The following is a 115343-nucleotide window of genomic DNA, read 5'->3' on the forward strand; positions in this document are numbered from 1 at the left end:
CTGCATTTGATTTTTCGTCTATCGTATATTTAGTCAAAAAAACTGCACCTCCAATTGTTAGATGTTGTCTAACAATTGGGGTGCAGTTCAAAAACCAAGGCTCCTTTTTTATGGTGAATCGAAAGAAATGCATCATCGAGGAATATTAGATGACTGACTTGACAGTGATTGATCATATTTTTTCCCTTGTAAGTCGTTCCTTTTATAAGTTGCATAAAGAAAGGCAAGGAATATTAGGGTGGAAGAAAATTGGAACGTTGTTTTGACACTGTATGTTTCCGTTATATACCCTAATAGTAAGACAGAGCCGGCAAATGTAAGATTGATGACCGCTCCCCAAACGGCATAAATTTTTGCAAGAGTCTTTTCCGAAGCATGGTCTTGGAATAGCTTGGTGTAGATCACTTCCCGGATTTGTTCTGGGAGACCGTACAGGCATGCCAGCAGCAAAGCCAACGCAGGAATACTGGTAGTTCCAAAAAGCAGGATCAGCAGTGAACTGAGAAATAGCCCGAAAGTGATGAAGAATCCAATATATTTTTCTAGTAACTTGGCAAAACGGATGACGATCAATCCACTGAAAATCATGCCGACAAAGTAGCTTGTGTTAATGTATCCCCACCACTCCTCACCCAGTTGCAGGTTCTGTTCTACATATATATAGATAACGGCAGCCACCCACACACTTGAAGCTAAAGTAGTTATAAAATCAATGGAAATAAGGGTACGGATAGTTGGGATTTGGCGAATCGCAACCCAGCCGGATTTAATCGAACCCCAGTTTGACGGAGCAACAGATTCCGTCGTTTGTTCTGAGACTTCGATTCTCACTGTATAGATCGTTGAAACGGCAAAAAGCAAGACCGTAAGCCAAATAATGAAACTGCTGTTGGTACTTATCAATAAGACGGAACCTAGTGGCCATCCTGCTACAAAGATGGTCTGGGTGATCACATTCAAGAAACCATTCGCTTTCATCCGTTCTTCTTTTGGTACTAATTGAGGAACCAAAGCTGCGCTGACCGGGGCAGCGACTCCATCCAATATTGAAATCAAGGCAATGAAGAAAATGACGGCAACAGAAAAACCATGATTAAAACTTGTTATATAGATTCCTAGGCAAACGAGTAAGATAGTTTTCCACCATTGAGATTGCACTAGGATTCTTTTCAAAGGAAACCTGTCGATGACAAGGGGGGCAAATATACTGCTGATAAACCGAAAAATCGTTGTAGTGAACGGAAGCAAACTCAAATATAATGCAGATCCCGTCAAGGTATATAATAGTGAAATCAACCCGACTACATAAAATATATCCCCTAGATTTGCAAACGCCTGACCGATCCAAAGGCATCGAAACGAAGTGTTTTTCATGAATACCATCCTTTTATAAAAAATAAAGTTAATGAATATTTAGAATGGTTATTTTTTCACACTGGATTCACTCCTTAATTTAATAGATTGCATGAGCCGGGTTGGGCTGGTTTATATGGATGATTTTACCACAATATGAACATGGGGGTTCTGAAATGCTTGCTGAATATTGAATATGGAATTATACTCCTTAATATATGTAAAAAAGGAGAAAAATTTGATGATTCGACGTTTTGCTTCATATTACCTGCCGCATAAGCGGTTATTCATTATTGATTTCTTCAGTGCAGTGGTCGTGGCTGTACTTGAACTAGCATTTCCGCTAGCTGTTCAGTGGTTTATAGATACATTGCTGCCTGGCGAAGACTGGTCTGCAATTGTTTCGGTAAGTGCCGGTTTGTTCCTACTTTATATCATCAGTACCTTCTTACAGTTCATCGTAGGGTATTGGGGTCACAAATTGGGTATCAATATCGAGACTGATATGCGTGAAGAATTATTTGAGCATGTGCAGAAACAATCTTTTCGTTTTTTTGATAACACGAAAACCGGCCATATCATGAGCCGCATAACCAATGATCTTTTCGATATTGGTGAACTTGCTCACCATGGTCCCGAGGATTTATTCATTGCCTTCATGACTTTTATAGGCGCATTTTGGATTATGTTGACAATCAATGTGAAATTGGCACTCGTATCGGTTTGTATTTTACCGTTCCTCGTTTTATTAATTGTCATAAGTAATTTAAAGATGAATAAAGCCTGGAAGAAAATGTATACAGAAGTTGCAGATGTAAATGCCCGTGTGGAAGATAGCGTCTCAGGAGTGAGGGTTGTCCAATCCTTTACTAATGAAACATATGAAATGAAAAGATTTGCTACTAATAATCGCAGATTCCGTAAAGCGAAACTTCTTGGATATAAGGTTATGTCCTTTAGCTTATCAGGCATTTACATGATGACGAGGTTTATGACCCTTGCCGTGTTGGTGATTGGAGCTTGGCTAACTTTTCATGGGCAGCTCTCTTATGGTGAACTGGTTGCATTCGTCTTATATGTTAACGTATTGTTTAAGCCGATCGACAAAATCAGTGCATTGATGGAACTCTATCCAAAAGGGATGGCCGGCTTTAAGCGTTTTACGGAACTTCTGGATGTCGCGCCTGATGTCGTCGATAAAAAGGATGCAATAGCGGTAACCACCCTTTTAGGGGATATTTCCTTTAAAAACGTTTCTTTTAACTATGAAGACAAAAAGCCAGTTTTAAAAGGTATTGATCTTACAATCAAAGCTGGTGAGACCATTGCTTTTGTCGGTCCTTCAGGAGCTGGGAAAACGACAATATGTTCATTGATCCCAAGATTTTATGATGTTAATGCCGGTTCAATATCCATTGATGGAATTGATATTCGTGAGATGACGAAAAAATCATTGCGCTCACAAATTGGCATTGTCCAGCAAGACGTGTTTCTTTTCACAGGAACTGTAAAAGAGAACATTGCGTACGGAATGCTTGAGGCATCGGATGAACAAATTCAAGAAGCCGCTAGGAAAGCCCATTTAGAGACTTTCATTGAAGGACTTCCAGAAGGCTATGAGACTCAAATAGGTGAACGCGGCTTGAAATTATCCGGAGGACAAAAACAACGAATTGCAATAGCAAGGATGTTTTTGAAGAATCCACCAATATTAATTCTCGATGAGGCAACCTCTGCACTCGATACTGAGACGGAAAGAATAATTCAGCAGGCTCTTACAGAACTAGCTGAAAACAGAACTACGTTAATCATCGCACACCGATTGGCAACCATTCGAAACGCTGACAAGATCGTGGTTGTTACGGAAGAAGGAATTGCTGAAGAGGGCGGTCACGATGACTTACTTAAGCAGGGGGGCATTTTTGCCAATCTGCATCAATTACAATTCCAAAAATAATGGTGATCAAAAGCTACATGTCCTTTCATTGAGGATATGTAGCTTTTTTAATAGAATTGAAAGGAGTTCAATCAATAATGATTTCGTATAATTTCAAAAAATGACATTAAAAAGGGTAACAAACATAACCATATACAACTTAGGAATCCACTTAATGAAATAATCGAGAAATAGGAGAAACATTTGCCGTTATTTAGTTTTTTTAAAAAAGAGACCGTGAATGAATACTTGCAAAAAACAGCATTGGAAACCGTTGATGGACTATTATTGCATCCTCTTGTCGGTGAAACGAAAAAAGATGATATACCTGCGGATGATAGGAAGGAATACTTGAGTTTATGCGTCCTAAGGTGGTTGAGTTTTTATTAGAGGCATGAAGATAAATGAAGGCGAGTAAGCTAATGTAAACGCGTTTAAAGGGATTATTCAAAAGTTGATCGCTTTTTGGATAGGATCTGGAATAATGCAATTTTTATTTCCGTAATTTGGTATTCGGTTATTCTTTATTCAACGAATAGAGCAGGATAGTTCAAGTACAGTTATTGAAGATTCGTAGATATTAAGTGAATATAACGAATTGGAGAGGTGGATTAATGAAAGCAATCGTGTACACCAAGTACGGTCCCCCCGACGTTCTTCATCTGAAAGAGGTAGAAAAACCTGCTCCTAAGGAGAATGAAATACTGGTCAAAGTAAGAGCGACAACGGTAACAATGGGGGATATTCGATCACGGAGCTTTTCAGTTCCCCTCTCTGTTTGGCTGCCTGCCCGGATAATAATGGGAATAAGACGTCCCAAGAAATCCATATTGGGCTTGGAGTTATCTGGGGAAGTTGAGTCAGTAGGCAAAGATGTCAAGTTGTTTAAAGCAGGTGACCAGGTTTTTGCAGCTTCCCAAGTGGGGTATGGTGCTTATGCCGAGTATAAGTGCTTGCCTGAAGACGGGCCCGTTTCCATTAAACCTAATAATTTATCTTTTGAGGAAGCAGCAGTCATTCCAATAGGGGCACGTACAGCATTGTTTTATCTTAGAAAAGCTAAACATTCAGAGTGGCCAAAAGGTTCTTGTCTATGGTGCTTCAGGGAGTGTAGGAAGTTATGCAGTACAAATAGCAAAGTATTTCGGAGCAAAAGTTACAGGGGTTTGCAGTACCGCGAATGTAGAATTGGTAAAATCTCTTGGAGCCGATAAGGTCATCGATTACACATCAGAGGATTTTTCCAGAGATGGTGAGACCTATGATGTTATCTTTGAAGCGGTAAACAAGAGTCCGTTTTCAGATTGTATGAAATCGCTGAAGAAGGACGGAACCTATCTAAATGTCACCGTACCGGTACCTGGTCTTCGAATGCTATGGACTAAATTGACAACGAGCAAGAAGCTGATATTGAGTCAAAATTCACCTGAAACCCCCGAAGCTCTAAACTTCCTCAAAGAACTTGTTGAAGCGGGGAAGTTAAAAGTGGTCATTGACAGATATTATGCGTTTGAAGAATTAGTTCAAGCCCATAGATATGTAGAGAAAGGACACAAGAAGGGAAATATCGTAATAACTATGGAACATAACGGCAAATCCTAATAAATAGGATAAGTAATCAAGCTGCTGTTATAAAGCTAAGGGATGCGTTAATTATAAGGTTAGCCGGTGTATACTGGTTGACCTTTTTTTAAAATGGAAGTCTGATATATGTCAAGGTAGTACGTACGGTGTTATTGAGGTGTGCCTCTGGAAAGAAATAGAACTGGTTTTAGCAAAGGGAGTGGAAAAATGTTTCCAATATTAGAGACAAAACGGTTGGTCTTAAGAGAATTGGCTGAAGGGGATGCATTAGATTTATTAAAATGTTTTTCCAATCCAGATGTATTACGATATTATGGGCAACCTCCATTAACAAATACAGATCAGGTGAAGCAAATCATTAGGAATTTTTCAAAGAATTTCGATGAAAAACGCGGAATTAAATGGGGAATTGAATTGAAAGGAAAGGATGGCATTATTGGAACGATTGGATTTCAAGAATGGTTCCATGAACATAAGAGAGCAGAACTGAGCTATGCACTTTTCCCAAATTATTGGGGCACCGGTTATGCAACAGAAGCTGTCCGTAAGGTGATTTCTTATGGTTTTAAAGAGCTTGACTTAACGCGTATTGGAGCAATTGTTTTTATTGAAAATAAAGCATCCAATAAGTTGCTGACAAATTTAGGCTTCAAAAAAGAAGGGATATTGAGAGATTATATGTACCAAAATGATGTTTCGTTTGATACTAATCTATACTCTTTAATAACGGTAAAGCCTAAATGAATTAACAAAGTACTAGGAATACTCGCGCCATGCTCACAGACATAAGGGAAATTGTTAACTGTTTTATGGAAAACAAAAATGAAAATTCAGATATATATTTAAAAATTCATTGTTTTCCTGTAAGATAACAATATGAAAAAACCCTGTCGACTTGTCGACTTACTTAGAAAACGCGAGGAAAACATAAATTATGGAATTCGAAAAGAGTCTTGAAAAAAGTTGGAGCAATCAACAAAACATAGGTTTAACAGCATATTTAAAGAAAATGAAGGGCGAAGCTAGAGAAAAAGACAGAATTGATTATATGGATTCCTTTGTTTCAGCTATAGGTGGGCTCATTGCTATTATCATTATTAGTTTTATAGCTGTCCATTTAGGATATCCTATGGCATTAGCTCCTCTTGGGGCGAGCTGTGTTATTGTTTTTGGTGCGCATAAAAGTCTCTTGTCTCAACCACGTAATGTTATTGGAGGACATATTATCTCTACTACATCGGCTCTTATCATTTGGAGCATCTTTGGTAAAAGCCTGCTCATTATCGGTCTAACATTGGCTATTGTATTGATTATAATGACTTGTACAAAGACTGTTCACCCCCCCGCAGCGGCAAGTGCCCTTGTTTCTATTAATTCCCAAGCTGGTTGGGGATTCCTGATTTCAATTGTATTAGGTACCTTATTATTAGTTTTTATATCGATGATTTATAATAACTTATTTCAAACAAGACAATATCCAAAGCACTGGTTTTGAAAAATTAATATATTAACTAAACGGGTGCTTAATTTGTGACTGTATTATAGCTCCTCACTAATTTGATAACTGCTTTACTTCAATAAGCGGGGAGCTGCGGCTTTTCCTTACTAATAGTATTAAAAACATTACTTACCATCACATTTACATAAAAAATAGCGTATGATAATGATTTGCTAAAGCTTGATGGGCAGTGGTAAAATCCCAGTAAAAAAGGTGAATGTTCATGTCTGAACCAGTAATAGGAGATTCTTATCAAATCAGTTTGCAAAATATTCGCCATCACTCACAGCATATCCATTTAGGAATAGAAATTCTTTTCGTAATTCGGGGAGAAGTTGAAGTTATCGTCAATCAAGATTCCAGGCATTTGGCGGAAAATGATCTCCTGCTAATTAATGCTAATGATGTTCATACCGTTAAGGGGCATGAAGATAATGTAGTACTATTGCTGCAAATTCCCCTAAATTCCATCGAGCAGCTTTATCAGGATATTCATGTGTGTTATTTCGACTGCCATTCATCCAAAGAGGATAATGGGCTATATCTTCTATTTGATCAGATCCGTCAACTCTTGGCTGAAATTTTAATCGCACATTACCAAGAGCAGGATGGAAGTGAACTTGAAATCAACAGTCTGATTTACAAGTTAGTTACACTCCTTATCCGAAATTTCAAAACCACACATCTCGGGCAGAATCGATTTATTGAAATGAAGGATGAAAGAATTAGGGACATCCTTACTTTTATTGAAAAAAATTATCGTAAACAAATGTCTTTTGAAGAGATTGCCAAACGGCAATATTTATCCCTATACTATTTGTCCCGTTATTTCAAGCAGGCTGTTGGTGTCAGTTTTTCACAATATGTAAAACAAATCCGTTTGAAATCAGCTGTTCATGAGCTGTTATATACCGATCATACCATCATGAAAGTCTCGTTAAATAATGGTTTTCCAAATGTGAAAGCTTTTAACAAGGCTTTTAAGGAAATGTACAATCAAACACCTGCCGAATATAGAGGTCTTCATAAAAAAGAACCTTTCCAGGAAGTAAATAATATAAGCGAACAATATACTCTGGTGAATTCGCCGCACTTTTTAATTGAATTGAGCAAGTATATTTCGCAAAAGGACCAAAATGTTACGGTGAAAGAATCGGGGGTTTCTGCGGTACATATTAATCTGCCGGAAGAGCCTGTTCTTGTCCGGGATAAAGCCCAGCGATTACTGGTGATTGGTCAGCTGGAATATGCCTTAAATGAAGAAGTCCAAGCAGAATTAAAGCTTATTCAGGAGCAGCTCCATTTTGAATATGCCTATTTCACGAACCTATTATCCCCCGCTTTTACGACAATGGACCCGTTTTTGCAAATAGGAGGGCCATATTATAAGATTGATGCGTTATTTAACGAATTTCAAAGGCTGGGTTTAATTCCGTTCATTAGCGTTGAGATTGAAAAGGAAGTCGTAAGCAGCCCCGATTATATAAGGATGTTAGATGATTTTTTACAGCACGCCGTCAGTTATTTTGGCGATGACTTTGTCGGGAAGTGGCAATTTGAATTGGTGTTCTCCGAATGGGATCAAAAAGCCCGGACTTTTTATCAAGAATACTTTAAAACTGTTAAAAAGAGGGCTTCCACCGCAAAAGTTGGAATTCATGTGCCATTTTCCTTAGAAAAAGGATTATCAGTCCCTGTTACTGAATTTTTAAAGCAAATGGAACAAATTGATCTGGTGTGCTTCAGCTGCAATCCTAATGAACAAGTTGACTTTACCGATATGGATAACAGTTCCTTCAAGGGAGTAAAAGATTATATAAAAAAATCGTGTATTGAATTAAAAGCAAACCTTTCGTCAGCTAGCTTGGCTGGCAAACCAATTTACCTGACAAACTGGAATACACTTTACGGTAATACAGTAAATTTAAGTGGAACTTTTTTTCGATCAGCTCTCATTTTTAAAGACATGCTGGATGTTATAAAAGAGATTTCCGGTTTGGGATTTTGGATTGATACCCATTCATTAGAAAAAGGTAATATGAATAATGATAATATTGCAATGAATGGAATTGCCCTGCTTTATTATTATCAAATAAAACGTCCGGCGTTTTTTAACATGCAATTAATCGCAAAAATTGGGCAAGAAATTTTAGCCGAAGGTGAGGACTTTATACTGACGAAGGGGAAACAAGGGTACCAATTAGCTTTATATAACAATTCTTATGTTAATCCCACTTATTCTGTCGAAAGCTTCTTTTTGAGCTCCTTAACAAAGGAAAAGAAAATCATGATTTCAGGGCTGCCTTCTGGCACTTATCAAATTCGCAAATACATTCTCGATAGAAATAACGGTGCATTTTACTTTAATTGGCTCAATCTCAATCAGCAGTATATCTATGATCAAGAGATCATTACGTATCTCAAGCAGCGAGCCTATCCAGATTTGCAAATCTATGAGGAAAACATTGTCTCGGAGCTCTTATTACAATCCACCTTGACGTTAAATGCCATTCATCTCTTTGAAATTAGGCCATTAGGTTAAAACTTAATGGTCTTTTTTTGTTGTTAAGTTAGGCCAAGTTATGAAAAAGGGCAAATGAAGGAGTGTGTTTTCGACAATGATTGGAATGTTTTCAATACTTAAAAAATTTATAATGAAGACAAGAAAGCGATTACATAAATATTAATTCGGAGGTAGCCTTTTATGTCTGTTTCTCAAGGAACGATTAAGAAGCAAAGCGATGCAAAACTTTCGGTATCAAAGGAAAAGAATACCGGTGGAGTTTTGTTGACTACAGCTTTAATGGCTGGTTATTCCATGATTTACATGGACAAAAACATGATTTCGACTGCAATTATCCCAATTGCAGAACAATTCCATCTAACAACAAGTCAAACCGGTTTGATAATGAGTTTATTTTTCTTGGGCTATTCATTAATGCAGATACCTGGGGGATGGCTCGCAGATAGGATTGGATATAAAAAGGTACTAATGCTTTCGCTTTCGCTCATTACGATATTTTCATTTGCATTTGGCCTTGCTGGAAGCTTATTGATGTTTATTTTGATTCGTTTTTTGGCTGGTATTGGCCATGCAGGCTATCCTCCAAGCTGTTCAAAAGGAATCGCCGAAAATTTCCCGAAAACAAGACGAACTTTTATTCAATCGCTCATTTTGTCAACGAGTGGAATTGGCGGAATTTTTGCGTTTGTAATCGGGGCACGGCTGATTGACTTAAATTGGCACTATGCCTACTATGCACTGGGGACATTTTTTGCCATAGCGTTACTTATGGTTGCTTTATTGGTACCTAATAGCCACCCAACTGCCAAAACGAAGACTGAAAAGAAACAAGTTAGTTTTAAGTCAGTGATTTCTAATCGAAATGTAATTATTTTATTCGTTGCCATGCTGCTGGCGAATGTGGCTTTTTATGGAAATATGTCATGGCTGCCAACTTTCCTAAAGACAAAATTTTCACTATCCATTAGTACGGTTGGGATAATCCTGGCAGTGAACGCTATTGGAGGAACGTTAGCTTCCATATTTGCAGGTGTATTGTTGACAAAATATTTCGCTGGCAAGGAAAAGTTACTGTTAATGGTATGTTCAGTCCTTTCATCCTTGTTGTTTCTTGGTTTAGTATTCTCAAATTCCTTGGCCCTTTCCATTGCTTTCTTATATGTGCTCACATTTTTACTAACCACGATTTTTGTGGGAATTTTCTCTTGGCCGCACAAAATTTTGCCTGAGAAAGTAATTGGGTCATCTATTGGGATCGTCAATACGGGTGGAACGCTTGGGGGCTTTATTGCACCAATGGCATTCGGTGCTTTAATTTCCATGGCCGGTGGATCGTTTTCTATCGTTTTTATCACATTGGCAATAGCCGTAGTAATATGCGGTCTAGTTTTACTTACCGTTAAAACAGAAAAATAATAGGAGGGAAAATGATGTTAGATCAATTAATGCAAAAACTTGAAGAGAAAAAAGAAAGAATGATTGAAATACGCAGATATCTCCATCAACATCCTGAATTATCTTTTAAAGAAGAAAAAACGGCCCAATATATTGCTGATTTTTATAAAGATAAAAATGTAATAATACGGACAAATGTTGGCGGATATGGAGTGGTAGTGAAAATCGAAGGAGGACTGGCAGGTAAAACGGTTGCCCTGCGTGCTGATTTTGATGGACTGCCTATTATGGAAGAGGCAGATGTACCTTTTAAATCGGTTAATCCAGGTGTTATGCATGCATGCGGTCATGATGGACACACTGCCTATTTAATGATATTAGCCGAAGCATTAATCGAAATGAAAGACCAATTAAGAGGAAACGTCGTTATCTTGCATCAGCCTGCGGAAGAAACGCCTCCTGGTGGAGCAATTGCCATGATTGAAGATGGATGTTTGGAAGGTGTCGATAGTATTTTCGGTATTCACCTTATGTCCCCATCGGTGACCGGGGAAGTCTACTATCGTTCTGGAGAAATGCAGGCCGGACGCTCATATTTCAAAGTGAAAATCCAAGGAAAAGGCGGACATGGTTCGATGCCGCATACAAGCAATGACAGCATTGTCGCAGCAAGCCATTTTGTTGTAGCAGCCCAGACGATTGTCAGTCGCCGAATCAATCCTTTTGATATGGCGACAGTAACGATTGGCTCGTTTGATGGAAAGGGATCATTTAATGTCATAAAGGACAGTGTGGAACTTGAAGGAGACGTTAGAACCATGTCCAGTGAAGTTCGTGCTAAAGTGGAAACGGAATTCAAGCGAATACTAGCGGGGCTTGCTAAAGAATTTGACATTACCTATGACTTAATATATTCGCATGATTACCCTGTTTTGGTGAATGATAATGCCATGACTGAACTGGTGGTAAATGGAATTAAAAAGGCTGGAATTCCTGAAGTCAAAGCGTTAATGGAAACACCGCCAATGTCTGGTTCAGAGGATTTTGCTTACTATTTGCAAAGAATTCCTGGCAGTATGTTTTATGTTGGAGCAAAGCCGGAGAATGGTCCAGTTTATCCTCACCATCACCCTAAATTTGTCATTAATGAGGACAGCCTTATCATCGCGGCAAAAGCAATGGCAGCAGTAGTTGCGGAATATTTTGAACAGAAGTAAACAAAGGGAAAAAGGGGACGGTTCTTATGCCTGCGGCGTGGGAACCTTCTTCTTTATAGGAGTGATCACATGTCTTTTACTAATTTAAAAGAGTTAATTGAACTAGCAGAGCAGGAAAAATCAACTATTTCGGAATTGATGATCAAAACAGAGGTACAACAGAAAAGCTGTTCCAGGAAAACGATTATCGAAAAAATGTCAGAACAATTTACTGTAATGGAGGAGGCTGTCCGCAGAGGTACAATGAGTCCAGTCATGTCGCGTACTGGTTTGACTGGTGGGGATGGAAACCGTCTTTATCAGTATGCCCAAAACGGCAATTCCTTTGTCAATCCTAAAACATTGAATGCTGCAGCAAATGCACTCGCGGTATCAGAAGTAAATGCTGCAATGGGGCGGATTGTGGCGACGCCAACAGCTGGGTCAGCGGGAATCCTGCCAGCTGTCCTTGTTCACGCCCTTGCCAGCGGGAAATTTACCCGAGAGCAGATTGTACAGTCAATATTCACTGCCTCTGCCCTCGGCTTAGTTGTTGCCAATAAAGCTTCGATATCAGGGGCAGCCGGCGGGTGCCAAGCTGAAATCGGTTCAGCAACCGCAATGGCAGCCGGCACCCTGGTAGAGCTTGCCGGTGGAACACCAATGCAAGTTGGAAATGCCGTCGGAATTGCTTTGAAAAATTCACTGGGATTGGTTTGTGACCCGGTTGCTGGGCTGGTGGAAATCCCGTGCATCATCCGCAACGGTTTACATGCAATTACCGCCCAAGCTGCTGCAGATATGGCTTTAGCCGGGATAGCCTCCGTCATCCCACCGGATGAAGTGATCCATGTGATGCATGAAGTCGGACAGCAAATGCCCGAATCGTTGAGAGAAACCGGTATAGGCGGTCTTGCCGGAACTCCGACCGGGCAAAAATTAAAGAAGCAGATTCTAAACGAAAAAACTAGTGGCTGTGGGCCGGCAAAATACCAAAGTGCGTATGAAATCATCGGTCCCGTAATGGTTGGCCCTTCGAGTTCCCATACAGCCGGGGCTGTCCGGATCGGGAATATTGCCCGCCAGCTATTAAACGAAAATCCAGTATATGCAAAGTTCTCGCTGATGGGCTCTTTCGCAGAAACCTATCAAGGCCATGGAACAGACCTAGCTCTTTTAGCTGGTGTGCTCGGGTTATCTACCATGGATGATGGCATTCCAAATTCAAAGGAAATTGCTGAGGAAAATGGCTTACAATATGAATTCACGAAACGGGTGCTTGGAAGCTACCATCCAAATACCGTTCTCGTAGAATTGACAGGGTTCACACGTACTGTAAAGGTTTTGGTCAGCTCTTTAGGCGGTGGTAAAGTGGAGGTTCAGGAATTCGATGAGTATCCATTTAAATTTTCAGGTGAACGGCCAACACTTGTTATTCGCCATTCCGACCAAAAAGGGGTTATTGCCGAATTGTCGGAAATTCTATATCAAAAAGGGTTCAATATAGCCCGTATGGCCAATGAACGTTCCAAAATCAATGGTGCTGCAATAACGATTTGTGAAATCGACAATACAATCGAAGACACTCTCTTATCTTTATTAAAAAGAGAGATTCCGACTATTGACGAAATTGTTTTGGTTCAAACTATGTAGGTACCTATAAAATTATCCATTAAGCTCGTGATCGTATTTTCGCTGATGCAAGAAAGCATGGTATGCGAATGCCTTTTGTCTATAATCTGATGCCAATCTTAAGGGCAAAATTAATGGGGAAAACTCCAAAAAGAAGGTAGTGCAAAATAATAATTCCATTTATCAGCAACTTCTTGTGCAATATCTGACTCTGATAAAGTTACAGCGACTACAAAATCGGACAGCATATTAAAATATACATCTAACGATCATAATCCGACTCAGTCATGGCTTTTGGGTCAACAATAATGCCTGCATAGGACATAGCATCGTAGGTCCCCGTGGCTCTCCAGCTAGACGGTGCTTTTAGGGAATCGACTAGACGTTGAATTTTCAGAAAGCAAGATTTCCAATATGCTTGACCTTGTGAAAAATACAATTCACGATTCGCCAGAACGAACGAAATCCGCTATGAATAATTTTCTATACACTTGGGGATTTCATATTTGCCACTCCATGAAAAGGCAGTCGAGACCGCAAAGGCAATAGGAATAGTCAAATGGGACAAGAATAAAAGCAGTTTTCTAAATGCTTACAAAAGTATTCAAAAAGAAGTCGATAAAGGAAAGCTTGGTTTTAAACGCAAGCATGTACGATGTTAAAATTAGCACTTTTTTATTAATTCCTTATCCGGAAAGTTTTTGAACAAATAAGCCTGTATCCACCTTGGATCAGGCCTTTTTTGTATATATAGAAAATTAATCACGAGAGATATTATGTTTTTAGACTTTGAAAAAAATCATGCTTGAATCTGCGATTGTCTAGAATTCTTTTTGAAAATCACCTTCGCTTTAAAATATGAGAACAAATAACAACCTATAATCACAATACCACTACCAATTCCTTGTACCCACGTCATTTTTTCACCTAATAATAGAAAGGCTAAAATTGCAGTAAAAATAGGATTGAAATTCAAAAAAATACCAGATGTTGTTGTACCTAATTTTTGTACACCAATGTTCCAAAGTACCATACATGCTACAGTTGAGATAACGCCTGTATATAAAATAGATTGTATGAAAGAAGTATTTATATTAGACACTGTAAAATTAGAAAAATTAAACGGAAGAAGAACTATAAGTCCAAATATACCAGAATATAATGTAGACATCATGGGTGTTGTTGTTACCATTGCCCATTTGCTACAAACGGAATATATTCCCCAAACGCATACAGCAGCCATCATATATAAATCACCTGTATTAAATCGTAATGAAAGGAATAGATCAATATTTCCTTTTGAAAGTACAAGTATTACGCCAATAAGCGAAAAAAACATAGAAAACATTTGTAGAATATTAATTCTTTCTTTTAAAAAGAAAAATGAAAAAATAGCAATTGAAATCATATTTAATGTTGATATTAACCCAACATTAGTGGCGGAAGTTTTCTCTAATGCTACAAATTGTAATAGGTTAAATAGAACCACACCTGTAATTCCCATCAAAAATAAAGGAAGGATTGCACTTCGAGGAGGAAATATCTTTCTTTCTTTCCACCATACAATTGGCAAAAGACAACTAATAGCAATGATCCACCTTAAACTCGTCAACGTCATCGGAGAAGCATGTTCGACAAGCGACTTTCCAACGACAAAGTTTCCACCCCATAACAAACTTGTTAAAAGTAATAACGAAAAATAATAATATTGCATTTCATTTTGCTCCTTTTCATCTTTCACAGTTTAAGTGAAAAAAGATCGAAGCCATTGTGCACAATGACATTTCAATTTTCATAATTAATTACTAATAATTTTAACATTTTAGTTCGTTAGTTAATATATTATTTTGTATAATAGAAGAAACTTAAAATAATATTAAAAAATGTTGCTGATATACAGAATTAAATTAAGTCTTGGCTATTAGAAGATACCGTTTTTGGAACATTTGTAAAAGGGGTGACTATAAGTGGAATCTATCGTAAGCAAGGTTCTAGATAATGTTGATATTCAAATTTTAGATTTACTGCAAAAGGATGCACAGTTAAGCAATACAGAGCTTGCAAAGCGTGTCAAATTATCTCCACCAGCTATACATTCAAGGATAAAACGTTTGGAAAATGAAGGATTTATTAATGCACAAGTAGCAATTTTAAACCAGGAGAAGCTAGGTTTTGATTTATTATGTTTCATTTTTATTAGTACGAATATACATCAATCTGAAGAACTGGAAGTTTTGGAAAAGGCATTAGCTTCTATGTCAGAAGTATTAGAGTGTCATTGTTTAACAGGTGAGTATGATTATCTTCTAAAAGTGGCTAACAAAGATCGGAAGGAATTAGAAATATTTATTAGAAAGTTAAATAAACTAGGCATCACAAAAATTCAAACTAGCCTAGCTCTCAGAGAAATTAAATATTCAACTGTTTTACCTATATCGGAAGAAAAGTCCCGTTCGTAAAAGTACACTTTTACGAACGTTTTTTGATAGACAAGAGAGAGAGAGAAAAAGTAGAAGAAGGAATAAAAAAATGAAGTCCTTAAATTTGGAAACATACAAGTCTGCAGCAAGGAACAAAATGAAGAACAGCAAATTCAGGCCATGAAATAAAAGGGTTGGATAAAAAATCTTGTCAAAAAAAATAGCCATTTCTAAAGAGAGACATAGGCTATTTATTCATTATCAAGTTATATTAGTAAATATAAATCCATTTCTAAGTTGAACTTTAAATGCGATTATATTTCTTTCATGAAAATATCCTTCTCTAATTTTAAATATTTAATGTGACGTCAAAGCTATTAATTATTTTATTTCTGTTGAATTTGTTAAGGAGCCATTATAGATTGGATCCTAAGGAACCAGTCATTTAAGATTATTCTTATCACTTCAAGAAAATTGAGCAGGTACACTCTGTCTTTCAATAATTACATATCAACATCACTAAAAATACAAGCTTATGATCAATCCCGATAAAATCATTGCTATAGAAATTTGAAATTTATAATTCCTACTGTATACACCATATGTTTTTTCTTGAAAATGGATTGCTCAACTAGTTTAAGCACTGAGCCGTGCATCGATTAAAAAGCAGTGCACTCTTTATGAGTTGCACTGCTTTTTAAAATTTTATCCCGTTTATTATGGTCTTTAATTAGAAAATCGGTATTAAAGTATAGCTGAATGAATCATTATCTTTATTTATTTAACAAAACAGCTTCTTCGTTTCTAGGCTGTAGAGCCATTTGTAGTGCTAATTTTTCTTCATCGTTTAAAGGGACCAATGGTAAGCGGACACCTCCAACATTTAACCCACGCATATTTAATGCTGATTTTACCGGTGATGGGCTTGGTGCAGCAAATAATGCTTTCATGATTGGAAGAAGGTTACGATGTGCAGAAGCAGCACCATGAACATCGCCATTTTTAAAGCTATTGATCATTTCTTGCATTTCATTACCAATTATGTGTGAAGAAACCGAAACAATGCCTGTTCCACCGATGGCTAAAACCGGTAATGTTAACCCATCATCGCCGCTGTACAAAGTAAAATCACTAGTTGTTTTGCTTATGATTTGTGCCATGGCATCTAAGTCACCACTTGCCTCTTTTACTGCCACAATATTGTTGATTTTTGAGAGGTTAACAATCGTCTCTACTGACATGTTTACAACACTTCGTCCTGGAATATTATAGAGCATTACCGGTAAAGATGTTGATTGGGCAATAGCCTTAAAGTGCTGAAATAATCCTTCTTGAGACGGCTTGTTATAGTATGGGGTAACGAGCATTATTCCGTCGACTCCTGCTGCCTCTGCTTGCCTTGTTAAGTTGATAGAAGCTTTCGTGTTATTTGAGCCAGTTCCAGCTATGACAGGAACTCTTCCATCAACAACTTCAACAACAATTTTGAATAAATCTAGTTTCTCTTCTGTTGTTAATGTAGGGGACTCTCCAGTTGTACCAGCTATTACTAATCCATCAGAACCATTAGCAATTAAATAGTTTACTAAAGTTCTCGTAGCATTAAAATCAACCTCATCATTATGATTGAACGGGGTAACCATTGCGGTTAAAACTTGGCCAAAATTCATAACTTCACACCCTTTTGTATAATTTTTAAAAATATTCAGAGGTGGTTAGGGCCATTCAGGAGTAAACGCAAAAAAGCAACAACGAGGATTCGCTGCTGCAGTAGAAACAATATTAATCAAAAAAATGTTTCCGCGCATAAGATAGCCCTCCATATAGTTTCCTATATGACAGTCCTGTATTTATTCAATAGCAGAACCAGCTTCAAGAACATGAGATTCTTTCCGCTTCGGCAAATTCCCCTTTCCACAATAGTCATAGGATCTCATTCTCCTCAAAATGTGTACTAATGGTTTTTGCTCCTCTATCCTCACTTCAAAAGTATGAAGTAAGAAAATATTTAATTGACTGTAATATAACAAGGAATCCTTTCTATTGCAAGGCAATTTAGAAAAATTTTTTTAGAATACATGAATAATCAATGAAAATGGATACGGTATAGGGCTGGATTCATCTTTTTTAGATTATGTAATCTCAACATTAATAGTTTTATAAAACAAACTGTATGAAAGGTTTATCTTTTTATAGAAAGTTTTTACAATAGGTATATCTTATAGAAGTAATTGGTATTTAACCTATGAATACTTAGAATAATGATCAAGGTGGGGAGGACAGCATGATATGAAAATCCGTGACGTGGGAAGCAAGAAAACGATCGCTTCAATTGTAAGTAGGACACCATTGATTCAGGATTGGAACGAGATACGTATAAACAGCATACGTATCTCGTTCCAAATTCATGAGATGAAATGAAAAAAGCCATTAAGATTCGTGGGGTTGTTAACAAAGAAAATTGATCACGCATTGAACTGCGAAATGGGAAAGATGGCAAAAATGCCATTCCACCGAGAAAGTCTTTAACAGGAAGTTTGCATTAATAACTTAATAACGACCGGTGTTCGCAGAAATAATTAGAGCCCCACTTGAAGAATAAATACCTGCTTTGGCCAAAGCATTATACGGATCTAAATTCCATAATTGTGCAGTATAACAGGACGTCTGACCTTTCATTATCCATCCGTTTCCACCGGAACTAGCACAACTTGTAAATGCTCTCTTAGTCGTGCCATTAAAACTGTCCACCCAAACATTTGCATAATAATCATAAGGAGCAGACGAATAAAACTTTAAGTAACCCCATGCCGTATGACAATACGCACTTCCTTTTAGCTGCACATATCCAATTTTCACACCGTTTTTATAGATATATTCTGTTTCATAGGTGATTGGGCTTTTAGAAGCACAACCTGTCGAATAAGGGTTTGTATTATCGTAGGACAAGGCAAATGCTTTATTCATCGGTGCAATCGCAAAAAACAGTCCAAAGACAAGAGTTATTACCATCACAATATTTAATAATTTTTTTATAATAACCTCTCTCCTTTCCTTCTTCTAGACTTTACCATATGAAAATTGGTATTTCTATGTACTATGGAATCATTTACCATCTGTATAAATATTACCATTTTACGGGTAACTACCTAGTTAAGGGATAGTACCCCATTCCCATTAAGAAAAGACAAATCAATACCAAAAACGAGACAAAAAGTGAATGGAACGAATACTGGCCTTAGTCCTTTTTTGGATTTATTAATATATAAATTACATTGGTCTTATATTTTATTAATAATGTAAAGTTACTATTTTAATTGGTAAACACCATAAAAATTTATAAACAAGGAGGATATTTGTCGATCTGTTAAAAAAATACATAATTAGCTAAACGATAAATAGGAGGTATTGATTTTGAAAGGGAAAAATAAATTTGTAGCAATGCTGACAGTTGTAACGGTAGGATTAACAACTTCTTTATCAAGTGTCCAAGCATTCTCGGAATCTTCAAATTCAGATAATAAACGTAAACCAGAGCTCGTTTTTCCAGTTATCAGTGATGTACATATTGATGATGGATCAACAGCTGATATGAACAAGTTCAGAACAGCCATGGATCAATTAAATAAAGCTGCGCCTAGACAGGATGCTTTTGTTGTCGTTGGGGATTTAACGGACTATGGATACGCTACTGAATATGATAAGTTCTTCTCCATTTATAATGAGAAGAAACAAGGTGATGTCCAATCTATGTTTACAATGGGGAACCATGATTATTGGAATGGACTTTCCGTTGAAAAGGCACAAGATCGTTTTCTCGAGAAAACAGGAATGGATTCTCTTTACTATCATAAAAAAGTAAATGGATATGATTTTATTACGTTAAGTCCGGAAAATGGTAATACGCATGGTTTATATTCTGTTAATCAAATTAACTGGCTAGGTGAAAAGTTAGCTGCAGCAGAAAAAGAGAATCCGGGCCAACCAATCTTTGTTTTTCTTCATCAACACATTAAAGACACTGTGTATGGAAGTGACTTGTGGGGAACTCAGGAAAATAAAGAACTTTTATATGATACTTTAAAGAAACATCCACAGGTTATTACATTTTCAGGCCATTCTCATTATCCACTCGAAGACCCTAGAACGATTCATCAAAAAGACTTTACGTCAGTTGGCACGTCTTCTGTAAGTTATTTGGAATTGGAGCCAGGCAAACTTCAAGGGTTCCATCCAGAAGGATATCGGGACATTAGTCAAGGAATGATTGTAGAAGTTTATAATAATGAAGTTGTCATTAAAAAACGTGACTTTCATAAAGACGATTGGACAGGAAAACCATGGGTAATAAAGAATCCTTCTAAAAAAAATAAATTTAAATATACAGACGATCGAGATCAGTTACCACCGGTTTTTGCAGTTAAAGACAAGGCTTCGATTGTAGAAGAAAAATCGACACTAAGAAGTTTAAATGTAACATTTCCACAGGCAAAAGATAACGCACTCGTACATTCTTATCACATTACAGCCAAAAACAAGGAAACAGGGGAGCTGGACGCAGATTTCACCGCATTTTCTGAATTCTATTATGATCCTGTGCCAAAGAATTTAGAGTTCCCTGTTGCTGGACTTAAGCCAGGTACTGATTATGAAATTAAGGTACAAGCACTAGATTCATTTAACAATAGCAGTAAAAGGGTGTTACTGGCTGATGGTCAGACAAAAGCCCTGGAAATGGTCTCGGCACAAGCTTCTCCTTCTTTAGTAACGGAAGGTGAATCGACTGCACTCCAAGTGAAGATGAAAAATTATGGAAGGGAAAGTGTGAAAGGGAAAATTAAAGTTGATGCACCTGAAGGTTGGAGTGTGGAGCACTATGAACTTGAGTATGAGCTATCAGGAACTGAAGAAAAAATGTTGCCAATAAAAGCTACACCTAGCAAGGAGATTTCGGGTTCATCACAATTCAAGATTACTGCTTACGAGGGACGCCAAATAATTGGCTCCAAGAATATAAATGTATTCGTCAACATGATGCTTGGAGAAAGTTTTGACCAATTAGAGTCTGCATTAAAGCCAGCAGTGAATGAAAACATTCCAAGTTCCATACTCGGGTGGAGCCATACAGCTCCTAATGGCTGGTCGGTTACAAATAGCTCGAATATGCCAGCTGGTACAGAAGAGTGGCAAGGTTGGAGCTTCACAACAAAGGACTTTTGGACAAAAGCAGAAGACCAGGAGCGTAACAAATTTGAACTTGGTCAAGGAGTTATAGCAGTAGCGGATCCTGATGAATGGGATGATAACGGTTCACCAGCAGCAAAAGGCTTTTTTGATAGTACTTTAACTTCACCTTCTGTAAAAGTTGATGGTGCAAAAGATCTATACCTAGGATTTGCATCCCACTATAAACAAGAAGGAACGCAAACAGCTGAAGTAACTGCTGTCTTTGATAATGGGGAAAAACAACATGTTCTCGTTTATGACAATAAAGCTGCTTCGGATAATAAAAATGGACATGTTTTGAATAAGTATGAAGTTAAATCGATTAGGGTTCCTGAAGATGCTGCCTCTATGAAATTACAATGGAGAATGCATAATGCTAAAAATAATTGGTTTTGGTCGATTGACGATATTAGATTGGATGACCAAATGATCGTTTCACCAAATTAATGAGAAGAACAGGTGAACTTTTCTTAAAATTTGTAAAAAGCGGACTTTCCTTAAGGGGAAGTTCGCTTTTTCTCTATGTCTCACAAACTCTGGACAAATAGTAAACTAATAAACCTTCATGGTCTTTTCCGTGTGCTTGATAAAGGTTTCGCCTAATTAATTTCGTATCTTTGTGAAGATAAAGCATCAAATTGAATGGATAGTAATTAATTATAAATACTGAAGTGCAGCTTTATATAATACTTGGATAATTTATAAATAATATCATTATTATAAAAGGTAGGTTTAAAAAATATTTTAACAAAAAACAAGCTTAGCCGGAACTTGCTAGATGCTTGCGTCGAGGAAGCTTGGTAAACAGTCGGCGGCAAGGGCGCTGATTTCGGAAATCATCTGAAACTTTCATAAATAAAAAAACCACAGGTAAACTAAATAAAGACTTGGTTATACTGCATGATTATTTTATTGTTTTATATGAACTGAAAACCCAATGGATTGAAGAAATAAGCGACACTCCTGCCGAAAAACTGGCTAGCCGAGACCCCACAGACGCTTGCGTCGAGGAGGCTTGGCAGACAGTCGGCGGAAAGGGAGCAGATTTCTAAAATCAAGTTGGAACGTTTTTTAAATAGATACACTCGCTCTTCATGGTTCTTATTGTTTTATGAAACCTCAAAAGATTGAAGAAATATGCAACACTCCTGCCGAAAAACTCGCTAGCCGGAACCCCTCTAGATGCTTGCGTCGAGGAGGTCTGGCAGACAGTCGGCGGAAAGGGAGCGGTTTTCAGAATCCAGTTTTTCAAATAAAAAAATATAGATTTACAATAGAATAGGATTTTTTCTGTGTATTTTAGAAAATTTTAAGATTTGTGTGATATGTTTTTTTTAGTACTAAGAAAAGTTATCGTGGGAAACATTTTTTTATGCAAGAACAGCAGATAAACAACTTTTCTATAAATGAGTGAACGAGAGATCGATGCGGGGTGAAAATATTTGTCAATTAAAATGAGGTTTCTGTTGTCCTACGTTGGCGTAATTCTTATTTCCATCACTTTGTTTTTAGCAGCTGGATTTTTACTTATTTTTGCGATAACAGGTGATGTAAAAGCGATAGAGCATTTATACAAAAAATCTTATCTCCAAAAACCTTTGACTGCAGTCGAGGAAAGTGTGTTTCTCGATTTAAAGCTTTTGGCAAAAAATAACCCTGAGCAGCTTCTAAACGAAGAACAGCTGAAGAAGATTGAACATGGAGATATTAAGATCGTCGTTAGAAAAGGTAAAAACATTGAGTATGCGTCCCAAACACTAGATAAGCTAGGCTTGATACAATCACTTCCCAAGTTCGAAGAAACGAACATCAATACGCGGGACACAATCAAAATGAAAGACTCTTTTTTCACTTATGTGAAGTTTGATTATTATTTTTCGGATAAAAGTGAAGGAAGTATTTTTGTATTGAGAAAGGCAAGTTCATATGCCGAGCTGACTCGAGAGCTCTTTCCCATTTTATTCGCTCTATTGTTATTACTGTTTGTAATGATTATTGGACTTTTAAATTATTTAGTTTCACGTAGCATCATCAAACCGATCTCAATTCTTAAAGAAGGCACAGAGCGGATAAAATCAGGAGATTTAAACTTTGAAATTAAAGCGACTTCAAATGATGAAATCGGACAATTGAATAGAGCGTTTGAGGAAATGAGAAAAAAGTTAAAAGAGTCCGTAAACATTCAGCTTCAGTATGAGGAAAATCGCAAAGAGCTTCTCTCCAATATTTCCCATGATTTGAAGACACCGATCACTTCGATTATGGGATATGTTGAGGGGATTAAAGACGGAGTAGCAAACACCCCACAGAAAATGGACAAGTATTTATCGACTGTATACCTAAAAGCAAGAGATATGGATTCATTGATAGATGAATTATTTTTATTTTCCAAGTTGGATTTGAAAAAAGAACCATTCACTTTTGAAACGGTCAGATTAGATAAGTATTTAAAAGACTACGTAGATGAACTTCAACTGGATTTACTTCAACTAGGGATCCAGATTGAACTTCATCAGGTGAATAACCCGATATACGTGACAGCGGATAGAGAGAAACTGAAACGCGTATTGGCCAACCTGATCAGCAATTGTGTAAAGTATATGAATAAAGATGAAAAACACATTTCCATTTCTCTGCATGAAGGACTATATGATGTTGTTGTACAAGTAACAGATAATGGCTATGGAATAGAATCTTCTGCTTTGCCTTATATATTTAACCGCTTTTATCGTGCAGAGGAATCTAGAAATTCTCGGACTGGTGGAAGTGGTTTAGGACTTGCGATTGCAAAAAAAATTATCGGCGAGCATGGTGGAGATATTTGGGCTACTAGCGAGATAGGAAAAGGTACAAGTGTCTTTTTTTCCATAAAGAAAGGTGAGGAAATGTGAAAAAGATATTACTTATTGAAGACGAAGTCAGTATTGCTGAATTGCAAAGGGACTATTTGGAAATTAATGATTTTAGTGTTGATATTCAACATACTGGTGATGCAGGTCTCCAACAGGCCCTTCAAGGAAATTATCATTTAATCATTTTGGATATCATGCTTCCAGGGTTGAATGGATTTGAGATATGTAAACAAATACGTGCTGTCAAGAATATTCCGATTTTGCTTGTATCCGCCAAAAAGGAAGATATCGATAAAATTCGGGGGCTTGGTCTAGGGGCAGATGATTATATTACAAAGCCATTTAGTCCAAGTGAACTAGTTGCAAGAGTGAAAGCGCATATAGCGCGGTATGAACGTTTATCAGGAAGTCACCCCAAATCTAATTCAATCTATGTTCATGGAATTTCAATAGATAAGTCAGCACGCAGAGTTCACATAAACGGAGAAGTGGTCGCGTTTACAACAAAGGAATTCGATACTTTAGTGTTTTTTGTCATGCATCCGAATCAAGTATTAAGTAAAGAGCAGCTTTATGAAAATATTTGGGGATTGGAATCGGCTGCAGATGTTTCGACTGTCACCGTCCATATCAGGAAGCTACGTGAAAAAATTGAAAGAAATCCTGCACATCCTAAATTTTTGGAAACCGTTTGGGGAGCGGGGTATCGCTTTAATGTTTAAATAGCATGTTAAGGACCCGTCACGAAGGTGGCGGGTTTTTTTTATAAACATTAAGAAATTTTATTAATAAGTTAATCATTTTTTAAGAAATTGTTTAGAGGGAGTTTAAGGTTAAGCATTAACATTATGAAGACGGAATAAGTAAGTAACTAAAAATAAAAGGGAGAAAAAAATCATCATGGAACCTAAAGAACATGTCAATTTGCTACATAAGAATGACGGGAAATCCTTTTGGAAAGGATGGTGTGTTTCATGTGGAGACGGCTAACGATTGTCATCGGAAGACTTTTCATCCTTCAAGGCTGTGTCTTGGAGAATGAAGTAGAGCTAAATAAACAAGAAAAGGAGACAGGAAAGGGAATGAATGAACAATTGATTCAAGCTGTAGAACGTAAAGAAACGGAAAGAATAAGAAGCTTGATTGAGCAAGGTGCAGATATAAATACACAGGACTCAGAAGGGCGAACCGCCACTATGATTGCGACTTATAACAATGATGTAGAGACGGCAAAAATCCTTATTGAAGCGGGTGCAGACGTCAACATACAGGATGACATGAAAAATAGCCCCTTCTTGTATGCCGGTGCTGAAGGTTATGTTGAAATACTTAAACTTGCGATTGAAGCGGGTGCAGACCCCACTATAACCAACCGTTATGGAGGAACGGCTTTAATCCCTGCTTCTGAAAATGGTTATGTAGAGGTTATTAAAGAGCTTCTTACTAAAACTGATATTGATGAGAATCATGTGAATGATCTCGGTTGGACCGCTTTACTAGAAGCTATCATTTTGAATGATGGTGACGGAAACCAGCAGCAAACAGTGCAATTGCTAATAGATCATGGGGCAGATGTCAACATCCCCGATAATAGTAGTATGACACCTTTACAACATGCCCGCGAGAAAGGGTTTAAGGAAATCGAACAAATTTTACTTACGGCAGGAGCAAAATAACCAGATCGCTATACTTTCAATTTGTAATGTCAATTGCACTACAAAAAAACCACAATATGATGAGGAGACGAAAAAATGAATAAAAAAGCAAAAATTTCATCAGCTATACTACTTGGGTTAACATTGGCCATAACAGGATGTAACACAAACGCACAAGACAATAAAAATGCTCAGAAGCAGGAACAAACTGCAAAACAGAGGAAACAAGAAAATAAGTTAACCGCCGGAGAGGAAATGACTAAAATTCTTACTAGCACGAATTGGCAAGGAACAAAAGTTTATGATAAAAATAATAATGACTTAACAAAGGAGAATGCAAGTTTCATTGGTCTAGCTAAATATGACGATGAAGCATCGAGATATGAATTTTTTGATAAAAATACTAAAAAAAGCCGAGGTGATAAAGGAACTTTCTTTATCACGAATGGGAAGATTCGAGTGTTAATTTCAGAATCAATGGGTTACCAAGCCGTTGTTGAAATAACAGAACTGAATAAGGATATGTTTACTTATAAAAGAATGGGCAAAGATGCAAATGGTAACGACGTAGAAGTGTTTGTCGATCATATTCCTTATACTGAAACAGAACTTTCCTTTACTGATCCAGACAAAAATTTGGAAACTTACACAGGAGATGTAGTTACAGACGTTGATGGAGACAAAATTTTATCAAGCACCACATGGAAAGGTACAGTGGCATTGGATGAAAAGGGAAATGATGTTTCAAGCTATAACTCGAATTATTTAGGTCTGGCAAAATATGATGATAAAACAAATAAGTATGAATTTTTTGATGCTAAAACCGGTGAAAGCCGTGGTGATTACGGCTATTACGATGTTGTTCATGGAAATAAGATTAGAGCCCATGTTTCACAAGGGGAAAATAAGTATGGTGCAGTTCTTGAACTTACGGAGCTCAATGAAAATAAATTCACTTATAAACGAATCGGTAAAGATAAAGAGGGCAAAGATATAACGATAACAGTTGAACATATACCTTATGATGGTGATTTGAAACTAAAATCAACAAAGTAAATAAAAAAGGGATTTTGCATTAATAGCAAAATCCCTTTCTTGATATAGTAATAGAAGGTAGTTCAAGCTTATTACGCGTTAAACTGTTCAACAGATGTTTCCAGGTCATTAGCGAGCTTTACCATCGAAGAGGTTGAGAAGGAGATGTCCTCCATGGATTTCGCTTGTTGATCGGTTGATTGTGCCACTTGCTTTGAAGCCACTGCCGTTTCCCTTGTTAACCCTGCAAAATCTTCTATCGAAGCATTGATTTCTTGAGAACTTGCTGCCATTTGCTCTGTAATGGCGGATATTTCTTGAATCTGATCACTAACATGCTCAAAAGATTTTATGGTCTGTTTAAATGTTTCTCTTGTATTCAGGACAAGTTTTGTCCCTTCCTCTACCTCTTTAGTTCCAGTTTCCATCATTTTCACTGATTCATTTATGATGGATTTAAAATGAAGTAGGGACTCTTGTATATTGAAAGCAGATTCCTTCGTGCCTACTGCCAATTTCCGTACCTCGTTCGATACCACCGCAAAACCTTTACCCTGTTCACCGGCTCTAGCAGCTTCAATTGCCGCATTTAATGACAGCAGGTTTGTTTGCTCGGCAATTCCCGTAATTAAATGTACAATATTCACAATCTCATTTGCTTGTTCGTCCAATTTCTTTATTTCTGAACTTGTTTGCAGCATAACATCTTTTACTTGCAGAATTTGATTTGAGAGTTCATTTATATCTTTATTTCCAATGGACATTCTAGCTGAAACATGATTTGTCTGTTCGCTGACTTCTGAAGAAGCTTCGGCAATTTTTTGTATCCCTATGGTCATTTCCTCGATGACCCTCGATGATTCTTCACTTCTGTGCAATTGTACTTCCGCAGCTCCTGCAACTTGCTGAATGCCTTTAACGATATATTGTGTGGAAGTATCCATTTCTTTGATTTTGTGTTCGATATCACTTGATGATTCCAATAGCTGGAATGACGAGCTTTTCATGGAGTTGACGATCATAGTTGTATTGGTGATCATTTCTTCAAAGGATTTCACTAAAACCTTGATTTCGTCGTTTCCCTTAACCCTTGTGTTGCTAATCAGTTTATTGGCTGATAATAAATTTCCATTTGAGATTTCCTTTGCAGCCATGCTGACCTTGAGAAGGGGGCTTAACTTGCTAGTCAAGAACCATATTAATGCACCCACAACGATTGCCATTAAGATTACATTGATTATTATCATCAGGGGAAGGATGCCACCCAGTACCTTGCCGGTCGTAGCATCGACTTTACTGGCATCAATATCCACCCCTAGTATTCCAATGACCTTGTCCCCTTTCTTTATGGGAACAAAAACGGATAAATAGTCACCATATTCAGGATCATGAACGATGGAAGTGGTAGAAACCTTTCCCCTCATGACGCTTTCTACATCCTGATATGAAGTTACGGTTGTAGGGGTTAAAATGGGAGATGCTTTTTTATCTTCCTTCCCCATTCCATCTATAAGAATATGTACTTTTTCGCTACTTTTGTTAATCCCCAATGTATATACATATAATGCTCCAGTTTTTTGTTTATAATCGTCTAACTGTTCGCGTATCTCCCAATATGTAGAGGTTTCGGATTGATTACTTAAAAAATCAGCATAAGATGTTGGATTTATTCCTTGAGCGATGTTGCTTGCGATGTCTAAGCTGCTCATAGCGATTGTTTTCTCAACCGTATCATTTGTACTTTTATACATCAATAGTAAACTTCCAATTAATGTAATGACCATGCCTGTTAAAAGGACAAAACCTATTTTCGTACTGAGTTTATTCATCTTTGTTTATTCCTTCCCGTGTTATATATTAACCATGTTTTATATATCGGTAATAATTGAATATATTTAATGAGATTTAAAAGCTTCGGGTGGGGTTTTTATTACTTTAGTCTTTAACCTGTTGGAAAGAGGTTCATAATGAAATGATCTCAATATAAATAATGGATTGTAATTTCTCAAAAGAGAAAAAAGTATAAATCTTTAAAAATGGAAAATAACTTTTGTAGGAAAGACACGGGTTAAAATATACAAACGATTACCATTTTATGAAGCGCAAGGTCAAACAAGAAAAATAAATTCTTAAAGACAGATTTTTCAGCAGGAAAAACAAAATTCCCGACTTAAAAGCTCAATTAAAAGTAGTGGAATGTATTTTAAGGTAAACCTTATTGTTATGTTCGATCTCTATCCTATAAATATCTTAGTATAGAAAAAATTCATCTTTCCCATTCTGATTCTATAAATCTTGACTGAATAGGATAAGATTAATAAATGTTGATTCTCTAAATATTAATTAGTGAAAAATAGAGGATTTGTTAAATTGTTATAAAATTCAAAAAATGGTTTGACATTAGTAAAAATGGAAGCTTATAATCAACGTAAGATTTCAAATTTAAAAACTGAGTTTTATATTATAGAACAACTTAACCTTCATTCTATTAAAAGTAATTGTTTAAAAAGTCATGAATCAACTTGAAACGCAACTAGAAGTGAAGTGTTTTCCTTACTCCGAATAAAACAAAAACGGAGTTTTATAATATAAAACAATTTTACTTTGGCTTATACAAGGGTGAGGAGAAGTTCTTAAAATCAGTCATGAATGATAACGCTTACAAAAAACTTTTGGGAGGGTTTTTATTGAAAAAAAGAATGCCTTTTGTATTCTCCACAAGCTTAACTCTTGCAGCAGCATTACTTTTATCAGGATGTGGTGGAGGTGAGGGAGAAAAAGCCAGTGGATCTGGCGTTGAAAAGAAAACGATAAAAGTGGCAAATTATTTTGCTGAAAATCACCCTCAAAACATTGCCTTGAGAGAAAAATTCGAAAAAATAGTGGAAAAAGAGAGTAATGGTGAACTAGAGGTTCGGATTTATGCGAACAGTACTTTAGGTGCAGAAAAAGAATTTTATGACGGCGTCAGAAACGGAACGATTGAAATGGGTGTTCCAGGACTAATTATGCAGTCGGACATTCCGAAAATGGGTGTTCCGGAATGGCCCTTCCTATTTAGGGATTATGATCATGTAAAGAAGGTATTGAATGGACCTATCGGAGAAGAATTGACAGAAGAGCTTGATCCAAAACATGGAGTGACACCGCTCGCATGGAGTGCAAATGGATTTAGGATGTTTTCGAGTAATCGTCCAATTAAGAGTATGAAAGATTTTGATGGACTTCGACTCAGAATGCCGAACATTCCGAATTACATAAAACTAGGTGAATCATTGGGGGCTAACGTTAGTCCATTACCAATTTCAGAAGTTTTTACCGCACTTGAACAAAAGGTAGTGGATGCTCAAGATAATCCCATTGCCACGCTGAGATCCTCGGGGTGGAATGAAGTTCAAAGTGATGTACTAGAATCCAAGCATATGTTCAGCCCCAATATTTACATTATCAATAGCAAATTCTATAAAGGGCTGACAAAGGAGCAACAAACCATCATTCAAAAAGCAGCAAAAGAGTCGGCAGCATATGAGTTTGATTTGATGGAAAAAAGTTATGAAGATGACAAAGCATATCTTAAGGATAATGGAATCAAATTCACTAAGCCTGACGAAGACTTTTCACAAAAAATGTTAAAAGCATCTCAACCTGTTTATGATGAAGTTTTTGAGGAAAATGACTGGGCCGAGGAGCTTGTCGGAAAAATAAAAGCAGAATGAAGCAGGCGCTTTAGATAGGAAGGGGGAGATGTATAGGTGAATAAAATTTCCAGAACCCTAGAAAATTCGTTGAACATTATTATGGCAGCAGCTTTAGCAATTATGGTCGTACTCGTGTTTGGTAATGTAGTACTTCGTTATTTCTTTAATTCAGGGATTACTTGGTCAGAAGAAATGTCAAGGTATCTCTTTATTTGGTTGACGTTCCTCGGCGCCATCGGAGCTTTCAAAAACAAAGAACACTTAGGTGTCGACATGGTCATTAAACGGCTCCCGAATAAGATGAAAAAAGTGGTTCTTGTTATTAGTGATTTGATCATGTTATTCGTTCTTCTCCTGATCCTGGATGGCAGCTGGAAAATGACATTGATAAACATAGATAGTACTGCACCAGCCACAGGCATGCCACTGGCATTTGTATATGGGACAGGTATTCTTGTGAGTGTTTCAATGGGCAGCATGATCATTTTCAATTTGTATCGGATTTTCTTCAATAAAATTAAAGACGAAGAATTGGTGATGATAAGTGAGTCAGAAGAGCTAATTTCTCTCCATACTGATGAATTTGCTTCAGATATTAGGATTGTCAAGGAGGAGAAACAGGGATGATAGGTGTATTTGTCGGATCTTTACTGGGAGCCATGGGACTTGGAATCCCTATTGCCTTTGCCTTACTTGTGAGTAGTGTAGTGTTAATGTACTTCCTTGGTATTTTTGATAGTCAAATAATCGCACAAAATCTAATCAGTGGCGCTGATAACTTCCCTCTAATGGCCATACCGTTCTTTATGCTTGCAGGAGAGGCGATGAATAGGGGCGGATTATCACGGCGTATCGTTGAGATGGCAATGAACTTGGTTGGCCATATCAAGGGAGGCCTTGGCTATGTTGCGATCATTGCGAGTGTGTTGTTTGCAAGTTTATCAGGATCTGCTGTTGCCGATACAGCAGCGCTTGGGGCTATATTAATTCCAATGATGGTGAAGTCAGGGTATGATGTGAACCGGTCAAGTGGGTTGATTGCATCCGGTGGTATCATTGCCCCGATCATTCCGCCAAGTATTGGCTTTATCATTTTCGGTGTCGCAAGTGGAGTGTCCATTACAAAGCTGTTTATGGCAGGAATCGTTCCTGGTATTTTACTAGCGGTTGGACTAACGGTTACCTGGGCCATTGTTGCACGAAAAGATAAAGTCGCCGTTAACCCGCGAGCTTCAACAAAAGAAATTCTTACTTCTCTTCGTCAAGGAGTTTGGGCTCTATTCCTGCCCATCATTATCATTGGTGGATTGAAATTCGGTTTATTCACACCCACTGAAGCGGCAGTGGTGGCTGCAGTCTACGCCATATTTGTCGGTCTTGTAATCTATCGAGAAATGAAAATGAAAGATTTGTATGAGGTCTTTGTTCATGCAGGAAAAATGACGAGTGTTGTCATGTTTCTGGTCGCCGCGGCACTCGTGTCATCCTGGCTGATAACGGTAGCCGATTTACCTGGGCAGGTGATTGGATTGCTGGAGCCATTTATGGATCATCCATTCCTTCTATTAATAATGATAAACTTATTGGTCATCGTAGTTGGAACTGCTATGGATATGACGCCGACAATCCTTATTCTAACACCTGTATTAATGCCATTGGTGGTCGCTGCAGGTATTGATCCAGTTTACTTTGGTGTCCTGTTTATCCTGAATAACGCCATAGGTTTACTTACACCACCGGTCGGAACCGTATTAAATGTCATGTGCGGCATAAGCAAGATCAGTATGGAAGATATCATGAAGGGGATTTGGCCTTTCTTGCTCGTGGAAGTAATTGTATTGATCTTGTTGATTCTGTTTCCTTCCTTAGTGCTGGTTCCTCTAGGATGGTTTACCTCCTAACGGAATTAAACTAGTAATTCGGTTTGTATGCTGATATTCATCTTAATTAATAGGAGGAAAATGATAATGAATAATCTGTTCAAGCGTTTGGCGGTGGGGGTTTTACTGCCAGCCGTATTGCTATTAAGTGCTTGCGGAAACCAAAATGAAAGCGCTTCAGCTGACGGTATACAGGAAAGAACAATCAAAGCAGGGATCGGAAATAGTAAAATGCATCCACAAGGAAAAGGAATGGAGAAATTTAAAGAACTGGTTGAAGAAAAAAGCGGGGGGAAAATGAAAGTCCAAAACTTTTTTGATGCCACCCTCGGAGATGATCAGAAAATGACAGAAGCTCTTCAAGGTGGCTTACAGGAAGTAACTGTTCCTTCAACCTCCCCACTTGTTGGTATGATTAAGGAATTTGGAATTTATGACTTCCCATTTGTCTTTAATAATGAAGAGGAAGCTTATACAGTACTTGATGGTGCAGTAGGAAAAAAACTTTTGGATAAATTACCGGAACATGATTTAGTAGGTTTGGGATACTGGGAAAATGGTTTCCGAAACTTAACCAACAGTAAACACCCTGTTAAAACGGCTGAAGATTTCAAAGGGCTTAAACTTCGTACCATGCAAAATGAAGTGCATTTAGATGCATTTTCAAAGTTAGGGGCGAATCCATCGCCGATGGCTTTCTCAGAAGTATTTACTGCACTGGAAACAGGCACTGTTGATGGTCAGGAGAATCCACTCGCAACAATTCAAACGCAAAAATATAATGAAGTGCAAGAATACTTAAGTCTTACAAATCATGTTTATACACCATTTGTATTCCTTGTAAGTAAAAAGTTCTGGGATGACCTATCAGAACAAGAGCAAGAAATCATGAGTGAGGCTGCACAAGAGGCTGGAAAGTATCAACGGGAAGTTAACCAAAAAGAAAATGAAAAGGCACTTAAGTATCTAAAAGAAGAAGGAATGAAAATCAATGAAGTAGAGCCGGAAGAAATGGAAAAAATGAAGAAAGCCATTCAACCAGTGACGGACGAATATGCTCAGAAATTCGGGCCGGATCTTGTAGAGGAAATGATGAGCGAAGTTGAAAAAGTACGCGGTAAATAATCCAGACTGTTTGGAGGATAGAAAATGGATATTATCTCTGAACTTTTACGTGAAATCCAATTACCGAAAATGGTCAAAGTGAGGCAGAAATTTCGTACACCTCAAATCGCTGATGTAGCTGGTGAGGTGAAGAAGGCGATAAAAGAAGCAGGTGTCTTATCAAGAATAAATGAAGATGACAGGGTAGCAATTGCGGTAGGAAGCAGAGGGGTAGCGGACCTTCCTATATTAGTAAGAGAAACGGTAGCTGCCGTTATGGAAGCTGGCGGCAATCCTTTTATAGTCCCTGCAATGGGAAGTCATGGGGGTGCCACAGCGGAAGGCCAAATCGATGTGTTGCTTCAGCTGGGTATTTCAGAAGAAGCGGTTAAAGCGCCAATACTGTCATCGATGGAAGTTATTAAACTGGATGAATTGCCAAATGGGCTCCCTGTCTATATTGATAAGCTTGCATATGAATCTGATAAAATCATAGTCATTAATCGGATTAAACCACATACGGCATTTCGTGGACCGGTTGAAAGCGGACTTATGAAAATGATTACAATCGGGTTAGGCAAGCAAAAGGGAGCCGAAGCTGCACATGCATACAGCTTTAAGTATATGGCGGAACATGTCCCTGAGATAGCGAAGATTTCCTTGACAAAAGCTCCTATCATATTTGGTCTTGCGACTATTGAAAATGCCTATGATAAACCAGCGAAAATCGTCGCAGTCCCAGCAGAGGAACTGGAGGAAGTGGAACCGGGACTATTGCTTGAAGCAAAATCATTGATGCCAAAAATACATTTCGATTCGATGGACGTACTTATTGTAAATGAACTCGGAAAGGACATTTCAGGGGATGGAATGGATCCGAATATTACGGGTAATTTCGCCACTCCATATGCTACCGGGGGGCCAGACGTTAAACGGACCGTTGTACTTGGACTTACGGAAAAAACTCACGGTAATGCAAACGGCATCGGCATGGCTGATATGACGACGAAGGCTGTCATGAATGAAATCGAATGGGAAAAGGGCTATGCCAATGCACTCACAAGCACAGTTACAGATGTAGTAAAGCTCCCGATGTGTTTAGATACGCAGGAATTGGCTGTTAAAGCTGCTATCAAAACGTGCAATGCCTTTGACTTAAATAAAGTGAGAGTCGTAAGAATAAAAAACACGCTTGAAATCGGTGAAATTTGGATTTCTGAAAGCATGATGGAAGAAGCTTTAAAAAACAAAAATTTAGAAATCCTGTCAGAACCAGAAGAATTAGCACTAGACTAAAAACCTTCTTTAATATTTTAGAGAATGGAAGAATTCATTTGAAATTAGAAAAGGAGTGCTGAAATGACACACCTATATCCACTAATTGATAACGAAATAAACCCTTACCGCGATAATGTACAGGGAAAAGCAAATGAACCCATTACGGTTGCAGGTTTGTTGGACCGTTCGAAGCTGACACTTGGCACCACATATGAAGGGGGGAAGCCTGATTGGACGCTTGAAGAAATTTATATGCGGCTCGAGAGGAATGCCCCGCGTATCGCAATAATCGGTGGTTCGTCCGATCATCCGGCCCATATAATGGATTACCAAACGTCAGCACGGGCAGCAATCCGCATTTGGCAAAACGGCGGCGTGCCGTTTCATTTCTCGACACCGGTGATGTGTGATGGCACTGCACAAAACAATCAAGGAATGAGTTACTCTCTCCAGAGCCGAAACGCGGTTGCACAAATGGTTGTCAACCAGCTAGAAGCTCACAGTTATCATGGTGCATTCGTTATTCAAGGGTGTGATAAGCAGCCTCTTGGTGTTGTAAGTGCACTCGCACATGTTGATCGTGTTCGCCGAAACCGTGGGGAAGCACCCTTTTTCGCAACATTCGCACCTGCTCACGTATTGGAAGGCGGTTCGATCCCAGCTGACGTGATTGAAGAATTGGAAACTCTTGTGAAAAAAGCGGAAAGTAAAGGAGCTACTGATGTAGCAGTTGATTTACGAGATACGATGGCATATATATTGCAATGTTCATCGAATACTGCATTTCAGGGCGTATTTGAACGGGCCTATGAACGAGGAATATTGACGAAGGAACAGCATAAATACTTTGAAATGAGACTTGCTGTCGCAACATGTGACGGGCAGGGAGGTGTATGTGCCTTCAATGGTACAGGGAATAGTTCACGTCATTTAGTGGCAGGCATGGGTCTCGTTCATCCAGCCGTGGAGCTGTTAACCGATCCACCAACACAACGCCAGATTAACTCGGTGCTTGATAGCTTTGCCGGCATGATAAACGAAGAGCGCTACGGCGTGGCCAACATTGTCGCTGGGAACATAAAAAATGCAATCCGTATTCACAGCGCTTCGGGTGGTTCTACTAACTTAATGATGCATATTGTCGCAGGCATGCTTTATGCAGGATTCAAATTCAGTTTATGGGACCTTGACCGCATTCATCATTCACATCCAATTCCTGACTTATTTGATTACAGTTTGACAGAAGGAAGGGACATTTATTCACTTGCGATGCAGTGTTGCAGCGGGAAAAGCAGAGGAATGGAAACACTTTTTCATGAACTTATTGAGAATGGTGTACCAATGGATCAGGATGCGCCGACTGTTGCAGCAAAAACTTGGAAAGAACGTCTTTCGATCACAAGTAGCCTAAAAGCGGTTAATGTAAAGAAAAATCAGGTCATTTTATCCAATCCACGCCGTGGATTCAGCGGTGTTGATGTATTAAAAGGAAACTTCTTTGAAAGCGCCGTTGTAAAAATCAGCGGAATGCCGACACCACAGCTTGACCAATTCGATGATAAGCTTGCATTTGTCCTTTATTACGAAAATGAAGATGATGCAAATAAAAGCCTGCTCGATTCAAATCTGCTTTCAAAAATAAAAGAGCAAAAGGTTTTCGAACATAATCTATTGCTAGAATCTCTTAAATACAACAATGAGCCGGAATGGTCTCTTCTAAAAACCGCTGCCTATGGGGAGTTATTTGACAGGATGGTTGAAGAAGGCACATTGAAAATTGCTGTTATTATCTCAGGGCAGGGGCCAGTAGCATTCGGAATGCCGGAAATGTTTACACCAATGCAACACATCAATGCAAATCGTGTTATGAAAAAAATCGCTACAATCATTAGCGACGGCCGCTATTCAGGAGTCACATATGGTGCTGCCATAGGACATATGACACCGGAAGCGTATGAAGGTGGCGGCATTGGTTTACTTAAATCAGGGGATGTAATTCACCTTCAGCTTCGTGATCGACGGATTGATTTTGTCGATTCTACTCAACTTCATTCTGGAAAGGTTATTCATGATTTTGCGGATCATTTTAAAGAAGAAAGACAATCATTGGCAGCTGAACGCAAGCAGCGGATGAAAGTTAGACAAAAAATGGTTGCGGCCAGCAACAGGATGTTTGGACATACAGATGCAGCAAATGGTGTTGTTCCAATCGCTGTCATTGAGGATGCGGTACTTGATTATGAACAAGATATTATAATCCAGGAAAAAAAAGTAGAAATAAAGTGAGGAATGCTCGTCATAAATCCGATAAGATAAAGGTAGACAGAATGATAAAAGGAGTGAGGAACGATGCCTATCATCCAATCGGTGGAGCGTGCCTTGAAAATATTGGATTTATTTGATGAGCGTGAGCGTGAACTAACTATCACAGAGATAAGCAAACGAATGAATTTACATAAAAGTACGGTTCATTCACTATTAAAAACCTTACAGGAGCATCATTATATTTCACAGGGCGAAGAAAATGGAAAATACTCGCTAGGATTAAAGCTATTGGAGAGGGGAAGCGTTGTTGTGACCCATCTCGATTTGCGCAACGTAGCAAGAAAACACCTTGAATGGCTTTCAGCAACAACGAATTTAACGCTGCACCTTGTCATATTAGACGGGCAGGAAGGTGTTTATGTCGATAAAGTGGAGGGCACTGGGGTAACGGTCCTCTATTCTCGTATTGGCCGGCGTGTTCCGATTCATACGAGTGCAGTTGGCAAATCTCTTGTTGCAACCAAAACGGATAGTGAACTGGATTTGCTCTTGGACGGCTATGATTATACTGGACCGACCGAAAGATCGATTAGATCCAAGGACCAGTTTTTAGCGGAAATCGAAAAAGCACGCATTAATGGCTATTCAATGGATAATGAAGAAAACGAACCGGGCATTTTCTGTCTTGCTGTACCGATAAAAGATTATTCAGGCAAGGTAATCGCTGCAATGAGTGTATCGATGCCTGCTTCTAAAGTAAATGAAGAAACACATGAGTATTATGTACGTCTCTTAAAGGAATGCAGCAGTAAAATTTCGCAGGAGCTCGGTTATGAATATCAAAAAATATAAATGAGGCCTGCCATTTAGGAGGAACTAGAAAATGAGAATTATTCGCTATGTAAAAGAAAATAAGAAACAACTTGCTGCCGTGACAAACGAAAACAATGTGGTGGACCTTCCATTTACGGATTTTATGTCGTTGATTACAACGGCACGTCATGATAACAGAACAGCGTTTGATATTGTAAAACAAATTGCCGCCGAAGGGGAACAGCAGCCATTGGAAGGTCTTCAATTAACAACTCCTATCGACGCACCGGAAGTTTGGGCATCTGGCGTTACCTATAAAAAAAGCAAGGAAGCACGTAACTACGAAGCTACGCAAGGAAAGCTGGACCGCCAAACATTCTATGACAAAGTTTATGATGCAGTGCGTCCTGAGATTTTCTTTAAATCGACTGCAGCAAGAACCGTGGGCCCGAATGATCCGGTATACTTGCGTTCAGATTCAAAATGGCAAATTCCGGAGCCGGAGCTTGGTCTGGTCATCGATAAAGAGGGAACGGTACTCGGATATATCGCAGGTAATGACATGAGCTGCCGAGATATTGAAGGTGAAAATCCGCTTTATCTTCCCCAGGCAAAGGTATGGAAAAATTCTTGCTCCATTGGACCGGCCATCTTGTTAAAAGAGGCTGTTCCGGATCCATATGAGCTTAAAATCATGTGCCGTATTTATCGAAATGAAGAAAAAGTATTTGAAGGTGAAGCGAAAGTAAACCAACTGAAACGAAAATTGGAAGAGCTTGTCGACTATTTAGTCTTAGATAACACTGTTTTTGACGGATCAGTTTTACTTACAGGTACATGCGTGGTTCCGCCAAATGAATTTACATTGAAAGGCGATGACCGAATCGAAATCGAAATACCAGGGATTGGAGTATTGAACAACCCGGTTATCCAAAGTAAAGCAGTTCAAACAATTTAAGGGGTGACAAAATGAGCGAGTATAAAACACTTTACTTAAGTACGAAAGATAGTGTAGCTGTCGCTTTATCCGAAATCCCTGAAAACACATCAGTAGTTGTGAAGACAGGCATTGAAGAACTTGTCGTCCCCATTATTGAGCCAATCAGTTTTGGGCATAAGTTCGCAGTCAAAGCCATCGAACAAGGAGCGGACATAATTAAATATGGGGAGGTCATAGGTGCAGCCTCTGCTTATATTCCCGCTGGTGCACATGTTCACGTACACAATTTAGAAGGAAAGAGGGGAAGGGGTGACAAAATTGCTGAATGAAAAAATGGAGTTTTGGGGCTACCGCCGTCCGGATGGCCGCGTAGGTGTCCGAAATCATGTACTGATTTTGCCAACGATAACATGCGCAACACAAACAGCGCAGCGAGTAACAGAGCTGGTGAGCGGAACCGTCACATTTATTCACCAGCATGGCTGTGCGCAAGTGGGCTCTGATTATGATCAAACGGCCCGAACCTATGCGGGAATGGGCATGAATCCAAATGTATATGGTGTCATAGTACTCGGACTTGGCTGTGAAACACATCAGGCGCACCGTATTGGAGATGAAATTGCCAAATGCGGTAAACCAGTGGAAACCGTATCGATTCAGGAACATGGCGGCACTCTTCAAACCATTGCCGAAGTAGCTAAAATTGCGGTCAAGATGGTCCAGGACGCCTCGATGGTGCAGCGGGAATTATGTGATTTTAGCGAGCTGATTGTCGGCACAGAATGCGGTGGGTCGGATGCATGCTCCGGCTTATCGGCTAACCCGGCAGTCGGACGTACAAGCGATTTGGTTGTTCAGCAGGGGGGAACTGCAATATTAGCGGAAACGACTGAACTCATCGGTGCAGAGCATTTGATTGCTAACCGGGCGGCAAACGACCAGGTAGCCAAAAAAGCTTATGCGGTTATTAAAATGATGGAAGACCGCTCGATTCAAATGGGCGTAGATATCCGCACCGGAAATCCGAGTCCGGGAAACATTGAGGGAGGTCTCAGCTCACTCGAGGAAAAATCACTGGGGGCAGCGACAAAATCAGGCACTACCAGACTGGAAGAGGTCATTGATTATGCCCAGGTACCCACAAAAAAAGGGCTTGTATGGATGGATACGCCTGGCCATGACATTGAGCAATTGACGGGAATGGTCGCAGGCGGTGCCCAAATCGTTCTCTTTACAAGTGGAAGAGGCACGCCGACTGGTTCTCCTATTTCACCCGTTATAAAAATCTCGACTAATACACCAATGTTTGACAGGATGAATGAAAATATGGATTTAAATGCTGGTACGATCGTCGATGGTTTAGAAACCGTTGATGAAGTGGGCAGGCGCATCATGGAAGAAATTCAACATGTTTCTAACGGTAAACTAACAAAAGCTGAGATATTAAAGCAGCATGACTTTGGTATATGGAGAATTGGACCGACATTCTAAAACGAAAAAGGAGCTAAAGACTATGATATCAACTACATTTGCAACGAAAACATATAAAAATTTCATTAATAATGAGTGGGTGAATGCATCTTCTGGAAATACAATCGAAAGCATTAATCCTGCGGACAAAGAACCGGTTGGTTATGTTCAAAGCTCAACGGTAGATGACTTGAACAAAGCTGTAGCTTTTGCGCATAAAGCAAAGAGGGATTGGCGCAGGATCGGGCAGTCTGCACGTGGACAAATCCTTTTCAAAACGGCCAATATATTGGAAGAAAATCTAGATGAAATTGCCGAAACGATGACGCGCGAAATGGGTAAAACGTTACCTGAAGCAAAAGGTGAAACGGCACGGGGGGTTGCAATTCTGCGTTACTATGCTGGGGAAGGGATGCGGAAAGACGGCGATGTTATTCCATCATCCGATAAAGATGCCCTAATGTTTACGAAACGCAGCCCACTTGGTGTTGTCGGGATAATCACGCCATGGAACTTCCCGGTTGCAATTCCCATCTGGAAAATGGCTCCTGCTCTTGTATATGGCAACTCAATCGTATGGAAACCGGCTACGGAGGGAGCCGTTACTGCAGCGAAAGTGATGGAATGCTTCACAAAAGCAGGCTTCCCGGAGGGCGTAGTGAACTTCATTACCGGTAAGGGGTCGATCATCGGTCAAGGACTCATAGATCATCCGCTTTTAAATGCGATCACATTTACCGGTTCTGAAAGTGTCGGTCAGAGCGTCGCAAAATCAGCTTCCGCACGCGGCATAAAATATCAGCTTGAAATGGGTGGCAAGAACCCAGTCATCGTAACGAAAGATGCAAACATCGACCAAGCTGTCGAGGCGGTCATCAGCGGTGGATTTCGTTCTTCCGGCCAGAAATGCACAGCTTCAAGTCGTGTAGTCGTTGAATCATCCGTCTATGATGAATTCAAACAAAAACTGGTAAAGGAAGCAGCGAAAATTACAGTAGGCAACGGTCTTCAAGAGGGTATTTGGATGGGTCCATGTGCAAGCGAAAGCCAGTTCAAAACGGTCACAGAGTACATTGAAAAAGGCAAGCAGGAAGGAGCAAAACTCATACATGGCGGGGAGATATTAACTGGCGGTGACTATGATAGGGGCTTTTTCATCACACCAGCGATCTTTGAAGACGTGACGTCCGAAATGGAGATTGCACAGGCAGAAATTTTTGGACCAGTTATCGCACTTATGAAAGCAACCGATCTTGTCGAAGCGATTGACTTGGCAAATAATACGAAGTACGGATTGAGTGCATCAATCTTCACATCAAATATTAGCTCAATTTTGGAGTTCATTGATGAAATTGAAGCAGGTCTTGTCCGCATTAACGCAGAAAGCGCGGGCGTAGAGTTGCAAGCCCCATTCGGAGGCATGAAGGCATCAAGCACGGGTTCGCGAGAGCAAGGTGAAGCGGCGAAAGAATTTTATACAGCCATAAAAACGGTTTTTATTAAAGGTTCTTAACAAGTGAAAGGGAGGTTTCCATGTTTGAAAATCTCTCTTTCTTCAAAAAAACATTGCGAGGTGCTTGATGAAAATCATAAAAATTTCTTTATACAAAGTTCCGCCCCGCTGGCTGTTTTTAAAAATCGATACGGATGAAGGCATTTCCGGATGGGGAGAGCCTGTCGTGGAAGGCCGTGCTGAAACTGTTAAAGCAGCAGTTAACGAACTGACTGATTATTTGATCGGGAGAAATCCGAACGACATTGAAGATATCTGGCAAACGCTTTATCGAGGTGGATTTTACCGCGGGGGCCCAATTTTAATGAGCGCCATTTCCGGCATTGAGCAGGCACTATGGGATATTAAAGGAAAATACTTCGATATTCCTGTATACCAAATGCTCGGCGGCAAAGCACGTCAAAAAATTAAAGTGTACTCATGGGTCGGAGGAGATCGACCGGTGGATGTCGTTGCAGCCGCAATAGAAAAACAGAAAGAGGGCTTCCTTGCTGTCAAAATGAACGCATCAGAAGAAATGAATTACATAGATAGCTTTTCGAAAGTAGAAGCGGTCATCGAACGCGTTGCTTCAATCAGGGAAGCGGTTGGCAACGACTTTGGCATCGGTGTGGATTTTCACGGGAGGATTCATAAAACGATGGCAAAGGTGATTGTGAAAGAACTCGAACCATATCGTCCAATGTTCATTGAAGAACCGGTGCTCCCGGAAAACAATGAAGCACTTCGTGAGATTGCCTGGCATACTACGTGTCCGATTGCGACGGGAGAAAGAATGTATACGCGCTGGGGCTTTAAGCAGCTACTTCAAGATGGTTATGTCGATATAATTCAGCCGGATTTGTCTCATACAGGTGGTATTTTAGAAGGGAAAAAAATTGCCGCAATGGCAGAAGCGTATGATGTAGCGATTGCGCCGCACTGCCCGCTCGGTCCGATGACTCTTGCTTCATCCATTCATTTGGACGCAACGACACCGAATTTCATTATTCAGGAGCAAAGCCTTGGTATTCATTACAACGAAGGCATGGACATTCTCGATTATATGAAAAATCCAGAATTATTCGATTATGAAAATGGTTATGTGAACATTCCGGATAAACCGGGACTTGGAGTGGAAATTGATGAAGAAAAAGTGAAGCAGGCAGCAGAAACCGGACATGATTGGAAAAATCCAATTTGGCGTAATGAAGACGGAAGTATCGCTGAATGGTAATTAAAGGAGGGAAAATAATGGACTTTCATGGCATCATTCCACCGGTAGTCACCTTATTTGATGAAACGGGGAACTTGGATATGGAGCTGAACAGAAGGTATATCGACCTATTAATCTCACGGAATATTGACGGTATTTTGTTGATGGGTAGTTCAGGTGAGTTCTCATCACTTACAACAGAAGAAAGAAAATTATATGTACGCGAAATGATAAAGCACATTAACGGACGAGTGCCAGTTATGGTCGGAGTCGGGCATACTGCTTTAAAAGAGGTGCATGAACTGACTTCTTATGCAGAAGAGCATGGAGCGAACGGCGTTCTCGTAGTCAACCCATATTACTGGAAGCTGTCTGACGAGCAATTATATCGACATTTTTCCAGCGTTGCGAATCATACTAATCTGCAAGTTTTCATTTATAACATCCCGCTCTTGACAGGACAAAATTTATCAATCGAATTGATTAAAAAATTAGCCCAAGATCATTCAAACATTGCGGGTATTAAAGAGACGGTCAGTGATTTCGGCCACCTTCGTCAAGTACTGGCGGAAGTGAAGAAAGTTCGCAGTGATTTCAGAGTCTTCTCTGCGTTTGACGAGCATTTGCTTCCGGCTCAAATGATTGGTGCAGCTGGGAGTATTAATGGAAGCGCTGTCTTTGCCCCGGAAATATCCGTTCATTTATATGAATCGTATCATAAAGGGGATCTCGCTGAAGCACAGAAAAATCATCAAGTGATTTCAAAACTGATGGATGTGTACAATTACGGTCCGACATTTTTTACAGCCATGAAAGAAGCCGTTCATCAGCGCTGGTTTGACGTTGCGGCTGGACACCGTGCACCATGCGATGTATACCCTGCTGATTTGAGTGACAAAGTAGCTGCTCTCTTAAAAAATATAGATATGAAAGAAGGCGTCCAAAAATGAAAGAATCACGCGACTTGCTCGAACAATTAGGCTACCCATCTACTGATCTTAAAGAACTTCCTACATCGACGAAAACATTTCCAGATGGAGCTCAATACCGTATTGAACTACCAAGTGTAGAAGGTCCAGCTGCCCTAAAAGAAACATTGAAAGAAATTGACCGACTCGGTTTGACTATTCACCGAATATCTCAGGGCAGCGGCATCATGCTTCAAACGGATGAAGAAATTAAAGAAATGTGTAAAATGACAGCAGAGCGCGGCATGGAGCTCAGTTTGTTTGTCGGTCCCAGGGGTTCATGGGATGTCAGTGCGGGACCTCTTACGCCAGGAGGTAAATCTCAGGGAATCCGCCATGAAGGATCCGACCAGCTTGTTTATGCCATGGAAGACTTGAAAAGAGGAGCTGCACTTGGTCTTCGCGGTGCGTTAGTTGCGGATGAAGGACTCCTTCTTTTAACGAAAGAAATGAAAAAATATGGACAGCTTCCGGAAGACTTTGTTGTTAAAGTATCGGTTCAAATGGGTTCAGCCAATCCAGTATCCGTTAAATTAATGGAAGACATCGGAGCGGATACCTACAACGTGCCACCTGCATTAACGCTGTCTAAACTTGCAGCGATCCGACAATCAATAGACATTCCAATTGATTTATACGTTGAAGTTCCGGATACCTTTGGAGGCTTTCTTCGCTATTATGAAATACCGGAAATAATCCGTGTATTGGCGCCAGTTTACATCAAATTTGGTCTTCGTAATCACCCAGATGTATACCCTTCAGGAAAACAATGGGAAAGTACGAACATCTCACTCGCTCAAGAACGTGTACGCCGTGCCGCAATTGGTATTCAAATGATCGAACGATACTATCCAGAAGCAAAAACATCGAAACTCGGTGCAAAAGGACTCGGAATTGCGAAAATTGAAAAGGCAGCAGTGAAATAATGAGATTAACGTGAGGGATCCCCTCTGATATTTACCTATTTATTACTAAAAAAGGAGTTGAGCCCAAATGTCCTTTAAAATTTTATTAACGGATTACGAATTTGAACATTTGAAATATGAAGAAGAGATTTTTCAAGAAAGCGGTCTTGAAATCGAATTCATCAAAGCGCAATGCAAAACTGAAGAAGAAGTAATGGAGCAGGCAAAAGAAGTGGATGCAATTTTAAATCAATATGCTCCTATCTCACGCCGAGTCATTGAGTCGCTTGAAAACACGAAAATCATTTCCCGTTATGGTGTTGGCGTCAATACAATTGATCTCCATGCGGCTAAAGAAAAGGGGATTACTGTCGCCAATGTACCGGATTATGGCATGGAAGAAGTTTCGAATCATGCATTGGCACTTTTACTTTCGTCGGCGCGGAAAGTGACACTGTTAAACAAGGAAGTGAAAAAAGGTAACTGGGACTTTAAAGTGTGTGTCCCGATTCACCGTTATAATGAACAAACGGTTGGGGTTCTCGGCTTTGGCCGGATTCCGCGCCGTTTCATTGAAAAGGTGAAACCGCTCGGCTTTAAAACCGCTGCTTATGACCCTTTCGTATCGGCGGCAGACATGGCTGCTGTCGGGGTTCAAAAAATGGATCTCGACGAAATTATAGGCGAATCCGATTATTTGTCGATCCATGTACCCTTAATTGATGATACATACCACCTGATCAATGAGGAGCGACTTAAACAAATGAAGAGTAACGCGGTCATCATTAACACGGCACGTGGACCGATAATCGATGAAAAAGCACTTTCCTATGCACTTGAAAAAGGGATAATTGCAGGTGCTGCACTTGATGTGACAGAAAATGAGCCGGTCCGAATCGATAGCCCGCTACTCACAATGGACAATGTCATCATTACGCCGCACAGCGCCTGGTATTCTGAGGAAGCGATGGTTGAACTTCGTCAAAAAGCAGCAAGAAATATCGTTCAGGTCTTAAAAGGGGAAAAAACACCATACGCATTAACCTAAGAAAGGGGAAAAATATGAAAATAGCAACTTTTTCCGTGCAAACCGAACTGCACATCGGTCTTGTTAAAGATGATCAAATTATAAGCTTAACGGCTCTCGGTCCAGAAGAATTTCCTGCTTGCATGAAAAAATTTATAGAACGAGGCAGCGAGTTGCGTTCACGTGCTGAACAGTTAATCGAGCAACGGGTAAATGACGATGCAATATTTAAACTGTCAGAAGTAAAGATCCTGCCGCCAATCGCAAAGCCGGATAAAATCATTTGCGTAGGACTTAACTATTTTGATCATTGCAAGGAAACCGGGATGAAGCCTCCTGAATCACCGGTCATTTTTTCAAAATATGCTAATGCCATTGCCGGACATAATGATGCGATTGAAATCCCGATTAATTCAACCGAGGTCGACTTTGAAGCAGAGCTTGCGTTTGTCATTGGAAGAGAAGCTAAACATGTGTCAGAAGAAGAGGCGGATGACTACGTCTTTGGCTACACGATCATGAATGATATCAGCGCCCGAGATTTGCAATTTCAGGACGGCCAGTGGTCAAGAGGCAAAACGGCGGACACATTTGCTCCATTTGGTCCTGTTATCGTGACAAAAGATGAAGTGGGTGACCCCCACAATCTAGCGATTTCGCTCGAATTAAACGGTGAAATTATGCAGGATTCAAATACAAGCAACCTAATTTTTACGGTTCCGAAAATCATTTCATTTTTATCACAGTCCATGACGCTAATGCCAGGTGATTTGATTGCAACTGGCACGCCACCAGGCGTTGGAATGGGAAGGAATCCGAAAATCTGGTTGAAAAACGGTGACCGGATGAACGTCAGCATTGAGAAGATCGGTACGCTTTCTAATCACGTAATAGCATGATAAGAGAAAGAAGATGATGACATGGATGTTGTAACCATCGGAGAAACAATGACAGTGTTTACCCCGAATGAAGAAGGACCGCTTCGCCACGCCAGATCTTTTTCGATGAAGTTTGGCGGTGCGGAATCCAATGTCGCGATCGGGTTAAGCCGACTCGGTCATAGCTCACGCTGGATTAGCCGTCTCGGTGAGGATGAATTTGGCGATGCCATGCAATCGTTCATTCGCGGAGAAGGCGTTGATGTCTCTTATGTAACAAGAGACCCTGATGCGCCTACCGGAGTCTTTTTTAAAGAATTCAGACGGCTGAATGATACTCGAGTTTATTATTACCGGAAAGATTCGGCCGCTAGTAAAATGACGGCGGAATTACTAACTGATCTTGCCATCCAAGACGCCGCTTATCTCCATATTACGGGGATTACCCCTGCACTAGGGAATTCTTGTCAGTCGCTCTTGGATAAAGCGATCCGCATTGCTAAAGAAAACGGAACAAAAATCGTCTTCGATCCGAATATTCGCTTGAAAATATGGGGTGATGAAAATGAAGCACGTCACATCATAACAAAGTACGCCTCGAAAAGTGATATCGTCATGCCTGGGGTGGCCGAAGCCGAATTTTTATTCGGCTCCCATACTCCGGAGAAATTTGCCGATCATTTTCATGAACTCGGTGTCGAAACAGTTTTACTTAAATTGGGCAAAGAAGGCTCTTTAATTTCCGCCCCGTCTGTACCGAAAACATACGTTGCTGGATTCTATGTGGAACGGGTCGTGGATCCCATCGGTGCTGGTGATGCTTTTGCATCCGGTGTACTTTCCGGTCTGCTTGATGGACTGCCGCTAGATGAAGCTGCAAGGCGTGGAAATGCCATGGGAGCAATGGCAACGATGGTAAATGGCGATGTTGAGGGTTTGCCGGCCCGTGCCGACCTCGCTTTGTTCATGAGTGGCGGCGCTGATGATGTGAAGAGGTAGAAAGGTGGAAAAAATGACTAAACTTGAAGAGCTTAAACATGGGAAGCTGGTCGCCGTCATTCGCGGAGCACGCCCCAATCAAATTATACCAATCGCCCGGGCCCTGAAAGAGGGCGGCATCCGAACACTCGAAATTACAGTAGAAACACCTAAAGTTTGCCATTTGATTGAAAGAGTAAAAGTGGAGTTTGGTGATGATATCATAGCGGGTGCCGGTACAGTATTGGATCCTGAAACGGCCCGTGCGGTCATAATGGCAGGGGCGGAATTTATCTTTTCTCCAACCGTCAATGTCAAAACGATTAAAATGGCGAAGCGCTATGGCGTTATTAGCATCCCAGGTGCGCTCACACCAACCGAAATATTGACTGCTTACGAGAATGGAGCTGACATTATCAAAGTTTTCCCGGCAGATGCATTGGGTGTTAGTTACTTTAAAAATCTTAAAGGGCCGCTTCCTCACATCCCTCTAATGCCAACTGGCGGTGTCAACCTTGACAACCTAGCTTCATTTATTAAGGCAGGGGCCATCGCTGCGGGAATTGGCGGTTCATTGATCAATCCTGCGAAATTGATTACAGGTGAAGATTACACCAGGCTGACAGAAACGGCAAAAAAATTCTCGGCTATCGTACAAAAAAGCTAATGCAGTCCGACGCTTATATTCCTATCAATTCAATAGGCGCTGGAAATGAAAGTATGACTGTATGTTATTTCCTCCATTCCTACCAATTTGATGTATCCGTTAAATTTCCATCAAGGGTGGTATTGCTGATGGACAGTAGATAAATTAAAGACAAACCAGAAAGGGGAAAAGTGCTATGTTACTAGAAAAGTACAGTAATCTGCAGGGTATTCTCCAAAAAATGGAGTCGGTTGTGGTCGCTTTTTCAGGAGGGGTGGATAGCACGTTTTTGCTAAAAGTCGCTATTGATACTCTGGGTTATGATAATGTGTTAGCCATTACAGCAGATTCGGAAACCTATCCGTCGAGTGAATTGAATGAAGCCATTATGCTAACAAAATGGATTGGTGCCAACCATCGTGTCATTCAAACTTCGGAGTTGGCCATTCCTGGATATAAAGAAAACAATCAGAATCGCTGTTACTTTTGTAAAAGTAGTTTATTTGACCATCTGCTTCCTATTCTTGAAGAATATGAATTTAATAATATTATTTATGGAGTTATCGCTGATGATGCTAACGAATTTCGTCCAGGCATGAAAGCAGCTAAAGAAAAAGGAATCAGGGGACCTCTTCTAGAAGCCGATTTATTCAAAGAAGAAATAAGAGTATTGTCCAAGCAAGCCGGATTGCCAACCTGGGATAAACCGTCATTTGCTTGCCTATCCTCACGAATAGCATATGGCGATATCATTACGAAGGAAAAATTGACCAAAGTTGATAAATCAGAGGCTTACATAAAATCACTGGATATTCATCAGGTAAGAGTCAGGACCCATGAGGATACTGCCCGAATTGAAGTTGAACCCGATGATATGCCGCGAGTGCTTCAATACCATGTGGCGATCACGAAACGGCTGAAGCAATTTGGTTATAAGTATGTATCAATGGATCTGACAGGCTATACAAGCGGAAGTATGAATATGGCGCTTAAAAAGGAAGAAATGTTATGATTGACGATATTTTGGAGCAGGTTCAAAAGGGTTCATTGACAGTTGCGGAAGCGAAGGGAAAACTTGCATCCTATGAAAATTTAGGGTTTGTAAAAATCGATCATCATCGTAAAAGGAGACAAGGCTTTCCCGAAATTGTGTTTGGGGAAGGGAAAACAGCTGAACAAATTTTAAAGATTGTCCAATCGCTGCGGACAAGGAATGATTCTGTGCTTGTGACTCGTATTTCTCGGGAAAAAGCGGTATTTGTACAAAAAGAATGTAGTGATTTTGAGTATAACGAGATTGCACGGACACTTGCTTGGGTTAAAGAAAAGCCGAAATCCGTTGATTCATATATTGCAATTGTGTGCGCCGGGACATCAGATTTGTCCGTTGCTGAAGAAGCTGCCGTGACGGCCGAAACTCTAGGTATTCCAGTCAGGCGTATATACGATGTAGGTGTTGCTGGACTGCACCGCCTTCTTGATAATATTGACGAGATACGAGGGGCTACGGTATCAGTTTGTGTTGCGGGGATGGAAGGGGCACTTCCAAGTGTGTTAGGAGGCCTTGTTACGAATCCAATTATTGCTGTGCCGACAAGTATTGGTTACGGTGCTAATTTTAACGGTTTATCGGCACTTTTATCGATGCTCAATTCATGCGCATCGGGTGTAAGTGTGGTGAACATAGATAATGGATTTGGTGCAGCCTACAATGCAGCCATTATATACAAACTCGTACATAAAAAGGAGGTCAATTGTGATGAGGACTTTATATTTTGACTGCTTTTCCGGCATAAGCGGAGATATGGTTATTGGTGCGTTGATTGATGCAGGTGCAGACCCTGTACAAATGGAAGAAGAGTTAAAAAAACTGAACATAGATGAAGAATATAATCTGTCATGGGGGAAGGTCGTCAAAAATGGCATTACGAGTACTAAATTTGATGTCTTTCTTACCAGTAAATCAGAGCAAACACATGAACACAGCCATGGACACAGCCATGGACACAGCCATGGACACAGCCATGGACACAGCCATGGACACAGCCATGGACACAGCCATGGACACAGCCATAGCCATGTACCTCACAATCATCATGGCAGCCGTACCTACAAACAAATTGTAGAAGCTATCAATGAGGCGAAATTTAATGAATCGGTAACAAACATGTCACTCGCCATTTTTAAGAAGATTGGTGAAGCGGAAGGGCACATACACGGGCTTCCTCTTGATAAAGTTCACTTTCACGAGGTAGGAGCGGTAGACTCAATAATAGATATAATCGGGGCTGCAATTTTAATCGATCAGCTAGGTATTGAATCAGTTCAGTCATCAGCCATTCCCACGGGATCTGGACATATACATATTGATCACGGCATATATCCTGTTCCTGCACCTGCCACTCTTGAAATATTAAAGGGGGTACCGATTGCCTCAAACGATATTCGTTCTGAATTAGCAACGCCGACCGGTGCTGCCATCGCTGCGGTTTTAGCTGAAAATTTCGGCTCGCTTCCACCCATGACCGTCGAATCGATTGGCTATGGTGCGGGAACAAAAACATTCGAAAATCATCCGAACGTCCTACGTATTATTATAGGGGAGATCCAATGAAGCGCCCACCTGATCATGAGCATCTTGATGAACAAATGGTAAAAATGGAAGTGAATCTAGATGATATTTCCGGTGAATGGCTTGGGCATGTAATGGAATTGTTGTTTGAATCAGGAGCAAATGATGTATTTTATACACCAATCTTTATGAAAAAAAATAGACCGGGGGTGTTATTGCAACTTCTTTGTTCACAGCAGGTGATTTCGAAAATGAAGAAGATATTATTTGCTGAAACGACGACTCTCGGTATACGCTACTATCCTCTTACCGTGCACCGGCTTGAGCGCTCTTTTTTCAATGTGAATACTCAATGGGGGGAAGTGACGATGAAGAGAGGGATCCATGAGGGATTGACCTTGCAGCAGGCACCTGAATATGAAGATTGCCGTAAAATTGCCGTACAGAACAATATACCTCTAAAAAAGGTGTATGAAGAAGTATGGAAGTGTCTCGGGGAGGTGGTAGAGAAATGAGTTTGGTGTCGATTCTTACATTTGGATTCCTATTGGGGATAAAGCATTCGTTAGAGCCGGATCATGTTATTGCGGTAGCAACCACGGCAGGAAATACGAAAAAATTATCGCGTTCCACTCTAACGGGGGTGTATTGGGGAATAGGCCATACATGTACGCTGTTTCTTATAGGGATGCTGTTCATTTGGATGAAAGGGGAAATTCCAGAGTCGTTAAGCATGACGCTGGAATTCGGTGTTGGCATTATGCTTGTTATGCTAGGGGCGAAAAGTTTATTTAAAGCTCGCCCTAATATCACGAACGACAAAGATAGATTTCGCCCTTTTTTGGTGTCTGCTTTAATTGGGTTCGTCCATGGTCTCGCGGGCAGTGCCGCAATGGTCATTCTAACGATGTCGACCGTAACCGGTATAGGCGAAGGGTCCATCTATATAATTATATTTGGCGCGGGCACAATTATTGGCATGCTGTGCTTTACAACTTTACTAGGCATACCGTTTGCTTTGAATGGAAAGGACATCGTTTTAAATCGAATCTTCATCAAACTGGCGGGAGCTATAAGTTTTTCATTCGGACTTTATTATATATACAAATTGGGTGTAACAGAAGGCTTGTTTGCGCTCTGGGCTAATTGATTTACTTTATAAGCTGACTGAAATCTCAGGCTGTCTGTAACCCATGGACAGTCTCTTTTATTTTTATTAATTCATCAAAACCAATATTAAGTAGACAATATGTCTTCAAGGAGGTTTCTCAGAAAGAAAAGGGCCACAACTGACAAAAAGGCTTGTCTTAATGGGCACACTTCAATGGACATGTCCATGCAAATTTCTGGGTATATTGTACCGGGTATGAATCTCCAATTATTATTCTGCAATTATTTGTAGTTGGAAGAAGGGATGGACAATAAAAATAAGACCCCATGACACTGCTAAGCCATTTTTTTAAGAATGGCAGTGTCGTAGGATCTGTTAGTATTTTTATATAGAAAGGTACGAAATCTAGGTTTTGCTGTAGCCGTTAGGCAGATATGCGTTTATTTTTCCGTTGAAGAATCCATATTTCTATTGCACCGGAGCCAAGCAATACTCCTGAAACAATGAATATAAGTCCAATGAAATGTGCAGGAACTATGGCTTCATTAAGGAAAAATGCTGCCCCTAACAAAGAGAATAAGGTGTTTAAGTTAAGAAATATCGATGATTCGGCTGCGCCTACCTTACCAATGGCATAATTATAGCTCATGTGCCCAAGGGCAGTGGCAAAAATAGCGGAGAACAAGAAAGCTCCCCAGATGGATGGCGGTGCCGTTGCCAGTGAAGATAAGCCCTCTGGTTCCTTCCATAAGCTGATGGCAAAAAGAATAAAAGACCCGATAAGCATCATGTAGCCGGTTAATAATCGTGGATCCATAGTTTTTGAGGCTTTATTAATGAGTATGAAACTCAGTGCCTGTGAAAGAATGGAAAGGAGAATATCCACATCTCCCAGATTAATAGAATGAAGTCCTCCACTTCCTGCCATAACGGTAAAACTCACGCCCAGAGCACCGCATATAAAGCCAAGAAGCCTGATTAAAGTGGGCTTTTTACGAAAGAATATCATGGTCAAGATGACAGTCAATATTGGCCCCATGCCCAAAATCAGTCCAGCATTCGAGGCGGAAGTCTTCGTCAATCCCTCAGCTAAAAAATAATGATGAAAAACGACACTCAAAAGTGCTCCTCCAAAAACGTAAAGAAGTTCACTTTTTTTAGGAAGACGTATTAATCCAAAGAAGAAAAGAATAATAATGACGATAAGAGAAGCAGTAAAAATCCTCAAAGAAGTGATTGTTACGGGCTGCGTATGCGCAACTAAAATTTTAATAACTGAGACATTTAACCCCCACGTGATCATTATTCCGGTAAGTAAGATGTATATTTTCAAAAAACTCATTCCAAACAACCTTTCAAACTTATTTAACAATTGATATATTATACAACTTTCACCAAATTAATAGCAAAGAGTAAAATTTGATTGAAAGCCCAAGGATGAAAAATCAGAAGCTCTTAATCATTAAAAAAAGAGGGAAGAAATAACCTCTTTCGCTTTACCTTAATATGGGTTTTTATCATAAATTTAGCTGAAATATAATCAAATAAAAATAAAATTACAAATTATCTAACTTTTCTATTGTTTTTGGTAGGGTTTTCATTTACAATTTCCTTATGATTTACCAAACCGGTTTAGTAATTAACTAAATCGATTTAGCAATGAAGCTTAATGAAAGTGATATGATCAAATGTTTTTCTTTTTATTTGTGATTGTTCGAAAGAAGGAGGTACTGTATTGTCATCAAAATATGGTGTTTTAACGCTGGGCGACGCCATGATTACGCTAAATCCGGAAGAAACAGGACCTTTAAGATTCGTAACCCGTTTTGAGCGAAAAGTAGGAGGCGCTGAACTGAATTTTGCAATTGGCTGTGCAAGGCTAGGCATGCGGGCAAAATGGATAAGCCGTTTAGGCAAGGACGAGTTCGGCAGAGTTATCTATAATTTTGCTCGTGGGGAAGGCGTGGACATGAGTGATGTTGCCTATGTAAATGGATATCCAACATCTCTTAACTTTAAAGAAATTCGGGAAGATGGTTCCGGAAAGACATTTTATTACCGCTATCAATCTCCCATTTTAACTTTAAAGCAGGGAGATATAACAGAAAAGATGTTTGAAGAGATTGATATAGTCCACCTTACTGGAGTATTTTTGGCTATAGATCCCCAAAATGTCGACATTGCCAAGAGGGTAATGGAAATTGCAAAACAAAAAAATATACCTGTTTCCTTTGATCCGAATATCCGCTTAAAGCTATGGTCCATCGAGGAAGCAAGATCAGTTTATTGTGATATTTTTCCATATGTTGATATTTTGCTTACAGGTTTGGATGAAATAAGATTGATCATCGGAACTGACTCAAAAGAATCTTTGGCAAAATTCGCAAAGGTGAATGCTATCGATCAGCTTGTCATTAAGGACGGGAAACATGGTTCAAAACTATATACCAAAAGTGAATGGCATGAAAAAGAAGCCTTCCCTGTTATACCTGTAGATACTGTTGGTGCGGGAGATGGTTATGATGCCGGTTATATTTACGGATATCTTCATGGCTTATCCATTGATGAAAGATTGACATTCGCAAATGGTGTAGGAGCTCTTGTAACAACTGTTGCTGGGGACAATGAAGGATTACCATATTTGGATGAAGTAATGCCTTTCATACAGAATGAGGCCGTTATAGAAAGATAGATGACTGAAAGAAACGAGGGAATGAAATGGCAACAGTAACGATTCAAGCCGAGGAAGCAAAACGATTAGTCATACAACAGCTGACCAAAGTGGGTTTAAATGAAGAAAATGCCGGGAAAATCGCGGAAGTATTGGTTCATGCAGATCTCAGAAATGTCAATTCCCATGGTGTTTTACGAACAGAGCATTATGTGAACCGTTTACTGGCAGGAGGAATAAATCCCGATGCACAGATTTCCTTTCAAAAGACAGGGCCCGTTACCGGTGTGGTTGATGGAGATGATGGATTTGGGCATGTGATCAGCGACGTGGCCATGGACCATGCAATCGAAATGGCCAGAGATAATGGCGTGGGCATGGTGACTGTTTTTAATAGCAGCCATTGCGGAGCACTAAGTTATTTCGTTCAAAAAGCCGCTGAAGCAAAGTTGATTGGAATCGCAATGTCACATACCGATAAAATTGTAGTCCCGTTCGGAGGAAAAACATCATTTCTTGGCACCAACCCAATCGCTTACGGAGTTCCTGCCAAAACGAAAAAACCCTTTATTCTTGATATGGCAACTTCCAATGTTGCGCTGGGGAAAATCCTCCAGGCACGCGAAGAGGGAAAGGAAATCCCTGAAGGATGGGGAGTGGATGAAAATGGAGCTACGGTCACAGACCCGAATAAAGTCGTTTCCCTTTCAACTTTCGGAGGCCCGAAAGGCTATGGTCTATCCGTAATTGTAGATGTGTTTTCTGGATTATTGGCCGGTGCGGCATTTGGCCCGCACATTGGGAAAATGTATGACGATCTTGATAAGAAACGGAAGCTGGGACATTATTTTTGTGTAATTAATCCTTCGTTCTTTACGGATACTGATATATTTCTAGAGCAAATGGATCAAATGATCGAAGAACTGCAACAGGTTGAACCTGCTCCAGGGTTCGATCGCGTATATGTACCGGGTGAGATTGAACAAATCAATGAAGAAAAAAACCTGAAACAAGGTATTACGATAGCATCAAGTGTTTATGAATTTCTTACAAAGTAGGTGGGGAAATGAAAGCGGTTCAAGTACGTAAAGCTCATGAACTTATCATTCAAGAAGTTGAAAAACCACGCATTTCGAACTCGGCGGATGTCCTTGTAAAAGTAAAAAGAGTCGGAATTTGCGGATCGGATATGCATATTTACCATGGTACCAATCCTCTTGCAACTTTGCCGCGGGTCGTTGGGCATGAAGTAGCGGGAGAAGTCGTGGAGATAGGTCAAGGCGTCGCGGGCATAAAAGTTGGGGACCACGTTGTTATTGAGCCCATCAGTTATTGCGGTGAGTGTTACGCCTGCCGTAAAGGACGCCAAAATGTTTGTGAAAAACTTTCCGTTTTTGGCGTGCATGAAGATGGTGGGTTGAGGGAATGGTTCGTCCTTCCCGAGAAACAATTACATGTTGTGGATTCCGCTTTAGCTTGGGATGAAATAGTATTGGCGGAGCCATACACAATTGGCGCACAGGCCGTTTGGAGAGGCGAAGTGGAGGAAGGGGAAACCGTGCTAATCCAGGGAGCTGGACCTATTGGGATATGCATATTAAAGATGGCAAAGCTTCAAGGAGCATCTGTGATGATCACGGATTTAAGTGATGAGCGTTTGGAATTCGCTAAAGAAAGCGGTGCAGATATCACCGTACATGCGGAAAAGGAAGATGTTCAAAAACGAGTGGAAGAATGGACGAATGGCGAAGGGGCCAACGTCGTCATTGATGCAGTGTGCTTGCCTATGACATTTGAATTGTCCTTCGATGTCGTGTCAACGGCGGGGCGGATTGTCGTACTTGGTTTTGATGAACGTCCTTCAGCGGTTTCCCAGCTGCCAATCACTAAAAAGGAAGTATCTGTGAAAGGCTCTAGATTGCAAACCGACCAGTTTCCAAAAGTGGTTAAGCTTTTGAATGAAGGCAAACTCAGACATGAAGGTTTAGTCACCCATACATTTTCGCTCGATGATATCCAGGAAGCATTTAATTTTGTTGAAAATCATCCCGAACAAGTTCGAAAAGCGATCATCGTTTTTAATTAAGGGGGTAGGAGTCATGGATAAACACTCAATCATACAAGGAATAACGAAAACGAAAGTTGTAGCTGTTATCCGGGGACAGGATGCAAAAGAGGCGGTACAGCTGTCTAAAGCAGCTGTGGAAGGCGGTGTTCGGGCAATCGAATTGACTTATACAACACCGGGAATTGAAGAAGCTTTCAAAGAACTGCAAAATACGGAAGCACTCTTAGGGGCAGGCTCGGTACTTGATTCTGAGACGGCCCGACATGCTATTTTGGCTGGCGCCAATTTTATCGTCAGTCCCTATTTTGTCAATGGCGTAGCCGAACTTTGTAATCGATACGGCATTCCCTATATGCCTGGTTGCATGACAATAAGAGAAATGGCTACATCATTAGAAGCAGGTTGTGATGTTTTAAAGTTATTTCCGGCAAACCATTTCGAACCTTCTTTCATCAAGTCGGTTAATGGTCCACTGCCCAATGTAAGGATCATGCCAACCGGCGGAATTAATTTAGATAACATGAAGGACTGGCTTAATGCAGGCGCGGTAGCAATCGGGATCGGCAGTGACTTGAACAAAGCCTATCAGAATAGCGGCTATGAGGCTGCAGTGGAATTAAGCAGAAAATACATGCAGAAAATTGCGGAATGATGGAGGTGCATGATGAACATTACATTTAGATGGTACGGGAAAGACAATGATACTGTTACATTGGAGCACATTAAACAGATTCCCGGAGTGAAAGGGATTGTCTGGGCACTACATCAAAAACCTGTTGGTGAGGTATGGGAAAAGGAAGAAATTAAAAAAGAAATCGAGTATATCCAATCATTTGGTTTTCACACGGATGTCGTAGAAAGTGTAAATGTCCATGAATCGATTAAATTGGGTAACGAAGATCGCATGGTATATATAGAGAAATACAAAGAGACGATCCGGAATCTTTCGGAAGCTGGAGTGAAAGTCATTTGTTATAACTTCATGCCGATCTTTGATTGGACTCGGACTGAAATGTTCCATCCTTTGGAAGATGGCTCAACTGCTCTGTTTTATGAAAAGGCGAAAGTGGATACGTTAGATCCACAAGATTTAATTCGTACGGTAACGGAAGCCTCAGATTTAACTTTACCAGGTTGGGAACCAGAAAAGATGGATCAAATCTCTGAATTATTCGAAGCATACAAAACTGTGGACGAAGAGCAGCTGTGGGCGAATCTTGAAATATTCCTAAAAGAAATATTACCTGTTGCCGAGGCTTGCGGTATAAAAATGGCAATACACCCGGATGATCCGCCATGGTCCATTTTTGGCTTGCCAAGAATCATCACCGGAGAGTCGAGCTATGAAAAACTGATCTCGATTTCGGATTCACCGTCAAATGCGTTCACCATGTGTACAGGCTCGATGGGGGCAAACCCTGAAAATGATATGGTCCAGGTGGCTAAAAAGTATGCAAACCGTTCGCCTTTCTCCCATATAAGAAATGTGAAGATTTATGAAAATGGCGACTTTGTGGAAACATCCCATCATACCCAGGATGGATCCATCAATATACAGGGCGTCGTGGAAGAATTGAATAAGCAAAATTATACTGGTTATGTCAGACCGGATCATGGCCGCCATATATGGGGTGAAGAATGCCGCCCAGGTTACGGTTTATATGACAGAGCATTGGGAATCATGTATTTGCTCGGATTATGGGATGCATATGAAGCTGGTAAATCAGGTGGGGAATCATGATTCCCATCCATGAAAACTTAACGAACAGGGTGGCAGTGATCACTGGAGGCAGCGGTGTTTTATGTTCCAAAATGGCCGTTGAATTGGCCCGTCATGGTGTCAAGATAGCTATATTGAACAGAACGGCAGAAAAAGGTCAAGAAGTGGTCGAACTCATTGAACAAGCAGGGGGGACTGCGATATCAATCGCGGCAGATGTTTTGAATAGAACCTCATTGGAGGATGCAAGAGGGAAAATAATAGAAACATTCGGAAGAGTGGATCTATTAATAAATGGAGCGGGAGGCAATCATCCTGATGCCATTACAGCTCCAGAGAAATATGGGGAAGAAGCAGAAGGAAAATCATTTTTTGATCTGGATGAAGATGGTTTCTCCCAAGTTTTTGCCAGTAATTTCACCGGTACATTTTTGGCAAGTCAGGTTTTTGGAAAAGAATTATTGCAAGTGGAAGCACCAGTTATCGTAAATGTATCTTCCATGAGCGCCTACGCTCCAATGACTAAAGTACCAGCATATAGTGCTGCCAAAGCTTCGATAAATAATTTTACCATGTGGATGGCTGTTCATTTTGCCGAAGAAGGTTTAAGGGTGAATGCCATTGCTCCAGGATTCTTTTTGACGAAGCAAAATCGGGATCTTTTACTTAATGAAGATGGCAGCCTGACGGCAAGGTCTGATAAAATCATTACTTCAACACCTATGAAGCGTTTCGGGCAGCCTGAAGATTTACTTGGTACCTTGCTTTGGCTCGTTGATGAATCCTATTCGGGCTTTGTCACAGGAATTACGGTACCGGTCGATGGGGGCTTCATGGCATACTCGGGCGTCTGAAGCCAGGTCCAATAAAAAGGCGAACAAGTTAACGTGATTAAATTAGTTCCACGGGTTGGGAAATTGTCTTTTTTCTGCATCAGAAGGTGATTGTAAAGCTTTACTTATTATAATAGAATATTCCTTATATATAAGCCATTTTGGTATTAGGCAGAGAATTGAAATCACATGACAGGAATGAATGAAATGAAAACCATTACAATTACTGATGTCGCCAATCACGCGAAAGTATCAAAAAGCACAGTTTCCCAATACCTGAACAAACGCTATGAATATATGAGTGAAAAAACAAGGAAAAAAATTGAAGAAACAATAGAAGAGTTAAACTATCAGCCTAATATAATAGCGCGCAGTTTAAAACAAAAATCCACTTTTACCGTTGGGGTAGTGGTTGCAAATATCCTTCACACATTTTCAACGCAAGTTATTAGAGCTATAGAAAACTACTTTTATGAACAAGGGTTCCACATTATCGTATGCAATGCAGATGACAATCCTGAAAAGGAAAAGAATTATATTGAAATGCTAAGAGCTAAACAAGTGGATGGGATCATCATTTTCCCCACAGGGGACAATCTTGATTTATATCAACGTATGAAGAGTGATCAATTCCCGATTGTTTTCATGGATAGGACGATCGAAGAATTGGATATCGCTACAGTCATGCTCGATAATCATCTTGCTTCCAAGTTAGCGATCGATCGGTTTATTGAAAAGGGTTTTGAAAACATTGCAATCATAACCACTTCAATAATACGCGATATCAGTCCTCGAATCGAACGGATCCAAGGTTACAAGGATTCGCTCGCGTCACATGGGATACCATTCAATTCTGATTATATAAAAACAGTGAATGCAGATGAAATTCCGGTTGCACTTTCAGAATTTTTCGAATTGGAAAAGCCGCCTCAAGCCATATTGGCAGGTAATGATATCGTACTTAATGAAGTATTGCGTTATATGAAACAGCACGAAATCAATATACCTGATGACATAGCAGTCATAGGAATCGATGATGTTCCGTATGCAAGTTTCTATACACCGACCATCACAACGGTTAATCAGCCAGCCATTGAAATGGCCAACTTGGCAGCAGAGTTACTGCTTAGTCAAATCAATAAAACAGGAAAAGAGGATACAAGCGTCCATCGCTTGAAACCGACTTTGCTTTCAAGGAATTCTTGCTAGAACCGGATGTAAGAATTCCTGTGAAAAAGAAAGCGCTTTTTTTACGGGGATTCTAAACCGATTTAGTTATAGGTCATATAGGCTTTACTCTTGGTTATTAAATGGAAACGTTTCCAAAAATGCTGCTGCATTTATAGAAACGTATAGGGGGGTACTTTATGTTTTCAAATGGTAGAGGAATGGTTATCGTTTTCTTGTTCTTGGCAGGGGTAATAAATTATCTGGACCGATCTGCACTGTCCATTGCAGCTCCGTTCATCCAAGATGATTTATCCTTAACAGCAACACAGATGGGAATTATCTTTAGTAGCTTTTCAGTTGGTTATGCCGTATTTAACTTCCTTGGAGGTATGGCGTCCGATAAATGGGGTGCAAAGCTTACACTTTTCGTGGCGATGATCGTTTGGTCTTTATTCAGCGGTGCACTTGTGCTGGCTGTCGGTTTTGCCAGTATGATAGTCATCCGCATCCTGTTTGGGATGGGCGAAGGCCCTCTTTCGGCAACCATCAATAAAATGGTCAATAACTGGTTCCCGGCAAATCAACGGGCATCTGTCGTTGGTTTGACGAATAGCGGGACGCCGCTTGGTGGCGCCATCGCAGGTCCGATAGTTGGATTCATTGCCATCTCATATGGATGGAGAGTTTCTTTCATTGCCATAATGGTGATTGGGCTTATATGGGCGGTTTGCTGGTGGAAGTTCGTTAAAGAAAAACCAGAAGAGTCAAAGGAACAGAAACTTACAGGAAAATCTTATGTAGCGGCAACATCGGAAGGAAAGGTGAAATTCACCTTTTATTTAAAACAAAAAACGGTTTTATTTACAGCTCTAGCCTTTTTTTCCTACAACTATATTCTCTTCTTTTTCTTAACTTGGTTCCCAAGCTATTTGGTGGATGCACGCGGCCTAAGTGTGGAAAATATGAGTATCATTACAGTGATTCCTTGGATTTTTGGATTCATCGGACTTGCTTTGGGTGGATTCGTGTCGGATTTCTTCTTTAAAAAATTCGCTCAAAAGGGTGTTTTATTCTCACGTAAACTGGTGCTTGTAACATGTTTGTTCTTATCGGCAGTATGTATCGGTTTTGCCGGACTTGTATCCACGACGTTCAGTGCGGTAACGCTTGTAGCACTTTCCGTCTTCTTCCTATATTTGACTGGTGCCATTTACTGGGCAATCGTCAACGATGTCGTAGACCCTGGTAATGTTGGATCTGTTGGAGGTTTTATGCATTTCTTGGCAAATACAGCAGGAATCATAGGACCGACGTTAACAGGATACATTGTCGATACCTCAGGCACATACACAGTTGCATTCTTGCTTGCTGGTGGATTGGCCATCGTTGCGTCGCTAGCAGTCATCCGTTTTGTACGACCGATAGTAAAGCCTGCGTAATAGATTGTTAGAATGGAAGTGTCTCCCAAGGGGAAGACACTTCCATTTTTTATGTTTAATAGGCATGCCTAGCGGATCCGATTTTCTTTTCGAAATGTAGCTGGTGTCTTTTCATTGTATTTCTTAAAGGTACGATAAAATTGGGGCATGCTTTCAAAACCACACATTTCAGCAATATGGGCAATGGTGTGATTCGTTTCCAGCAAAAGTTCCTTTGCCTTGATGATTCTTTTCGTGTTTAGATACACGATTAAGCCAATTCCAGTCGTTTCCTTAAAAACCCTGCTGAAGTGAGCGGGACTGACCAAAGCTTTTTGTGCAAGTGCCGTCAGTGTTAATGGTTCATCAATATGTTCATTAATATAGGTTAAAATATCTTTGATCCATTCTGAACTATAGCTGCCCTCGGATAAATCTTCTTTGCCATTTATCCGGGTACGGTATAAATCAAGTATGATCTGGTGGACGATCAGCAAACAAGCATGCCTCGAGCCCATTGATTGGCTAGTTGTTTCTTGCAGGATGAGCTGTAGCTGTTCCTCCATCTTTACTTGTTTCTTTTGTGGCAATGATATTTTATAATTCTTACTCTTTTTTGTCAGATCAAATAAATGTAAATATGAAAAAGAATCATCAACCACATCTTTATATATTAATGTGGGACTGAAAAAGATAATGGTGGAGGTGACAGGGTCGTCCTTATTCGGTAATGCCCTATGAATGGTATTATTCGGGATCAGGAATACATCCCCTTGCTGCATATCATAAAACACATCACCGATAAAAAAGGTCCCTTTACCATTATAAACATAAACAATTTCATAATAGTCATGCATATGATCGGACAATTCATTCTGGGGACTTTTCGTATCTTGATAGACAAAAGAAAATGGGAAAAGTAAATCATGGTTTAATGCATTATGGATTTTTTTCATTTGTTCATCTCCTGAAAGTATAATACAACAAGAATGAGTATATTTATAGCAAAATACGCAATTTATATTACATAAATTGATGTTAAAATTAAAATAGATTTAAAAATTAAAAAATTCAAGGAAAAAATGAAAGGGCTTTCGGAATGGAGTGACGTTTGGTTCTGAACGTCTTACTCATGATAAGGAGGGACAAAATGAATAAATTTGTTCAATTGCATTCAAATGATGATGTTGTTATTTCCTTGGAGGGGACTCATAAAGGACAGAGCCTCCAGATTCAAACAGAAGACAGGGGAATGATCCATATCAAGGCAAATGACGACATTCCTAAAGGGCATAAGATGTTAGTGAAACCGGTTAAACGAGGGGAGGACGTAATCAAATTTGGCTACTCGATCGGAAAAGCTAAAGAAGATATCTCCATTGGCGATTGGGTTCACACCCATAATCTAGCATCCGGTTTGCATGGTATATTGGATTATTCCTATCAACCTAGCATTCAAGATACAAAAGAGCCAAGTCAAAACCATACCTTCCAAGGATATATCCGTGAAAATGGGGAAGTGGGTATCCGGAATGAAATCTGGATCATCAATACGGTAGGTTGCATCAATAAAACTTGTGAACTTCTCGCTAAAATGGGCAATGAGCAGTTTAAAGATCGTCAAATCGATGGGGTTCATCACTTTTCCCATCCCTACGGGTGTTCTCAATTGGGAGATGATTTGACCCATACGCGGAAACTATTGGCAGCCTTGGCTCAACATCCAAATGCAGCAGGGGTTTTAGTTGTAGGATTAGGGTGTGAGAACAATCAAATCGAATCATTTAAAGAAGCCATAGGCGAATTTCCTCCTAATCGGATTAAATTTTTAAAAGCCCAGGAGGTTCAAGATGAATTGGAGAGCGGCTTACGTTTAATGGGGGAATTAGTGGAATATGCGGAAGGGTTCGTACGCCAGACCGTACCGGTTTCAAAGTTGAAAATAGGCTTGAAGTGCGGGGGGTCCGATGGTTTTTCAGGCATTACAGCTAACCCATTGGTTGGTGCGGTTTCCGACCTTATTGTAGAAAATGGCGGGACCACGATATTGACAGAGGTTCCTGAGATGTTTGGAGCGGAAACGATATTGATGAACAGGGCAAGGGGTGAAGAAACCTTTGAGAAAATCGTTGGCCTAATTAATGATTTCAAACAATATTTCATTCGCCATGACCAGGAAATTTATGAAAACCCTTCACCTGGAAACAAGGAGGGCGGCATAAGTACACTGGAGGAAAAATCACTTGGATGCACGCAAAAAGGTGGCCATGCCACTGTAGTGGATGTAAGCCCATATGGACAACGAGTAGTGAAGCATGGTTTGAATTTAATCAATTCTCCTGGAAATGACCTGATTTCGGTGACGGCTTTGGCAGCAGCCGGCGCACATATCGTTCTATTCACTACGGGAAGAGGAACGCCATTTGGGGGACCGGTGCCAACTGTAAAAATAGCTACTAATTCGGATTTAGCCGATCGTAAAAAGCACTGGATTGATTATAATGCCGGGCGGTTGATAGAAGGTCAAAAGATCGATGACTTAAAGGACGATTTATTTCACTACATTCTTGAGCTTTCATCCGGTAAAAAGAAAACGAATAATGAAAAATTCGGATATAGGGAGATAAGCATCTTTAAAGAAGGAGTCATTCTCTAATACATACACAATTTCTATCAAGTTATTAAAAAGGAGTGTTAATCAGTGAAAAGTATCGTTTGTGAACAACCTTTTGAATTTAAGATGATACAGTCGGAAAAACCCGTACCAAACTCAGGGGATGCTTTGATTCGTGTGCGGCGCATAGGTATATGCGGTACAGATATTCATGCCTATGGAGGCAATCAACCCTTTTTTAGCTATCCTCGAATACTTGGCCATGAATTATCCGGTTATATTGAGTCGATACCGGAAAATGAATCTGGGCTTAATGTCGGGGATCAAGTATCGATCATCCCCTATATGGAATGTGGAGAATGCCTGGCTTGCAGAAGTGGGAAAACGAACTGCTGTACGGATATGAAAGTGTTGGGTGTACATGCTGAAGGCGGCATGAGTGAGTGGATTACGGTTCCTTATAATCATTTGGTGAAAACCGAGGGTCTCACACTTGACCAATCCGCAATGATAGAGCCTTTAAGTATAGGGGCTCACGCAGTTAGGCGCGCTGCTATTCATAAAGGGGAATTTGCACTTGTAATTGGTGCTGGACCAATTGGCTTGGGAGTCATGGCATTCGCTAAAGAACAGGGTGCGAAGGTAATCGCAATGGATGTAAATGATGAACGCCTTGCATTTGCTGGCAAATGGGCAAATGCCGATTATACTTTGAACGTTTTGGAGAATCCAATGGAGAAATTAGCCCAATTGACGAATGGAGATATGCCAAGCGTGGTATTTGATGCGACAGGTAATGCAAAATCAATGATGGATTCATTTAAATATCCTGCTCACGGCGGAAGATTGATTTATGTAGGTTTAGTTAAAGCGGATATTTCCTTTAATGATCCTGAATTCCACAGTAAAGAGCTTACATTAATGGGAAGCCGTAATGCAACAAGGGATGACTTTGATTATGTCGTGAATACGCTGAAAAATGATTTGTTGGATATGAGCCAGTATATTACACACCGCACACATTTGGATGAAATGATCAATCAGTTTGAAGGTTGGTTGACTCCTGAAGCTAAAGTGATCAAGGCCATTGTCGAAATATGAGCATTAGGTATGCTGTCATAAGGCAACCGATATTTCTATTAGAAAGGAGTTCCTTGATCATGAACATAAATAAAAGTCAACTGAAGCGTCTGAGTAAAGATACAAACGCTGTCCAATATCCACATATTATGGAACTTCCCATAAAAGTATTGCAGATTGGGGAGGGGAATTTTCTTCGAGGCTTCTTTGATTGGATGATTTATGAATGTAATAAACAAGGTCATTTCATGGGAAGTATTGCAGTTACCCAGCCTCGCCCCGCCGGTAAAGGGAAAATAGAGGAAGTAAAGCGTCAAGATGGACTGTATACATTAATGTTACGTGGTTTTCACCAAGGCGAGAAAGTGGAACATACAGAGATCATTTCCGTTTTTTCAAAGGTGATTGATCCATATGAAGAATGGATGGAATTTTTAGCACTATCAGAAAATCCTGAATTGGAATTTGTAGTTTCCAACACGACTGAAGCAGGGCTCAAATACCAGCCGATTCCTTTGGAAGAAGGAAAGCCGATTGAATCTTTTCCAGGAAAGCTGACTGCTTTTTTGTATCATCGTTATCTGCATTTCAACGGGGATGCGAAAAAAGGACTGATCATGCTTCCATGTGAGCTTTTAGAGAGAAATGGTGATTCATTGAAGCAATATGTTCTTAAGCATAGCAGGGATTGGGATTTACCAAAGCCATTCATGGAGTGGGTGGACCGGGACAATCTATTCCTAAACTCGCTTGTAGACCGTATCGTTACAGGATTCCCAGCCAATGAGTCGGACAACCTATTTGCTGAATGGGGATACAAGGATACTCTGCTAAATACGGCAGAACCCTACCATTTATGGGCTATTGAAGGTGACCCTTGTATTGATCAACGTCTTCCTTTACAACAATCCGGCTTAAATGTGCATTGGGTAAAAGATTTGACACCTTATCAAATGAGGAAGGTAAGGATACTTAATGGTTCACATACCTTGTTGGCTCCTTTAGGCATTTTATCTGGATTGGAAGAAGTAAAACAGGCAATCGATCATCCGGAATTCAGCCAATTTCTGAGCAATGCCATCGAAAAGGAAATAATTCCTTCATTACCTTTTGATCAAAATGATATGATGCTATATGGGGAAAGTGTACTTGAGCGATTTAAGAATCCTTTTGTACAACACCTCCTGGCCGATATTTCGCTGAATAGTATATCGAAGTTCAAGGCTCGTCTCCTGCCTACCTTAGAGGAATATCATAAGGCGAAAGGGAGGCTGCCCGACTGTATCGTAAGAGGTTTTTCGGGCCTGATCCGATTTTATAGAGTTAACGAAACCAAGGGGAGTTATATTGGTAAAAGCTTTGCGGGTAAAGTCTATGTCGTTAAAGATGATATAAAGACAATTGAATTTTTCAGGGAACAATGGCTTCGTTATGAGAGGGAAGAAATCCCGCTTAGACAATTGGTAGAGGCAACGTTAAGTAATCAATATCTATGGGGGAAGGATTTGAGCGATATCCCTAACCTTGGAAACGAATTATGCCAATATCTAGAAGGGATGATTGACTGAAATTATCCGTTGAAAGGATTTGGACAAGGTTAAGTTCATGAATATCATTCCTATCTATTATTTTTTTCTTTATTTTATTTGTATTTTTGGTATACTGAATTAGTGATATTTTTTCTTGGTAGTTTCCTAATGGAAAGATATTAAAAGAATTACATATTCTTTATTCCCGTGAAGGGGAGTAGCGTCAGGGATAACCTGAAATAAAGTCGTCATTACGTGGGAATCCCACCGGCTTTATTGGCCTAATTCATTTAGTGCTTAGCGAGACCTTTGCCATTTATGGCAGAGGTCTCTTTATTTTTGTAAAAAGGAGGAAATTATGTTGGATTTTTTAACAGGTGAATTCATTTCAGGACTTTTAGCGATCATTATGATAGATTTGGTTCTAGCCGGTGATAATGCGATCCTTATTGGATTGGCTGCAAGAAAGCTTCCAAAAGAACAGCAAAAAAAGGTGATAATATGGGGAGCGGTCGGGGCAATAGTGATAAGGATCATCGCAACGCTGCTGGTTGTTTGGCTATTAGAGGTGCCAGGACTGCATTTAATAGGGGGACTACTTCTTGTATGGATTGCTTATAAGCTACTTATTGATGAAGAAGAACATGATGTGAAGCCTGCAGACTCTATGTGGGCTGCTATAAAAACTATCATTATTGCAGATGCATTGATGGGATTGGACAATGTCCTAGCTGTTGCAGGTGCTTCTCATGGTAACTTCACTTTAGTGGTAATCGGTTTACTTGTATCAATTCCAGTAGTGATGTATGGAAGCACTTTGATCCTGAAACTGATCGAACGCTTCCCATTCATCATAATAATTGGTGCGGGAATACTAGGCTGGACAGCTGCTAAAATGATCGTAGCTGAACCTTTCATGCACGACTACTTTGCAAATCCCTTCATTAAATATGGATTTGAAGCAATAGTGGTGATTGGAATCCTGGTAGCCGGGATTTCAAGACAGAAAAATATCGAAAAAGAAAAAGCAAACAGAGAAAAAATGCAAATCGAACGTAATGGATAACCGATACAAAGAGACCTTTCAAAATGAAAGGTCTCTTCTTTTTGTCTTTGCCATATAAGTACAAAACAAGAAAAAGGATGTACCAAAGTCCGCACTTTGGTACATCCTTTTGCGAATTAGGAAACGATAACATGCACTTCAATCATGATATCTAAGCCAAATGAGCATATGGAGCGTTCACTCTATTTATTAGTTTAAGTTAATCCATACACTTTTGACTTCCGTATAATTATCTAAAGCATAACTGCCCATTTCCCGACCGATTCCACTTTGTTTATAACCGCCAAATGGAGAAGCTGCATCAAATGCGTTATAGCAGTTTACCCAAACTGTACCTGCTTTTAATTCATTAGCCACATAATGGGCTTTTTTTACATCCTGTGTCCATAAACCTGCAGCCAATCCATATTCTGAGTTATTTGCACGGTTTATCACATCATCCAAATCGTCAAAAGGCATCGCAGCTACAACAGGACCGAAGATTTCTTCTTTAGCGATTGTCATTTCATCTTCAACGCCTGCAAATATTGTAGGCGTTACAAAATAACCCTCTCCTTGTCCGTAATTGCCCCCGGTAACCACTTCAGCTCCTTCAGACTTTCCTTTTTCAATATAACCGCCCACTCTTTCCATTTGTTCACTGGATACCAAAGGCCCTATCTGGGTAGATGGATCAAGACCGGCCCCTTGTTTAATGTTTTTTGCATGGGACACTAAGTCAGCTACCACGTTATCATAGGATTTCTTTTGAATGTACAGGCGGGAACCGGCACAGCAAACTTGTCCTTGATTAAACATGATGCCCATTAAAGCTCCAGGAATGGCTTTACTCATATCTGCATCCGGTAGAATGATATTAGGTGATTTCCCGCCTAATTCCAACGAGATTTTTTTCACGGTTCCCGAAGCTTGGCGCATGATCATTTTCCCTACTGAGGTTGAACCGGTAAAGGCAATTTTATCTACATCTGGATGGTCTACAAGCGGTGACCCTGCTGTTTCACCAAATCCAGGTATGACATTGAGAACGCCAGGAGGAAAACCTGCTTCAAGCGCCAATTGACCTAAATATAATGCTGAAAGCGGCGTTTGCTCCGCTGGTTTTAAAACGATCGTACATCCGGTTGCAAGGGCTGCGCCTAATTTCCATGCGGCCATAAGTAAAGGGAAATTCCAAGGGATGATCTGCCCTACCACCCCGACTGCTTCATGACGGGTATAATTGAAGTAATTCCCAGCAACAGGTATTGTTTGTCCCACTATCTTAGTGGTCCATCCAGCATAATAACGGAAGTGATCGATTGCAAGGGGGACATCGGCATTGGTGGTTTCGCCAATCGGCTTGCCATTATCCAGGGTATCCAATTGTGCTAACGCTTCTTTATGTTCCTCCATGAGGTCCGCTAATTTATAAATGAGGCGACTGCGTTCCGATGCACTCATTTTTTTCCATGGACCGTTGTCGAAAGCGTTACGGGCTGCTTTGACTGCTTTATCTACATCTTCCGGACCTGCTTCACTCACAACCGCTAAAACCTTGCCGTTTGAAGGATCGAGGGTCTCAAAGGTTTTTCCTGAAGCAGCTTCCACCAATTCCCCATTAATCAAAAGCTTTTTAGTGCCCTTCAAGAATTCTTGCACTCTTGGATTTAGCTTAATAGTTTGTTCCATGTATAATACCCCTTTTCATTTGGATTTTAAGTTCGATATTTGTTCGGACAATGGCGTTCCTCTAAGTAAAAGGATCAGGCATAATCTTATGTTTTTGATACCATTCTCATTGGCTGACTTGCAGCAAGTCTGAATATCTTTAAAAACTGGATTACTTGAATTCTTTCCCCCCTTATCATAAGGAATCTATTTCTCGACATGTAATTATGCAAGACTTATGCCATTACAAAAAACCAATGAAACCAGCTAAAGAAGATGCTGGAGGGACATGGGAAGGTAGCAAACTGTTCCATATTGGAACAGGAAGTTGTACCAATATGGAACAAAAAAGTTTAGTAGTTGGCATAATGCGTTTTCATTTTGGTGGATATCTGAATTTTCTGTTATAATTAAACTGAATGAACGAACCCTGAATGCTCTGAAACTTTGGATTACATAGAGTTTCATTAATGAAATTGAATAAAAAACAGTGGCCGATTTACTGGATTATACATACGGGAGGATTATTCAATGTCTGTTAATATAAGCGCGGATAAAGGAACCGTACCGGCATTTATTCAAGAATCATGGCAGCGGTGCATTTCGAAGGGACTTCAGCCAAGCATGATGGATAAGGAAGATATGCTTGGTGCATTTGAGTTGGCCGAATACCACGATCGATATGCGGAACTCCTGTACCATTCTTCTCCCATTTTAGAAGAAGTTTATCGCACGATTAATGGTTTGGAGTCCATTTTATTACTTGCTGCTCCTGAAGGATATATCATCGAAACAGTTGGGGATCCAGCTTTCATTCGACATGCAGATAATGTTTCCCTGAGAAAAGGGGCCAATTGGCTAGAGGAATCAAAAGGAACAAATGCGATAGGAACAGCCATAGTAGAGAAAAACCCTGTATTAATTCATGGCAGTCAACACTTTCATCAGGATAACCATTTCCTTACTTGTGCCGCATCGCCCATTTATCACCCTGAGGGGCATCTGCTTGGTGTTTTGAATTTAAGCAGTCATCAACAGAATTATCATCCTTTTTCCATTAGTTTAGTTCAGAGGGTGGCTGATAGCATCAAACAAGCACTCTTATTGTCACATACACAAAAAAGGGAGAAAAACCTTTATTTTATATATGATTCATACCCTGATCCGTTAATTACCCTTGATAAAGAGGGAAAAGTTACAGATCTCAATATAGCGGCGTCACATGTTATCGGCACAATGGAAAAGCCAGTATCGAATATAGTATCAGGAACAGACCCACTTGTTTTAGAACAGAAGGTTTCAATTAAAGACCAGGAATTCCTGGTTCAAACCCTTGGCAAAAATATAGAACATCAATCCTCCGTGATCGTAAGGTTAAAAAAACAAAAATTGATTGATGGTTTAAAAACTAATCGTTATCAATTTAACGATATAATAAGTAATGATCCGCAAATGAATCAAACCATATCCATTGCTAAAAGAGCTGCAGCGCTTGATATCAGCCTCCTAATCACTGGGGAGAGCGGAACGGGAAAAGAACTGTTCGCTCAATCCATTCATGGGGTTAGCTTAAGAAGTGATAAGCCATTCATCGCCATCAATTGCAGCGCAATTCCCGAAAACTTATTGGAAAGTGAGTTATTTGGATATGAAAAGGGTGCCTTTACTGGCGCAAAAAGCGGCGGGCATAAGGGGAAATTCGAAGCTGCAGATGGCGGAACCCTGTTTTTGGATGAAATCGGGGACATGCCGCTTAAAGCTCAAGCGACTCTGCTCCGCGTGCTTCAGGAACGATGTGTGACGCGTGTCGGAGGAAATGCTTCCATTCCAATCGATGTAAGGGTCATTGCCGCCACCAACAAAGACTTACAAAAAGAAATTGAAGCTGGAGAATTCCGTGCAGATCTATTTTTCCGACTTTGTGGATTATCTTTAAAACTTCCAAATCTAAGGAGTCGTAAAGATTTATTGCTGTTAGCAGAATATATTTTAACGGATTTACCTTATAAGAGCGAACATACCGAACTAACTGACGAAGCTAAAACATTCATTTTGGAATATTCGTGGCCAGGTAATTTCCGTGAATTGCAAAATGTGCTGGGACAGGCTGCATTCCTAGCTGATAATGGCCCGATTACAAGGGAATTGCTTGCGGCACTTTGTCCTGTTTCTTCCATTACACATGAGGAAGGGGCAAATGCCGATCGAGAACCAAGAAACTTTCAAGAACAAGAAACCCTACTTATCAGGAATGCATTGGAACGAACAAATGGGAATATCAGTAACGCAGCGAAACAACTCGACATCGGCCGTAATACGCTATATAGAAAAATGAAAAAATATGGAATTAACTTTCAAAAGTAAGAGACTCTCAGTTTATAAAAAATATGAAGAATCTTTTTATGACAATTTCAGATTCCCGACCTGATTTGGTCGGTTCTTTGTTATCGCAAGTAACTATATGCGGACCAGCATACCTGTCTCCTTATAAGCTACATTTCACCTAAAAAACAATAAATAATGAAGTGCAGGATATCAAAATCTCATATAGAATGAAGTTATTGATGTAGTAACTAAATTCCGCAAGGGGATGTGTGGTCAATAGTATGGAGTTGTCATCTGAACATAAGAAGTATAAACATGTATTGATTCAATATTTGGAAGAAAATGAATCTGTGTTTTTAAATGAATGGAACGAGACTATTAAGATCAATGAAATAGACCCCTACAAAGAAAGAATTAAGGAAAATGGTTATGGGATGTACTCACTGGTCATCCAAACGTTCAAAGAGGTATTGTCTGATGATGTGCTGATAAGATTGGCTTACCAGGTTGCAAAAGAACGTCTTGAAGCAAATATCAACATTGGGGATTTTCTATATAATATCAATTTGGGGAGAAATATCATAATCAGAAATGTCTTTGGCGCCAATATCCCAATTAAATATATGCAGAGATTCATTAATGACATTAACCTGCACTTTGATACGTTCAGCTACCATGCAGTAACTAGATATACGAATCTTACAAATGAAGTGATTGAGGAAAAAAAGTCTTATATTAGTGAAAACCACAAAGATAAATTAGCGGTACTGGGTCAAATATCATCAAGCTTTGTACATGAGTTCCGTAACCCTCTTACAGCTATCATGGGGTTCAATAAATTACTGAAGAGGGAGAATCCTGACTTGAAATATTTGGATATCATTGATTATGAGTTAAATCAGTTGAATTTCAGGATAACCCAATTCCTCCATACTTCTAAGTCTGATTTTAATGAGGAACAAAGAGAGGAAATTTCCGTATTAAAGTTAATTGAGGAAATACAAGAATTGACTTATGCAAATATTGTGGATGCCAGCGTTAATGTGGAAATAGATATTTATCCAAACTTCGTCATGACAGGGAGCAAGGATGGCTTAAAACAAGTGTTCTTGAATCTTTTTATAAATTCCATTGATGCCTTAAAGGATAAGGAACATCCTAGAATTTTGAGGATAAACTCTTTAATTGAGGCGAATGAAAGAATAATTCGAATTTCAAATAATGGACCGGCCATTGCCAGTGAATTGATCGAATCTATTTTTGAGCCCTTTGTCACAACGAAGGAGTTAGGAACGGGAATTGGATTATACGTATGTAAAAAGATTATTGAAAGTAATGATGGATATATGAATTGTGTCTCCAATGAAAATTCAACCACATTCAGCATCCATTTCCCCAAAGTTCAGAACTGAATTTATTAGGGGTTAATACATATCATATAGTGACTTTACATACAGCATTATATACATATCGATATTTTCGACGCTTGTACATAGATCTTTGATTAATAGCGGAAGGGCATTCCAGGTCTGCCGGTAAATTACATAAAATCATTCTCAGTGAAAATAAATCTATTTGGAAGATGCCAAGAAATCATAATTTGGATTTTAGCATCTTTTTTTTATCCCTGTTATTTTTCAGTATATATGTGTGTCGAAATTTTAAAAGAAAACAATTAAATTGTCATTTTTTAATTCGATTGTGAATCAAAAATGGTCAATAATTAATATGTGAATCGAAAATTGAATTTATGATTCAATATCGAATCGTTTTAAATTCATAAAAGCGTTAAACCCTACTAAAATAACTATCTTTTTTTTGGCATGGATATTGCTTTTATATATATGAATAAAATTTTAGTGAGAGAGGGTGCTTTTATAAAAAAAGAAGAGTGAGGAAGGAATAATAGAGCTGGGTAACTATATTTTTACATAAAAGGACTTCACTCAACAAAAAGCAAAAAGTGCAAAATCAACCAGAACATTGTACTTTCCGTGTATTTCGTTGAGGGGCTGATGGTAGTAAAGAAGGAGTATAAAAAGAAAGCGGATACAGTTAATAGATTATATGCTGTGCAATATACATATATCGATAGTGAATTTAGCCTCATTGAACTAATGATGAAACGGGAATAGGACTCTAAACATTGTTTTTGAATGAAAGTTTTCTACTAAGGTACCCATGAGCAGTGGTTTACTGCTTACAAAACGGTAATTAGACAGTTTTAAAGGATGGTGACAATAGTGGCACTTCAAACAAATGAATTGAAACATGGTCTCAAGACCAGGCATGTCACAATGATTTCTATTGGCGGGGTAATTGGGGCAGGACTATTTATCGGAAGCGGAACAATAATAGATTCAGCTGGGCCTGGTGCAATTTTATCGTATATAATCGCAGGATTGATGATCGTGCTTATAATGCGCATGCTGGGTGAAATGGCTGTGGTAAATCCTGATAGCGGATCCTTTTCAACATATGCGCATCAAGCATTTGGTCCCTGGGCCGGATACACGATCGGCTGGTTATACTGGTTCAACTGGGTTATCATCATTGCTATTGAAACTACGTTATTGGGTACTATGATTCATGATTGGTTTCCTGGTATACCTATGTGGGCTGCCAGTCTATCCTTCCCTATATTAATGACGATTACGAATATCTATTCAGTCAAAGCTTATGGGGAATTTGAATACTGGTTAGCTTTCATGAAAGTGGCTGCCATTGTAATATTCCTCTTCCTGGGTGCCGCCATGATTTTCGGATTTGTTCCGGGATTTGATTCACCAGGCCTTTCAAACCTTACTGGAGATGGAGGATTTTTACCAAAAGGTTTTCTCCCTGTCCTTCTTAGTGTGATATTCATTACTTTCTCTTTATCGGGAAGTGAGGTAGCTGCCATTGCTGCAGGAGAGTCTGAAAACCCTGAAAAAAATATTATTAGAGCCATAAACAGTGTTGTTTGGCGTCTCCTTCTTTTCTTTGTTGGTTCAGTGACCGTGTTGGTTCTCGTAATTCCCCAAGGGGCTGAAGATTTACTGAAAACCCCCTATGCCAGCGTATTTGACATGGCAGGCCTGCCGGCAGCGGGTCAAATCATGAATATCGTAATCTTCACTTCATTGCTTTCTGTTTTGAATTCAGGCCTATATACAAGCTCTCGAATGTTATATTCTTTATCAAAAAAAGGTGATGCACCGAAAATCCTTTCCCGAGTGAATAAGCGGGGAATCCCGATTTGGGCGTTAATGGCAAGTGTTTTCTTTGCTTATGTCTTCACGACATTTAAATTTGTTTCTCCTGATAAATTGTTTGCTTTTCTCGCAAACAGCTCTGGAGGAGTCACTATGATCATGTATATCTTTATCGCCTTTTCTCATCTATATTTACGGAAAAAGACGGAAAAAGAAAATCCCGGGACACTCAAAGTGAAAATGTGGCTATTCCCTTATTTAACCTACGTGACCATTGCCGTATTATTTATTATATTCGTTGCCCAGGCGTTTATTGATTCCATGAGATTGCAATTCTTTCTTACAACCCTTCTCACGATTCTAGTAATTGGGTCATACTTTCTGTTTTATCATAAGAAAAAGGTAATTACTCCTGAACAAGATGCAAAACTAAAAAAAATTCACGTTAAGGAAGGGTAAAGTAGTTTTTCCAATTACAGAAATAAAAGATTGACTATTCAAACGAAAGGCTGCTCATAGTGGGCAGCTTTTTTATGCTTTCCCAAAATGATTGCATTCATTTCATGGAAAGGATTTAAGCGTGTTCGGGATTCTGACTGCATCAACCCATTACGATACTCATTCATTTGCAACTTTGAAATCCTTTGCTAGAATATAATCTATAGAAAAGATTAGGAGTGGTTACTGTGGCTGAAACTCCAGCTGAAGATTTGATTCATTATATCGCACCAAAAGGAGAATATATCCCTTTTTTAGATGATACGGACTATATCGCTAAAGGATTGGAATGGAAATTATTCACTGCCCGTTCGGTAAAAAGAGAACTAGTATATAAAAGCGGAAGCTTTCAAGCAAAGGTCAAATTAGCAGGTTATGAACAATACGGCAACGGACTTGACACTGTAGTCGTTCAATTTGAAAATGGTAAGCTTAGTTGCATTAACCCTTCCTATTTAAAGGAAATGCAAAGCTCCAGTTTCGGAAAAGAATTGTTGAGTGGACCGGTTTCCGAAACAGCCGCAGTTCCAAGTGAAACTGAGCAGGTGATGGAAGCGCCAATTACGGAAAACTCCGATCAGCTAAGTGAAGAACCAAAACAAGCAAAACCCAAAACTAAAAAAACGACAGCAAAACCTAAGTTGGACTTACCAGGGGAAAAAGTGCATTTCACCGCGACCGTCAAGGAGTTCACGGCGAAAATGAACCATTTTACTGGTGAAGAAGATGAAGTCATACTCTTGGAGAATGTCAAAGTTACAACGGAACCTGAATTGACCATCGGCGATGCTTGGTGTGGATATAGCAAGACATTGAAAAAAGCTGAGCTCGAAGAAGGGGACGAAATCGAATTTGATGGAAAAGTGGTCGACAAAAAATATAATAAAGAAATACGCTATAAAGTAAATAATCCATCTAAGTTAGTGAAAAAGGAAGCTTAAACGCTTGAAGTTCTTGGATGATATGGAGTAAGCCGCCGCTTACTCCTTTTTTTGTTGCGTTAATCAGTCTTCTAAAGAAATGGATGCGTTCATTGTGAACTTATTAGAATAGATGAGCCCGATTCTGGAATATATTCGTTTGTGGGAGATACAACTTAAAAACCAAAGTGATGCAAATTATTCGCCAATCGTATAGTTAAGGGTTTCGCTTTTGTGGTTTCATATATTCCAGTGTTGGGGATAATACATTATGAAAATGGATTTAGAAAAAAGATTAGGGGGGATTTTTAAATGAAAGAATTATTTCGGTTATTGAAACAAGGTAATAAATCGGCTTTCATTGCTGCCTGTGTGAATAGTATCATCGCTGTGCTAAAGGGGATTGCTTACTTCATGACAGGGAATGTAGCTATGTTTGCTGAAACTTTACATACTTTGGGCGATGCTGCGAATCAGTTTTTCGTCTTCATTGGTTCCGCACTAAGTAAAAAGGCACCAACTGATCGATTCCCTGACGGTTTTGGACGTTTGGTTAACCTAGTATTATTAGGGGCAGTATTAATTGTCGGAATCATGTCTTATGAAACGATTAAAGAAGGGTTTCATCACATTTTGCACCCTGCAGAATCAACTGGTATCCTTATTAACTTGTCCGTCCTTTTCTTAGCGGTTGTATTGGAATCATATGTATTATTTAAAGCGATGAAAGAAGTGGTGCATGAGACTGGAATCGAAGCTAAAGGAGCAGCCGTCATATTTAAGAGCTTCACTGGTTTAAAAAGAGCTAAACCAGCGACGAAATTAGTATTCATGGAAGATATGGTAGCGACCGGTGGTGGGGTGCTTGCGATAATTGCCATTTTATTAGCAAACTTCACGCCTTTCATCCAAGCGGAAGGAGTTGCTTCCGTCATGATCGGTCTCGGTATGTTCTATGTGGTTGGAAGGGTTTTTCTTGATAATGCTGCAGGGGCTCTTGGGGAAGCCGATATTGACATGCGACAAAAAATCGGGACGATGGTCATGGATGATCCAGACGTAAGGGATATACAGAAACTGGCCGTAATAAAAGAAGGGGAAGACTTCCATGTTGAACTTGAAGTCGAACTTGATCCCCATATTTCAATCGCCCAAGCGGATGACATTAAAGATCGGCTGTTTAATGAGATATTCAAGGAAAGAGGGGTAACGGATGTCATTATAGAATTTGATGAAAATGATGGTTTCCCAAAATGGGAAGGTCAAATAAAAAAAGAATTGAATGAAATGAAAAAAGACAGGGAGTAGTAGGAATGGCAGAATACAAAGTGTCATGATAAGAAATTTGTTTGATTATAAATATCATGACACTAATGATAATGCCTGTTCAATTCTTCACGTACTTTCCTTGCGTATGCATTATAAGCTATCATTGACTTAGTTACATAAAGAAGGATTATGAAAGGGTGAATAAGCTTGGAGAAACAAGATATTAAGCTAGTTGCACTTGATATGGATGGCACGCTTCTCAATAAGGCTGGAGAGATATCTGAAGAAAATCGCAGAGCGATAAAAGAAGCCGAAAATCAAGGGGTTTTTGTGGTATTGAGCACAGGAAGATCCTATGCGACTTGCAGTGATTTTGCAAAGTCAATGGAACTTCAATCATACCTCATTACGGTAAACGGAAGCGAAATTTACGATAATCAAGGAAAACTTGTGGAAAGGAATATCGTCGATAGTGATTCCATACAATGGATGTGGGAATTAAGCCAAAAACATGGTACTCATTTCTGGGCAATAAGCTGCGATAATATTTACAGGGCTGAAATGCCTGAGAAAATCCATGATTCGCAATGGCTTAAATTCGGATTTGATACAGATGATGAAAGCATCCGTCAAATCATCATGGATGAACTGGTATCAAAAGGAAAATTTGAAATAAGCAATTCAAGCCCGACGAATATTGAAGTGAATGCCGTGGGCGTAAATAAAGCGAAAGCGATAAAGCTCGTATGTTCATTGCTCGATATTACTATGGATAATGTTATGGCAGTGGGTGACAGCCTTAATGACCTTGCAATGATTTCTGAAGCAAAAGTGGGTGTGGCAATGGGAAACGCCCAAGAAATTGTGAAAGAAAAAGCAGATTGGGTTACAGCGACAAACGAAGAAGATGGTGTGGCTAAGGCCATTCGTAAATGGGCGCTTTCAAATTGAATCGACACTGTATATGGGACGTATTCCATATACAGTTTTTTTATTGAAATGGCGCTGCCGACAATGAAATTTTAGCTGCTGAATTAATTTCTTGAAAATTGTGTATTTTAGAAGTATGATAATCTTGTAGTGTTATATTTTGGTAATATATTAATAATGGGAGGTTTAATGGATGACTAGAAGTTTGCCTGAACAGTGGTGGAATCAATTATCTTTACCAGTTATCTCAGCACCTATGTTTTTAATATCCGGTCCTGAGTTAGTGAAAGAATGCTGTTTGAATGGGGTGATCGGCTCTTTTCCAGCACCGAATGCGCGTCCGATAGAGGTACTGGATCAATGGATGGGTGACATAAACGACACATTGATTGCAGCAAAGGATAAAGAACCAGGCTCAAAGATTGCTCCATGGGCAATGAATATGGTTGTTCACCGTACATATAGCCGGCTTGAAGAAGAGTTGGAATTGGTCAAAAAGCATCAGCCTCCCATCGTCATTACATCATTAGGTTCACCCAAACATGTGGTGGATGTCGTACATAGCTATGGCGGCTTGGTCTTTTCGGATGTCAGCTCTGTGGATTTTGCAAAAAAAGCTGCGGAGTCAGGTGTGGACGGATTGATCTTGGTTGCAGCGGGAGCCGGTGGTCATGCGGGTGAGATAAATAGCTTCGCTTTCGTGGACAGCGTAAGGACATTCTGGGACGGAATCATTTTGCTTGCCGGATCCATCAGTACTGGTCACAGTATTTTGGCAGCTCAGGCAGCTGGAGCGGACCTTGCATATATGGGTACACGTTTTATCGTGGCGAAAGAGAGCAGGGCAAATGATGAATACCGTGAAATGCTTGTCGATTGTGATCATGATGACATCATCTTGACTGATGCATTTTCAGGCGTTAATTGTAATATGCTGAAACCGAGCATCAGAAAGGAAGGCATGGACCCGGAACAATTAGCCAAAAAAGAAAAAGTCGATTTTGACAGCATGTCCAAACCATCTGAATCTAAAGCGTGGCGTGATATTTGGTCAGCGGGTCATGGTGTAGGGGCAATTAAAAAAATAGATACCGCTGCCGGCATCATTAAACAATTGGAAAAAGAGTATCAGGAGTCCTTGAAGAAATTGACCGGGCAGGCCGAAAAATTAAAAGGAATTATATCAAAATGATATGAAAGCGCTTTATTAATTATGCTAATATAGCTAACAAAAAGGGTATCCATAATGGATACCCTTTTTTGCCATGTAATATCAGAGATAATTCATGATAAGGTCTTAATCAGCTAAAAAGTCAATCTAAATAGGATATAAAGAGAAATGCAGTAAATATACGATGTAAGACTGTGAAAAAATATTGATAAAAAGAAGGATAAATGTTATATTATTTTCGTGATACTGACCAAATGAACAATATGGTCATTAATTATTGATTGTTTAAAAATTATATATATTAAGGTGAAGAAGAATTTAAATTATATATTGCAGAAGCAAATGGATTAATTATGTATTCTTCAATCCATTTTCACCTAGATAGATTAATAAACGGCATATTCGTCGTATAGGAGGGCTTGGTAGGCGTGTTAAAATCTTTAAAGGGTGAATTTTTAGCCATAATAAAACATCCTATGATACTCATTTCCATAATAGGGATCATACTGATTCCTTTATTATATAGCGGCACGTTCCTGTGGGCATTTTGGGATCCATATGGTAAGGTCGACCAATTGCCTGTTGCCATTGTCAATATGGATGAGGGTGCGGAGTTCAATGAATCGGAACTTACAATAGGAAAAGATTTAGTTAAGGAATTAAAGGAAAAGAAGGATTTCGATTGGCATTTCGTCAGTCAAAAAGAAGCCAATGAAGGCCTGGAAAATCAAGATTATTACATGAAAATAGAAATCCCGAAAAACTTTTCGAAGAATGCAACGACCTTACAGGAGGACAATCCGGAAAAACTTGATTTAATTTATACGTCCAATGAAGGGTTCAACTATATATCGACTAAAATAGGTGACGCAGCTTCGGAGAGAATTAAAGGGGAGGTATCGTCAGCCGTTACGAAAACCTATGCGGAGTCAATGTTCGATAATTTGAACGAAGTGGCTGACGGACTCAAAAGTGCCAGTGATGGAGCTGGGGAATTGAAAGATGGGACAGATACAGTTAAGAACGGATCCAGTGAACTTGGTGAAGGGATTAACTCAGCTAAAGAAGGTTCCAAAAAAGTGGATGAAGGAATTGATTCCCTTCATTCAGGTTCTGTCGAAATCCATGAAAACCTGGAAAAATTAGCTGAAAAATCATTGACCTTTTCGAATGGGGTCGGTTCGGCAGCTGCAGGATCAAAAGAACTCAATCAAGGGTTACAACAGTTTAGCTCTGGTGTTGGACAAATGAAAGATGGGCAATCCGAGCTTTTGCAAGGAGCCAAGAAATCTGAAGCGGGAACTGGTGAATTGGCCTCTGGACTGCAACAGTCATTAGAGGGTTTCAATCAAATAGAAGATAAGCTGCCCGCTTTGACTGAGGGAGCAAATGGTGTAGCGGCTGGTGCTGCCCAGCTTTCAGGTTCATTGTCTGATTGGAGCGCAGCATCGAACGAAGCAAAAGCGGGGGCATCTGAAGTGTCGGCAGGTTTGGATGAGGTTATTTCCGGATTGAAACAACAATCTGAAGCTGCGGATGATCCTGCCGAGAAAGCGCGTTTGGAGGAAGTGATTTCTTCTCTAACCCGCATCAGTGAAGGTAGTAAAGGAGTTTCTGAAGGAGTAGGGAAACTATCAGCCAGTGCAACTGAAATTGCTAAAGGCTCAAATAGCCTTAGTGATGGAGCAAATCAGTTAGGTGAAGGCACAAGTGCATTAAGCGGCGGTTTCACTCAATTAAAGCAAGCTCAGGATAAACTCGCCAATGGGGCGAATGAACTGAAAAATGGTCAAGGTCGATTGGTGTCTGGTTTGACAACATTTGGCGATAGTATAGATTCAGCACAAAGTGGGCTTGGACAGTTAACCGAAGGCAGCAATAACTTGGTAAGCGGGCTTGATCAGCTTGAAGATGGCTCCAAGCAACTATCAAGTGGAACTTCACAGCTTTCCGAAGGTTCGAAAGGTCTGGTTACGGGAACGGATAAGTTGAAAGAAGGTTCCTCCAGCCTTACAAGCGGTATGGGAGAACTGGCGAATGGAGCCATTAAGTTGCAAGATGGAATCGCCAAACTTTCAGATGGATCTGCAGAATTGCATGAGGAATTAAATGATGGGGCAAACGAAGCAGGCAAGATAAAATCCAATGAAGAAGTATATGACATGTTTGCAAGCCCAGTTAAAGTGGATAAATTACCAATTAATAATGTACCGAACTATGGTACAAGTTTTGCACCATATTTAATTTCATTAAGTTTATTTATCGGGGCTATCGTTCTGACGATCATTTTCCCGTTAAGAGATCCTGCTGTTAAACCGGCAAGTGGATTTAGCTGGTTTATTAGTAAATACAGCGTCATGGCTCTTATAGGAATCTGTCAAGCCATATTGGTGGACTCGATTTTAATTTTAGGCCTTGGAATCAATGTTACGAGCCTGCCGCTATTTTTTGCAGTAAGCATTCTTGCTAGCTGCACATTCATGGCAATCATTCAGTTCCTTGGTTCAGCCTTTGACAATCCTGGCCGGTTCATAGCATTATTGATTTTGATTCTTCAACTGACAAGCAGTGGCGGAACATTCCCAAATGAATTGGTTCCTGGCTTCCTGCAAGGATTCACACCGTTCTTACCGATGACTTACTCTATTAATGCTTTTCGGGCAGTGATCTCAACAGGAGATTATAGCTTCATGTGGCATAATCTTGGCATATTGGCCATATTCCTCGTTGCGGCATTAATATTATCACTTCTTTACTTTATGTATCGGCATAAGAAATTGAACGGCGCATTAAATGAACAACAGGAAGAAGCAACTGTACAATGATCAAAAAAACAGCGACCCGTCATGGGTCGCTGTTTTTGACTGTAGACAAATTCGAGGAAAGCGAGTTTGCCTACAGTTTTTTTAAAAAAAATTCCAGTTGATTGAAGAAATCCGCTTCCTTTCCGCCGACTGTCTGCCAAGCCGTATCAAAGCAATCGGCAGTGGGGTCTCGGCTTGCCAGTTATTCGGGAGGAGTGTCGCAAATTTCTTCAATCTTGAGAGGATTTCACCCCATATAAAACAGTAAAAAATTATGGAATAAAACCAAGTCTCGTTTTTAAATCAGGGTAATAATTTCGGATTCGGGATTAGGCCGTTCCGGACCGGCTTTTGGTCGACAAAGGGGTTTCTATCTAAATTTTAAAACAAAGTTGATTGGAGCGGGTGTGGAGACTCCTGCGGGAAAAGCGTGTCCAAGGGAGACCCCACAGGCGCAAAGAGCGCCGAGGAGGCTCCCGGACCGCCCGCGGAAAGCGAGTGCCTGTAGAGGAAATCAACGTTCAAATTTTAACCCCTCAAAATAACGTTCCAGTTGATTTCATCCAAATAAAAAGTAATCATGTTTTGGGGAGAGACCATTCATTCCGAACCCCCTCTTGTCGACAAACTGAAACAGCGACCCGTCTGGGTCGCTGTTTTTGATAAATATCAGGTAATAAGTGAAATGCAGGAAAATAAAAGTGCCCCTAAAATAACCCCCATCTTAAAGATATGCATTCCTGTTCTCATGGAATGGGCAATGGTTTGTTTGTGACAAAACATTGGTGCAGCCTGAACAATGAAGTAATTATTTAAACGGCTATACCCTTGTCTTTTGGGAAACAGGTGCATATTTCTTCATCGGATTTTTTGCAATGACATCCTTTAAATAAGGATGGCCAGAAGGACCTGGTTTTCTCATAAGTTCCATTAGGTAAGAAATATCGTCCATAGCCCTGTGTGTTTGAAAATTGGTGATATTATGTGCCTGCAGTAATGTTAAGAGTTTACTATTCTCAAATCCGTATTGCTTCCAAGGTACATTCCGCATCGTACAGAACCACTTTTGATCATTGATTTCCGGATACATTTGGTAGAGAAAACTTCTATCGAAAGAAGCATTATGTGCGAAAATCGAATCGGTACGGGCAATGAAGGATTTAATTTTTTCATCGTGAAAACTTTTTCCTTCGACGGAGCTATATGGAATTCCATGAATTCTGTATGCCTGATCATAATTCCTTCTTGCTCCATAGGAGAGAGGCTCCCTTAAAAATGACTCCTGATCAATAAGATTAATGATTTCCCCTGTTTCACTGCTGTATGTAAAGAGTATAAGGGCGAGCTCGATAATTTCATCTGAAGAGGGACGTAAACCAGTTGTTTCTACGTCGAGTACTAAACCTAATCTATTAGTCAATTTTTTTTCCTCCAGTTTGGTTACATTCTTCTATTATAGCTGACATAGAATAGCTATTGAAAGTGTAATGATCGTTTTAAAGGATTTGAAATTGATTGAGGGTAAGGGTGAACTAACGATACTAAAAAAAGATAGAGATTTTAAGCAATCTCTATCTTAGTTTGTAGACAAAAGGGGTTCGGAATTAAAAAATTCCGAACCCTTTTGAAATTCCCTTTGAAATTTTGACCAAAGGTTAAGAGATTTGGGCTCATCGAGCCACTATGTTAAGCCATTTTAGGACCTTGCCATGTCCAAGTGGCCATCTTCTTTAAATTAATGGCAGCGAAAGTAAGCATCGCTTGCATCGACAATTTTTTAAGTCCCCTTAAAGTAGTCCAACGCATACCATGCTTTTCTTTTGTATCTGCGAATACACGCTCAATCGTTTCTTTGCGTTTCGCATATATTGGTTTTACCTCTTGATGATGACGCAGATGATCTGCTTCTTCCACATATGCTTGCCAAATATGCCGTGTCACTTCTTTTAATGGTCTTTGCTTTCTGTACACCGTGATAAAAATGAGCATGTTGCACAAATTTGTTTTTTGGCGATTTGTACTCGCGATAGCCCTCTTTATTTGTTGTTGTGTACTTTAAAGTTTCGCCCGAAGGGCAAAGGTAACAATCAAAGTGTTCGTAAACATAGTCACGTTTGCGAAAGAATCCTTCTTTTGTACGAGGACGTGTATAGGGTAAAGCAGGTGTGATTTCTTTGTTAAATAGGTAGCTTGTAATCGTGGTGTTTTATAAGCTGCATCTGCTTCTGGTTTTCCAACTTTCTCAATCACTTGCTCAACAAGTGGCTCCAAAATATGACTGTCATGTGTATTACCAGGTGTTACAATCGTCCCAATACAAAACCGTTGCGGTCTGCGGCCGCGTGGAATGAATAGGCAAACTGTTTTGTTCGTTCATCTTTCACATAGTAGCCACTCTCAGGATCCGTAGTACTTTCTTTAATTGCTTTGGTTTCTTCCTTATCAAATTTATCTGATGGAAAAGGCTTCTTACCATGGTTTTCAAGATCTTGATTTATTTCATCTTGAAGAAGTCCTTGATATGCTTGTGTTTCTTTGCGTGCGATTTTCTTTTCAAATTTGCGCTTATTCGCATTGGCTTTCACATGTGTGGAATCGACGAATACGTGTTCAGCACTTATTAACTTTCTATCAGCAGCTGTCATTAAGATACGATAGAAAATCTGTTCAAACAGGTCTGTATCTTTAAAGCGTCGCTCATAATTTTTCCCGAACGTTGAGAAATGAGGTGCTTTATCATGGAAACCATAGCCTAAGAACCAACGGTAAGCCATATTTGTTTCAGCTTCTTCAATCGTTTTACGCATGGAACGAATACCGAAGGTATATTGAATGAATGTCAGTTTAACTAAAATAACTGGATCAATACTTGGGCGTCCTACCTCTGAATACATATCTTTCACCATGTCATAAATGAAAGTGAAGTCAATGGAAGCCTCCATTTTACGAACCAAATGATTCGCCGGCACCAGTTGATCTAAAGTAATCATTTCAAGTTGGTCTCGCTGAATAGCATTATGTTTCGAAAGCATCCTCATCACCTCAAGTTTTAATAGTTCTATTTTAAAACAAAAAAGACTATAGGCAAAAGGAGTTCCATCTAAAATTTTAAACATAGTTGATTGGAACGGAAGGTGCGAGACTCCTGCGGGAATAGCGAGTCCAAGGGAGACCCCACAGGCGCAAGTGCGTCGAGGAGGCTCCCGGACCGCCCGCGGAAAGCGAGTGCCTGAAGTGGAAATCAACGTCCAAATTTGTAAAGCCAAAAAAAACTGTAGACAAACTCGATTTTCATCGAGTTTGTCTACAGTCTGAGATAGAGATTTTAAGCAATCTCTATCTTTTTTATTCATTGAAGTTCATAAGCATTGCAAAATGCTTTCAAATTCATGTTCGGCAATTTATACGAATTCTTCGTTTTTTTGAAGGCTGAAAATGTTCTTGGATTGCTTTATATAGTGCAGTCCTTCTTCAGGTTGTTGCAGATGAACCAGATTTTTACCAGATAAAAGATGGAGTTCTGCATATAAATATAATGATTCTATCGAATTACAAATGTTGATTCCTTTAAGTGTATAATTTAATGATTCCTGATAATAATGGAGTTCAGTCAATGTTTGGTGCTAATCCATGAATGATCTTCACAATAATGGTACCTTCTTGATTCACATGGGGAATATTCTCGATAAATTCCAGTGCTTCATTGAAGATGGTGATGGCATCTTCATAATTCTTCGTTTTAAAATGGATGATCCCGATACTATTTAAAACTTCTATTTCCTGTTGATGAAGTATGACCCGTTTACCCATGGTAATCTGAATGGCCTCATTCAATAATTCTATAGCCTTTTGTTTGTCATTGTATAAATAAAAAAAAGAGATACCTTCATGCCATTTTAAGAATTGATAAAATGATATCGATTTTTCCGGTGCAGTTGCCATTTCTTTTTGGACGATTTCATAAATTGCTTCATAATTACGTGTCCGTTTGTATTTGTTAATCAAAAGTTTAATGGTTTCTATGTAATTATAAATCGGTTCATTTTTGGTAGTGAAGAAATACGGCAAGTCAACTTTAAGTTTATCCGCAAAAAGTGCCAATTCATCAATGGTTGGAGAAGTGATGCTTCTTTCATAATCTGACAGGGCATTTGGTTCACATATATCTTTAGCCAGTTCTTCCCTTGTAAGATTTTGTTTTATTCGTAATTCGTTGATACCAGAGCCAACCTCTATTTTCATCACAATTGCCCCTTTGTACCTATGTCTAGAATTCTATTTTAACATAATTTAATTTTTATCAGTAAGTTAATTGAAAGATAGTATGATATAACTACTTTACGTGTTTTCCTAGCGTATCCCTACAACAAAAAATTATGAATTACGTTTATTTATTGAAGCGAGCAAACTAATATGATGTCTTTTCAATATAAAGTGAGAAAGGTATATAATCACGGATAATAGCAAGCATTAAATTTGGAATATAAGGGTAAAAAAAAGAGGCGGCAAACTGCCGCCTCTAACGATTTTAATTTCCAATGAATTGCTGGGTCCAATAGTGGGCGTATTTCCCTCCTGTCACATGCCCAATTCCAATATGTGTATAGTTCTTATTCAGGATATTGGCCTTATGTCCGGGGCTGTTCATCCATGATTTCATGACAGCATCCGCACTAGGTTGACCTGCTGCGATATTTTCCCCTGCGTACTCGTAGCTGATCCCAAAGGATTTCATCATATCGAAAGGCGACCCATAACTCGGGCTTGTATGATTGAAATAATTATTATCACGCATATCCTCAGATTTCAGAATTGCTACGTTGGAAACGGCTGTATCCATTTCAAGGGGAGCGAGGCCCGATTTTGAACGTTCTTCGTTAACTAAACTAAGAACCCGCTGTTCAACTGATTGACTTTCTTTTTGATTTAATGTGGTGTTGGATGCCGGAAGATTTATGATTTGTCCGATTTGAATTTGATTTGCATCCTTTATAGCAGAGTTCGTTTTGAGTAATTCGTCAATGCTGACATCATATTCAGAAGCAATTTTCGTTAAGGTATCTCCTTTTGCCACCTCGTAAGTATTGGCTCCCATTGCAACTTTTGGAGATAGCAGGGATAGAGACAGTGCTGATAAAAGGATGATTTTCTTCATTTTGATTCCTCCTAGTAGAATATCTGGATTGGAAGTATAGTATGCTATAAAAATAGTTTTGTGTAAAATTAGCTCATTAACATTCTTTATTGGAATGGGAAAAAGGTATCGAATAAGAACATACATAATACGGGTCCATATAACTTGGGAGAGTATATGGTAAATCAAAATCATAGGGCTTTTTGATAAATTGGAAGGATCATTTCATGTAGATAAAGAATCATTTTACGTTTGCAGGCCGTGTTTGTCAGGGGAAATAATAAGAACATCAAAACGATATAGTTATATGGGACTAAATATGATAGAACTAATAAATTATCTTAAGGGTGGAACTTGCATGGATTTAAAGGCAGGGATATTGTTTTGGAAAGATAAATTTGAAGCGAGAAAATACCCAATGCTGGAAGAGGATTTTTCATGTGATGTTTGTATAGTGGGGAGTGGTTCATCGGGGTCACACTGTGCCTATTTTTTGGCAGAGACGGGTCTGAATGTGGTCCTGATCGATAAACGGGATATAAGTGAAGGGAGTACGGTTGCGAATACTGGACTTTTACAGTATTCAAATGATAAACATTGACATCCCTCATTCATAGTTTTGGAGAAGAAGCTGGGACGCGGCATGTTCAGCTTTGTTTGGACGCCATTCGGACACTTGAGAACGAGGTTGTTCCAAGTTTAAAGGAAAATCCGGATTTTAAAATTAGAAAAAGCTTATACTATGCATCCAATCCCAAGGATGTTTCTAAGGTTAAAGAAGAATATAGTAATTCTAAAATCCCGCAATTTCCCTGTTGAATATTATACTGAAAAAGAGATTAACCGAAATTTTCGTTTCCTAAAGCAGGAGCGCTGGTAACAGAGAATGATGCTGAAATCAATCCTTATAAACATGCACATTTATTGATTGAAAAGGCAGTTTCGAAAGGCGTACGTGTCTATTCAAAAGCAAAAATCAATGGGAAGATATTAAAAGAGAATCAAACCCAGTTATTTACCGAAACCGGACATACGATACATGCACAGACGGTCATTTTCGCAACTGGGTATGAAGCCCAAGAAGAGGTGAAGGATAAAAATGCAGGGATTCTCAGTTCGTATGCCATCGCAACGAATCAAATAGCAGATCAAGCTAAATGGCATGATAATATGATGATTCTCTGAAACGGCACGGCCTTATTTATATGCAAGAAAAACTCCTGAAAATCGAATTATCATTGGTGGTCTTGATGAATCGACCGGTTATCTGGATAAAAGGGATTCAATGATTTTGAACAAAAGAGATAAATTTTTAAAGCAGCTTGTCAATTTGTTTCCAGAATTAGAGAATCGGATTACGGCTGATTATTATTGGGGAGCTTTTTTTGATGAGACCCATGATGGTTTACCGACAATAGGAATGTATCCTAAACATCCTAATTGCTATTTCTTATTGGGGTATGGCGGGGATGGGATAGGACGGTTTACAGTGTCACCCTTTCCCAAATCATCAGGGATTTGATTACAAAGGGAGGACATGAGGACTCGGCATTGTACGTTAAGGAAAGGAATTTTTCAAAAAGTATTGTCCATTAAGACAGGTATCTCTTCTTCATGAATAGAATTAAATAGACAGCTGAATATACGGAGGGATTCTTCGATGTGGTTTAAGGAATTGGAAACAGAAAGGCTGCGTTTAATCGAAATAGGTCACCATCATGCTGAGAGTCTGTTTGAAATCCTCTCTAAAGATGAAGTGACCAAATATGATGGGATAGAAAGTTTAACTCTAGTAGAAGATGCCCGCCGCTTAATCGACTCGTTTAAAAGTGCTTATATAAACAAACGTGGGATGCGGTGGGGAGTCATTTTAAAAGATTCAGGCAAATTCATCGGCACCGTTGGCCTGAATCAATTGAGCCTAGCCAACAAACGCGCCGAAATAGGATATGAAATCCATCCTGAATATTGGAGGAAACACTTTACGTCTGAGGCTGTCAACGAAGTATTGCGCTATTGCTTTGAAGAATTGAGACTAAACAGAATCGCCGCTTTAACTTTCAAGGATAATATTGCATCCAGAAACCTTCTGAAGAAATTTGGATTCAAAGAGGAAGGGAGCCTCCGAAGTTATCTATTTCTTCGTGAACAATCACATGATGCACTGGTATTTTCCTTGTTATGTACAGAGTATTGCCAGTTACGGCAACAAAGTGTTCAGGGATCAAATAGATTTTAGTTTAGAAATAGAACATTACAGCTGGCCCAAGTGCCAGTTTTTTTATTTGCAGATGATTTTATATCAGTAAAGGACAATATACATATTTTTCATGTTAAAATGGAATGCGGATTCATTATTCAGTCCGGATGGACATAAAAAGGAGCAAAATCATTGTGAAGATACTATTTCCGTTGCTTGCGGTCCTAGGCGGAATCACCATTGCCATACAAGGACAAATCAATGGTGGATTAGGGAAAAAAGTGGGGGTCATGGAAGCTTCTTTCATTTCGTTTGGAATCGGGACACTCGCTTTATTATTTATTGTTTTGTTTGCAGGAAATGGAAATATTTCTGCGGTCGCGTCTGTACCAAAATGGCAATTGATAGGCGGACTGTTAGGGGCTATTTATGTCTTTGTGATAATATTGGTTGTCCCTCAGATCGGAGTGGCACCTGCAATGGTCGGTGTTATCGCAGGCCAGATACTGATCGGGGCTGTCATTGACCATTTCGGTTTATTTGGAGGGGTACGCATCCCATTGGACGCGAAAAAGGTGGCAGGCATATGTTTACTTTTCGTGTCATTATATTTATTTAATCATAAATGAAGAAGGGTCATTTTTCATTGAAACGACGGGTACATATAGGGGTGAATGAAGGGATATTTCTATTCTCCTATAGTTATTACCCATTATTTGGAGATTAATTAAAAAGAACTCAATATTTTAATGAAGTAATGCATTATCCTACTAAAATATATTATATGAGTGGGGATGGTTTGCTAGGAAAGTGGTCTTAGTAACCAACCTAACATGAATTATTAGAATATTTAGAAATAAATAGACGAGATAACCTATATGAATACTGATTTAGAGGTGTTTGGAAAAACACCAGGAAGTCGGAAGTCCTTTTTACAACAATTAGGTGATCATTTCTATTTACCTAGTATCTAGATCGAATTGATTAGCAATTAATTACTATATTGTGAAAAAGTACTCACTGGTTTATTGATTTTTTGATTTATTCGTAATATACTTAAAATTCAACATCTTTAATTCGAGGTATAGTATCCTTAGCGAGGTTGAAAAGAGGGTGATTTTTGTAAACTGCATTAATTGCTTTTATAGGTAGAAATACAGATTTATGCAAACGGTTCGCTAGTTGTTTTTTGGTGAATTCCTGTGCAATGAATGCTTCTAACTTTCCTCGCTGAAATTATTTGTACTATACGGAAGATTAATAGGTGTTAGGAGGATAATCTCTTAAATGGGATTATTCTAAGAAAGATTAAAGATGAGGGGGAATATTTTTTGAAAAAGTCTAAATTTTCAGTGCTTGCTCTTCTTATGGCCATCATGCTTATGCTTGCGGCATGCAATGGCGGTTCGAAGGAAACTTCGAATGAAAAAGAAGGCGGCTCGGGTGACTCATCCGGATCAAAAGTATTAAACGTGAACAATTCGAGTGAACCTGGTTCGCTTCACCCTGCAAATGCACAAGGTACTCATGAATCATGGATCCTTGAACATACATTTGAGGGACTGACAAAGAAAACGGAAGAAGGCAAAATCGTACCTGGTTCTGCAGAATCATGGGAAATCAGTGAAGATGGATTAACTTGGACATTCAAATTGAAAGATGGTTTGAAATGGTCAAATGGAGATCCGCTTACAGCCAATGACTTCGAATATGCTTGGAAATATGCTTTGAAACCGGAAACGGCTGCTGATTATGCTTACCAACTTTATTATCTTAAAGGCGGGGAAGCATACAACAGTAAGAAAGGGAAGGAAGAGGACGTAGGGGTTAAAGCGACAGACGAACATACATTAGTCGTTACTTTGGAACAGCCTACACCATATTTCCTTGACTTGACTTCTTTCTATACTTTCTATCCAATCAATAAAAAGGTACAGGAAGAAAATCCAAAATGGGCTTTGGATGCAAAAACTCACGTTTCAAACGGTCCGTTCAAATTAACGGAGTGGAAACATAAAGAAAGCCTGAAAATCGAAAAGAATGAAAATTACTACGATAAAGATAAAATCAAATTGGATGCGGTTAACTTTGCTCTAATTGAAGATGAAAATACAGCATGGCAAATGTATCAGAGTGGCGAATTGGATATCGCTTATCCACTGCCAGTGGACGTGCAAGGTCAATTGGTTAATTCTGGGGACAAAGAATTCAAAAATGGCGCAGAACTTGCCGTTTACTATTACAACTTTAATACGGAAGTAAAACCTTTCAACAATGCAAAGGTTAGGAAAGCGCTATCAATGGCTATCAATCGTAAAGAAATTACCGAAAATGTTGCTCAAGGCGGTCAAAAGCCTGCATTTGGTGTAGTCCCTCCGGGAATTCCTGATGCAACAGGTGATTTCCAAGAAAATACAGGTAACCTATTTGAGGAAGACGTTGCTGAAGCCAAGAAATTGTTAAAAGAAGGACTTGCTGAAGAAGGCATGAAAGAATTACCTGAGTTTTCAATTTTGTATAACACTTTAGATACTCATAAGAAAATTGCTGAAGCCGTTCAAGGAATGTGGCGCGATAACCTGGGTGTTGAAGTGACACTTGAAAATGCAGAATTCCAAGTTAAGCTTGATCGTGAAAAAGCTGGTGACTTTGAAATTTCCCGTGCAGGATGGGTTGGTGACTATGTTGACCCAATGACTTTCATGCTTTGGGAAACGGACGGTGCCTATAATGATGCAAATTGGTCGAACAAAGAATATGATGGTTTATTAAAAGAGGCAAAATCTACAATGGATCCAAAAGAACGCATGACTGCTTTACATAAAGCAGAGGAAGTTCTGATCGAAGAAATGCCGATCCTTCCGGTTTACTTCTATACAAAACCATACATGGTTAAATCGAATGTTACTGGAGTGTTTGCTCCGATTAATGCTTATCCGAACTTTATTTACGCGGATAAAAAATAATAGAAGGATAAAAGTGAAATGGGAGGTATGTCCGATTAAGGACATACCCCATTTTTCAATTTGCGAATTTGAATATTTCATGAATTCATTTCCGTTTTCAACTCCTTAGAAAATCGATGATTGGGGTGATTACCATGTTGAGATATACATTAAATCGTTTTAAATGGGCGATTATTACTTTATGGGCTGTTATTACATTAACGTTCATCATAATGCATACGATTCCGGGAAATCCATTTGCAAAAGAAGGAGCCATGCCTCCTGCTGTTTATGAAAACCTTCAAGTCCACTATGGCTTGGACAAGCCGTTGTTGACCCAATATGGGAATTATTTATTGGAAGTCGTTCAATTTGATTTTGGTCCTTCATTGAAATCCTCATCCATTTCGGTGAATGATTACATTTTGAAGGGGTTTCCGGTGTCCTTGCACTTAGGGGCACAAGCATTGGTGATTGCCATCTTCTTTGGGCTCATTTTGGGTGTCGTGGCATCACTGAAAAGAAATAAATGGCCCGACTATTTATCAATGATCATTGCCATCGTAGGGATCTCTGTTCCTAACTTTATCTTGGCGACAATTTTAATCAATTATTTCGCGATAAAATGGAATATATTCCCTGTTGCTACATGGGCAACATGGCAGCACACCATTTTACCATCCATTGCCCTTTCGATGATGCCGCTTGCTTTCATCGCGAGACTGATGCGGACAAGCATGCTTGAAGTAATGGGACAGGATTACATTTTGACAGCTAAGGCCAAAGGATTGAAACGGAGCGGCATCATAATCAAACATGCTATTCGGAATGCGTTATTGCCGATTATCACGATTCTGGGCATCCTTACGGCTAATATCGTGACAGGAAGCTTCATCATTGAACGTATTTTTGGTATTCCGGGCATGGGAGATATGTTCGTAAAGGGAATATCCAACAGGGACTACCCGGTGATTCTTGGTTCCACAATTGTGTATAGTGCGGTGCTTATTCTATTGATATTCATCGTTGATATAGCCTATACGTTGATTGATCCTAGAATTAAAGTGACGGGGGAGAAGAAATAATGGCAGATAAAGTGCATTTAACCGAAGATATGTTCCAACCCGCCGAAGGCAACTTTAAGGAAGCCGAAAAAATAGCAAGACCTACAGTTTCATATTGGTCTGACGTCTGGCGTCGATTTAAAGAAAATAAGCTGGCGATGACTGGATTTGTTCTTATAATCCTCTTGGTCTTGATGGCGATTTTTGGTCCGTATATTAACGGATATACTTATTATGGACAAGATTTTGAGAAAAAGAATCTAAGCCCAAATAGCGAGCATTGGTTTGGAACGGATTCATCAGGAAGAGATCTATTTACACGAGCTTGGTACGGTGCGAGGATATCCTTGTTCATTGGATTGATGGCAGCGCTGATCGACTTTTTAATTGGTGTCCTTTATGGCGGGATTTCTGCAATTCGCGGTGGACGCACGGATAATATCATGATGCGGTTTGCCGAGGTGATCTATGCGATCCCATACCTATTGATGGTTATCTTAATGATGGTCGTATTAAAACCTGGTATTCTGCCGATCATCATTGCGATGTCGATTACGGGGTGGATTCCGATGGCGCGACTGGTACGTGGACAGGTTTTACAACTGAAAGAGAATGAATATATCCATGCTGCAACAATCTCTGGAGCCAATACGAGCTGGACTTTAAGAAAACACATGATTCCAAATACAATGGGACCGATCCTTGTCAATTTAACGTTGACTGTACCTACTGCTATTTTTGCCGAAGCGACACTTAGCTTTTTGGGACTGGGAGTGCCGGCGCCTCAGGCAAGCTGGGGAACACTGACAAGTGATGCCCTGGGAAGCATTCTGGTAGGGAATTTCTATCAACTTTTAATCCCGGCAATATTGATTTCCTTAACCATGTTCGCGTTCAATGTGGCTGGTGACGGATTGCAGGATGCCTTAGATCCAAAACTACGGAAATAAATGAGTCCTAACATAACGATTTGATATTACTAGAATAGGAGGGACGATGATGGAGAACCTATTAGAAGTCAACGATTTACAAATCACCTTCCATACTTATGCAGGAAAAGTGCAAGCGGTTCGCGGTGTGAACTTTGACGTGAAAAAGGGGGAAGCCGTTGCCATTGTTGGGGAGTCCGGATGCGGCAAAAGTGTTACAGCGAAATCTATCATGAGATTACTGGAAACACCTCCAGCAGAGTATGGAAAAGGGTCGATAAACTTTGGCGGTAAAGACCTTCTTAAAATGAATGAAAAGGAAATGCAGAGGATTCGCGGAAATGAAATCAGCATGATTTTCCAGGATCCGATGACTTCGCTCAATCCAACGACAAAAATCGGCAGCCAGATCATGGAAGGCATTTTAAAGCATAATAAAAACATGTCCCGAAATGATGCATACGAACGGGCGTTGGAAACACTGAAACTAGTAGGTATTCCACAGCCTGAAAAAAGGATGCAGCAATATCCGCATGAGTTTTCAGGTGGTATGCGCCAAAGGGCAATGATAGCGATGGCCCTTGCTTGCGAACCGAAATTACTGATTGCCGATGAACCTACAACTGCATTGGATGTAACGATACAAGCGCAAATTTTGGAACTGATGAAAGATATCCAACGAAGAATGGATACTTCCATCATTTTAATCACTCATGATTTAGGTGTGGTTGCGGAAACTTGTGAACGGGTAGTCGTCATGTATGCAGGCAAGGTTGTTGAGACGGGTACGGTAGAGGCTATATTTTCAAACCCGCAGCATCCATATACAAGAGGTCTGCTTAAAACGGTGCCAAGGCTGGATATGGAAAAAACGGCTCCGTTGGTTCCGATTATCGGATCACCACCGGATTTATTGGATCCGCCAAAAGGATGCCCATTTTACCCAAGATGTGAATCAGCAATGAAAGTGTGCAAAGACCATGATCCGGAGCTTGAAGTAGTGGAAGAAGGTCAGACAGCCGCATGCTGGCTGCACCACCCGATGGCCAAGGCAGCACAGGTACAAGCACCGACCAATGTATAAAGGAGGAGAAACAATGGTTTCACTAAAAAATAAGGCCGTAAAAGAAAAGACAAACAACGAAAATTCTCCTCTTGTTGAAATAAAGAATCTGAAGAAGCATTTTCCTATTGGTTCTCAATCGCTGAAAGCGGTAGATGGTTTGGATCTCAAAATCTATCCAGGGGAAACTGTCGGACTTGTTGGGGAAAGCGGTTGCGGTAAGTCGACTGCAGGTCGTACAATCACTCGATTATATGAACCGACAGATGGAGAAGTTCTTTTTCAGGGGAAAAATATTTTCGATTACAAACCCGGGGAAATGTCACATATCCGCCGTGAAATACAAATGATTTTCCAAGATCCCTACGCATCCTTGAATCCAAGGATGAAGGTGGAGGAATTGATAGGGGAACCACTTGCCATTCATGGGATTTCAAAAGGTAAAGAACGAAGGAAACGGGTGGAAGACCTGTTAAAGCTCGTTGGTTTAAGTCCGGAACATATCACTCGTTTTCCGCATGAATTCAGTGGTGGACAACGCCAGCGGATTGGAATTGCAAGGGCGTTGGCTTTAAATCCTAAATTCATTGTTTGTGATGAACCAATTTCTGCCTTGGATGTTTCGATACAGGCTCAAGTGGTCAACTTATTAAAAGAGCTGCAAAAAGAAATGGGACTGACATATTTATTCATCGCGCATGATTTATCGATGGTCAAGTATATTTCAGATCGGATTTTAGTCATGTACCTTGGAAGAATGATGGAACTTTCGGATAGTGATTCTTTAACGAGAGATCCGCTTCACCCTTACACACAGGCCTTGCTTTCTGCAGTGCCGATTCCAGACCCGACTATTAAACGGGAAAGAATCGTACTTAAAGGCGATGTACCAAGTCCGATCAATCCGCCGAGCGGCTGTGTATTCCGGACACGCTGCCCTAAAGCGATGGAGATATGCTCCAGTGCTGTACCTGAATGGAAAGAACAAAAACCAGGGCATTACGTTGCTTGTCATTTATATTGGTAAACAAAAAACCAGTTGCGTTTGCGACTGGTCTTTTTGTTACACGTTTATGAAAAAAATTTTTAGAATAGAAGCGATTATCTTGGAGACTAAAATTTTTTATCAGTATGTCAAAATAAATAACTAGGAATCTGAAAATAAAACATTTAATATGTAATTATATGTAAAAACTAAAAATCTGTTGAATGTTTCAATTTGTGAGAGAAGGAGGGACTGTTATTGTATTCCACGATAAATAGTGAAATCGTCGATCGTGTCATGATTGTTACTCTGAATCGTCCTGAGAGAATGAATGCTTTCAATGAAAAGATGTGTGAGGAAATGATTCACGCTTTTAATGAAGCGGATGAAAATGATGACGTACGAGCCGTCATTTTAACTGGCGCAGGGGATGCATTTTGTTCTGGAATGGACTTGGAAAAAGGTGCAGAAACCTTTATGGATCACACTCCTCTGGTTGAATATCGCGATGCAGGGGGAATGTTGTCATTACGGATTTTCGAGATGAAGAAACCTATGATAGCGGCCATTAATGGAGCGGCAGTCGGGATTGGGATAACAATGACTTTGCCCATGGACATTAGAATCGCTTCAACAGATGCAAAAATGGGTTTTGTATTTGCGAGGCGGGGGATAACAATGGAGGCATGCAGCGGCTGGTTCTTACCCAGACTTGTCGGAATGGGCAAAGCTTCCGAATGGATTTTTACCGGCAGGATGATTTCGGCCAGTGAAGCATATGAGGGAAGGTTGGTAAACAAGATCGTCGAGCCAAACGAATTGATGTCTGCTGCAATGGAAATTGCAACAGATATTGCGGAAAATACATCTTCCGTTTCTGTGACGTTATCCCGGCAATTAATGTGGACCATGCTCGGTGCAAACCATCCTGTTGAATCACACAAAATTGAATCGAAAATGATTCATTGGACCGGAAAACAAGCGGATGCACTAGAAGGGATCGAAGCTTTCCTCGAAAAAAGGAAAGCTGATTTCAAGATGAAAAGCAGTAGTGATATGCCTCCGTTTTATCCTTGGGGAACGGATCGAACATATGAAGTGGATAAGAAATGATTGAATGGAACGGGCCAGGGAAACCAGGGGAAGTGCGTGATAATTTTTACTTTTCGGATAAATTAGGGTTTCTATTCTTAGTGTGTTATACTGGGTTTACCATTTACTAAACTTGTTTCATGTTCCCTATTCCCCGTGAATAGGGTTTTTTTATGATTGCTTTTTTAATCAAAAAAACAGACCCTACAAGTAGGGTCCGTTATATATTGGATTTAAAATTATGCTTTTTGAACGTTAGTAGCTTGGGGTCCACGTTGACCTTGCTCAACTTCAAAAGTAACTTCTTGACCTTCGTCTAATGATTTGAATCCTTCGCTTTGGATAGCTGAGAAATGTACGAATACATCGTCTCCGTTTTCGCGTTCGATGAAGCCAAATCCTTTTTCTGCGTTAAACCATTTTACTTTACCTTGTTCCATTGTTGTTGCCTCCTAGTGTGAATCCACACATTGTGTTACTACCCTTGCTCAATCATTAGACGAAAAGTTTTTCACTTATCAATCTTCCCGAACAAAAATAATTCTTTTTAAATATAACAGATAATGTCGGAATCTGCAAGCAAACATGGGAAGATTATTTATGTATACATTCAATGAACAATTCTTAATACCCTTTTTTGTAATCAAGTAAATTTGTTGAAAGTTCTTTACCATTTAGATAGTTCTTTAAATTCGGCATGAAAATATCATGAATGAGCCTTTGGTCGTAAAATTCCGTATTTCCGGATGTGTGCGGCGTGATGATTACATTGTCCAACTCCCATAATGGGCTATTCTCTGGAAGTGGCTCCGTTTCAAACACATCAAGTCCAGCACCGGCAATTTCTTTGTCCATAAGCGCTTGAACCAATTCGTTTTGAATGACGAGATTTCCCCTTCCTATATTAATGAAAAAAGCGGAGCGCTTCATTAACCTGAATTCCTTTTTCCCGAACATATTCCTTGTTTCTGGGGTCAAAGGTAATGTCACGACAATATAATCACATCTAGGAAGAAGATCATTCAAATGTTCTTGTGTGAACATCTCATCGACAAATTCTTCTGATTTATCGGAATGGCGCATTCCTAAAACTGTCATGCCAAAAGCCTTGGCAATTTTTGCAGTTTCCTTTCCGATTTTTCCAACACCGATGATTCCGATGGTCTTTTCATGAATTTCCTGCTTCATATGTGCGTGATGCCATGTCTTTGTCTGCTGTTGCTTAATATATGTATCTACTTTTCTTGTTAAGGCAAGCATTAACGCAAAAATAGTCTCTGAAATGGGATACGCATGAACACCGTTTGCAGTTGTAATCTGAACATTCTTTTGTTCTAAATTTTCCAGGGGTAAAGCATTCACTCCGGCGCTCCATGTCTGGATCCATTTTACTTCGCTTGCATCAATCGATACAGACATTTCCGCTTTCCAGCCTGCGATCACTTCAGCATCGGCTATATGATCTCTCCATATTTCCGGAGATCTTCCGGTGATAACCGTCCACTCGGGAACCAATTCTTTAATTTTCTGTAATAAGAGCTCATGCAAATTTTGGCTTATTATGAGTTTCCTTTTTGGCATAATTATCCTCCTGCATCATTTTTTCTGAATTATACGTAAGTTTCGATAATATTTCAATCGGGAAAGCGATTGCTTAACAATCTTGCTATAATACTAATAATCAATGGAATGGGGTGTATTCATGAACGTGAAAGACATATATGGACAGCTGCCTATTATAGAATCAAAACGTTTGGTCATGAGGAAAGTCACCATGAATGATGCCGAAGACATGTTCGCTTATGCATCCAACAGTGAAGTTTCCCGTTACGTCACATGGGAAGCTCATCGTTCCCTATGTGATACAAAAGATTTTATCAGATTTATCCTGCAAAATTATGAGGATAAGAAAATCGCTCCATGGGGCATAGAACACAAGGAAAGTGGTAAGTTGATTGGTACTATTGATTTTGTTTCATGGCAGGTTGATCATCATAGTGCAGAAATCGGGTATGTGCTTGCACCCGAATATTGGGGGAGTGGCTTGATGACGGAGGGAGCGCAAAAGATAATCGCCTTTGGCTTTGAAAATATGAACCTAGTTCGTATACAAGCAAGGTGCTTCGTTGAAAATTTGGGTTCAGAACGTGTCATGCAAAAGGCTGGTATGTCTTTTGAGGGAATCATTAGAAAAGGAATGTTTGTTAAGGGAAAGCATCAAGACTTAAAGCTATATTCCATTATAAAATGATGGCTTTGAAGTCTGTTGATTAAAGAAGAAAAAGGGAAAAAACATCGGTTTTGAAAGCGGGAATTTCTGTTCATGATTATTTATGAATATTGGAAAATCAAAAACAAACAATATGTGCAAATATTGAATCAAAAACTATACAAAACGTCTAATGTAAAAAGTCCGTTTGAAAAATATAATGAAACTATAAAATCGTGTTGAAATGGAGGGTTTCTTTAATGGCAGTAATAAATGAAGTAAAAACGTTGAAAAATTATATCGGTGGCAAATGGGTGGATTCCACAACATCGAAACATGAACAAGTGCCTAATCCGGCAACAGGAGAAGCTTTGGCGATCGTTCCCCTTTCAACAAAGGAAGATGTAAACCAAGCGGTCCAGGTTGCTAAAAAGGCGTATAAAGAATGGAAAAAGGTCGCCGTTCCAAAAAGAGCCCGCTTCTTATTCCGTTATCAGCAATTATTGATAGAACACTGGGATGAGCTTGCAAAGCTGGTCACAATCGAAAATGGAAAAAGCTATACAGAAGCATATGGTGAGGTTCAGCGTGGGATTGAATGCGTGGAGTTCGCAGCAGGTGCGCCTACCTTGATGATGGGCAGCCAGCTTCCTGATATTTCCCCAGGTATTGAATCTGGCATGTATCGTTATCCAATGGGTGTCGTTGCAGGGATTACGCCGTTTAATTTCCCGATGATGGTGCCATGTTGGATGTTCCCGCTGGCAATAGCTTGTGGAAATACGTTTATCTTAAAACCTTCAGAACGGACACCGTTATTAGCCAACCGTCTTGTGGAATTATTGACAGAAGCCGGTGTTCCGGATGGTGTTGTCAATATTGTCCATGGTGCCCACGATGTCGTGAATGGGATATTGGAACATGAAGACATTAAAGCGGTATCATTTGTTGGATCCCAGCCTGTCGCAGAGTATGTATACAAAACGGCAGCTGCCAATAAAAAACGTGTCCAGGCTTTATCAGGAGCGAAAAATCATTCAATCGTCATGCCTGATGCGGATTTGGATAATGCGGTAACGAACATTACGAATGCCGCTTTCGGATCTGCAGGCGAGCGCTGCATGGCTGCGTCAGTGGTTGTTGCGGTGGGAGAAGTGGGAGATTCGCTCGTTGAGAGATTAAAGGATGCAGCGGATGACATCAAGATAGGAAATGGAATGGATAAGGACGTTTTCTTGGGGCCTGTGATTCGTGATACTCATAAAAAGAGAACGGAACAATATATTGAAATCGGGGAGAAAGAAGGAGCTGTCCTCCTTCGTGATGGCAGGAATGAAGGCGATCAGGAAAATGGCTATTATGTTGGACCGACATTATTTGATCATGTAAAAACAAACATGAAAATATGGAGTGATGAAATTTTTGCTCCTGTCTTATCCATAGTACGGGTCAATACTCTTGAAGAAGCAATCGAATTGACCAATCAATCCGAATTTGCCAATGGTGCCTGCCTCTATACGGATAGTGCAAAAGCCATCCGGGAATTTCGCGAAGAAATTGATGCAGGGATGCTTGGCATTAATCTTGGGGTACCCGCGCCAATGGCATTCTTTCCATTTTCTGGCTATAAAAGTTCATTTTATGGAGACCTTCATGCCAATGGGAAAGACGGAGTGGAATTTTACACTAGAAAGAAAATGTTAACGGCAAGATACTGATAGGAAAAAGGGGGTCGGCGCAAATTGTGGTCGGCCTTCCTTTATACATCATTTTAGGAGGAGTGGAGCTTATGCAGGTTGAAAAACAGGGTCAGGATCTTAAAGCGATCGATGGTAAATATGTTTGGCATCATATGAAAGGGGCTGAACCCACCCCTGGGACAATGGTGATAAAAAAAGGGCAAGGAGCATGGATTACGGATGTTGATGGGAATCGATTCCTGGATGGGATGTCAGGTTTATGGTGTGTCAACGTTGGTTATGGCCGCACGGAACTGGCTGAAGCAGCTTACGAGCAACTGAAGGAACTTCCTTATGCCCCTTTAACGAATAGCCACATTCCGGCTATTAAGCTAGCAGAGAAATTAAATGAATGGCTTGGTGGGGATTATGTGATTTTCTTCTCTAACAGCGGTTCAGAAGCCAATGAGACTGCCTTTAAAATTGCGCGGCAGTATCATCAGCAAAAAGGTGAACATGGACGCTATAAATTCATTTCGCGTTATCGCGGCTATCATGGCAATTCAATGGGAGCCCTGTCAGCTACCGGGCAGGCGCAGCGAAAATACAAGTATGAACCGCTGGCCCCAGGATTTCTTCATGTATCACCGCCAGATTCTTACCGAAATCCAGAGGATGAAAGCGGTGAAAAAAGTGCAGCGGAAATTGAACGTACCATTACATGGGAGCTGAGCGAAACGGTGGCTGCGGTCATCATGGAACCAATCATCACTGGGGGCGGAATTTTAATGCCTCCTGATGGTTATATGAAACGTGTCAAAGAAATTTGTGAGAAAAATGGTGTCCTTCTTATTTCGGATGAGGTCATTTGCGGGTTTGGCCGTACTGGTAAGAGATTCGGATTTATGAACTATGATGTAAAACCAGACATCGTAACAATGGCTAAAGGAATCACGAGCGCTTATCTGCCATTATCCGCTACAGCCGTCAAACGTGAAATTTATGAAGCGTATATTGGCTCAGACGTATATGACCGCTTTCGGCATGTAAATACATTTGGCGGCAATCCGGCTGCATGTGCCGTCGCTTTGAAGAATATTGAAATATATGAAAATGAAAATCTTATAGAACGGTCTAAGGAGTTAGGGTTACGTTTTCTGCAAGAGTTTGAAGAAATTAAAACTCATCCCAATGTTGGTGATGTGCGAGGGAAAGGTTTGTTGGTAGGGATTGAACTAGTGGAAGATAAACTGACAAAACAACCGATCGAACTTTCCAAAATCAATAAAGTGATTGCATCATGCAAAGAAAAGGGGCTGATCATAGGTAAAAATGGTGATACAGTCGCAGGTTTCAATAATGTCCTGACTCTTGCTCCCCCACTTAGTATAACGGAAGATGATTTTTCATTCATCATAACGACGGTAAAGCGAACGCTAGCTGAACTATAAAAATAAGAAGAAAAACCTGAATATTCAATTAAGTTCATGCGTGTACCTGTTGATACACCTACTATGCTTTTTAAATGAGACTGATGCGTTTAGTTTTAGCACCGTTCAGAACTTTGAACGGTGCTTTTGTCTATGATCAAGGAAGAATAAGAGGAAAAGGAATCTAGTAGAAATTAAAGGCAATATTTTGGAATCGTTTTCCTTGCTTAGTTATAGCAGATGTTCGAAAATGGAATGATAAGTAGTGGTAGAAAATCAATATTAACCGGCAGAAGAGGTGAGGGACATGAATAATGAAGATATAACAAAAAAACTAACATTACATATCCCAGAAATTTTAGGGAGTGGGAATTTTTCAAAGTATGCTGTATTGGTACCGCTTCTAGAGAAAGAAGATGGAATTCATGTTCTTTTCGAAGAACGTTCACACAAACTGAGGAGGCAGCCGGGGGATATATGTTTTCCAGGCGGGAAAATAGACAAGCTGGACCATGATGAACAGGCGGCGGCCCTAAGGGAAACATATGAGGAACTTAATTTGAGAAAAGAAGATATCGATAATGTCTTTCCAATCGATTATTTGGTATCTCCATTTGGGATGATCGTCTATCCTTATGCAGGGTTTGTTCGTAACCATCAACGGATAATACCTAATCCAGCTGAGGTAGAAACCATTTTTACGGTCCCGCTATCCTTTTTCATGGAAAAACCGCCAGAAATTTACCATGTGGAATATAAAGTGGAACCGCATGAAAACTTCCCCCATGATTTAGTCGTTGGCGGGGAGAATTATAAATGGCAGCCGAAACAGATGGAAGAATATTTCTACTTATATAATGGTCGGGTAATCTGGGGAATGACGGCGAAAATCCTTACCCATTTTATTGGAATTCTTCGTTAGACACTTCTAAAGCACCTTTTTTTTTCAGTCTATTTCTATTAAGCTTTAATTATGGTAAAAGTTAGGTTTTTAATAGAAGCGGGGGGATGAGTGGATGAAGTATAGTTTTGAAGTACTTGAAAAAGAACGGGAAATGGCAATGGCTGCACTAGTCAACTTCAATGAAAACCGCGAATACTATGATGAAACCAAAGATCAGGAACTTAAGCTAGCATACTACAAAGATGGTTCCTTGGACCGGGAAGGATTGAAGGACCTACTTGTGGCAACCCATAAAAACCAGCTGAACTACTCACCACATCGTCATGTTTACCCATGGGTGGACTTACAGGAAAATGGCCAGCTTAAAAGTCTGTATTCCGGTAAAGGGATGGATCCTGTACAAGTGATTGAGGAAGATATCCGTATACTGGAAGTGTTGTCAAGAGGTATTGAATCAACAAATTCGGAGAACATTCTCGTTAATTGTGAACATGTAGTACCTCAATCATGGTTCGATAAAAAAGAACCGATGAGGGGGGATTTGCATCATCTGTTCGCCTGTGAACCAACGTGTAATAGCAGCCGGAGTAACTATCCATACCATGATTTTGAGGATTATATCCCTGAGAGATCGGCTGCCGGTATAAAAGCGGGTTGCGGGAAATCAGACGAAAGTAAATTCGAGCCTGAATACGGAAAAGGGATCGTGGCGAGGGCAACTTTGTATTTTTTACTCAGATATGAGGGAATCGTCGATAGCGGCAAAATCGACCTGGCACTGCTTTTGGAATGGCATCGGCTTTTTCCCGTCAGCACTTATGAAAAACATAGAAACCAGGCTATACATGAAATGCAGGGTAATCGTAACCCATATATAGATTTTCCCGAAATGGCGGAGAAATGGAATTAAAGAAAAATATAAAAAAGAGGATTGAAGCTGTAGTACAAGCTTCAATCCTTTTTTTAAAGATTATAAGAATTTTACGCAAACAGGGAAGGGAACTTGTACATCCTTTTGCAATAATGTTAATTTTCCGTCATGTTCATTCCGTGCATATAGTGTCAGGTTTCCTGATTGTTCATTAGAAGCGATCAGGAATTTTCCGCTAGGATCCAATGAAAAATCACGTGGCCAGTGACCTTCGGTAGAAACCAGTTCCACGAATGCCAGTTTGCCTGTTTCTTGATTGATTTGGTAAACGGCAATACTATCATGTCCGCGGTTTGCGGCATATATGAATTGCCCGTCATCAGAAATATGAATGGCGCTTCCTTGGTTATTTTCCTTGAAATTTTCCGGGACGGTCCGAACCGTTTGTAATTCAGAAAAACTTCCAGTTTGACTATCGAAGCTCAAAACAATGACTTCTGGTACCAGTTCTGCCATAACATACGCAAATTTTCCGTTTGGGTGGAACGTCAGATGCCGTGGTCCGCTGCCGGGAGCAACAGATAAGCTGTTTACTTCTTCCAAAACCCCACTATGTATTTTATAGGTTATTACTTTATCTATCCCGAGGTCGACTACAGCAATGAACCTTTCATCTGGTGTGAAACCAGCGAAGTGAGTGTGTGCTTTTTCCTGACGTTCTTCATTCGGTCCTTGACCTTTATGTTGAACAGTTGATGATACAGGCAGAGGGGTCGCATCGTCATGAAGCGGATATGATTCAATCACACCTTCTCCATAACTGGAAGTGACCAAGACCTGTTTCTTGCTGTCGACACTTATATGGCAGGAAGAGCCGTTTGGTGTCAGTTGTTTGCCCAAGAAGGTAAGCTCACCTGAATCTTCATTAATCGAATAGGCTGAAACTCCTCCACTGCCCGATTCTTTTAAAATGGCGTAGAGATTCTTTTTGTCCTGGCTGATGGCGACATAAGTCGGATCGGTCAATTCTGCTGCAAGAACCGGTGTGCTGAGTTTTCCTTCTGCTGTATCTAAAGTAAATCGGTAAACACCTTTGCTGTTTCCTTTTGTGTAAGTGCCTATGTATCCAATGACGTTCTGTTGATCATGTTTTACCATATTTATCTCCTCCAAGAAAGATTTGTGTTTATTTTTATTTTAACATAGATGATACCCATATATCCTTTTCCCGTTTTATGTTGAGTTGGAACCTTTTTCTTTTAGAAGTTTTTGGGTGCGAAGAAAAAAACCCCCGACTAGGGGGTCAAATTTAATCGACTGGCTTTGAGGCTTCGATGGGAATATGCCTAAACTCAGAAACGGAGAATAAACCCTGATCCGTCAGTTTGATTTCAGGGATGACAGGTAACGCCAAGAATGCAAGTGTAAGAAAAGGGTTGAAATGCCTGTTAGTACCGAGTTTCAATAGGGCTTCATCGATTTTTTTCAATGAATGGACCACATCCATATAATTACATTCACTCATCAATCCAGCTATTGGAAGGGGAAGGGAAGCGAGTATTTCCCCATTTTGGATTACGGTCAATCCACCCTGCATTTTTTTGATTTCCTTAGCTGCCAGCAGCATATCCTGATCATTCGTTCCGGCAATGATCAAATTATGTGAATCATGGGCTACTGTCGTGGCAATTGCACCTGATTTCAACCCGAGCCCTTTGACGATTCCAAGACCTAATTGTTTGGTCAGATGATGCCTTTCAATAACAGCAAGTTTTAAATGATCAACATGTTCGGAGAAATGGAATAGTCCATCATGATTAAGTGTGACCGGTTCAATCGAATGTTTTGTAATCAAGCTGTTTGGGGTTATCTCAATAATATTAGCGAACTCATTTTTAAAAGGTATCGCCAAATCATCTTCAGTTATTTCATGAAAATGAACGGAGTGCTTCAACCCGTCGTCAATAACCTGTTTCCTATCATCTGGAAAGTTAAGTAAATGATTATTATGAACCATAAGCTTTCCATCTTTAAAGACCGAGTGGATGTTGATAGAATCAAGATCATCCAATAGAAGGAAGTCTGCCTTGTATCCAGGTGCAATTGCACCATGTTCCTTTAAACCAAAGCATTCTGCTGCATTAATGGTCGCCATTTGAATGGCAGTAATTGGCGGGACACCTGTTTCTATGGAAAGTCGAACGTTGTGATCGATACTTCCCTCAGATACAATATCATCTAGGTGCCGGTCATCGGTGACGAATAAACAACGGCGGGAGTTCTTCTCGTTAATAACTGGGATCAGGTTTATTAAGTCTTTGGCAACCGTGCCTTCCCTGATCATAAGATACATTCCTTTACGCAGTCTTTCTTTTGCCTCTTCCGCAGTAGTGCATTCATGATCCGTTTTTATGCCTGCACTCATATAAACATCGAGCTGTTGTCCGGATAATCCGGCTGCATGGCCATCGATGCTTTTGCCTAATCTATTTGCATCGTATATTTTTTGCAGCATATCCTCCTCCGTATGTGAAACGGCAGGGAAATTCATGACTTCGGCTAAACCGAGCACTCTCGGGTTTTGATAAAATGATCTTAAATCTTCACTTCTTAAGACAGCACCAGAATGCTCAAACTCCGTAGCAGGTACGCAAGAGGGCATCATGAAGTAAAAGTCAAAAGGAAGTTGATCGGATTGTTCAATCATATATTCCATTCCCTTTTTGCCAGAAACATTGGCAATTTCATGAGGATCTGCAACGATGCAGGTCACACCATGTAAAAGTAGGATTTTTGCGAGTTCAGAAGGCCTCACCATCGATGATTCAATATGGACATGGCCATCAATGAATGAAGGGCATAGGAATTTTCCTGCAGCATCGATTTCCGAAATACCCTCATAACGCCCAATTCCAGCAAAGTAACCATTGACGATCGCTATGTCGCCTGTATAGATATCCCCGTTGAAAACATCTATGATTTGCCCGTTTTTAATGACGCAATCTGCTGGTGTTCTTCCTGCTGCAACGTCAATTCTCCTTTTAAGCAAGTTTTTTTTCATATTCGTAACCCCTTTGGCCATATATAACTGGTTAATATTTCACTTTTTCAGTATTGGTTTCCCATGTTCGGAATGGTAAATCATGGTCATTAAAAGTCAATTTTTTCATTTTAATCGTGCGATTTTCCATTGGCAGGGCAAGTTCTTGGTATATAAAGTGATCATCAAAGCCAATAATTGCAGCGTCTTCTTTAGTGCATGCGTAATAAATGGCTTTTGGACGTGCCCAATAAATAGCACCGATGCACATGGGGCAAGGTTCGCAGCTAGTGTATATTTCACAATCTGTAAGCTGGAAGCTGTCGAGATTCCTGCATGCATCACGAATCGCCTGTACTTCGGCGTGAGCAGTAGGATCGTTGGCCGTTGTCACATTGTTACAACCTCTGCCTACGACTTTGCCATCTTTTACGATTATAGCACCGAAAGGACCTCCGTTCTTCGCCAATACATTTTCATTTGCAAGCTGAACAGCCATCTCCATGAATTTTACATCCACTAAAAAACACCCCTTCATATATATTTATAACCCAAAGTACTGATGTTACGTTTATTAACGTAAATATAATAAACAATATACCATATGCATGAGGAAATGAAATATTATTTTCTGAAGATAAAGAAAAATTAGTTTGTGTAAGAATATATGACGTGCAATCAAAATGGTTTAAAAGAATTTTTACAAATAATAATAAAACTGATATTGTTAAAAGAAAATCATTGGGATTATGAAGGTGAAGTGCATGGGGTTTTTGGGAGTTCTTTTACCGATATTCGGTATTTTTGTTTTAGGGTTCATCGGTCAGAAAAAGTTCAAACTTGATACAAAATCGATTTCCACGATGGCATTATATTTAATGTCACCTTTTCTTGTGTTCCGGACTTTTTATTCCGCAGAATTTACTATTAATTATTTCTACCTGTTCTTATTCACGATAGTACTTTGTCTTTCTCTTATACTGGTAGTCTACATCATATCTTTTTTCCGCAATTATACAGTCACTGAGACAAGCGGCATGATATTGGCATCGGCATTCATGAATAACGGAAACTACGGAACACCCGTCATTTTCCTGTTATTCGGAGCCGCAGGACTCGATTATGCAATCATCCTTATGGTGGGGCAGCAGTTAGTGATGTGCACGATCGGCATTTATTTCGCAGCAAAGGGCAGTCCGGAAGGTAACGGAGTTCAAACAGCGATTAAAGCTGTATGTCGAATGCCAATTGTTTATGGAGCTATTGCCGGTACAGTATTTCAGTTCGTTAACATACCTTTAAGCAATTCGGTTATGGAAGCTATTAACCTTGTTGCAAATGCAGCGATCCCCACAATAATGATTACACTGGGAATGCAGCTGGCCAACATTTCGCTGAAAAAAATAGCCTATCGGAAGCTATCAGTTTCGCTGCTCCTTAAACTTGCCGTGTCACCGGCCATTGCCTTCCTGTTATCTCTCGCTTTGCCAGTGGGTGAAATGGTCAGGCATATCATGATCATCGTAGCTGCCATGCCAACGGCGGCCAACACTACGATGTACGCGCTCCAATTCAACACGGAGCCTGAATTCGTATCAAGTGCTACGTTCATAAGTACATCATTAAGCCTGATTACGCTTCCAATCATCTTTTTCTTTGTATTATAGGAGATTATCATTCTAATTATGTGGGCAAACTTATTATATACAAGAAGCGGAGGAATCCTGGCTAATTAAAAGAGGGATCCGGAAAGATTATATGAATTACCCTTGACCTCGCGGTTAGTGAACGGACTTGGGGACTTGGATTTAGGTGTCCAAAAATTTTCATTTAAATTTAAAGGGCAAGCTTGTTAAACTGGCGTTTACTTTTTGAAAATGCCTGTATTTGATTGGAGGGGTTTTGTGTTCCAGACTAAAATTGAACAGACTAATACTGGAAAGATTGATGCCGTTTTAAAGGGAATCGTTCTGAAAACCTATGAAGAGTCACTAGAAGAAAAACTCTTGCTATGCATGGAGTGCGGTGATGTCGATTTTTATATCGCGTATTCAAATAATGAGGAACTTCAGGATGCGATAAATGAAAACTTTGAAATTGATGAATGTGGCGAAATCGTGAAAATAGATGAACATCAGGAACTTATGGATGATTTATACGATTATTTCTTGATCATTCATAAGGAAAGTGATTTGTTTGATTTTTTTCCAGCAGGTCCATATACTCACGGCGGGGAAATCCGTGAATCGGATACGGATATGCTGGCGCCAAGGGGTTTATATTCAGCGCCATTTGAAGACGCGATAAAGGAATGATGAAAAAGACAGCAATTGCTGTCTTTTTGTATTTTAAGGGCTTATTAAGCCTTCGGGAAATAAATGTTTTTTTACAAAAAGAGGGAATTTTTTTAATGGGATATCAGTTTAGATTTATCAGTTTTATGAAATATAGCAATAATATCATGAAATATAATATCGTTTTTAACAATTTAAAGTTTATATGGTAATTTTAAGAAATATTATATATAATAAAAAATGTGAATATTGAATATATTATTTAAATTACTAGTTTAAAATAACAATAAAAATGGACTATTCACTATGAATTATGAAATATTGGGAAATAATATTTGAAGAAAGGATTATACATAAGATTTGTTTCGAGTTAAGAGAGTGCTATGTTACGCTTTTAGAATTCTGATTATTATAAATTTTCAGTTTTGAGCAGGGGGCTAATTATGATAGTTTTTGACCGAGTGAATAAGTATTATGGCGATTTCCATGTATTGAAAGAAATTAATCTTACAATTAAGAAGGGGGAGGTGGTAGTGGTCATCGGACCTTCCGGTTCAGGGAAAAGTACATTGCTTCGATGCATTAATCGTCTAGAGACCATTTCGCAAGGTTCCCTTTCCGTAAATGGTCTAAATGTAGCGGATAAAAAAACGGACATAAACAAACTTCGTCGAAATATCGGTATGGTTTTCCAGCATTTTCACTTGTATCCTCATAAAACAGTGCTCGAGAATATCATGCTTGCTCCCAGGAAGGTTCTAGGACAATCCGAAGAGGAAGCGAAAAAGATTGCACTGAAGTATCTGGACAAAGTGGGAATTGGAGATAAAGCGAATTCATTTCCTTCTCAGCTTTCAGGTGGACAGCAGCAACGGGTAGCGATTGCCAGAGGTTTGGCAATGGGACCTGAAATCATGCTATTTGATGAACCTACCTCAGCCTTGGATCCAGAAATGATTGGCGAGGTACTGGATGTAATGAAAGCACTTGCCCATGAAGGAATGACGATGGTGGTGGTCACGCACGAAATGGGATTTGCCCGTGAAGTAGCGGATCGAATCGTATTCATGGACGAAGGCAGGGTTTTAGAAGAGGCATCACCGGCTGAGTTTTACGCCAATCCTCGTGAAGAGAGGGCTCGTTTATTCCTTAGCCGTATATTAAATCATTAAAAAAAACAGGGGTGAATTACATGTTGAAGAAAAAGAAATGGTTAAAATTATCTTTGCTATCCTTACTGGCTGTCATTTTATTAGCTGGATGCGGCGGGGGGAACGATTCAGACAAAGCTGAAGAGGGTGGAGGCAAAGACAAAGAAAAAGATGTTCTCGCACAAGTGAAGGAAAAGGATAAGATCGTTTTTGGGGTGAAAAATGATACAAGGCTATTCGGATTGAAGAATCCTAGTACTGGAGAGGTTGAAGGCTTTGATATTGATATTGCCAAAGCTCTTGCAGCAGAAATCCTTGGTGATGAGAATAAAGTTAAATTTAAAGAAGTGACTTCTAAAACCAGGATGGCATTATTGAATAATGGTGATATCGATGCGATTGTAGCGACCATGACAATCACGGAAGATCGTAAAAAAGAAGTAGACTTCACTGATGTTTATTTCGACGCCGGACAATCTTTGTTAGTCAAAAAGGGCAGCGATATCAAGGGTATTGATAGTTTAAAAGGGAAAAAGGTATTGGCTGTCAAGGGCTCTACTTCTTCCATAAATATCCGTGAAAAAGCTCCTGAAGCACAAGTGCTTGAATTTGAAAACTATTCCGAAGCGTTCGCTGCACTTAAATCCGGACAAGGGGATGCATTGACCACGGATGATTCCATCCTTTATGGAATGGCAGATGAAGATCCAAGTTATGAGCTTGTTGGCGGTACATTTACGGAAGAACCTTATGGTATTGCCGTGAAAAAAGGAAATGCTGAATTTGTTGAAGAGTTGAATAAAGCCCTTAAGTCACTTAAAGATTCAGGCAAGTACGATGAAATCCATGATAAATGGATTAAACATTAAACATTTTAGCAAATGGATAAGGGAAGCTGACCTTAAATAACATTTGAACATTTGTCTATGAGGATGAGCGTTTTGCTCATCCTTACTAGTTAAAGGAGTGTATGCCGTGCTTGATTTCTCCATTTTAACAGAGAATCTGGATATGTATTTATTAGGCTTTAAAAATACGATCATGTCGAGTTTGGTCGCGTTGATAGCGAGTTTGATTCTTGGTGTGCTAATTGCCATCATGCGGATTGCGCCAATAAAGCCACTAAACTGGCTGGGTACCGCCTATGTCGAGTTCATTCGGAACATACCGTTATTGATCATTACCTTTTTCTTCTTTCTCGGTCTTAAACTAAGCGGTCTATACGCCGGGACATTAGCCTTGACCATTTACACATCATCTTTCATAGCTGAGGCAATTCGAGCAGGCATACTTTCTGTGCCAAAGGGTCAAATGGAAGCTGCCCGTTCTTCAGGTCTGACATATGGACAGGCTATGAGGCTCGTCATTCTGCCGCAGGCCGTTAAAATAGTCATTCCTCCTTTAGGAAACCAATTTATCAATCTAGTAAAGAATTCTTCCATTTTAGCCGTTGTTGCAGGACTCGATCTTATGTACCACGGGGATTTGATTTCTTCAAGGACATTTGTCGTGTTTGATGTGTACATTTTCGTTGCAGCGTTTTACTTAATTCTTACCATTCCTTTAAGTTTTGGCGTTGGTTATTTGGAAAAACGTCTGGCTAAGAGTAATTGAGGGAGGTATAAGATATGGATTTTGCAGGTGCCTATACACCAGATAATCTTAAGTTTTTATTAGAAGGATTTTGGGTAACGCTCCAGGTAGCTTTTATATCCATTATTCTAAGTTTCATTATTGGCGGGCTTGTAGGTATAATCCGATACGCAAAAGTGCCGGTGTTATCACAAATATTAGCTTTGATTGTAGAAACGGTACGTAATTTGCCTCTGTTATTAATAATATTTTTTACCTATTTTGCTTTGCCGGAGATACGGATTAAACTGGAAATCATTCCAGCAGCCATAGTTGCCTTGACAATTTTTGAGTCAGCCATGCTTTCTGAAGTCATTCGAAGTGGGCTAAAATCCATTGATAAAGGCCAAATGGAAGCTGCCCGTTCATCAGGCTTGAGCTATACACAGGCATTGATACATATTATTCTGCCCCAAGCGCTGCGCCGCATGGTTCCTCCCATTGTCAGCCAATTCATTTCTTTATTAAAGGATACCTCTTTAGCAGTTGTCATCTCTTTGCCGGAGCTGACCCATCATGGTCAAATCATATATGGACAAAGTCAAAAGTATTTAATACCGATTTTGATCCTGGTGGCACTCATGTACTTCATTGTGAATTATAGCCTTTCTTTGGTAGCCCAGAGACTTGAATTGAAACGAACCTAAAAAAACGGCTCAGAAATGAGTCGTTTTCTACTTGTCTACGAGGTTCGGAAGTGTCTCACCCCTAACCATGATTATAAAACTAGACTAGGTTATCCTTCATGTAATTTCCTTGTGAACCTCATTAGATTGAAGAAATTTGCGATACTCCTGCCTTATAACTGGCTAGCCGAGACTCTGGAGGCGCTGCGCCCCAGGAGGCTTGGCATACAGTCGGCAGAAAAGGAGCGGACTTCTGAAATAAACTGGAATGTTATTTTAAGAAAAAACTGTAGGCTGGACTCATTCGAACCGAGTTTAAGACTAGGTTATCTTTCATGGTTTTATAACGGTAATCCTTAATGGATGGAATAAATTTGCGACACTCCTGCCGAATAACTGGCTAGCCGAGACCCCACAGGCACTTGTGCCGAGGAGGCTTGGCAGACAGTCGGCGGAAAGGGAGCGGATTTCTGGAATCAACTGGAATGTCATTTTAAGAAAAAACCGTAGGCTGGACTCATCACAAACCAAGTTAAGACTAGTTTATTCTTCATGGTTTTATACTGTAATCCTTAATGGATTGAAGAGATATGCGGCACTCCTGCCGAATAGCTAACTAGCGGAGACCCCGGAGGAACTTGCTTTGATGAGGCTTGGCAGACAGTCGGCGGAATGGGAGCGGACTTCTGAAATAAACTGGAATATTAGTGATGAATGAGTACACAAAAAATGAATCTTTTGCTTTTAATAACCGTATATATAAAGGAAGAAAGAAGGTGGAATATATGTCGGAAATTAAAAGAAGCAATAGCAAAGCGATTGTATCATTGATCATGGGGGTATTATCCCTGTTTATTCCATTCATAGGCATCATATTAGGTATTCTCGGTTTAATATTTGCATCGAAGAGTAAACAAGAAATTAAGCTTACTGGTGAATCTGGAGATGGATTAGTCACAGCTGGAAAAGTGTGCAGCATTGTTGGAATAATCTTGAATGTTCTCGTGATTCTGATTTTCCTGGTGTTTTTTTATTTCGTAGTAAATACGGACATAACAACCTATTGAGTGCAAATATTAACTTGACAAACAAAGAAAAGTAAATTAAACCTATATAAAATGGAAATTCATGTTATAATTAATTTAAAAACCTAAATTTTGTATGAAGGGATGATATTTTGACCATTCAAATCTTTGAGTACCCAGCCGTATTCTATTATGAAAAACACCCGTTGATTATCGACTCTTTTTCCGTTCAGGTTTGTTTCCCGGATTTTAGGCGAGAAGGAATTATTTCTTCCGTTAGCGGTAGGAATCGGGTAGATGCCTTAGCTTGTGCTCAAGAACTGCTGGAATCCATGGTCGAACATTTTATTCACGATAAAAAAACAATCCCGGATGCAAGTGAAATGGAAAAGGTAAATCTGGATAGGGGAATCAATATTTGTGAGGCTGCACCCTTCAGGATTGAAATAGAAAATATCACATATGAAAAATAAAAAACCTTGCCGGATAAAGGACAAGGTTTTTATTTTGTATTTCTTGAAATTCAATGAACATTTTGTAACCTGGAATGTCAGGCACTTAATACGTACATAGTATTATTTTTTGTAGTAAGG

The 115343-nt window shown here is 39.8% G+C and carries 100 protein-coding genes, 5 pseudogenes and 1 riboswitch; of the genes and pseudogenes, 86 read left to right on the forward strand and 19 right to left on the reverse strand.

The genetic code is table 11. The annotated features are described in order from the left end of the window. Nucleotides 1–132: 132 nt before the first annotated feature. Nucleotides 133–1374, reverse strand: coding sequence for an MFS transporter (locus V3595_RS17400; protein ID WP_485908538.1), 1242 nt, complete (start codon nt 1372–1374; stop codon nt 133–135). Nucleotides 1375–1594: 220 nt separating this feature from the next. Between V3595_RS17400 and V3595_RS17405 the strand changes: the two genes are divergently transcribed. The 9 genes and pseudogenes from V3595_RS17405 to sdaAA all read left to right on the forward strand — a co-directional run bounded on the left by V3595_RS17405 (nt 1595) and on the right by sdaAA (nt 13139). Continuing rightward, a complete protein-coding gene (locus V3595_RS17405) occupies nt 1595–3310 on the forward strand; it encodes an ABC transporter ATP-binding protein (protein WP_485908539.1) in 1716 nt (571 codons plus the stop codon). A gap of 219 nt (nt 3311–3529) precedes the next feature. Further along, a pseudogene (locus V3595_RS17410) lies at nt 3530–3637 on the forward strand (hypothetical protein); the annotation flags it as partial. A 266-nt stretch (nt 3638–3903) separates the two neighbouring features. Next, nucleotides 3904–4891 (forward strand): annotated as a pseudogene (locus V3595_RS17415) (NAD(P)-dependent alcohol dehydrogenase). Between the two features lie 189 nt (nt 4892–5080). Continuing rightward, the gene (locus V3595_RS17420; protein WP_485908540.1) at nt 5081–5617 is read left to right on the forward strand and encodes a GNAT family N-acetyltransferase; all 537 of its coding nucleotides are present in this window, start codon (nt 5081–5083) and stop codon (nt 5615–5617) included. A 190-nt stretch (nt 5618–5807) separates the two neighbouring features. Then, nucleotides 5808–6368 carry an HPP family protein gene (locus V3595_RS17425; protein WP_485908541.1) on the forward strand — a complete coding sequence of 187 codons (561 nt, stop codon included), beginning with the start codon at nt 5808–5810 and terminating at the stop codon, nt 6366–6368. Nucleotides 6369–6594: 226 nt separating this feature from the next. After that, a complete protein-coding gene (locus V3595_RS17430; protein ID WP_485908542.1) occupies nt 6595–8913 on the forward strand; it encodes a helix-turn-helix domain-containing protein in 2319 nt (772 codons plus the stop codon). A gap of 162 nt (nt 8914–9075) precedes the next feature. Then, nucleotides 9076–10311, forward strand: a complete 1236-nt coding sequence (locus V3595_RS17435) for an MFS transporter (protein WP_485908543.1) — start codon at nt 9076–9078, stop codon at nt 10309–10311. Between the two features lie 14 nt (nt 10312–10325). Continuing rightward, entirely contained in the window at nt 10326–11507 is a 1182-nt protein-coding gene (locus V3595_RS17440; protein WP_485908544.1) for an amidohydrolase, read from the forward strand. A 69-nt stretch (nt 11508–11576) separates the two neighbouring features. Beyond that, nucleotides 11577–13139, forward strand: coding sequence for an L-serine ammonia-lyase, iron-sulfur-dependent, subunit alpha (gene sdaAA, locus V3595_RS17445; RefSeq protein ID WP_485908545.1), 1563 nt, complete (start codon nt 11577–11579; stop codon nt 13137–13139). Nucleotides 13140–13294: 155 nt separating this feature from the next. On the opposite strand, the pseudogene V3595_RS17450 reads toward sdaAA, so the two are convergent. Next, nucleotides 13295–13443, reverse strand: a pseudogene (locus tag V3595_RS17450) (DNA alkylation repair protein); the annotation flags it as partial. A gap of 38 nt (nt 13444–13481) precedes the next feature. Here V3595_RS17450 and V3595_RS17455 point away from each other — a divergent pair. Then, nucleotides 13482–13780: pseudogene (locus V3595_RS17455) on the forward strand (DNA alkylation repair protein); the annotation flags it as partial. A 137-nt stretch (nt 13781–13917) separates the two neighbouring features. Here V3595_RS17455 and V3595_RS17460 read toward each other — a convergent pair. Beyond that, nucleotides 13918–14832, reverse strand: coding sequence for a DMT family transporter (locus V3595_RS17460; RefSeq protein WP_485908658.1), 915 nt, complete (start codon nt 14830–14832; stop codon nt 13918–13920). Between the two features lie 253 nt (nt 14833–15085). Here V3595_RS17460 and V3595_RS17465 point away from each other — a divergent pair, with 253 nt between their 5' ends. Beyond that, nucleotides 15086–15577 (forward strand): Lrp/AsnC family transcriptional regulator, encoded by a 492-nt coding sequence (locus V3595_RS17465; protein WP_485908546.1) that lies wholly within the window; start codon nt 15086–15088, stop codon nt 15575–15577. A 734-nt stretch (nt 15578–16311) separates the two neighbouring features. On the opposite strand, the gene dapA is transcribed toward V3595_RS17465, so the two are convergent. Further along, complete coding sequence (dapA, locus tag V3595_RS17470; RefSeq protein ID WP_485908547.1) at nt 16312–17208, reverse strand: 4-hydroxy-tetrahydrodipicolinate synthase; 897 nt, start codon at nt 17206–17208, stop codon at nt 16312–16314. Between the two features lie 134 nt (nt 17209–17342). After that, nucleotides 17343–17521: riboswitch (Lysine riboswitch) on the reverse strand. 306 nt (nt 17522–17827) lie between these two features. On the opposite strand from dapA, the gene V3595_RS17475 reads away from it, so the two are divergent. Beyond that, nucleotides 17828–17959 (forward strand): hypothetical protein, encoded by a 132-nt coding sequence (locus tag V3595_RS17475; protein WP_485908548.1) that lies wholly within the window; start codon nt 17828–17830, stop codon nt 17957–17959. 129 nt (nt 17960–18088) lie between these two features. Here V3595_RS17475 and V3595_RS17480 read toward each other — a convergent pair whose 3' ends face one another. Continuing rightward, entirely contained in the window at nt 18089–18550 is a 462-nt protein-coding gene (locus V3595_RS17480; RefSeq protein WP_485908549.1) for a DUF2690 domain-containing protein, read from the reverse strand. A 402-nt stretch (nt 18551–18952) separates the two neighbouring features. Here V3595_RS17480 and V3595_RS17485 point away from each other — a divergent pair, with 402 nt between their 5' ends. The 6 genes from V3595_RS17485 (at nt 18953) to V3595_RS17510 (ending at nt 26327) form a co-directional block, all read left to right on the forward strand. Next, nucleotides 18953–21211 (forward strand): metallophosphoesterase, encoded by a 2259-nt coding sequence (locus V3595_RS17485; protein ID WP_485908550.1) that lies wholly within the window; start codon nt 18953–18955, stop codon nt 21209–21211. Between the two features lie 440 nt (nt 21212–21651). Further along, nucleotides 21652–21816 carry a hypothetical protein gene (locus V3595_RS17490; RefSeq protein ID WP_485908551.1) on the forward strand — a complete coding sequence of 55 codons (165 nt, stop codon included), beginning with the start codon at nt 21652–21654 and terminating at the stop codon, nt 21814–21816. A gap of 390 nt (nt 21817–22206) precedes the next feature. Next, nucleotides 22207–23655, forward strand: a complete 1449-nt coding sequence (locus tag V3595_RS17495) for a sensor histidine kinase (RefSeq protein WP_485908552.1) — start codon at nt 22207–22209, stop codon at nt 23653–23655. Then, nucleotides 23652–24338, forward strand: a complete 687-nt coding sequence (locus V3595_RS17500) for a response regulator transcription factor (RefSeq protein ID WP_485908553.1) — start codon at nt 23652–23654, stop codon at nt 24336–24338. The genes V3595_RS17495 and V3595_RS17500 overlap by 4 nt, the downstream gene beginning before the upstream one ends. A gap of 252 nt (nt 24339–24590) precedes the next feature. After that, nucleotides 24591–25292, forward strand: coding sequence for an ankyrin repeat domain-containing protein (locus V3595_RS17505; protein WP_485908554.1), 702 nt, complete (start codon nt 24591–24593; stop codon nt 25290–25292). 75 nt (nt 25293–25367) lie between these two features. Then, complete coding sequence (locus V3595_RS17510; protein ID WP_485908555.1) at nt 25368–26327, forward strand: DUF4822 domain-containing protein; 960 nt, start codon at nt 25368–25370, stop codon at nt 26325–26327. Between the two features lie 71 nt (nt 26328–26398). On the opposite strand, the gene V3595_RS17515 is transcribed toward V3595_RS17510, so the two are convergent. After that, nucleotides 26399–28135, reverse strand: a complete 1737-nt coding sequence (locus tag V3595_RS17515; RefSeq protein ID WP_485908556.1) for a methyl-accepting chemotaxis protein — start codon at nt 28133–28135, stop codon at nt 26399–26401. An 858-nt stretch (nt 28136–28993) separates the two neighbouring features. Between V3595_RS17515 and V3595_RS17520 the strand changes: the two genes are divergently transcribed. The 23 genes from V3595_RS17520 (at nt 28994) to V3595_RS17630 (ending at nt 51586) form a co-directional block, all read left to right on the forward strand. Beyond that, complete coding sequence (locus V3595_RS17520) at nt 28994–30022, forward strand: TRAP transporter substrate-binding protein (RefSeq protein WP_485908557.1); 1029 nt, start codon at nt 28994–28996, stop codon at nt 30020–30022. 36 nt (nt 30023–30058) lie between these two features. After that, complete coding sequence (locus V3595_RS17525) at nt 30059–30631, forward strand: TRAP transporter small permease (protein WP_485908558.1); 573 nt, start codon at nt 30059–30061, stop codon at nt 30629–30631. Then, nucleotides 30628–31905, forward strand: coding sequence for a TRAP transporter large permease (locus tag V3595_RS17530; RefSeq protein ID WP_101225474.1), 1278 nt, complete (start codon nt 30628–30630; stop codon nt 31903–31905). The genes V3595_RS17525 and V3595_RS17530 overlap by 4 nt, the downstream gene beginning before the upstream one ends. Nucleotides 31906–31965: 60 nt before the next feature. Beyond that, complete coding sequence (locus tag V3595_RS17535; protein ID WP_485908559.1) at nt 31966–33009, forward strand: TRAP transporter substrate-binding protein; 1044 nt, start codon at nt 31966–31968, stop codon at nt 33007–33009. A gap of 24 nt (nt 33010–33033) precedes the next feature. Then, nucleotides 33034–34284: a nickel pincer cofactor-dependent isomerase, group 22 gene (locus V3595_RS17540; protein ID WP_485908560.1), complete on the forward strand. Its 1251-nt coding sequence runs from the start codon at nt 33034–33036 to the stop codon at nt 34282–34284. A gap of 63 nt (nt 34285–34347) precedes the next feature. Next, on the forward strand, nt 34348–36552 hold the full coding sequence (locus tag V3595_RS17545; RefSeq protein ID WP_485908561.1) for a dihydroxy-acid dehydratase domain-containing protein: 2205 nt from the start codon (nt 34348–34350) through the stop codon (nt 36550–36552). 63 nt (nt 36553–36615) lie between these two features. Then, nucleotides 36616–37383, forward strand: a complete 768-nt coding sequence (locus tag V3595_RS17550) for an IclR family transcriptional regulator (RefSeq protein ID WP_137017597.1) — start codon at nt 36616–36618, stop codon at nt 37381–37383. 31 nt (nt 37384–37414) lie between these two features. After that, on the forward strand, nt 37415–38302 hold the full coding sequence (locus V3595_RS17555) for a fumarylacetoacetate hydrolase family protein (RefSeq protein WP_137017598.1): 888 nt from the start codon (nt 37415–37417) through the stop codon (nt 38300–38302). Between the two features lie 11 nt (nt 38303–38313). After that, nucleotides 38314–38613 (forward strand): UxaA family hydrolase, encoded by a 300-nt coding sequence (locus V3595_RS17560; RefSeq protein ID WP_485908562.1) that lies wholly within the window; start codon nt 38314–38316, stop codon nt 38611–38613. 4 nt (nt 38614–38617) lie between these two features. Next, complete coding sequence (locus V3595_RS17565; protein WP_387549244.1) at nt 38618–39775, forward strand: UxaA family hydrolase; 1158 nt, start codon at nt 38618–38620, stop codon at nt 39773–39775. A gap of 22 nt (nt 39776–39797) precedes the next feature. Next, nucleotides 39798–41267, forward strand: a complete 1470-nt coding sequence (gene gucD / locus V3595_RS17570) for an alpha-ketoglutaric semialdehyde dehydrogenase GucD (RefSeq protein ID WP_485908563.1) — start codon at nt 39798–39800, stop codon at nt 41265–41267. 67 nt (nt 41268–41334) lie between these two features. After that, nucleotides 41335–42483, forward strand: coding sequence for a galactonate dehydratase (gene dgoD / locus V3595_RS17575; RefSeq protein WP_485908564.1), 1149 nt, complete (start codon nt 41335–41337; stop codon nt 42481–42483). A 17-nt stretch (nt 42484–42500) separates the two neighbouring features. After that, entirely contained in the window at nt 42501–43412 is a 912-nt protein-coding gene (locus V3595_RS17580) for a dihydrodipicolinate synthase family protein (protein WP_485908565.1), read from the forward strand. Beyond that, a complete protein-coding gene (locus tag V3595_RS17585) occupies nt 43409–44356 on the forward strand; it encodes a U32 family peptidase (protein WP_485908566.1) in 948 nt (315 codons plus the stop codon). Before V3595_RS17580 ends, V3595_RS17585 begins: the two co-directional genes overlap by 4 nt. 67 nt (nt 44357–44423) lie before the next feature. Then, nucleotides 44424–45383: a C-terminal binding protein gene (locus tag V3595_RS17590; protein WP_485908567.1), complete on the forward strand. Its 960-nt coding sequence runs from the start codon at nt 44424–44426 to the stop codon at nt 45381–45383. A 14-nt stretch (nt 45384–45397) separates the two neighbouring features. Then, nucleotides 45398–46261: a fumarylacetoacetate hydrolase family protein gene (locus V3595_RS17595; protein ID WP_485908568.1), complete on the forward strand. Its 864-nt coding sequence runs from the start codon at nt 45398–45400 to the stop codon at nt 46259–46261. Between the two features lie 21 nt (nt 46262–46282). Then, entirely contained in the window at nt 46283–47239 is a 957-nt protein-coding gene (locus V3595_RS17600) for a sugar kinase (protein WP_485908569.1), read from the forward strand. Nucleotides 47240–47252: 13 nt separating this feature from the next. Further along, a complete protein-coding gene (locus V3595_RS17605) occupies nt 47253–47885 on the forward strand; it encodes a bifunctional 4-hydroxy-2-oxoglutarate aldolase/2-dehydro-3-deoxy-phosphogluconate aldolase (RefSeq protein ID WP_485908570.1) in 633 nt (210 codons plus the stop codon). Between the two features lie 175 nt (nt 47886–48060). Further along, complete coding sequence (gene larE / locus V3595_RS17610) at nt 48061–48876, forward strand: ATP-dependent sacrificial sulfur transferase LarE (RefSeq protein ID WP_137017608.1); 816 nt, start codon at nt 48061–48063, stop codon at nt 48874–48876. Beyond that, entirely contained in the window at nt 48873–49643 is a 771-nt protein-coding gene (larB, locus tag V3595_RS17615; protein WP_485908571.1) for a nickel pincer cofactor biosynthesis protein LarB, read from the forward strand. Before larE ends, larB begins: the two co-directional genes overlap by 4 nt. Further along, a complete protein-coding gene (gene larC / locus V3595_RS17620) occupies nt 49624–50478 on the forward strand; it encodes a nickel pincer cofactor biosynthesis protein LarC (RefSeq protein ID WP_485908572.1) in 855 nt (284 codons plus the stop codon). The genes larB and larC overlap by 20 nt, the downstream gene beginning before the upstream one ends. Beyond that, complete coding sequence (gene larC2, locus V3595_RS17625) at nt 50475–50951, forward strand: nickel pincer cofactor biosynthesis protein LarC2 (RefSeq protein WP_485908573.1); 477 nt, start codon at nt 50475–50477, stop codon at nt 50949–50951. Before larC ends, larC2 begins: the two co-directional genes overlap by 4 nt. Next, nucleotides 50948–51586, forward strand: coding sequence for an urease accessory protein UreH (locus V3595_RS17630; RefSeq protein WP_402905271.1), 639 nt, complete (start codon nt 50948–50950; stop codon nt 51584–51586). The genes larC2 and V3595_RS17630 overlap by 4 nt, the downstream gene beginning before the upstream one ends. A 385-nt stretch (nt 51587–51971) precedes the next feature. On the opposite strand, the gene V3595_RS17635 is transcribed toward V3595_RS17630, so the two are convergent. After that, nucleotides 51972–52889: a DMT family transporter gene (locus tag V3595_RS17635; RefSeq protein WP_101225455.1), complete on the reverse strand. Its 918-nt coding sequence runs from the start codon at nt 52887–52889 to the stop codon at nt 51972–51974. Between the two features lie 393 nt (nt 52890–53282). Between V3595_RS17635 and V3595_RS17640 the strand changes: the two genes are divergently transcribed. The 8 genes from V3595_RS17640 (at nt 53283) to V3595_RS17675 (ending at nt 61448) form a co-directional block, all read left to right on the forward strand. After that, a complete protein-coding gene (locus V3595_RS17640; RefSeq protein WP_485908574.1) occupies nt 53283–54239 on the forward strand; it encodes a sugar kinase in 957 nt (318 codons plus the stop codon). 26 nt (nt 54240–54265) lie between these two features. After that, nucleotides 54266–55276, forward strand: coding sequence for an ureidoglycolate dehydrogenase (gene allD, locus V3595_RS17645; RefSeq protein WP_485908575.1), 1011 nt, complete (start codon nt 54266–54268; stop codon nt 55274–55276). Between the two features lie 8 nt (nt 55277–55284). Next, complete coding sequence (locus V3595_RS17650; RefSeq protein ID WP_485908576.1) at nt 55285–56304, forward strand: zinc-binding alcohol dehydrogenase family protein; 1020 nt, start codon at nt 55285–55287, stop codon at nt 56302–56304. 13 nt (nt 56305–56317) lie between these two features. Continuing rightward, nucleotides 56318–56938 (forward strand): bifunctional 2-keto-4-hydroxyglutarate aldolase/2-keto-3-deoxy-6-phosphogluconate aldolase, encoded by a 621-nt coding sequence (locus V3595_RS17655; protein WP_485908577.1) that lies wholly within the window; start codon nt 56318–56320, stop codon nt 56936–56938. Between the two features lie 12 nt (nt 56939–56950). Then, nucleotides 56951–58027 carry a mannonate dehydratase gene (gene uxuA, locus V3595_RS17660; RefSeq protein ID WP_485908578.1) on the forward strand — a complete coding sequence of 359 codons (1077 nt, stop codon included), beginning with the start codon at nt 56951–56953 and terminating at the stop codon, nt 58025–58027. Further along, nucleotides 58024–58860, forward strand: a complete 837-nt coding sequence (locus tag V3595_RS17665) for an SDR family oxidoreductase (protein ID WP_485908579.1) — start codon at nt 58024–58026, stop codon at nt 58858–58860. The genes uxuA and V3595_RS17665 overlap by 4 nt, the downstream gene beginning before the upstream one ends. A gap of 186 nt (nt 58861–59046) precedes the next feature. Continuing rightward, nucleotides 59047–60048 (forward strand): LacI family DNA-binding transcriptional regulator, encoded by a 1002-nt coding sequence (locus V3595_RS17670; RefSeq protein ID WP_402905286.1) that lies wholly within the window; start codon nt 59047–59049, stop codon nt 60046–60048. Between the two features lie 158 nt (nt 60049–60206). Continuing rightward, entirely contained in the window at nt 60207–61448 is a 1242-nt protein-coding gene (locus tag V3595_RS17675; protein WP_485908580.1) for an MFS transporter, read from the forward strand. A 68-nt stretch (nt 61449–61516) separates the two neighbouring features. Here the strand turns inward: V3595_RS17675 and V3595_RS17680 are convergent, their stop codons facing one another. After that, on the reverse strand, nt 61517–62383 hold the full coding sequence (locus V3595_RS17680; RefSeq protein WP_485908581.1) for a helix-turn-helix domain-containing protein: 867 nt from the start codon (nt 62381–62383) through the stop codon (nt 61517–61519). 194 nt (nt 62384–62577) lie between these two features. Between V3595_RS17680 and V3595_RS17685 the strand changes: the two genes are divergently transcribed. The 4 genes from V3595_RS17685 (at nt 62578) to V3595_RS17700 (ending at nt 67716) form a co-directional block, all read left to right on the forward strand. Next, a complete protein-coding gene (locus tag V3595_RS17685; RefSeq protein ID WP_485908582.1) occupies nt 62578–64083 on the forward strand; it encodes a UxaA family hydrolase in 1506 nt (501 codons plus the stop codon). A gap of 45 nt (nt 64084–64128) precedes the next feature. Further along, entirely contained in the window at nt 64129–65142 is a 1014-nt protein-coding gene (locus tag V3595_RS17690) for a zinc-binding alcohol dehydrogenase family protein (RefSeq protein ID WP_485908583.1), read from the forward strand. A gap of 59 nt (nt 65143–65201) precedes the next feature. Continuing rightward, on the forward strand, nt 65202–66689 hold the full coding sequence (locus tag V3595_RS17695) for a tagaturonate reductase (protein ID WP_485908584.1): 1488 nt from the start codon (nt 65202–65204) through the stop codon (nt 66687–66689). Between the two features lie 322 nt (nt 66690–67011). Then, nucleotides 67012–67716, forward strand: coding sequence for a TerC family protein (locus V3595_RS17700; protein WP_095392223.1), 705 nt, complete (start codon nt 67012–67014; stop codon nt 67714–67716). Between the two features lie 189 nt (nt 67717–67905). Here V3595_RS17700 and V3595_RS17705 read toward each other — a convergent pair whose 3' ends face one another. Continuing rightward, on the reverse strand, nt 67906–69387 hold the full coding sequence (locus V3595_RS17705) for an aldehyde dehydrogenase family protein (RefSeq protein WP_137017626.1): 1482 nt from the start codon (nt 69385–69387) through the stop codon (nt 67906–67908). A gap of 236 nt (nt 69388–69623) precedes the next feature. Between V3595_RS17705 and V3595_RS17710 the strand changes: the two genes are divergently transcribed. From V3595_RS17710 to V3595_RS17750, 9 genes are all read left to right on the forward strand, one after another. After that, complete coding sequence (locus tag V3595_RS17710) at nt 69624–69776, forward strand: hypothetical protein (protein WP_485908585.1); 153 nt, start codon at nt 69624–69626, stop codon at nt 69774–69776. Between the two features lie 121 nt (nt 69777–69897). Then, nucleotides 69898–71730, forward strand: coding sequence for a sigma-54-dependent Fis family transcriptional regulator (locus V3595_RS17715; RefSeq protein WP_485908586.1), 1833 nt, complete (start codon nt 69898–69900; stop codon nt 71728–71730). A 242-nt stretch (nt 71731–71972) separates the two neighbouring features. Beyond that, a complete protein-coding gene (locus tag V3595_RS17720; RefSeq protein ID WP_485908587.1) occupies nt 71973–73103 on the forward strand; it encodes a histidine kinase N-terminal domain-containing protein in 1131 nt (376 codons plus the stop codon). 822 nt (nt 73104–73925) lie between these two features. Continuing rightward, on the forward strand, nt 73926–75344 hold the full coding sequence (locus V3595_RS17725) for an amino acid permease (protein WP_485908588.1): 1419 nt from the start codon (nt 73926–73928) through the stop codon (nt 75342–75344). Between the two features lie 227 nt (nt 75345–75571). Then, entirely contained in the window at nt 75572–76324 is a 753-nt protein-coding gene (locus V3595_RS17730; protein WP_485908589.1) for a hypothetical protein, read from the forward strand. 291 nt (nt 76325–76615) lie between these two features. Further along, complete coding sequence (locus V3595_RS17735) at nt 76616–77611, forward strand: cation diffusion facilitator family transporter (RefSeq protein ID WP_485908590.1); 996 nt, start codon at nt 76616–76618, stop codon at nt 77609–77611. Nucleotides 77612–77773: 162 nt separating this feature from the next. Then, complete coding sequence (locus tag V3595_RS17740) at nt 77774–78523, forward strand: Cof-type HAD-IIB family hydrolase (protein ID WP_485908659.1); 750 nt, start codon at nt 77774–77776, stop codon at nt 78521–78523. A gap of 172 nt (nt 78524–78695) precedes the next feature. Then, entirely contained in the window at nt 78696–79694 is a 999-nt protein-coding gene (locus V3595_RS17745; protein WP_137017632.1) for an NAD(P)H-dependent flavin oxidoreductase, read from the forward strand. A gap of 407 nt (nt 79695–80101) precedes the next feature. Next, nucleotides 80102–82498 (forward strand): YhgE/Pip family protein, encoded by a 2397-nt coding sequence (locus V3595_RS17750; RefSeq protein WP_485908591.1) that lies wholly within the window; start codon nt 80102–80104, stop codon nt 82496–82498. Nucleotides 82499–83297: 799 nt separating this feature from the next. On the opposite strand, the gene V3595_RS17755 is transcribed toward V3595_RS17750, so the two are convergent. The 5 genes from V3595_RS17755 to V3595_RS17775 form a co-directional block, all read right to left on the reverse strand. Beyond that, nucleotides 83298–83897 (reverse strand): exonuclease domain-containing protein, encoded by a 600-nt coding sequence (locus V3595_RS17755; protein ID WP_485908592.1) that lies wholly within the window; start codon nt 83895–83897, stop codon nt 83298–83300. 266 nt (nt 83898–84163) lie between these two features. Next, entirely contained in the window at nt 84164–84466 is a 303-nt protein-coding gene (locus V3595_RS17760; protein WP_485908593.1) for a transposase, read from the reverse strand. 311 nt (nt 84467–84777) lie between these two features. Beyond that, complete coding sequence (locus tag V3595_RS17765; RefSeq protein WP_485908594.1) at nt 84778–85830, reverse strand: transposase; 1053 nt, start codon at nt 85828–85830, stop codon at nt 84778–84780. 253 nt (nt 85831–86083) lie between these two features. Further along, entirely contained in the window at nt 86084–86719 is a 636-nt protein-coding gene (locus tag V3595_RS17770) for a helix-turn-helix domain-containing protein (RefSeq protein WP_485908595.1), read from the reverse strand. A 286-nt stretch (nt 86720–87005) separates the two neighbouring features. Further along, a complete protein-coding gene (locus tag V3595_RS17775) occupies nt 87006–87632 on the reverse strand; it encodes a CAP domain-containing protein (RefSeq protein WP_485908596.1) in 627 nt (208 codons plus the stop codon). Between the two features lie 337 nt (nt 87633–87969). On the opposite strand from V3595_RS17775, the gene V3595_RS17780 reads away from it, so the two are divergent. The 11 genes and pseudogenes from V3595_RS17780 (at nt 87970) to V3595_RS17830 (ending at nt 97910) form a co-directional block, all read left to right on the forward strand. Continuing rightward, complete coding sequence (locus V3595_RS17780) at nt 87970–88212, forward strand: FAD-dependent oxidoreductase (protein WP_485908597.1); 243 nt, start codon at nt 87970–87972, stop codon at nt 88210–88212. Between the two features lie 272 nt (nt 88213–88484). Next, entirely contained in the window at nt 88485–88796 is a 312-nt protein-coding gene (locus tag V3595_RS17785) for an FAD-dependent oxidoreductase (RefSeq protein WP_485908660.1), read from the forward strand. Nucleotides 88797–88809: 13 nt separating this feature from the next. Continuing rightward, a pseudogene (locus V3595_RS17790) lies at nt 88810–89133 on the forward strand (NAD(P)/FAD-dependent oxidoreductase); the annotation flags it as partial. Between the two features lie 138 nt (nt 89134–89271). Further along, on the forward strand, nt 89272–89850 hold the full coding sequence (locus tag V3595_RS17795; protein ID WP_485908598.1) for a GNAT family N-acetyltransferase: 579 nt from the start codon (nt 89272–89274) through the stop codon (nt 89848–89850). 155 nt (nt 89851–90005) lie between these two features. Next, on the forward strand, nt 90006–90440 hold the full coding sequence (locus V3595_RS17800) for a DMT family transporter (RefSeq protein ID WP_485908599.1): 435 nt from the start codon (nt 90006–90008) through the stop codon (nt 90438–90440). Between the two features lie 702 nt (nt 90441–91142). Beyond that, nucleotides 91143–92777, forward strand: a complete 1635-nt coding sequence (locus tag V3595_RS17805; RefSeq protein ID WP_485908600.1) for a peptide ABC transporter substrate-binding protein — start codon at nt 91143–91145, stop codon at nt 92775–92777. 134 nt (nt 92778–92911) lie between these two features. Further along, complete coding sequence (locus V3595_RS17810; RefSeq protein ID WP_137017640.1) at nt 92912–93841, forward strand: ABC transporter permease; 930 nt, start codon at nt 92912–92914, stop codon at nt 93839–93841. Continuing rightward, nucleotides 93841–94770 carry an ABC transporter permease gene (locus V3595_RS17815; RefSeq protein ID WP_053535169.1) on the forward strand — a complete coding sequence of 310 codons (930 nt, stop codon included), beginning with the start codon at nt 93841–93843 and terminating at the stop codon, nt 94768–94770. The genes V3595_RS17810 and V3595_RS17815 overlap by 1 nt, the downstream gene beginning before the upstream one ends. Nucleotides 94771–94819: 49 nt before the next feature. Next, nucleotides 94820–95833, forward strand: coding sequence for an ABC transporter ATP-binding protein (locus tag V3595_RS17820; protein ID WP_485908601.1), 1014 nt, complete (start codon nt 94820–94822; stop codon nt 95831–95833). 13 nt (nt 95834–95846) lie between these two features. Continuing rightward, nucleotides 95847–96839, forward strand: coding sequence for an ABC transporter ATP-binding protein (locus V3595_RS17825; protein WP_485908602.1), 993 nt, complete (start codon nt 95847–95849; stop codon nt 96837–96839). A gap of 216 nt (nt 96840–97055) precedes the next feature. Next, nucleotides 97056–97910: a crotonase/enoyl-CoA hydratase family protein gene (locus V3595_RS17830; protein ID WP_485908603.1), complete on the forward strand. Its 855-nt coding sequence runs from the start codon at nt 97056–97058 to the stop codon at nt 97908–97910. A gap of 218 nt (nt 97911–98128) precedes the next feature. Here the strand turns inward: V3595_RS17830 and V3595_RS17835 are convergent, their stop codons facing one another. Then, nucleotides 98129–98329: a cold-shock protein gene (locus V3595_RS17835; protein WP_029714163.1), complete on the reverse strand. Its 201-nt coding sequence runs from the start codon at nt 98327–98329 to the stop codon at nt 98129–98131. 184 nt (nt 98330–98513) lie between these two features. Then, the gene (locus V3595_RS17840; RefSeq protein ID WP_485908604.1) at nt 98514–99470 is read right to left on the reverse strand and encodes a D-2-hydroxyacid dehydrogenase; all 957 of its coding nucleotides are present in this window, start codon (nt 99468–99470) and stop codon (nt 98514–98516) included. Between the two features lie 121 nt (nt 99471–99591). Here V3595_RS17840 and V3595_RS17845 point away from each other — a divergent pair, with 121 nt between their 5' ends. From V3595_RS17845 to V3595_RS17865, 5 genes are all read left to right on the forward strand, one after another. Continuing rightward, nucleotides 99592–100140, forward strand: a complete 549-nt coding sequence (locus tag V3595_RS17845) for a GNAT family N-acetyltransferase (RefSeq protein ID WP_485908605.1) — start codon at nt 99592–99594, stop codon at nt 100138–100140. A gap of 218 nt (nt 100141–100358) precedes the next feature. Then, nucleotides 100359–101816: a CoA-acylating methylmalonate-semialdehyde dehydrogenase gene (locus V3595_RS17850; RefSeq protein ID WP_485908606.1), complete on the forward strand. Its 1458-nt coding sequence runs from the start codon at nt 100359–100361 to the stop codon at nt 101814–101816. A gap of 71 nt (nt 101817–101887) precedes the next feature. After that, nucleotides 101888–103228 carry an aminotransferase gene (locus V3595_RS17855; RefSeq protein WP_485908607.1) on the forward strand — a complete coding sequence of 447 codons (1341 nt, stop codon included), beginning with the start codon at nt 101888–101890 and terminating at the stop codon, nt 103226–103228. 286 nt (nt 103229–103514) lie between these two features. Beyond that, a complete protein-coding gene (locus V3595_RS17860; protein ID WP_485908608.1) occupies nt 103515–104129 on the forward strand; it encodes an NUDIX hydrolase in 615 nt (204 codons plus the stop codon). Between the two features lie 94 nt (nt 104130–104223). Beyond that, a complete protein-coding gene (locus V3595_RS17865; protein ID WP_485908609.1) occupies nt 104224–105021 on the forward strand; it encodes an endonuclease I family protein in 798 nt (265 codons plus the stop codon). 60 nt (nt 105022–105081) lie between these two features. On the opposite strand, the gene V3595_RS17870 is transcribed toward V3595_RS17865, so the two are convergent. From V3595_RS17870 to V3595_RS17880, 3 genes are all read right to left on the reverse strand, one after another. Then, nucleotides 105082–106140, reverse strand: a complete 1059-nt coding sequence (locus V3595_RS17870) for a lactonase family protein (RefSeq protein ID WP_485908610.1) — start codon at nt 106138–106140, stop codon at nt 105082–105084. Between the two features lie 151 nt (nt 106141–106291). Further along, on the reverse strand, nt 106292–108043 hold the full coding sequence (ade, locus tag V3595_RS17875; RefSeq protein ID WP_485908611.1) for an adenine deaminase: 1752 nt from the start codon (nt 108041–108043) through the stop codon (nt 106292–106294). 31 nt (nt 108044–108074) lie between these two features. After that, entirely contained in the window at nt 108075–108560 is a 486-nt protein-coding gene (locus V3595_RS17880) for a nucleoside deaminase (protein WP_485908612.1), read from the reverse strand. A gap of 226 nt (nt 108561–108786) precedes the next feature. Between V3595_RS17880 and V3595_RS17885 the strand changes: the two genes are divergently transcribed. The 8 genes from V3595_RS17885 to V3595_RS17920 all read left to right on the forward strand — a co-directional run bounded on the left by V3595_RS17885 (nt 108787) and on the right by V3595_RS17920 (nt 115223). Next, nucleotides 108787–109689, forward strand: a complete 903-nt coding sequence (locus V3595_RS17885; RefSeq protein WP_133346641.1) for an AEC family transporter — start codon at nt 108787–108789, stop codon at nt 109687–109689. Nucleotides 109690–109926: 237 nt separating this feature from the next. Further along, complete coding sequence (locus V3595_RS17890; protein WP_485908613.1) at nt 109927–110337, forward strand: hypothetical protein; 411 nt, start codon at nt 109927–109929, stop codon at nt 110335–110337. 422 nt (nt 110338–110759) lie between these two features. Continuing rightward, entirely contained in the window at nt 110760–111488 is a 729-nt protein-coding gene (locus V3595_RS17895; RefSeq protein ID WP_402905349.1) for an amino acid ABC transporter ATP-binding protein, read from the forward strand. A gap of 20 nt (nt 111489–111508) precedes the next feature. Beyond that, complete coding sequence (locus V3595_RS17900) at nt 111509–112336, forward strand: transporter substrate-binding domain-containing protein (RefSeq protein WP_485908614.1); 828 nt, start codon at nt 111509–111511, stop codon at nt 112334–112336. A gap of 106 nt (nt 112337–112442) precedes the next feature. Beyond that, nucleotides 112443–113081 (forward strand): amino acid ABC transporter permease, encoded by a 639-nt coding sequence (locus V3595_RS17905; protein WP_133346635.1) that lies wholly within the window; start codon nt 112443–112445, stop codon nt 113079–113081. A gap of 14 nt (nt 113082–113095) precedes the next feature. After that, the gene (locus V3595_RS17910; protein ID WP_034307000.1) at nt 113096–113746 is read left to right on the forward strand and encodes an amino acid ABC transporter permease; all 651 of its coding nucleotides are present in this window, start codon (nt 113096–113098) and stop codon (nt 113744–113746) included. Nucleotides 113747–114435: 689 nt separating this feature from the next. After that, nucleotides 114436–114792 carry a DUF4190 domain-containing protein gene (locus V3595_RS17915; RefSeq protein WP_485908615.1) on the forward strand — a complete coding sequence of 119 codons (357 nt, stop codon included), beginning with the start codon at nt 114436–114438 and terminating at the stop codon, nt 114790–114792. Between the two features lie 110 nt (nt 114793–114902). After that, the gene (locus V3595_RS17920; protein ID WP_048686335.1) at nt 114903–115223 is read left to right on the forward strand and encodes a type II toxin-antitoxin system HicB family antitoxin; all 321 of its coding nucleotides are present in this window, start codon (nt 114903–114905) and stop codon (nt 115221–115223) included. Nucleotides 115224–115343 lie beyond the last annotated feature (120 nt).

Origin of the sequence: Bacillus sp. CFBP9009 (assembly GCF_036541465.1) — a bacterium.
Lineage (GTDB): Bacteria > Bacillota > Bacilli > Bacillales > DSM-1321 > Peribacillus.

Bases quoted from the DNA above. Each gene is read 5' to 3' on its own strand.
- V3595_RS17440 (WP_485908544.1), top strand. From the start codon at position 10,326: ATGTTAGATCAATTAATGCAAAAACTTGAAGAGAAAAAAGAAAGAATG.
- V3595_RS17420 (WP_485908540.1), top strand. From the start codon at position 5,081: ATGTTTCCAATATTAGAGACAAAACGGTTGGTCTTAAGAGAATTGGCT.
- V3595_RS17845 (WP_485908605.1), top strand. From the start codon at position 99,592: ATGAACGTGAAAGACATATATGGACAGCTGCCTATTATAGAATCAAAA.
- V3595_RS17510 (WP_485908555.1), top strand. From the start codon at position 25,368: ATGAATAAAAAAGCAAAAATTTCATCAGCTATACTACTTGGGTTAACA.
- V3595_RS17675 (WP_485908580.1), top strand. From the start codon at position 60,207: ATGTTTTCAAATGGTAGAGGAATGGTTATCGTTTTCTTGTTCTTGGCA.
- V3595_RS17585 (WP_485908566.1), top strand. From the start codon at position 43,409: ATGAAAGAATCACGCGACTTGCTCGAACAATTAGGCTACCCATCTACT.
- V3595_RS17840 (WP_485908604.1), bottom strand. From the start codon at position 99,470: ATGCCAAAAAGGAAACTCATAATAAGCCAAAATTTGCATGAGCTCTTA.
- V3595_RS17765 (WP_485908594.1), bottom strand. From the start codon at position 85,830: ATGAATAAAAAAGATAGAGATTGCTTAAAATCTCTATCTCAGACTGTA.
- V3595_RS17900 (WP_485908614.1), top strand. From the start codon at position 111,509: ATGTTGAAGAAAAAGAAATGGTTAAAATTATCTTTGCTATCCTTACTG.
- larC (WP_485908572.1), top strand. From the start codon at position 49,624: ATGAGGACTTTATATTTTGACTGCTTTTCCGGCATAAGCGGAGATATG.
- ade (WP_485908611.1), bottom strand. From the start codon at position 108,043: ATGAAAAAAAACTTGCTTAAAAGGAGAATTGACGTTGCAGCAGGAAGA.
- V3595_RS17910 (WP_034307000.1), top strand. From the start codon at position 113,096: ATGGATTTTGCAGGTGCCTATACACCAGATAATCTTAAGTTTTTATTA.
- V3595_RS17885 (WP_133346641.1), top strand. From the start codon at position 108,787: ATGGGGTTTTTGGGAGTTCTTTTACCGATATTCGGTATTTTTGTTTTA.
- V3595_RS17580 (WP_485908565.1), top strand. From the start codon at position 42,501: ATGGACTTTCATGGCATCATTCCACCGGTAGTCACCTTATTTGATGAA.
- V3595_RS17795 (WP_485908598.1), top strand. From the start codon at position 89,272: ATGTGGTTTAAGGAATTGGAAACAGAAAGGCTGCGTTTAATCGAAATA.
- V3595_RS17540 (WP_485908560.1), top strand. From the start codon at position 33,034: ATGGATATTATCTCTGAACTTTTACGTGAAATCCAATTACCGAAAATG.
- V3595_RS17435 (WP_485908543.1), top strand. From the start codon at position 9,076: ATGTCTGTTTCTCAAGGAACGATTAAGAAGCAAAGCGATGCAAAACTT.
- V3595_RS17835 (WP_029714163.1), bottom strand. From the start codon at position 98,329: ATGGAACAAGGTAAAGTAAAATGGTTTAACGCAGAAAAAGGATTTGGC.
- V3595_RS17780 (WP_485908597.1), top strand. From the start codon at position 87,970: ATGGATTTAAAGGCAGGGATATTGTTTTGGAAAGATAAATTTGAAGCG.
- V3595_RS17705 (WP_137017626.1), bottom strand. From the start codon at position 69,387: ATGGAACAAACTATTAAGCTAAATCCAAGAGTGCAAGAATTCTTGAAG.
- V3595_RS17530 (WP_101225474.1), top strand. From the start codon at position 30,628: ATGATAGGTGTATTTGTCGGATCTTTACTGGGAGCCATGGGACTTGGA.
- V3595_RS17855 (WP_485908607.1), top strand. From the start codon at position 101,888: ATGCAGGTTGAAAAACAGGGTCAGGATCTTAAAGCGATCGATGGTAAA.
- V3595_RS17590 (WP_485908567.1), top strand. From the start codon at position 44,424: ATGTCCTTTAAAATTTTATTAACGGATTACGAATTTGAACATTTGAAA.
- V3595_RS17895 (WP_402905349.1), top strand. From the start codon at position 110,760: ATGATAGTTTTTGACCGAGTGAATAAGTATTATGGCGATTTCCATGTA.
- V3595_RS17670 (WP_402905286.1), top strand. From the start codon at position 59,047: ATGAAAACCATTACAATTACTGATGTCGCCAATCACGCGAAAGTATCA.
- V3595_RS17880 (WP_485908612.1), bottom strand. From the start codon at position 108,560: ATGAAGGGGTGTTTTTTAGTGGATGTAAAATTCATGGAGATGGCTGTT.
- V3595_RS17715 (WP_485908586.1), top strand. From the start codon at position 69,898: ATGTCTGTTAATATAAGCGCGGATAAAGGAACCGTACCGGCATTTATT.
- V3595_RS17760 (WP_485908593.1), bottom strand. From the start codon at position 84,466: ATGCTCATTTTTATCACGGTGTACAGAAAGCAAAGACCATTAAAAGAA.
- V3595_RS17600 (WP_485908569.1), top strand. From the start codon at position 46,283: ATGGATGTTGTAACCATCGGAGAAACAATGACAGTGTTTACCCCGAAT.
- V3595_RS17605 (WP_485908570.1), top strand. From the start codon at position 47,253: ATGACTAAACTTGAAGAGCTTAAACATGGGAAGCTGGTCGCCGTCATT.
- V3595_RS17655 (WP_485908577.1), top strand. From the start codon at position 56,318: ATGGATAAACACTCAATCATACAAGGAATAACGAAAACGAAAGTTGTA.
- V3595_RS17505 (WP_485908554.1), top strand. From the start codon at position 24,591: ATGTGGAGACGGCTAACGATTGTCATCGGAAGACTTTTCATCCTTCAA.
- dapA (WP_485908547.1), bottom strand. From the start codon at position 17,208: ATGAATTTTGGCCAAGTTTTAACCGCAATGGTTACCCCGTTCAATCAT.
- V3595_RS17775 (WP_485908596.1), bottom strand. From the start codon at position 87,632: ATGAAGAAAATCATCCTTTTATCAGCACTGTCTCTATCCCTGCTATCT.
- V3595_RS17865 (WP_485908609.1), top strand. From the start codon at position 104,224: ATGAAGTATAGTTTTGAAGTACTTGAAAAAGAACGGGAAATGGCAATG.
- larC2 (WP_485908573.1), top strand. From the start codon at position 50,475: ATGAAGCGCCCACCTGATCATGAGCATCTTGATGAACAAATGGTAAAA.
- V3595_RS17685 (WP_485908582.1), top strand. From the start codon at position 62,578: ATGAATAAATTTGTTCAATTGCATTCAAATGATGATGTTGTTATTTCC.
- V3595_RS17400 (WP_485908538.1), bottom strand. From the start codon at position 1,374: ATGAAAAACACTTCGTTTCGATGCCTTTGGATCGGTCAGGCGTTTGCA.
- V3595_RS17475 (WP_485908548.1), top strand. From the start codon at position 17,828: ATGAAAATCCGTGACGTGGGAAGCAAGAAAACGATCGCTTCAATTGTA.
- V3595_RS17820 (WP_485908601.1), top strand. From the start codon at position 94,820: ATGGAGAACCTATTAGAAGTCAACGATTTACAAATCACCTTCCATACT.
- V3595_RS17695 (WP_485908584.1), top strand. From the start codon at position 65,202: ATGAACATAAATAAAAGTCAACTGAAGCGTCTGAGTAAAGATACAAAC.
- V3595_RS17850 (WP_485908606.1), top strand. From the start codon at position 100,359: ATGGCAGTAATAAATGAAGTAAAAACGTTGAAAAATTATATCGGTGGC.
- V3595_RS17735 (WP_485908590.1), top strand. From the start codon at position 76,616: ATGAAAGAATTATTTCGGTTATTGAAACAAGGTAATAAATCGGCTTTC.
- V3595_RS17720 (WP_485908587.1), top strand. From the start codon at position 71,973: ATGGAGTTGTCATCTGAACATAAGAAGTATAAACATGTATTGATTCAA.
- V3595_RS17460 (WP_485908658.1), bottom strand. From the start codon at position 14,832: ATGCAATATTATTATTTTTCGTTATTACTTTTAACAAGTTTGTTATGG.
- V3595_RS17635 (WP_101225455.1), bottom strand. From the start codon at position 52,889: ATGAGTTTTTTGAAAATATACATCTTACTTACCGGAATAATGATCACG.
- V3595_RS17650 (WP_485908576.1), top strand. From the start codon at position 55,285: ATGAAAGCGGTTCAAGTACGTAAAGCTCATGAACTTATCATTCAAGAA.
- V3595_RS17815 (WP_053535169.1), top strand. From the start codon at position 93,841: ATGGCAGATAAAGTGCATTTAACCGAAGATATGTTCCAACCCGCCGAA.
- gucD (WP_485908563.1), top strand. From the start codon at position 39,798: ATGATATCAACTACATTTGCAACGAAAACATATAAAAATTTCATTAAT.
- V3595_RS17915 (WP_485908615.1), top strand. From the start codon at position 114,436: ATGAATGAGTACACAAAAAATGAATCTTTTGCTTTTAATAACCGTATA.
- larB (WP_485908571.1), top strand. From the start codon at position 48,873: ATGATTGACGATATTTTGGAGCAGGTTCAAAAGGGTTCATTGACAGTT.
- V3595_RS17630 (WP_402905271.1), top strand. From the start codon at position 50,948: ATGAGTTTGGTGTCGATTCTTACATTTGGATTCCTATTGGGGATAAAG.
- V3595_RS17430 (WP_485908542.1), top strand. From the start codon at position 6,595: ATGTCTGAACCAGTAATAGGAGATTCTTATCAAATCAGTTTGCAAAAT.
- V3595_RS17870 (WP_485908610.1), bottom strand. From the start codon at position 106,140: ATGGTAAAACATGATCAACAGAACGTCATTGGATACATAGGCACTTAC.
- V3595_RS17745 (WP_137017632.1), top strand. From the start codon at position 78,696: ATGACTAGAAGTTTGCCTGAACAGTGGTGGAATCAATTATCTTTACCA.
- uxuA (WP_485908578.1), top strand. From the start codon at position 56,951: ATGAACATTACATTTAGATGGTACGGGAAAGACAATGATACTGTTACA.
- V3595_RS17560 (WP_485908562.1), top strand. From the start codon at position 38,314: ATGAGCGAGTATAAAACACTTTACTTAAGTACGAAAGATAGTGTAGCT.
- V3595_RS17595 (WP_485908568.1), top strand. From the start codon at position 45,398: ATGAAAATAGCAACTTTTTCCGTGCAAACCGAACTGCACATCGGTCTT.
- dgoD (WP_485908564.1), top strand. From the start codon at position 41,335: ATGAAAATCATAAAAATTTCTTTATACAAAGTTCCGCCCCGCTGGCTG.
- V3595_RS17565 (WP_387549244.1), top strand. From the start codon at position 38,618: ATGGAGTTTTGGGGCTACCGCCGTCCGGATGGCCGCGTAGGTGTCCGA.
- V3595_RS17680 (WP_485908581.1), bottom strand. From the start codon at position 62,383: ATGAAAAAAATCCATAATGCATTAAACCATGATTTACTTTTCCCATTT.
- V3595_RS17550 (WP_137017597.1), top strand. From the start codon at position 36,616: ATGCCTATCATCCAATCGGTGGAGCGTGCCTTGAAAATATTGGATTTA.
- V3595_RS17810 (WP_137017640.1), top strand. From the start codon at position 92,912: ATGTTGAGATATACATTAAATCGTTTTAAATGGGCGATTATTACTTTA.
- V3595_RS17535 (WP_485908559.1), top strand. From the start codon at position 31,966: ATGATAATGAATAATCTGTTCAAGCGTTTGGCGGTGGGGGTTTTACTG.
- V3595_RS17545 (WP_485908561.1), top strand. From the start codon at position 34,348: ATGACACACCTATATCCACTAATTGATAACGAAATAAACCCTTACCGC.
- V3595_RS17825 (WP_485908602.1), top strand. From the start codon at position 95,847: ATGGTTTCACTAAAAAATAAGGCCGTAAAAGAAAAGACAAACAACGAA.
- V3595_RS17665 (WP_485908579.1), top strand. From the start codon at position 58,024: ATGATTCCCATCCATGAAAACTTAACGAACAGGGTGGCAGTGATCACT.
- V3595_RS17425 (WP_485908541.1), top strand. From the start codon at position 5,808: ATGGAATTCGAAAAGAGTCTTGAAAAAAGTTGGAGCAATCAACAAAAC.
- V3595_RS17770 (WP_485908595.1), bottom strand. From the start codon at position 86,719: ATGAAAATAGAGGTTGGCTCTGGTATCAACGAATTACGAATAAAACAA.
- V3595_RS17860 (WP_485908608.1), top strand. From the start codon at position 103,515: ATGAATAATGAAGATATAACAAAAAAACTAACATTACATATCCCAGAA.
- V3595_RS17515 (WP_485908556.1), bottom strand. From the start codon at position 28,135: ATGAATAAACTCAGTACGAAAATAGGTTTTGTCCTTTTAACAGGCATG.
- V3595_RS17480 (WP_485908549.1), bottom strand. From the start codon at position 18,550: ATGGTAATAACTCTTGTCTTTGGACTGTTTTTTGCGATTGCACCGATG.
- allD (WP_485908575.1), top strand. From the start codon at position 54,266: ATGGCAACAGTAACGATTCAAGCCGAGGAAGCAAAACGATTAGTCATA.
- V3595_RS17710 (WP_485908585.1), top strand. From the start codon at position 69,624: ATGAAACCAGCTAAAGAAGATGCTGGAGGGACATGGGAAGGTAGCAAA.
- V3595_RS17555 (WP_137017598.1), top strand. From the start codon at position 37,415: ATGAGAATTATTCGCTATGTAAAAGAAAATAAGAAACAACTTGCTGCC.
- V3595_RS17405 (WP_485908539.1), top strand. From the start codon at position 1,595: ATGATTCGACGTTTTGCTTCATATTACCTGCCGCATAAGCGGTTATTC.
- sdaAA (WP_485908545.1), top strand. From the start codon at position 11,577: ATGTCTTTTACTAATTTAAAAGAGTTAATTGAACTAGCAGAGCAGGAA.
- larE (WP_137017608.1), top strand. From the start codon at position 48,061: ATGTTACTAGAAAAGTACAGTAATCTGCAGGGTATTCTCCAAAAAATG.